This window comes from Malikia spinosa (assembly GCF_002980625.1).
GTDB lineage: Bacteria > Pseudomonadota > Gammaproteobacteria > Burkholderiales > Burkholderiaceae_C > Malikia > Malikia spinosa.
In genome coordinates, this window is sequence record NZ_PVLR01000007.1 from 1 (window position 1) to 110675 (window position 110675).

At 67.7% G+C, this 110675-nt stretch carries 106 protein-coding genes and 1 pseudogene (1 of these 107 running past the window's edge); 57 read left to right on the forward strand and 50 right to left on the reverse strand.

Going from position 1 to position 110675, the window contains the following annotated elements; genetic code table 11:
* Window positions 1-190: 190 nt before the first annotated feature.
* From C6P61_RS02230 to hemA, 7 genes are all read right to left on the reverse strand, one after another.
* Entirely contained in the window at window positions 191-532 is a 342-nt protein-coding gene (locus tag C6P61_RS02230) for a 4a-hydroxytetrahydrobiopterin dehydratase (protein ID WP_105728301.1), read from the reverse strand.
* A 1-nt stretch (window position 533) separates the two neighbouring features.
* Window positions 534-860 carry a Grx4 family monothiol glutaredoxin gene (gene grxD / locus C6P61_RS02235; protein WP_105728302.1) on the reverse strand — a complete coding sequence of 109 codons (327 nt, stop codon included), beginning with the start codon at window positions 858-860 and terminating at the stop codon, window positions 534-536.
* Window positions 857-1129, reverse strand: a complete 273-nt coding sequence (locus C6P61_RS17570; RefSeq protein ID WP_146114951.1) for a hypothetical protein — start codon at window positions 1127-1129, stop codon at window positions 857-859. Before C6P61_RS17570 ends, grxD begins: the two co-directional genes overlap by 4 nt.
* Window positions 1130-1140: 11 nt before the next feature.
* The gene (locus tag C6P61_RS02240; protein ID WP_105728303.1) at window positions 1141-4257 is read right to left on the reverse strand and encodes a response regulator; all 3117 of its coding nucleotides are present in this window, start codon (window positions 4255-4257) and stop codon (window positions 1141-1143) included.
* Between the two features lie 63 nt (window positions 4258-4320).
* Complete coding sequence (gene prmC, locus C6P61_RS02245; protein ID WP_244908745.1) at window positions 4321-5202, reverse strand: peptide chain release factor N(5)-glutamine methyltransferase; 882 nt, start codon at window positions 5200-5202, stop codon at window positions 4321-4323.
* Between the two features lie 59 nt (window positions 5203-5261).
* Complete coding sequence (gene prfA / locus C6P61_RS02250; RefSeq protein ID WP_105728305.1) at window positions 5262-6377, reverse strand: peptide chain release factor 1; 1116 nt, start codon at window positions 6375-6377, stop codon at window positions 5262-5264.
* Window positions 6378-6400: 23 nt separating this feature from the next.
* Window positions 6401-7687 carry a glutamyl-tRNA reductase gene (hemA, locus tag C6P61_RS02255; protein WP_105728306.1) on the reverse strand — a complete coding sequence of 429 codons (1287 nt, stop codon included), beginning with the start codon at window positions 7685-7687 and terminating at the stop codon, window positions 6401-6403.
* A gap of 42 nt (window positions 7688-7729) precedes the next feature.
* Between hemA and C6P61_RS02260 the strand changes: the two genes are divergently transcribed.
* The 14 genes from C6P61_RS02260 (at window position 7730) to C6P61_RS02325 (ending at window position 20595) form a co-directional block, all read left to right on the forward strand.
* Window positions 7730-8065, forward strand: a complete 336-nt coding sequence (locus C6P61_RS02260) for a hypothetical protein (RefSeq protein ID WP_244908737.1) — start codon at window positions 7730-7732, stop codon at window positions 8063-8065.
* Window positions 8066-8155: 90 nt separating this feature from the next.
* A complete protein-coding gene (locus C6P61_RS02265; RefSeq protein ID WP_105728307.1) occupies window positions 8156-12067 on the forward strand; it encodes a DUF3683 domain-containing protein in 3912 nt (1303 codons plus the stop codon).
* A gap of 3 nt (window positions 12068-12070) precedes the next feature.
* Entirely contained in the window at window positions 12071-12523 is a 453-nt protein-coding gene (locus C6P61_RS02270; RefSeq protein WP_105728308.1) for an HIT family protein, read from the forward strand.
* Between the two features lie 88 nt (window positions 12524-12611).
* Window positions 12612-13028, forward strand: a complete 417-nt coding sequence (locus C6P61_RS02275) for a gamma-butyrobetaine hydroxylase family protein (protein ID WP_105728309.1) — start codon at window positions 12612-12614, stop codon at window positions 13026-13028.
* 41 nt (window positions 13029-13069) lie between these two features.
* On the forward strand, window positions 13070-13801 hold the full coding sequence (ubiE, locus tag C6P61_RS02280; RefSeq protein ID WP_105728310.1) for a bifunctional demethylmenaquinone methyltransferase/2-methoxy-6-polyprenyl-1,4-benzoquinol methylase UbiE: 732 nt from the start codon (window positions 13070-13072) through the stop codon (window positions 13799-13801).
* A 40-nt stretch (window positions 13802-13841) separates the two neighbouring features.
* Window positions 13842-14501, forward strand: coding sequence for a Tim44 domain-containing protein (locus C6P61_RS02285; RefSeq protein ID WP_105728311.1), 660 nt, complete (start codon window positions 13842-13844; stop codon window positions 14499-14501).
* A gap of 35 nt (window positions 14502-14536) precedes the next feature.
* Complete coding sequence (locus C6P61_RS02290; RefSeq protein WP_244908738.1) at window positions 14537-15085, forward strand: ubiquinone biosynthesis accessory factor UbiJ; 549 nt, start codon at window positions 14537-14539, stop codon at window positions 15083-15085.
* Complete coding sequence (gene ubiB / locus C6P61_RS02295; protein ID WP_105728313.1) at window positions 15082-16635, forward strand: ubiquinone biosynthesis regulatory protein kinase UbiB; 1554 nt, start codon at window positions 15082-15084, stop codon at window positions 16633-16635. The genes C6P61_RS02290 and ubiB overlap by 4 nt, the downstream gene beginning before the upstream one ends.
* A gap of 64 nt (window positions 16636-16699) precedes the next feature.
* The gene (locus tag C6P61_RS02300) at window positions 16700-17002 is read left to right on the forward strand and encodes an FmdB family zinc ribbon protein (protein ID WP_105728314.1); all 303 of its coding nucleotides are present in this window, start codon (window positions 16700-16702) and stop codon (window positions 17000-17002) included.
* A 16-nt stretch (window positions 17003-17018) separates the two neighbouring features.
* Window positions 17019-17663: a DUF502 domain-containing protein gene (locus C6P61_RS02305; protein ID WP_105728315.1), complete on the forward strand. Its 645-nt coding sequence runs from the start codon at window positions 17019-17021 to the stop codon at window positions 17661-17663.
* 33 nt (window positions 17664-17696) lie between these two features.
* Window positions 17697-19490, forward strand: a complete 1794-nt coding sequence (aspS, locus tag C6P61_RS02310) for an aspartate--tRNA ligase (protein ID WP_105728316.1) — start codon at window positions 17697-17699, stop codon at window positions 19488-19490.
* A gap of 41 nt (window positions 19491-19531) precedes the next feature.
* A complete protein-coding gene (locus C6P61_RS02315; protein WP_105728317.1) occupies window positions 19532-19849 on the forward strand; it encodes an ElaB/YgaM/YqjD family protein in 318 nt (105 codons plus the stop codon).
* A gap of 22 nt (window positions 19850-19871) precedes the next feature.
* Window positions 19872-20270, forward strand: a complete 399-nt coding sequence (locus C6P61_RS02320; RefSeq protein WP_105728318.1) for a phage holin family protein — start codon at window positions 19872-19874, stop codon at window positions 20268-20270.
* Window positions 20271-20274: 4 nt separating this feature from the next.
* The gene (locus C6P61_RS02325; RefSeq protein ID WP_105728319.1) at window positions 20275-20595 is read left to right on the forward strand and encodes a YqjK family protein; all 321 of its coding nucleotides are present in this window, start codon (window positions 20275-20277) and stop codon (window positions 20593-20595) included.
* Window positions 20596-20651: 56 nt separating this feature from the next.
* Here the strand turns inward: C6P61_RS02325 and C6P61_RS02330 are convergent, their stop codons facing one another.
* Window positions 20652-21725 carry an ABC transporter substrate-binding protein gene (locus tag C6P61_RS02330; protein WP_211296913.1) on the reverse strand — a complete coding sequence of 358 codons (1074 nt, stop codon included), beginning with the start codon at window positions 21723-21725 and terminating at the stop codon, window positions 20652-20654.
* Window positions 21726-21776: 51 nt separating this feature from the next.
* On the opposite strand from C6P61_RS02330, the gene C6P61_RS02335 reads away from it, so the two are divergent.
* Both C6P61_RS02335 and queC read left to right on the forward strand, forming a co-directional pair.
* Complete coding sequence (locus C6P61_RS02335; protein ID WP_105728321.1) at window positions 21777-25118, forward strand: ATP-binding protein; 3342 nt, start codon at window positions 21777-21779, stop codon at window positions 25116-25118.
* A 72-nt stretch (window positions 25119-25190) separates the two neighbouring features.
* Complete coding sequence (gene queC, locus C6P61_RS02340; RefSeq protein ID WP_105728322.1) at window positions 25191-25940, forward strand: 7-cyano-7-deazaguanine synthase QueC; 750 nt, start codon at window positions 25191-25193, stop codon at window positions 25938-25940.
* A 92-nt stretch (window positions 25941-26032) separates the two neighbouring features.
* On the opposite strand, the gene C6P61_RS02345 is transcribed toward queC, so the two are convergent.
* A complete protein-coding gene (locus tag C6P61_RS02345; RefSeq protein WP_105728323.1) occupies window positions 26033-27922 on the reverse strand; it encodes a bifunctional metallophosphatase/5'-nucleotidase in 1890 nt (629 codons plus the stop codon).
* Between the two features lie 192 nt (window positions 27923-28114).
* On the opposite strand from C6P61_RS02345, the gene C6P61_RS02350 reads away from it, so the two are divergent.
* The 11 genes and pseudogenes from C6P61_RS02350 to C6P61_RS02395 all read left to right on the forward strand — a co-directional run bounded on the left by C6P61_RS02350 (window position 28115) and on the right by C6P61_RS02395 (window position 39955).
* Window positions 28115-29806: an alkaline phosphatase D family protein gene (locus C6P61_RS02350; protein ID WP_105728324.1), complete on the forward strand. Its 1692-nt coding sequence runs from the start codon at window positions 28115-28117 to the stop codon at window positions 29804-29806.
* A gap of 135 nt (window positions 29807-29941) precedes the next feature.
* A complete protein-coding gene (locus C6P61_RS02355; protein WP_105728325.1) occupies window positions 29942-30985 on the forward strand; it encodes an ArsJ-associated glyceraldehyde-3-phosphate dehydrogenase in 1044 nt (347 codons plus the stop codon).
* Window position 30986: 1 nt separating this feature from the next.
* The gene (gene arsJ, locus C6P61_RS02360; RefSeq protein ID WP_211296914.1) at window positions 30987-32225 is read left to right on the forward strand and encodes an organoarsenical effux MFS transporter ArsJ; all 1239 of its coding nucleotides are present in this window, start codon (window positions 30987-30989) and stop codon (window positions 32223-32225) included.
* On the forward strand, window positions 32222-32551 hold the full coding sequence (locus C6P61_RS02365; protein WP_105728327.1) for an ArsR/SmtB family transcription factor: 330 nt from the start codon (window positions 32222-32224) through the stop codon (window positions 32549-32551). Before arsJ ends, C6P61_RS02365 begins: the two co-directional genes overlap by 4 nt.
* Before the next feature lie 10 nt (window positions 32552-32561).
* Entirely contained in the window at window positions 32562-33056 is a 495-nt protein-coding gene (locus tag C6P61_RS02370; RefSeq protein ID WP_105728328.1) for an arsenate reductase ArsC, read from the forward strand.
* A gap of 75 nt (window positions 33057-33131) precedes the next feature.
* Window positions 33132-34160, forward strand: coding sequence for an ACR3 family arsenite efflux transporter (arsB, locus tag C6P61_RS02375; protein WP_105728329.1), 1029 nt, complete (start codon window positions 33132-33134; stop codon window positions 34158-34160).
* Window positions 34157-34492 (forward strand): annotated as a pseudogene (gene arsC, locus C6P61_RS18115) (arsenate reductase (glutaredoxin)); the annotation flags it as partial. The gene arsB and the pseudogene arsC, both read left to right, overlap by 4 nt.
* 114 nt (window positions 34493-34606) lie before the next feature.
* Window positions 34607-35317, forward strand: coding sequence for an arsenical resistance protein ArsH (gene arsH / locus C6P61_RS18120; protein ID WP_280524105.1), 711 nt, complete (start codon window positions 34607-34609; stop codon window positions 35315-35317).
* A gap of 33 nt (window positions 35318-35350) precedes the next feature.
* Complete coding sequence (locus C6P61_RS02385) at window positions 35351-38182, forward strand: cation-translocating P-type ATPase (RefSeq protein ID WP_244908739.1); 2832 nt, start codon at window positions 35351-35353, stop codon at window positions 38180-38182.
* A gap of 59 nt (window positions 38183-38241) precedes the next feature.
* Complete coding sequence (locus C6P61_RS02390) at window positions 38242-39687, forward strand: permease (protein WP_105728332.1); 1446 nt, start codon at window positions 38242-38244, stop codon at window positions 39685-39687.
* A 28-nt stretch (window positions 39688-39715) separates the two neighbouring features.
* Complete coding sequence (locus tag C6P61_RS02395) at window positions 39716-39955, forward strand: thioredoxin family protein (protein WP_105728333.1); 240 nt, start codon at window positions 39716-39718, stop codon at window positions 39953-39955.
* Window positions 39956-40010: 55 nt separating this feature from the next.
* Here C6P61_RS02395 and C6P61_RS02400 read toward each other — a convergent pair whose 3' ends face one another.
* Both C6P61_RS02400 and C6P61_RS02405 read right to left on the reverse strand, forming a co-directional pair.
* The gene (locus C6P61_RS02400; RefSeq protein WP_105728334.1) at window positions 40011-41111 is read right to left on the reverse strand and encodes a cation diffusion facilitator family transporter; all 1101 of its coding nucleotides are present in this window, start codon (window positions 41109-41111) and stop codon (window positions 40011-40013) included.
* Window positions 41112-41155: 44 nt separating this feature from the next.
* Entirely contained in the window at window positions 41156-41620 is a 465-nt protein-coding gene (locus tag C6P61_RS02405) for a DUF2703 domain-containing protein (protein ID WP_105728335.1), read from the reverse strand.
* A 247-nt stretch (window positions 41621-41867) separates the two neighbouring features.
* On the opposite strand from C6P61_RS02405, the gene C6P61_RS02410 reads away from it, so the two are divergent.
* From C6P61_RS02410 to C6P61_RS02445, 8 genes are all read left to right on the forward strand, one after another.
* A complete protein-coding gene (locus C6P61_RS02410; RefSeq protein WP_202428269.1) occupies window positions 41868-43124 on the forward strand; it encodes a diguanylate cyclase in 1257 nt (418 codons plus the stop codon).
* A 255-nt stretch (window positions 43125-43379) separates the two neighbouring features.
* Window positions 43380-43886, forward strand: a complete 507-nt coding sequence (locus C6P61_RS02415) for a hypothetical protein (protein ID WP_105728336.1) — start codon at window positions 43380-43382, stop codon at window positions 43884-43886.
* 35 nt (window positions 43887-43921) lie between these two features.
* Entirely contained in the window at window positions 43922-46042 is a 2121-nt protein-coding gene (locus C6P61_RS02420; RefSeq protein WP_105728337.1) for a hypothetical protein, read from the forward strand.
* Between the two features lie 113 nt (window positions 46043-46155).
* On the forward strand, window positions 46156-48795 hold the full coding sequence (locus C6P61_RS02425; protein ID WP_105728338.1) for a fused MFS/spermidine synthase: 2640 nt from the start codon (window positions 46156-46158) through the stop codon (window positions 48793-48795).
* A gap of 77 nt (window positions 48796-48872) precedes the next feature.
* Window positions 48873-49691, forward strand: coding sequence for a peptidyl-prolyl cis-trans isomerase (locus C6P61_RS02430; RefSeq protein ID WP_161126286.1), 819 nt, complete (start codon window positions 48873-48875; stop codon window positions 49689-49691).
* Complete coding sequence (locus tag C6P61_RS02435; RefSeq protein WP_105728340.1) at window positions 49688-50671, forward strand: HupE/UreJ family protein; 984 nt, start codon at window positions 49688-49690, stop codon at window positions 50669-50671. Before C6P61_RS02430 ends, C6P61_RS02435 begins: the two co-directional genes overlap by 4 nt.
* A gap of 13 nt (window positions 50672-50684) precedes the next feature.
* A complete protein-coding gene (locus C6P61_RS02440; protein ID WP_105728341.1) occupies window positions 50685-51308 on the forward strand; it encodes a putative 2OG-Fe(II) oxygenase in 624 nt (207 codons plus the stop codon).
* A gap of 45 nt (window positions 51309-51353) precedes the next feature.
* Window positions 51354-51776, forward strand: coding sequence for a copper chaperone PCu(A)C domain-containing protein (locus C6P61_RS02445; protein ID WP_105728342.1), 423 nt, complete (start codon window positions 51354-51356; stop codon window positions 51774-51776).
* Between the two features lie 33 nt (window positions 51777-51809).
* On the opposite strand, the gene C6P61_RS02450 is transcribed toward C6P61_RS02445, so the two are convergent.
* From C6P61_RS02450 to C6P61_RS02465, 4 genes are read right to left on the reverse strand one after another with little or no spacing between them, the layout of a single operon-like run.
* Complete coding sequence (locus C6P61_RS02450; protein WP_105728343.1) at window positions 51810-52439, reverse strand: DUF3299 domain-containing protein; 630 nt, start codon at window positions 52437-52439, stop codon at window positions 51810-51812.
* Window positions 52440-52451: 12 nt separating this feature from the next.
* Window positions 52452-53714, reverse strand: a complete 1263-nt coding sequence (locus C6P61_RS02455; protein WP_105728344.1) for an ABC transporter permease — start codon at window positions 53712-53714, stop codon at window positions 52452-52454.
* Window positions 53711-54439: an ATP-binding cassette domain-containing protein gene (locus C6P61_RS02460; RefSeq protein ID WP_105728345.1), complete on the reverse strand. Its 729-nt coding sequence runs from the start codon at window positions 54437-54439 to the stop codon at window positions 53711-53713. The genes C6P61_RS02455 and C6P61_RS02460 overlap by 4 nt, the downstream gene beginning before the upstream one ends.
* Complete coding sequence (locus C6P61_RS02465) at window positions 54436-55026, reverse strand: DUF2796 domain-containing protein (protein WP_170067308.1); 591 nt, start codon at window positions 55024-55026, stop codon at window positions 54436-54438. Before C6P61_RS02465 ends, C6P61_RS02460 begins: the two co-directional genes overlap by 4 nt.
* Before the next feature lie 188 nt (window positions 55027-55214).
* Between C6P61_RS02465 and C6P61_RS02470 the strand changes: the two genes are divergently transcribed.
* Together C6P61_RS02470 and C6P61_RS02475 are read left to right on the forward strand one after the other, a co-directional pair.
* Window positions 55215-55811 (forward strand): HupE/UreJ family protein, encoded by a 597-nt coding sequence (locus tag C6P61_RS02470; RefSeq protein ID WP_237491428.1) that lies wholly within the window; start codon window positions 55215-55217, stop codon window positions 55809-55811.
* Window positions 55808-56446, forward strand: a complete 639-nt coding sequence (locus C6P61_RS02475) for a hypothetical protein (protein WP_146114952.1) — start codon at window positions 55808-55810, stop codon at window positions 56444-56446. Before C6P61_RS02470 ends, C6P61_RS02475 begins: the two co-directional genes overlap by 4 nt.
* A gap of 80 nt (window positions 56447-56526) precedes the next feature.
* Here the strand turns inward: C6P61_RS02475 and C6P61_RS02480 are convergent, their stop codons facing one another.
* Genes C6P61_RS02480 through C6P61_RS02495 form a run of 4 tightly spaced genes read right to left on the reverse strand, consistent with a single transcriptional unit; the run spans window position 56527 to window position 61489 of the window.
* Window positions 56527-58269, reverse strand: coding sequence for an ABC transporter ATP-binding protein/permease (locus tag C6P61_RS02480; protein WP_105728349.1), 1743 nt, complete (start codon window positions 58267-58269; stop codon window positions 56527-56529).
* Window positions 58270-58276: 7 nt separating this feature from the next.
* Complete coding sequence (locus tag C6P61_RS02485; RefSeq protein WP_105728350.1) at window positions 58277-59173, reverse strand: 5'-nucleotidase; 897 nt, start codon at window positions 59171-59173, stop codon at window positions 58277-58279.
* Between the two features lie 45 nt (window positions 59174-59218).
* Window positions 59219-60445, reverse strand: a complete 1227-nt coding sequence (gene gspF, locus C6P61_RS02490; protein ID WP_105728351.1) for a type II secretion system inner membrane protein GspF — start codon at window positions 60443-60445, stop codon at window positions 59219-59221.
* 12 nt (window positions 60446-60457) lie between these two features.
* Complete coding sequence (locus C6P61_RS02495; RefSeq protein WP_105728352.1) at window positions 60458-61489, reverse strand: LLM class flavin-dependent oxidoreductase; 1032 nt, start codon at window positions 61487-61489, stop codon at window positions 60458-60460.
* Between the two features lie 115 nt (window positions 61490-61604).
* Between C6P61_RS02495 and C6P61_RS02500 the strand changes: the two genes are divergently transcribed.
* From C6P61_RS02500 to C6P61_RS02515, 4 genes are all read left to right on the forward strand, one after another.
* The gene (locus C6P61_RS02500; RefSeq protein ID WP_146114953.1) at window positions 61605-63014 is read left to right on the forward strand and encodes an AfsR/SARP family transcriptional regulator; all 1410 of its coding nucleotides are present in this window, start codon (window positions 61605-61607) and stop codon (window positions 63012-63014) included.
* A gap of 171 nt (window positions 63015-63185) precedes the next feature.
* The gene (locus tag C6P61_RS02505; RefSeq protein WP_105728354.1) at window positions 63186-64283 is read left to right on the forward strand and encodes a C1 family peptidase; all 1098 of its coding nucleotides are present in this window, start codon (window positions 63186-63188) and stop codon (window positions 64281-64283) included.
* Between the two features lie 71 nt (window positions 64284-64354).
* Window positions 64355-64711 (forward strand): hypothetical protein, encoded by a 357-nt coding sequence (locus tag C6P61_RS02510; protein ID WP_105728355.1) that lies wholly within the window; start codon window positions 64355-64357, stop codon window positions 64709-64711.
* Window positions 64712-64808: 97 nt separating this feature from the next.
* Window positions 64809-65126 (forward strand): protease inhibitor I42 family protein, encoded by a 318-nt coding sequence (locus C6P61_RS02515; RefSeq protein ID WP_105728356.1) that lies wholly within the window; start codon window positions 64809-64811, stop codon window positions 65124-65126.
* A gap of 98 nt (window positions 65127-65224) precedes the next feature.
* Here the strand turns inward: C6P61_RS02515 and C6P61_RS02520 are convergent, their stop codons facing one another.
* The 11 genes from C6P61_RS02520 to gspG form a co-directional block, all read right to left on the reverse strand.
* The gene (locus C6P61_RS02520; RefSeq protein WP_105728357.1) at window positions 65225-66190 is read right to left on the reverse strand and encodes a tripartite tricarboxylate transporter substrate binding protein BugE; all 966 of its coding nucleotides are present in this window, start codon (window positions 66188-66190) and stop codon (window positions 65225-65227) included.
* A gap of 126 nt (window positions 66191-66316) precedes the next feature.
* The gene (locus C6P61_RS02525; protein ID WP_105728358.1) at window positions 66317-67732 is read right to left on the reverse strand and encodes a GspE/PulE family protein; all 1416 of its coding nucleotides are present in this window, start codon (window positions 67730-67732) and stop codon (window positions 66317-66319) included.
* Between the two features lie 13 nt (window positions 67733-67745).
* Entirely contained in the window at window positions 67746-69887 is a 2142-nt protein-coding gene (gene gspD / locus C6P61_RS02530; RefSeq protein WP_105728480.1) for a type II secretion system secretin GspD, read from the reverse strand.
* Window positions 69888-69891: 4 nt separating this feature from the next.
* Window positions 69892-70707, reverse strand: coding sequence for a type II secretion system protein N (gspN, locus tag C6P61_RS02535; RefSeq protein ID WP_105728359.1), 816 nt, complete (start codon window positions 70705-70707; stop codon window positions 69892-69894).
* Window positions 70704-71219: a type II secretion system protein GspM gene (gene gspM, locus C6P61_RS02540; RefSeq protein WP_170067309.1), complete on the reverse strand. Its 516-nt coding sequence runs from the start codon at window positions 71217-71219 to the stop codon at window positions 70704-70706. The genes gspN and gspM overlap by 4 nt, the downstream gene beginning before the upstream one ends.
* Entirely contained in the window at window positions 71216-72469 is a 1254-nt protein-coding gene (gene gspL, locus C6P61_RS02545) for a type II secretion system protein GspL (protein ID WP_105728361.1), read from the reverse strand. Before gspL ends, gspM begins: the two co-directional genes overlap by 4 nt.
* Window positions 72470-72526: 57 nt before the next feature.
* Window positions 72527-73489 carry a type II secretion system minor pseudopilin GspK gene (gspK, locus tag C6P61_RS02550; RefSeq protein ID WP_244908740.1) on the reverse strand — a complete coding sequence of 321 codons (963 nt, stop codon included), beginning with the start codon at window positions 73487-73489 and terminating at the stop codon, window positions 72527-72529.
* Window positions 73490-73497: 8 nt separating this feature from the next.
* Window positions 73498-74160 carry a prepilin-type N-terminal cleavage/methylation domain-containing protein gene (locus C6P61_RS02555; RefSeq protein WP_244908741.1) on the reverse strand — a complete coding sequence of 221 codons (663 nt, stop codon included), beginning with the start codon at window positions 74158-74160 and terminating at the stop codon, window positions 73498-73500.
* A gap of 26 nt (window positions 74161-74186) precedes the next feature.
* Window positions 74187-74570 (reverse strand): type II secretion system minor pseudopilin GspI, encoded by a 384-nt coding sequence (gene gspI / locus C6P61_RS02560; RefSeq protein ID WP_105728363.1) that lies wholly within the window; start codon window positions 74568-74570, stop codon window positions 74187-74189.
* A gap of 5 nt (window positions 74571-74575) precedes the next feature.
* Entirely contained in the window at window positions 74576-75031 is a 456-nt protein-coding gene (locus tag C6P61_RS02565) for a GspH/FimT family pseudopilin (protein ID WP_105728364.1), read from the reverse strand.
* A gap of 6 nt (window positions 75032-75037) precedes the next feature.
* On the reverse strand, window positions 75038-75496 hold the full coding sequence (gene gspG / locus C6P61_RS02570) for a type II secretion system major pseudopilin GspG (protein ID WP_105728365.1): 459 nt from the start codon (window positions 75494-75496) through the stop codon (window positions 75038-75040).
* Window positions 75497-75603: 107 nt separating this feature from the next.
* Between gspG and C6P61_RS02575 the strand changes: the two genes are divergently transcribed.
* The gene (locus C6P61_RS02575; RefSeq protein ID WP_146114954.1) at window positions 75604-76065 is read left to right on the forward strand and encodes a type II secretion system protein N; all 462 of its coding nucleotides are present in this window, start codon (window positions 75604-75606) and stop codon (window positions 76063-76065) included.
* 17 nt (window positions 76066-76082) lie between these two features.
* Here C6P61_RS02575 and ilvA read toward each other — a convergent pair whose 3' ends face one another.
* The 3 genes from ilvA to C6P61_RS02590 all read right to left on the reverse strand — a co-directional run bounded on the left by ilvA (window position 76083) and on the right by C6P61_RS02590 (window position 80200).
* Complete coding sequence (ilvA, locus tag C6P61_RS02580; protein ID WP_105728483.1) at window positions 76083-77648, reverse strand: threonine ammonia-lyase, biosynthetic; 1566 nt, start codon at window positions 77646-77648, stop codon at window positions 76083-76085.
* A gap of 99 nt (window positions 77649-77747) precedes the next feature.
* Entirely contained in the window at window positions 77748-79775 is a 2028-nt protein-coding gene (locus tag C6P61_RS02585) for a putative bifunctional diguanylate cyclase/phosphodiesterase (RefSeq protein WP_105728366.1), read from the reverse strand.
* Window positions 79772-80200 (reverse strand): putative pterin-binding protein, encoded by a 429-nt coding sequence (locus C6P61_RS02590; protein ID WP_170067310.1) that lies wholly within the window; start codon window positions 80198-80200, stop codon window positions 79772-79774. Before C6P61_RS02590 ends, C6P61_RS02585 begins: the two co-directional genes overlap by 4 nt.
* 394 nt (window positions 80201-80594) lie before the next feature.
* Here C6P61_RS02590 and C6P61_RS02595 point away from each other — a divergent pair, with 394 nt between their 5' ends.
* A complete protein-coding gene (locus tag C6P61_RS02595; protein WP_105728368.1) occupies window positions 80595-81047 on the forward strand; it encodes an OsmC family protein in 453 nt (150 codons plus the stop codon).
* Window positions 81048-81080: 33 nt separating this feature from the next.
* Here C6P61_RS02595 and coq7 read toward each other — a convergent pair whose 3' ends face one another.
* The 3 genes from coq7 to C6P61_RS02610 are packed head-to-tail and all read right to left on the reverse strand — an operon-like array spanning window position 81081 to window position 83347.
* A complete protein-coding gene (coq7, locus tag C6P61_RS02600; protein WP_105728369.1) occupies window positions 81081-81743 on the reverse strand; it encodes a 2-polyprenyl-3-methyl-6-methoxy-1,4-benzoquinone monooxygenase in 663 nt (220 codons plus the stop codon).
* 49 nt (window positions 81744-81792) lie between these two features.
* Window positions 81793-82551, reverse strand: coding sequence for a DUF2189 domain-containing protein (locus C6P61_RS02605; RefSeq protein WP_105728370.1), 759 nt, complete (start codon window positions 82549-82551; stop codon window positions 81793-81795).
* Window positions 82552-82573: 22 nt separating this feature from the next.
* Window positions 82574-83347 (reverse strand): SDR family NAD(P)-dependent oxidoreductase, encoded by a 774-nt coding sequence (locus C6P61_RS02610; RefSeq protein WP_105728371.1) that lies wholly within the window; start codon window positions 83345-83347, stop codon window positions 82574-82576.
* A gap of 128 nt (window positions 83348-83475) precedes the next feature.
* Between C6P61_RS02610 and C6P61_RS02615 the strand changes: the two genes are divergently transcribed.
* Genes C6P61_RS02615 through C6P61_RS02630 form a run of 4 tightly spaced genes read left to right on the forward strand, consistent with a single transcriptional unit; the run spans window position 83476 to window position 86619 of the window.
* Window positions 83476-84411 (forward strand): TatD family hydrolase, encoded by a 936-nt coding sequence (locus C6P61_RS02615; RefSeq protein WP_105728372.1) that lies wholly within the window; start codon window positions 83476-83478, stop codon window positions 84409-84411.
* Entirely contained in the window at window positions 84408-84938 is a 531-nt protein-coding gene (locus tag C6P61_RS02620) for a DNA-deoxyinosine glycosylase (RefSeq protein ID WP_105728373.1), read from the forward strand. The genes C6P61_RS02615 and C6P61_RS02620 overlap by 4 nt, the downstream gene beginning before the upstream one ends.
* Window positions 84935-85711, forward strand: a complete 777-nt coding sequence (locus C6P61_RS02625; protein ID WP_371417011.1) for a class I SAM-dependent methyltransferase — start codon at window positions 84935-84937, stop codon at window positions 85709-85711. Before C6P61_RS02620 ends, C6P61_RS02625 begins: the two co-directional genes overlap by 4 nt.
* A complete protein-coding gene (locus tag C6P61_RS02630) occupies window positions 85708-86619 on the forward strand; it encodes a DMT family transporter (protein WP_105728375.1) in 912 nt (303 codons plus the stop codon). Before C6P61_RS02625 ends, C6P61_RS02630 begins: the two co-directional genes overlap by 4 nt.
* Before the next feature lie 20 nt (window positions 86620-86639).
* Here C6P61_RS02630 and C6P61_RS02635 read toward each other — a convergent pair whose 3' ends face one another.
* Genes C6P61_RS02635 through C6P61_RS17575 form a run of 3 tightly spaced genes read right to left on the reverse strand, consistent with a single transcriptional unit; the run spans window position 86640 to window position 88830 of the window.
* Complete coding sequence (locus C6P61_RS02635; RefSeq protein WP_105728376.1) at window positions 86640-87554, reverse strand: DMT family transporter; 915 nt, start codon at window positions 87552-87554, stop codon at window positions 86640-86642.
* A 59-nt stretch (window positions 87555-87613) separates the two neighbouring features.
* Entirely contained in the window at window positions 87614-88378 is a 765-nt protein-coding gene (locus tag C6P61_RS02640) for an OmpA family protein (protein WP_105728377.1), read from the reverse strand.
* Window positions 88379-88401: 23 nt separating this feature from the next.
* Window positions 88402-88830, reverse strand: coding sequence for a hypothetical protein (locus C6P61_RS17575; RefSeq protein ID WP_146114955.1), 429 nt, complete (start codon window positions 88828-88830; stop codon window positions 88402-88404).
* Window positions 88831-88984: 154 nt separating this feature from the next.
* On the opposite strand from C6P61_RS17575, the gene C6P61_RS02650 reads away from it, so the two are divergent.
* From C6P61_RS02650 to C6P61_RS02660, 3 genes are read left to right on the forward strand one after another with little or no spacing between them, the layout of a single operon-like run.
* Window positions 88985-89983, forward strand: a complete 999-nt coding sequence (locus C6P61_RS02650; RefSeq protein ID WP_105728379.1) for a quinone oxidoreductase family protein — start codon at window positions 88985-88987, stop codon at window positions 89981-89983.
* A gap of 23 nt (window positions 89984-90006) precedes the next feature.
* Window positions 90007-90468 carry a MaoC family dehydratase gene (locus C6P61_RS02655; RefSeq protein ID WP_105728380.1) on the forward strand — a complete coding sequence of 154 codons (462 nt, stop codon included), beginning with the start codon at window positions 90007-90009 and terminating at the stop codon, window positions 90466-90468.
* Window positions 90465-91256 (forward strand): hypothetical protein, encoded by a 792-nt coding sequence (locus C6P61_RS02660; protein WP_146114956.1) that lies wholly within the window; start codon window positions 90465-90467, stop codon window positions 91254-91256. Before C6P61_RS02655 ends, C6P61_RS02660 begins: the two co-directional genes overlap by 4 nt.
* Before the next feature lie 60 nt (window positions 91257-91316).
* Here C6P61_RS02660 and C6P61_RS02665 read toward each other — a convergent pair whose 3' ends face one another.
* The gene (locus C6P61_RS02665) at window positions 91317-92351 is read right to left on the reverse strand and encodes a formylglycine-generating enzyme family protein (RefSeq protein WP_105728382.1); all 1035 of its coding nucleotides are present in this window, start codon (window positions 92349-92351) and stop codon (window positions 91317-91319) included.
* 105 nt (window positions 92352-92456) lie between these two features.
* Between C6P61_RS02665 and C6P61_RS02670 the strand changes: the two genes are divergently transcribed.
* The gene (locus tag C6P61_RS02670; RefSeq protein WP_105728383.1) at window positions 92457-93581 is read left to right on the forward strand and encodes a Fic family protein; all 1125 of its coding nucleotides are present in this window, start codon (window positions 92457-92459) and stop codon (window positions 93579-93581) included.
* A gap of 64 nt (window positions 93582-93645) precedes the next feature.
* Here C6P61_RS02670 and lspA read toward each other — a convergent pair whose 3' ends face one another.
* The 3 genes from lspA to C6P61_RS02685 all read right to left on the reverse strand — a co-directional run bounded on the left by lspA (window position 93646) and on the right by C6P61_RS02685 (window position 98267).
* Complete coding sequence (lspA, locus tag C6P61_RS02675; RefSeq protein WP_105728384.1) at window positions 93646-94215, reverse strand: signal peptidase II; 570 nt, start codon at window positions 94213-94215, stop codon at window positions 93646-93648.
* A 1-nt stretch (window position 94216) separates the two neighbouring features.
* Window positions 94217-97066, reverse strand: coding sequence for an isoleucine--tRNA ligase (gene ileS, locus C6P61_RS02680; protein WP_105728484.1), 2850 nt, complete (start codon window positions 97064-97066; stop codon window positions 94217-94219).
* Window positions 97067-97178: 112 nt separating this feature from the next.
* Complete coding sequence (locus C6P61_RS02685; RefSeq protein WP_105728385.1) at window positions 97179-98267, reverse strand: bifunctional riboflavin kinase/FAD synthetase; 1089 nt, start codon at window positions 98265-98267, stop codon at window positions 97179-97181.
* A 150-nt stretch (window positions 98268-98417) separates the two neighbouring features.
* On the opposite strand from C6P61_RS02685, the gene C6P61_RS02690 reads away from it, so the two are divergent.
* On the forward strand, window positions 98418-98720 hold the full coding sequence (locus C6P61_RS02690) for an antibiotic biosynthesis monooxygenase family protein (protein WP_105728386.1): 303 nt from the start codon (window positions 98418-98420) through the stop codon (window positions 98718-98720).
* 15 nt (window positions 98721-98735) lie between these two features.
* Here C6P61_RS02690 and C6P61_RS02695 read toward each other — a convergent pair whose 3' ends face one another.
* From C6P61_RS02695 to C6P61_RS02710, 4 genes are all read right to left on the reverse strand, one after another.
* Window positions 98736-99317: a GerMN domain-containing protein gene (locus C6P61_RS02695; protein WP_105728387.1), complete on the reverse strand. Its 582-nt coding sequence runs from the start codon at window positions 99315-99317 to the stop codon at window positions 98736-98738.
* 29 nt (window positions 99318-99346) lie between these two features.
* On the reverse strand, window positions 99347-100036 hold the full coding sequence (locus C6P61_RS02700; protein ID WP_105728388.1) for an N-acetylmuramoyl-L-alanine amidase family protein: 690 nt from the start codon (window positions 100034-100036) through the stop codon (window positions 99347-99349).
* Between the two features lie 12 nt (window positions 100037-100048).
* Entirely contained in the window at window positions 100049-102457 is a 2409-nt protein-coding gene (locus tag C6P61_RS02705; RefSeq protein WP_105728389.1) for a S8 family peptidase, read from the reverse strand.
* A gap of 163 nt (window positions 102458-102620) precedes the next feature.
* Window positions 102621-103283 (reverse strand): YceH family protein, encoded by a 663-nt coding sequence (locus tag C6P61_RS02710; protein ID WP_105728390.1) that lies wholly within the window; start codon window positions 103281-103283, stop codon window positions 102621-102623.
* Between the two features lie 41 nt (window positions 103284-103324).
* Here C6P61_RS02710 and purN point away from each other — a divergent pair, with 41 nt between their 5' ends.
* A complete protein-coding gene (gene purN, locus C6P61_RS02715; RefSeq protein WP_105728391.1) occupies window positions 103325-103924 on the forward strand; it encodes a phosphoribosylglycinamide formyltransferase in 600 nt (199 codons plus the stop codon).
* A gap of 17 nt (window positions 103925-103941) precedes the next feature.
* Here the strand turns inward: purN and C6P61_RS02720 are convergent, their stop codons facing one another.
* From C6P61_RS02720 to C6P61_RS02730, 3 genes are all read right to left on the reverse strand, one after another.
* On the reverse strand, window positions 103942-104853 hold the full coding sequence (locus C6P61_RS02720) for an MBL fold metallo-hydrolase (protein WP_105728392.1): 912 nt from the start codon (window positions 104851-104853) through the stop codon (window positions 103942-103944).
* Between the two features lie 105 nt (window positions 104854-104958).
* Window positions 104959-105552, reverse strand: a complete 594-nt coding sequence (locus C6P61_RS02725) for a DUF1294 domain-containing protein (RefSeq protein ID WP_244908743.1) — start codon at window positions 105550-105552, stop codon at window positions 104959-104961.
* Between the two features lie 125 nt (window positions 105553-105677).
* Window positions 105678-107297, reverse strand: a complete 1620-nt coding sequence (locus C6P61_RS02730; RefSeq protein WP_105728394.1) for a peptide chain release factor 3 — start codon at window positions 107295-107297, stop codon at window positions 105678-105680.
* Window positions 107298-107352: 55 nt separating this feature from the next.
* Here C6P61_RS02730 and C6P61_RS02735 point away from each other — a divergent pair, with 55 nt between their 5' ends.
* From C6P61_RS02735 to C6P61_RS02750, 4 genes are all read left to right on the forward strand, one after another.
* Window positions 107353-108696: an RsmB/NOP family class I SAM-dependent RNA methyltransferase gene (locus tag C6P61_RS02735; protein ID WP_105728395.1), complete on the forward strand. Its 1344-nt coding sequence runs from the start codon at window positions 107353-107355 to the stop codon at window positions 108694-108696.
* A gap of 83 nt (window positions 108697-108779) precedes the next feature.
* Complete coding sequence (locus C6P61_RS02740; RefSeq protein ID WP_105728396.1) at window positions 108780-109577, forward strand: amino acid ABC transporter substrate-binding protein; 798 nt, start codon at window positions 108780-108782, stop codon at window positions 109575-109577.
* 99 nt (window positions 109578-109676) lie between these two features.
* Complete coding sequence (locus tag C6P61_RS02745; protein ID WP_105728397.1) at window positions 109677-110327, forward strand: amino acid ABC transporter permease; 651 nt, start codon at window positions 109677-109679, stop codon at window positions 110325-110327.
* Window positions 110320-110675, forward strand: partial view of an amino acid ABC transporter ATP-binding protein gene (locus C6P61_RS02750; RefSeq protein WP_425319730.1) — the 5' portion only. Its footprint extends 412 nt past the window's final position; only the first 356 of its 768 coding nucleotides appear in the window; it begins with the start codon at window positions 110320-110322; its stop codon lies beyond the right edge, outside the window. Before C6P61_RS02745 ends, C6P61_RS02750 begins: the two co-directional genes overlap by 8 nt.

The following is a 110675-nucleotide window of genomic DNA, read 5'->3' on the forward strand; positions in this document are numbered from 1 at the left end:
TGCGCGGCCAGCAAATCGGCCATCAGAGCCCGCCCACCCCGGTCAGCTTCTTCGTCAGCTGCGCGGCCAGCAAATCTTTCTGTACGCAGTCGGGGTGGGTTACCCCTGCCGGCCTCATCTGTCCGCTGCGCGGCCAGCAAATCGGCCGTCAGGGGTAACCCACCCCGACGGCCGTCGTGACAGCCCAGCCTCAGGCACCTGAGCTGGCCGCCACGTCCTCGACCCATTGCGCGAACTCGAGGTCGCGTGCGGTCACGCCGCCGGCGTCGTGGGTCGTGAAGCTGATCTCGACCCGGTTGTAGAGGTTGAACCACTCGGGATGGTGCTGGCGCCGCTCGGCCTCGAGCGCGACCCGGGTCATGAAGCCGAAGGCCTGGCCGAAGTCGCGGAAGGCGAGCCAGCGCGTGATCGACTGCTCCTCCTCGTCGTACTCCCAGTTCGGCAGCTCCAGCTCGGTCAGTTGCTGGCGCACCTGCTCGGTACCCAGCACTTGCAGCTCCTCGTTGGCTGGCAGTTGCAGCTCGTCAGTCATCTCAGGCCGCCTTGCCGTCGATGACCTGCTGCAGTTCGCCCGACTCGTACATCTCCATCATGATGTCCGAGCCGCCGATGAACTCGCCCTTGACGTAGAGCTGCGGAATGGTCGGCCAGTTGCTGTATTCCTTGATGCCCTGGCGGATTTCCTGGTCTTCCAGCACGTTGACGGTCTGGACCGTCTTGGTGTCGACGCCGCAGGCCTTGAGGATCTGGATCGCGCGGCCCGAGAAGCCGCACATCGGGAAGCTGGCGCTGCCCTTCATGAAGAGCACGATCTCGTTGTTCTTGACCAGTTGGTCGATGCGCTGTTGGGTGTCGCTCATGGGTGGTTCCGCTTGTCGCTGTGGGTAAAACCCTGATTATCCCAGCGCCGCGGTGACCTTGCGAGTCGGGTGGTAGCCAAGCCGCAAAAGACAAAGCCTGCAAAAGACAAAGCCCGCACAAAGGCGGGCTCGTCTTCACAACCTTCGCAGCCATCAATGAGTTCTGTGCGCCGGTCGATGAGTTGAATGTAGTCCTGCGGCCGGCTGCTGTCGAGGCTGTCGTGGTTACGAAACCCGATGCGCGCCGCGATCCGATGCCGGACTGCCATGCCGGTCCTGGTCAGGGCCCCCGCTGCAGTTCGGCCCAGGCGGCCGCGAAGTCGAAATCCCGGATCGCCTGGGCCACGATTTCGTAGCGGACTTGTCCCAGCGCCGCGCGGATCTGGCCGGCCTGTTGCTCGAGCAATTGCAGACATTCTGTGTCGCTGTCCTCCAGCAGGCCCAGCAGCTTGGCACGCAGCGGCGGCCATTGCCCGGCATCCACTGTCTCGACCGGGCCGGCCGGTTCCGTTCGGGGCAGGCGGGCGGCAATCGCCTGGCTCAGCGGCAGTAGCTGGCGCGCGGCGCTGTCGCGCAGCGGTTCCAGTTCGCTGGCGGGCCGGCGTTCGCGCACCGCCTGTTCCAGCTGCCGCGCAGCCTCGCTCAGCGCCTGGGCGCCGATCTGGGCTGCGACCCCCTTGAGCGTATGCGCCGTCCGTTCTGCCTGGTCCCAGTTCGAACCGGCAATGGCCCGCGCCAGCTGGTCCGGCGCATCGGCCTGACCGGTGACGAACTTGGCCAGCAGGCTGAGGTAGAGCGGCTCGCGTCCGCCCGCCTGCCGCAGCCCGAGCCGGCTGTCGAGCCCGTCGACCTGTGCCAGTGCCTTCCAGCATGGATTGTCTTCGTCAGGCGTCGGCTGGTGCCGGGCAGCGGCATGACCCGGTGCCGCATCGGCGCCAGGTCTGGCGGCGGGCTTGATCCAGTGCCGCAGCTTGGCCAGCAGCTGCTCCGGGTCGATCGGCTTGGCGATATGGTCGTTCATGCCGGCCTCCAGGCAGCGCTCGCGGTCGATCGCCATCGCGTTGGCCGTCATCGCCAGGATCGGCAGCTGTTGCAAGCCGGGCAGCTTGCGCATCGCGCGCGTCGCGCTGAGTCCGTCCATCACCGGCATCTGCATGTCCATCAGCACGATGTCGTAATGCTGGCGCTGCACCTTGTGCAGTGCGATCGCGCCGTCACCGGCCAGTTCCACCTGCAGCCCGATCGCCTGCAGGAACTCGGTCGCCACTTCCTGGTTGAGCTCGTTGTCTTCCACCAGCAGCACGCGTGCGCCCTGCAGTTCGACTGCGGGCGACAAGGCCTGTCCTGCAGTCTGGCTGTGTGGGGCTGAAGGCGTCCTGGGGTCGCTCAGTTCGATCCTGCCCCCTGGCTGCCGCGGGCTGGCATGGCCCAGGCCGAGGCAGGCCGTGAACCAGAAGGTTGATCCGATGCCGGGGCGGCTGTCCAGGCCGATGCGGCCGCCCATCAGTTCGACCAGCCGTTTTGAGATCGACAGGCCCAGCCCGCTGCCGCCGTACTTGCGCGTGATCGAGTTGTCGGCCTGCTGGAAGGTCTGGAACAGCAGTTCGCGCTGCTGCTGCGACAGTCCGATGCCGGTGTCGCGCACCGCGAAATGCAGTGTCACCTGTCCCGGGCGGCGTTCCTGCAGCGAGACGTTGATCGCGATCTCGCCCTGGGTCGTGAACTTGACGGCGTTGCTGGCCAGGTTGATCAGCACCTGTTCGAGCCGCAGCGGATCGCCGATCAGCTGCATCGGCAGGCCGCTGGCGACCTCAACGACGAGCTTGAGCCCCTTGCCGTCGGCTTTTTCCGAAATGACCGACACCACGTCGTCGAGCATCTGCTCGAGGTCGAACTCGACCTGTTCCAGCGCCACCTTGCCGGCTTCGAGCTTGCTGATGTCGAGGATGTCGTTGATCACGCCCAGCAGATGCCGGCTCGACGACTGGATCTTCTGCAGGTAGTCGCGCACCTTGGGCGGCGGGTCGGCCCGTAGCGCGAGCAGCGTCATGCCCATGACGGCATTCATCGGCGTGCGGATCTCGTGCGACATATTGGCCAGGAAGGCACTCTTGGCTTCGCTGGCGGATTCTGCGGCCAGCCGGCGTGCCCGCTCGCGCAGGCGCTCGATGCCGAAGGCCATGTTGTGCGCCAGTTCCAGCAGCAGCTTGACCTCCTCGGGCGCGAAGGCATCGGCCTCGCGGGCGTAGACCATCATGGCGCCGAAAGTGCCGGTGTCTGCCAGCATCATCGGCAGGGCGATGCTGGACTGGTAGCCATGCCTGAGCGCGATGTCGCGCCAGGGCGCCATCTGGGGATTGCCCAGGTAGTTCTGGTTGACCTGTGGCTGGCCGCTGCGGATGGCTTCGCCGGTCGGTCCGCGCCCCAATTCCGAGTTCGCGTCCCAGCTGATCTTGATGTCGGCCAGGTAACCGTCGTTCGAACCCCAGGACACCAGTGGCCGGATCGTCTTGCCGGGGTCCTGTTCGGCGCTGCCGACCCAGGCCATGCGGTAGCCGCCGGATTCGACCACGACGCGGCAGATGTCGCTCAGCAGTTCGGTCTCGGAGTCGGAGCGGGCCAGCGCGAAGTTGCAGTCGCTCAGCAGGCGCAGCGCGCGCTGCACCTTGTGTTCGGATTGCTCGGCTTCGACGCTGCGCGTGATGTCGCGCGCCACGCCGAACAGGCCGACGATCCGGCCGTCCTGGTTGCGGATCGGGTATTTGCGGTTGTCGACCCAGCCAGCCCGGCCGTCCTTGCCCATGATGGGCTGGACCTCGTGCGCGACCGGCAGACCGGCAAAGACCTGCTTTTCCAGGTAGTAGTAGCGGTCGGCCAGCGCCTCCGGAAAGACGTCATAGTCGGTCTGGCCCAGCAGGTCGGTCCAGTGCTCGGCCGGACTGCAGATCGTCACCAGGGTCTGGCTGGCGCCGGTGAAGACATGGTTGCGGTCCTTGAAGTAGATGAAGTCGTCGGTGTTCTCCATCATGGCCCGGAAGTTGGCCGTCAGCGACGCATCGTCCAGCGTCCGCGGCAGGCTCTTGGCGTCCTGCAACTCCAGTTCCAGCATGACTTCGCCGTCCCGCGCCGGCGATCGGATGTAGCTCGCCCTGACGCAGCGGATCCGGCCGCTGGCCTGACGCAGCCGCAGGCTCAGGGCGCCGGATGACGGGCGGCTGTCGGACGCGAACAGGATTTCGCTCAGGTCGCTGTCGTCCGGGTGGATCAGCTCCGCGAACGACAGGCGCTCGTTGACGAAGTCATCGACCGCATAACCCAGCAGCGGCAAGATGTCCGCGCTGGCCGATAGCACCGACCAGTGCGAGCGCAGCAGCAAACTGATCTTGGCTCCGTTCATGGTGTTTCATTATGACCATTCTTGAGCTAGTTGTTTCAGGTTGTTACTCGGCTCGCGCTCGGGCTAACGGGCGGCGCGGCGCCCGCCGGTACAGCGCAGGTGCCCGGCCAGATCGGTCCGGTGCTGGACCTCTAGATAGCCCTGTTCGCCCAGCAGTTGCGCGACCGCGTCGGCCTGGTCCCAGCCATGCTCGAGCAGCAGCCAGCCGCCGGGTTGCAGGTGCTGCCCGGCCTGGGCCGCGATGACGCGGATGTCGTCCAGCCCGTCGGCACCGCTGGCCAATGCCGACAGCGGCTCGTGCGTCAGCGCGGCCAGATGCGGGTCGTCGGCGCGGATATAGGGCGGGTTGCTGACGATCAGCTCGAAGCGCGCGGGCAGGGCGGGGCCTTGCGTAGACTGGGCGGCAGCTTCGGCCTGGCGCTGGGCCCAGTCGGACAGCCAGCTGCCGAGCAGGAAGCGCACCGGCAGCTCCAGCCGGCTGGCGTTGGCACTGGCGACGGCCAGCGCGTCGCCGCTGGCGTCGAGCGCCCAGACCTGGGCATCGGGCCGGCGCTGCTGCAGCGCCAGCGCAATCGCGCCGCTGCCGGTGCCGAGGTCGAGCAGGCTGGGGGCCTGGAGTGGCGCCAGCACTTCGAGCGCCCAGTCGACCAGGGTCTCGGTGTCGGGGCGCGGGTCGAGCACGCGCGCGTCGACCTGCAGTTCGAGGCCGTGGAATTCGCGCCTGCCAATCAGATAGGCCACCGGTTCGCCCGCCAGTCGGCGGCGGCACAGCGCCAGGAATTCCTGCGCGGCCTCCGTGGCCAGCGGGTCGGTGTCGTGCCCGATCAGCCAGGCCCGGTCGTGCGGTGAGCGGCCGAGCCGGTGCAGCAGCAGCACCTGGGCGTCGAGCTTGTCGAGTCCGGCCTGGCGGGCGCGCAGCAAGGCCTGCTGCACCGTTGCCGGCAGGGCTTGATCCCGGTCGGCGTCGGGTCCGGTCGCAGCCAGTCCGCCCGGTTCGGCGGCGCTCATGCCAGCGCCCCGTGCGCGGCCTGGCCGGCGCTCTGTTCGAGGTCGGCCATCAGTTCGGCGCCGCGCGCCAGCTGCAGCGCGTGGATCACCTCGTCGATCTCGCCTTCCATCACGGCGCCGAGCTTGTACAGCGTCAGGTTGATGCGGTGGTCGGTCAGGCGGCCCTGCGGGAAGTTGTAGGTCCTGATCCGGTCGCTGCGGTCGCCGCTGCCGATCAGGCCCTTGCGCTCGGCGGCCTCCTTGGCGGCGCGCTCGCTGCGCTCCTTTTCCTGGATGCGCGCCTGCAGCACCTGCAGCGCTTTCGCCTTGTTGCTGTGCTGGCTGCGGCCGTCCTGGCATTCGGCCACGATGCCGGTCGGCAGGTGGACCACGCGCACGGCCGAGTCGGTCTTGTTGATGTGCTGGCCGCCAGCGCCGCTGGCGCGGAAGGTGTCGATGCGCAGGTCGGCCGGATTGAGCTTGATGGCTTCGGTCTCGTCGGGCTCAGGCATCACCGCGACGGTGCAGGCGCTGGTGTGGATGCGGCCCTGGGATTCGGTCGCCGGCACGCGCTGCACCCGGTGGCCGCCCGACTCGAAGCGCAGACGTCCGTAGGCCCGGCTGCCGACCACGCGCAGCACCACTTCCTTGTAGCCGCCGAGCTCGCTGGGCGACTCGCTGACCACCTCGACGCGCCAGCCCTGGCGCTCGGCGTAGCGGGTGTAGAGCCGGGTCAGGTCGCCGGCGAACAGCGCGGCCTCGTCGCCGCCGGTGCCGGCGCGCACCTCGAGGAAGGCATTGCGGTCATCGTCCTGGTCCTTGGGCAGCAGCAGCACCTGCAGCTCCTGCTCGAGCGCGGCGAGCTCGGCTTCGGCGGCGGTGATTTCGTCGCGCGCCATGGCGGCCAGCTCGGCATCGTCCTCCTGCGCCATCAGCCGGGCCTCGGCCAGTTCGGTTTCGCGCTGCTGGTAGCGCAGCCAGGGCTCGATCAGGGCACCGTTTTCGGCATGCTCGCGCGTCAGCTTGCGAAAGCGCTCCATGTCCTGGGTGGCGTCGGGCGCGCTGAGCAGGGCATCGAGTTCGTGCAGGCGCAGGCGCTGGCGCTCCAGGGTTTCGCGGATGAAGGGCTTCATCCACGGATTATAAAATTGCTGCCTCAGCCCGTCTGGCGCTTGCCCTGGCCGCGCAGGAACAGGCGCGCGACCGTCTGAGCGGTCGCCTGGCGCGTGGCGGCGTCGCCGGTGTGCAGTTCGGCCAGCGTGCCGTGCAGCATCTTCTGCGTCAGGCCGCGTGCCAGTGCCTCGAGCACGGCATCGACATCGTCGCCGCGCGCGAGCAACTTGCGCGCCCGTGCGAGTTCGGCCGCGCGCCATTCGTCGGTCTGCGTTTGCAGGTCGCGGATCAATTCGACCACGCCACCGCGCGGATCGCGCTGCCCGACCCAGTGCATGAAGCTCTGCACGCCGGCGTCGATGATGATCTCGGCCTCGGCCACGGCGGCCTGGCGGTTTTCCTTGCCGGTCTGCACCACGGCGGCCAGGTCATCGACGGTGTAGAGATAGACATCGGACAGCTGCTGGACCTCGACCTCGATGTCGCGCGGCACCGCCAGGTCGACCATGAAGATCGGCCGGTGGCGGCGTTTCTTCAGCGCGCGCTCGACCGCGCCCAGGCCGATCAGCGGCAGGCTGGAGGCGGTGCAGCTGATGACGGCATCGAATTCATGCAGGCGCTCGGGCAGGTCGGACAGGCGCAGCACCTCGGCGCCGAAGCGGCTGGCGAGCTTTTCGCCGCGTTCGAGCGTGCGGTTGGCGATCGCCATGCCCTTGGGCGCCTTGGCCGCGAAATGGGTCGCGGCCAGCTCGATCATCTCGCCGGCACCGACGAACAGCACCTTGATGTCCTTCAGGTCCTCGAACAGCTGGCCGGCCAGCCGCACCGCGGCCGCGGTCATGCTGATCGAGTGCGCGCCGATCTCGGTGTGGCTGCGCACCTGCTTGGCGACCGCGAAGCTGCGCTGGAACATCTGGTGCAGCGTGCTACCGAGGGCGCCGGCCTCGTCAGCGGCGCGCACCGCATGCTTGAGCTGGCCCAGGATCTGGGCCTCGCCGAGCACCATGCTGTCGAGGCCGCTGGCGACGCGAAAAGCGTGACGCGCCGCCTCGCCACCCTTGAGCACATAGGCATGGTCCAGCAGTTCCTGCGGGCTCACGCCGCCGGTGTTGGCCAGCCATTGCACGGTCGACTCAAGTTCAAGCTCGTCGGCGGCGCAGTAGATCTCGGTTCGGTTGCAAGTCGACAGCAGCGCGGCCTCGGGCTGGCGCGCCAGCGAGGCCCGGAAGCGCTGCAGCGTTTCCGGCAGCTGGTCGAGCGCGAACGCGAACCGCCCGCGCAAGTCGAGCGGAGCGGTGTGGTGATTGATTCCTAGCGCCCAGACAGCCATATGGGAAGACATTATAAAATTTTCGTCTTTGATTGTTTTTCGATGCCCTTGACCGACAGCTATTCCTTCGTTCTGGCGCTCTGGGGCTGGCTCCTGCATCTGGCCAATTTCGCCCTGCCGGCGCTCGGCCTCGCGACCCTGCTGGCGCCGGCCGTGGCCGGCTGGCGCGGTCTGACGCCGCTGCGGCTGTGGCGTGCCTGGTGGCCTCTCGCGGGTGCCGGTCTGCTGGTGCTGCTGGCGGGACTGGTCGGTTTCGGCCGCGACGGCCGCATGGCGACCTATGCCGGTCTGGTGCTGGTCGTCGCCAGCCTGGCTTGCTGGCTGCAGACCCGCCTGGCGCCCGGGATCGGGTCGCGCCGCACCCCGTATCCACGCTAGCGGTACTGCCTTGCCGCCACCCCTGTCCGCTGCCGCCAGGGCTGCGGTAACATCACTTCCCCCCGTACCACGGCGAAACTTGCTCCGGATATGAACGCACCCACCCCGATCCAGCACCTGCTCGACGCCGCCGGCGACACTCCTCGCCTGCGTGAGATTCCCTACAACTACACCTCGTTTTCGGATCGGGAAATTGTCGTTCGTCTGCTCGGCTCCCGCGCCTGGGAGGTGCTGAACCAGCTGCGCCAGGAGCGCCACACCGGCCGCTCGGCCCGCATGCTGTATGAAGTGCTGGGCGACATCTGGGTGGTGCAGCGCAACCCCTATCTGCAGGACGACCTGTTCGACAACCCCAAGCGCCGCCAGGCCCTGGTCGAGGCGATGAACCACCGTCTGGGCGAGGTCGAGAAGCGCCGCCGGCCGCAGGAAGACGGCGAGCGCGACGCGCTGGTGGTCGAGCTGCTGGCTGCGGCCAGCCTGGCCGTGCGCCAGTTCGCGGCCGCCTTCGAGCAGATGGGCGCGCTGCGCCAGCAGGCCGGCAAGGTGCTGCGCCGCCATACGCCCAAGGACAACATCAAGTTCGACGGCCTGAGCCGCGTCAGTCATGTGACCGACGCGACCGACTGGCGGGTCGAATACCCGTTTGTCGTGCTGACTCCCGACACCGAGGCCGAGATGGCCGGCCTGGTCAAGGCCTGCATCGAGCTCGGCCTGACTATCGTCCCGCGCGGCGGCGGCACCGGCTACACCGGCGGCGCGATCCCGCTGACCTGGAAGAGTGCGGTCATCAACACCGAGAAGCTGCTTGGCATGAACGAGGTCGAGCTGATCGACCTGCCCGGCGTCAACCACAAGGTGCCGACCCTCTGGACCGAGGCCGGCGTCGTGACCCAGCGCGTGGCCGATGCGGCCGAGCGCGCCGGCTTCGTGTTCGCGGTCGATCCGACCAGCGCCGAGGCCAGCTGCGTCGGCGGCAACATCGCGATGAACGCCGGCGGCAAGAAGGCCGTGCTGTGGGGCACCGCGCTCGACAACCTGGCGAGCTGGCGCATGGTCACGCCCGACGCGCAATGGCTCGAGGTGGTGCGGGTCGACCACAACCTGGGCAAGATCCACGACGCCGCGATCGCCAGCTTCGAGCTGCATTACTTCGAGGCCGACGGCAAGACGCCGATCCGCAGCGAGCGGCTCGACATCCCGGGCAAGACCTTCCGCAAGGAAGGCCTGGGCAAGGACGTGACCGACAAGTTCCTGGCCGGCCTGCCCGGCGTGCAGAAGGAGGGCTGTGACGGCCTGATCACCAGCGCGCGCTGGGTGCTGCACCGCATGCCCGAGCACACCCGCACCGTCTGCCTGGAATTCTTCGGCAACCCGAAGGACGGCGTGCCGAGCATCGTCGAGATCAAGGACTTCATGTTTGCCGAGCAGACGCGCTCGGGCACGCTGCTGGCCGGCCTCGAACACCTCGACGACCGCTACCTGCGCGCGGTCGGCTACTCGACCAAGAGCAAGCGCGGCGGCTTCCCCAAGATGGTGCTGATCGGCGACATCGTCGGTGACGATCCGGATGCGGTCGCGCGTGCCGCCAGCGAAGTGGTGCGTCTGGCCAACGGCCGCGCCGGCGAGGGCTTCACGGCCGTCAGCCCCGATGCGCGCAAGCAGTTCTGGGCCGATCGCAAGAAGACCGCCGCCATCAGCCGCCACACCAACGCCTTCAAGGTCAACGAGGACGTGGTGATCCCGCTGCCGCGCATGGGCGAGTACACGCTGGGCATCGAGCGCATCAACATCGAGCTGAGCCTGCGCAACAAGGTCAGGCTGGCGCAGGAGCTCGAGACCTTCTTCGCGCACGGCAACCTGCCGCTGGGCAAGGTCGAGGACCCCAACGACATGCCGAGCGCCGAGACGCTGCAGGAACACCGCGAGCGCGCGCTGGCCGTGATCCGCAGCGTGCGCGCCCAGTGGCAGCAGTGGATGGACGGCCTGGATACCGTGCAGGCCGATACCGGTCGCAGCTTCTTCGACCAGCTGCAGGATTATTCCCTGCGCGCGAGCTGGAAGACGCAGATCCGCGAGGCACTGCGCGCCATCTTCACCGGCTCGGTGTTTGCGCCGGTGCTGGAGGAATGCAAGGCAATCCACAAGCGCGTGCTCAAGGGCCGGGTCTGGGTCGCGCTGCACATGCATGCCGGCGACGGCAACGTGCACACCAACATCCCGGTCAACAGCGACGACTACGAAATGCTGCAGACCGCGCACGAGGCGGTCGACCGCATCATGGTGCTGGCGCGCAGCCTTGACGGCGTGATCTCGGGCGAACACGGCATCGGCATCACCAAGCTTGAATACCTGAGCGACGCCGAACTGGCGCCGTTTGCCGGCTACAAGCAGCGCATCGACCCCGAAGGCCGCTTCAACAAGGGCAAGCTGCTGCGCGGCGGCAGCTCGTTCGACGCGGCCGACATGCGCCGCGCCGACCTCAGCATGGCCTACACGCCGAGCTTCGGCCTGATGGGCTACGAGTCGCTGATCATGCAGCAGAGCGATATCGGTGCCATCGCCGATTCGGTCAAGAACTGCCTGCGCTGCGGCAAGTGCAAGCCGGTCTGCTCGACCCATGTGCCGCGCGCCAACCTGCTGTACTCGCCGCGCAACAAGATCCTGGCCACCAGCCTGCTGGTCGAGGCCTTCCTCTACGAGGAGCAGACCCGGCGCGGCATCAGCCTCAAGCATTGGGAAGAGTTCGAGGACGTGGCCGACCACTGCACGGTCTGCCACAAGTGCCTGTCGCCTTGCCCGGTCAAGATCGACTTCGGCGATGTCTCGATGAACATGCGCAACCTGCTGCGCAAGATGGACAAGAAGAGCTTCCGTCCCGGCAACGCCGCCGCGATGTTCATGCTCAACGCGACCAACCCCGAGACCATCAAGCTCGCGCGCAGCGCCATGGTCGGCGTCGGCTTCAAGGCCCAGCGCCTGGCCAACACCGTGCTCAACAGCTTCGCCAAGAAGCAGACCAGTGCCCCGCCGGCCTCGGTCGGTCCCGCTCCGATCAAGGAGCAGGTGATCCACTTCATCAACAAGAAGCTGCCGGGCGGCCTGCCCAACAAGACCGCGCGCGCGTTGCTCGACATCGAGAACAAGGACTACGTCCCGATCATCCGCGACCCGCAAGGCACCAGCAGCGACAGCGAGGCGGTGTTCTACTTCCCGGGCTGCGGCTCCGAGCGCCTGTTCAGCCAGGTCGGCCTCGCGACCCAGGCCATGCTCTGGCATGCCGGCGTGCAGACCGTGCTGCCGCCGGGCTACCTGTGCTGCGGCTATCCGCAGCGCGGCTCGGGCCAGTTCGAGAAGGCCGAGCAGATGATCACCGACAACCGGGTGCTGTTCCACCGCGTTGCCAACACGCTGAACTACCTCGACATCAAGACCGTGGTCGTGTCCTGCGGCACCTGCTATGACCAGCTGTCGGGCTACCAGTTCGACCAGATCTTCCCGGGCTGCCGCATCATCGACATCCACGAGTACCTGCTCGAGAAGGGCATCACGCTCGACGCCAAGGGCGCCTACCTGTTCCACGACCCCTGCCACAGCCCGATGAAGCTGCAGGCACCGATCAAGACCGTCAAGGCGCTGGTCGGCGACACCGTGGTGCAGAGCGACCGCTGCTGCGGCGAGTCCGGCACGCTCGGCGTGACGCGGCCCGACATCTCGACCCAGGTCCGCTTCCGCAAGGAAGAGGAGCTCAACAAGAACGCGCAGGAGCTGTCGGCGCTGGCGGCCAAGAACGGCGTGGTCCAGCAGGTTGGCAAGACCAAGATCCTGACCAGCTGCCCGAGCTGCTTCCAGGGCCTGAGCCGCTATGGCGAGGACCTGCAGAACGGCCTGCTCGAAGCCGACTATGTCGTGGTCGAGATGGCGCGCCATATCCTGGGCGAGAACTGGCTGCCCGACTATGTCGCCAAGGCCAATGCCGGCGGCATCGAGCGCGTGCTGGTTTGAGCCATGGCTGCCAGCCCTGAGCCCGGCTGCCCGCTCTGTCACGAGGACGGCGGGCTGCTGATCGCCCGGTACGGGAAGTTCCGCATCATCCGCGCCACCGGGCCGGACGCGGCGGACTTTCCCGGCTTCTACCGCGTGGTCTGGAACGAGCATGTGGCCGAGTTCTCGGACCTGGCCGAGGCCGACCAGTTGCTGTGTCTGCGTGCCGTCAGCGCGGTCGAGCGCGTGCTGCGCGATCAGCTGGCGCCGACCAAGGTCAACTTGGCGGCCCTGGGCAACATGGTGCCGCACCTGCACTGGCATGTGATCGCGCGCCATGACTGGGACAGCCGCTGGCCGGCGCCGGTCTGGGCCGCGCCGCAGCGTGCGGCCGACCCACAGCGGCTGGCGGAACTGCACGCGCGCCTGGCGGACTGTGACGCCGCCATCGCTGCGACCGTCGCGCAGATCTTCTGATCCGGCCCGGGCGGCTTGCCGCCCGTTTGCCACCCGCTTGCCGCGCGTTACGATAGCGTTTTGATCCCCGAGCCTTCTGCGAGAGACCATGGCTGGCCTGAACCCCAACACCCCCCATCCCGTCGAGTTGACGCTGCACGCCAAGTCGCGCGTGCTCGAGATTGCCTTCGCTGACGGCGCGCGCTTCCGGCTGCCGTTCGAGCTGCTGCGCGTGCTCTCGCCCTCGGCCGAGGTCCAGGGCCACGGCCCGGGCCAGGAGACGCTGCAGACCGGCAAGCGCGAGGTCGAGATCACGGCACTCGAGCCGGTCGGCCACTACGCCGTCAAGCCGACCTTCTCGGACGGCCACGACTCCGGCCTCTACAGCTGGGACTATCTGTACCGGCTCGGTGCCGAGCAGGAGCAGCGCTGGACCGACTACCTGGCCCGCCTGCAGGCCGCCGGCCTCGACCGCGACGCGCCGATGGCTGACAAGGCCGGCTCGGCCTGCGGCCACTCCCATTGAACAGCCGCAGCAACGGCAAGCACCCTGCAGGAACTGACGCCATGAGCCAGACCCATTTCGGATTCAAGACCGTCGACGAGCAAGACAAGGCGCGCCATGTGCGCAGCGTGTTCGACTCGGTCGCGTCCAACTACGACATCATGAACGACCTGATGTCGGCCGGCCTGCACCGCCTCTGGAAGGCCTACACGATCCAGGTCGCCAACCCGCGCCCGGGCGACCGCGTGCTCGACATCGCGGGCGGCACCGGCGACCTCGACCTGGCCTTCGCGCCCAAGGTCGCGCCCAACGGCCAGGTGGTGCATACCGACATCAACGAGGCCATGCTGCGCGAGGGCCGCAACCGCCTGCTCAACCACGGCCATGTGCTGCCGACCCTGGTCTGCGACGCCGAGAAGCTGCCGTTTCCGGACGGCCATTTCGACATCGTGACCGTCGCCTTCGGCCTGCGCAACATGACGCACAAGGACATCGCGCTGCGCGAGATGAATCGTGTGCTGCGTCCGGGCGGCAAATTGCTGGTACTGGAATTTTCCAAAGTCGCTGCCCCGCTAGAGAAGGCCTACGACTGGTATAGTTTTAATATCTTGCCCAAGCTCGGCAAGTGGATTGCCAAGGACGAGAGCAGCTACCGCTACCTGGCCGAGTCGATCCGCATGCACCCGGACCAGGAAACCTTGCGCGGCATGATGCGCGAGGCCGGTTTCGGCCATGTGGATGTGCACAACTTGACGGCTGGCGTTGCGGCGCTGCACCTGGGCATCAAGTGCTGAGCCGGCTGTAACCGTCGCCTGAAGACAGGGGAGTACTGAAATGGAATGGTGGATAGCGATCCTGGGCCTGGTCCTGCTGGCTTGGGTGCTGCGCAGCTGGTGGCGTGGCCGCAAGGACGGGCCGGCGCAGCCCTTTTCGGGGGCCGCGGCGCCCGAGGCCGCGCGACTGCCGGCCAGCTACAGTGCCAAGAACGTTGGCAACGATGCCTCGGCCCGGCCCTGGGAACAGCAGGTCGGCGCTTCCGATGCCGCCTTGAACCCGGCTGTGGGCGAGGCTGGCGCCGTGCCGCAATGGGGCGCTGCTGATTCGAGCCAGCCGGCTGGCTTCGATGCCGCAGCCTTCCTCGAGGCCTCCAAGGCCCATTTCATCCAGCTGCAGGCAGCCTGGGACCGCGCCGACATGCCGGCGCTGCGCGCGATGATGACCGACGACATGCTGGGCCAGATCCAGTCCCAGCTGCTCGAGCGCGAGCACCAGGCCGACGCTGTCGGCCCGAGCTCCGAGGTCGTGATGCTCGACGCCAAGCTGCTTGGCATCGAGGAACAGGCGGGCGAGTACCTGGCCAGCGTCGAGTTCTCGGGCCTGATCCGGGATGCGGCCGCTGCCGGCCCCAATCCCTTCCGCGAGGTCTGGAGCATCATCCGGCCCAAGAGCGGTGCCGAGGGCTGGCTGGTCGCGGGTGTTCAGGCCATGCAATAAAAGGTCGGCCTTTATCCGTCAAAATCGGGGGACCTATGAACAAGCCCCCATTTTCCTTGCCGCCGGTTGAGTTGCTGCAGCAACTCGCCTCCAGGCTGCCGGCACCGCCGGCCTGGCTGCGCGCCGAACTGCACAACCGCCTCGTGCTGCTGCTCAACCATGTGCTGCAGCAGGAGCCCCAGGCCATGGACCGGCTCCGGCGCCAGCAGGGCAAGCGGCTGCAGCTGAGCTGGGGCAGCATCGAGCTGGTGCTGCAGCCGACCCCGGCCGGCCTGCTGGCGCTGTCCCAGCCGGACCAGTCGTCCGACCTGCAACTGCGCGTGGCCGAGGCCTCGCCGCTGGCGCTGGCGCAGACCCTGCTGGCAGGCGGCAAGCCGCCGGTCGAGATCCAGGGCGATGTGCAGCTGGCGGCCGAGGTCGCCTGGCTGGTCGACAACCTGCGCTGGGACCTCGAGGAAGACCTGGCGCGCCTGTTAGGCGACCCGGTCGCGCACCAGCTGGCTGCTGCCGGCCGGACGCTGGTACAGGGCCTGCGGGGCTTCCTGCTGCAGGCCGCCGAACGCCGCAACAAGGCCGCGCCATGAGCCGCTACCTGCGCGGCTTCTTCATTGTCTGGGTTGTGCTGCGCTACGGCCTGGATGAACTGCTGCTGTCGGGCTTTCCGAACCCGCTGTTGCGTGCCCTGCGCCGTCTCATCACGATCGGGCGCGATCTGACGGCACCGCGCGGCCAGCGCCTGCGCGAGGCGCTCGAAGCGCTCGGGCCGATCTTCGTCAAGCTCGGCCAGGTGCTCTCGACAAGGCGCGACCTGATGCCGCCCGACATCGCCGACGAGCTCGCGCGGCTGCAGGACCGGGTGCCGCCATTCCCGAGCCAGGTCGCGGTCGCCACCATCGAGCGCGCCTTCGGCCAGAAGCTCGACCAGATCTTCGCCAGCTTCGACCAGCAGCCGGTCGCCAGCGCCTCGATCGCCCAGGTGCATTTCGCCGTGCTGCACGACGGGCGCGAAGTCGCGGTCAAGGTGCTGCGCCCCGGCATGCTGCCAGTGATCGACAAGGACCTGGGCCTGATGCGCCTGATGGCGGGCTGGGTCGAGAAGTTGTCGGCCGACGGCAAGCGCCTGAAGCCGCGCGAGGTGGTGGCCGAATTCGACAAGTACCTGCATGACGAGCTCGACCTGGTGCGCGAGGCGTCCAACGCCGCCCAGCTGCGGCGCAACATGGCCGACCTCGATCTGGTGCTGATCCCCGAGATGTACTGGGACTGGTGCCGCACCGAGGTGCTGGTGATGGAGCGCATGAAGGGCGTGCCGATCAGCCAGGTCGCTCGCCTGCGCGAGGCCGGCGTCGACATCCCCAAGCTGGCGCGCGACGGCGTCACGATCTTCTTCACCCAGGTCTTTCGCGACGGCTTCTTCCACGCCGACATGCACCCGGGCAATATCCAGGTCAGCCTGGACCCGGCGACCTTCGGCCGCTATATCTCGCTCGACTTCGGCATCGTCGGCACGCTGACCCAGTTCGACAAGGAATACCTGGCGCAGAACTTCACCGCCTTCTTCCGCCGCGACTACAAGCGGGTGGCCGAGCTGCACATCGAGTCGGGCTGGGTGCCCGAGGACACCAGGGTCGACGAGCTGGAAGCCGGCATCCGCTCGGTCTGCGAGCCCTATTTCGACCGTCCGCTGAAGGAAATCTCGCTCGGCATGGTGCTGATGCGGCTGTTCCAGATCTCGCGCCGCTTCAACGTCGAGATCCAGCCCCAGTTGGTGCTGCTGCAAAAGACCCTGCTCAACATCGAGGGCCTGGGCCGCGATCTCGACCCCGAGCTCGACCTCTGGAACACGGCCAAGCCCTTCCTCGAGAAGTGGATGATCGACCAGCTCGGCCCCAAGATGTTCTGGCAGCAGCTCAAGGCCGAGGCGCCGCAATACGCCAAGCTGATCCCCGAGCTGCCGCGCCTGCTACATGACTTCCTGCGCCAGCGCAAGGGCGACGAGTCGCGCGAGCTGCGGGCCCTGCTGAGCGAGCAGCGGCGCACCAACCGTCTGCTGCAAGGCCTGATCTACGGCGGGCTGGGCTTTGCGCTCGGGCTGCTGGCGATGCAGTTGCTGGTGCGCGTGCGGCTCTGGTGATACAGGAATCCCACCCCAATTTATAATCAAGGGTTTTCCATTTCCCGACCCGAACGGTAACGCCATGCCCATCTACGCCTACAAGTGCGAGTCCTGCGGCCATGCCAAGGACGTCCTGCAAAAGATTTCCGCCGCACCCCTGACCGATTGCCCCGCCTGCGGTGCGGCGACCTTCAGCAAGCAGCTGACCGCCGCCGGATTCCAGCTCAAGGGCTCGGGCTGGTATGCGACCGATTTCCGCGGCAGCACCAGCGGTGCCGGCGGCACCACGGCACCGGCCAGCGCGCCGGCCGAAGCGGCGGCTCCTGCCGCCAGCGACAGCCCGGCGCCCGCCGCCGGCTGTGGCGGCTCCTGTGCCTGCCACTGAAAAGAAGGCACAAGACATGTCCGCATTGCGCAAATGGCTGTTCTCCGGCCTGCTGACCCTGGTGCCGCTGGTCATCACGCTCTGGGTGCTCGATTGGGTGGTCTCGACGCTGGATCAGACGCTCAGGATCCTGCCCGAGGCCTGGCAGCCGCAGCAGCTGCTCGGAATGAACATCCCGGGCCTGGGCGTGCTGTTCGCGCTCTTGATCGTGCTCTCGATCGGTGCGCTGGCGTCCAACTTCATCGGCAACAAGCTGGTCAACTGGTGGCATGCGCTGCTGCACCGGATTCCGGTCGTGCGCTCGATCTATTCGGGCGTCAAGCAGGTCTCCGACACCCTGTTCTCCGAGAAGGGCAATGCCTTTCGCAAGGCCTTGCTGGTGCAGTGGCCGCGCGAGGGCATGTGGACCATCGCCTTCCTGACCGGCGCGCCCGGCGGCGACGTCGCGCGTCACCTCAACGGCCAGGACTATGTCAGCGTCTTCGTGCCGACCACGCCCAACCCGACCGGCGGCTACTTCGTGATGGTGCACAAGCGCGATTGCGTCGAGCTCACGATGAGCGTCGACGAGGCGCTGACCTATGTGATTTCGATGGGCGTGATCGTGCCCGGTGGCCCCAAGGCGCTGCAGCCGGCCGATGCGCCGGCCAGCCAGGCCTGAGGCCCCATCTCCGATATTTCTAGAAAGCTCAATATGGCAATGCGTTCCGAATACTGCGGTCTGGTGACCGAGGCCCTGCTGGGTCAAACCGTGACCCTGTGCGGCTGGGTCAACCGCCGTCGCGACCATGGCGGCGTGATCTTCGTCGACCTGCGCGACCGCGAAGGCTATGTCCAGGTCGTCTGCGACCCGGACCGCCCCGAGATGTTCGCGATCGCCGAAGGCCTGCGCAACGAGTTCTGCATCCAGGTCAAGGGCCTGGTGCGCGCCCGCCCCGAGGGCACGACCAACGACAACATGAAGAGCGGCAAGATCGAGGTGCTGTGCCACGAGATCGTCGTGCTCAACGCCTCGGTGACCCCGCCGTTCCAGATCGACGACGACAACCTGTCCGAGACCACCCGCCTGACGCACCGCGTGCTGGATCTGCGTCGCCCCTACATGCAGAAGAACCTGATGCTGCGCTACAAGGTGTCGATGGAGGTGCGCAAGTTCCTCGATGCCAATGGCTTCATCGACATCGAGACGCCGATGCTGACCAAGTCCACGCCCGAAGGCGCGCGCGACTACCTGGTGCCCAGCCGCGTCCATGACGGCCATTTCTTCGCGCTGCCGCAATCGCCCCAGCTGTTCAAGCAGCTGCTGATGGTGGCCGGCTACGACCGCTACTACCAGATCACCAAGTGCTTCCGCGACGAGGACCTGCGCGCCGACCGCCAGCCGGAATTCACCCAGATCGATATCGAGACCAGCTTCCTGACCGAAGAGGACATCCGCTCGATGTTCCAGGGCATGATCAAGAGCGTGTTCCAGCACACCATGGGTGTGGACCTGGGCGAGTTCCCCTGCATGCCCTATGCCGAAGCCATGCACCGCTACGGCTCGGACAAGCCCGACCTGCGCGTCACGCTCGAGTTCACCGAGCTGACCGATGTCATGGCCGATGTCGACTTCAAGGTCTTCAGCGCGCCGGCCCAGGACAAGAACGGCCGCGTGGTCGCGCTGCGCGTGCCCGGCGGCGCCGAGATCAGCCGCAGCGAGATCGACGCCTACACCGACTTCGTCAAGATCTACGGCGCCAAGGGCCTGGCCTGGATCAAGGTCAACGATGTCGCCGCCGGCCGTGACGGCCTGCAGAGCCCGATCGTCAAGAACCTGCACGACAAGGCCATCGCTGAGATTTTGAGCCGCTCGGGCGCGCAGAACGGCGACATCCTGTTCTTCGGTGCCGACAAGGCCAAGATCGTCAACGACGCCATCGGCGCGCTGCGCATCAAGATCGGTCACAGCCCGCTGGCCAAGAAGCTGGGCTTCTTCGAGGACCGTTGGGCTCCGCTGTGGGTGGTCGACTTCCCGATGTTCGAGTACGACGACGAAGGCAAGCGCTGGAACGCGGTCCACCACCCCTTCACCGCACCGAAGGACGGCCATGAGGACTACATGGACACCGATCCGGGCAAGTGCATCGCCAAGGCCTACGACATGGTGCTGAACGGCTGGGAGCTCGGCGGCGGTTCGATCCGTATCCACCGCGCCGATGTCCAGAGCAAGGTCTTCACCGCGCTCAACATCTCGCCCGAGGACGCCCAGCTCAAGTTCGGCTTCCTGCTCGATGCGCTGCAATACGGTGCGCCGCCGCACGGTGGCCTGGCCTTCGGCCTGGATCGCCTGATCACGCTGATGACCAAGGCCGAGTCGATCCGCGACGTGATTGCTTTCCCCAAGACCCAGCGCGCCCAGTGCCTGCTGACCCAGGCCCCGAGCGCGGTCGACGAGAAGCAGTTGCGCGAGCTCCACATCCGTTTGCGCAACACGCAAGCCGCCTGATATAGTGAGTCACGTGTAGTCATTTTGACGGGAGAAGCACCATGAACCAACTCGATACCGCACTCGCTCCGAAGGAAAAGCTGGTCGCTGACCTCAAGGTCGTCGTGACTGACGCCGAGGAGCTGCTGGCTGCCACCGCCTCCCAGACCGGCGAGAAGATCGCCGAGCTGCGCGAGCGCATGCAGACCAATCTGCGCCTGGCCCGCCTGAAGCTGGCCGACGCCGAAGCCGCCCTGCGCGAGAGCACCCGCCAGGTGGCCAAGGCGACCGACCATTACGTGCACGAGAACCCCTGGAAGGCGATTGGCATCGCCGCTGGTGCCGGCCTGCTGGTCGGCATGCTGATCGGCCGCCGTTGATGTTCGCCCCGGCGTGCGCGTGATGGCTGCAGAAGACCGCCCGCACGCCGACCCGGCCCCCGAGCGCGTGACCCAGGCGCTGCGCGGCTGGCTGCACGATGGCGTGGCCCTGCTGCGCGTGCGGCTGGAGCTGTTCGGGGTCGAGGCGCGCGAGCATGCCCTGGCCAGCGTCGAGCTGCTGCTCGCCGGTCTGGCCGCGCTGCTGTTCCTCGGCCTGGGGCTGGGTTTTTTCGCAGTGCTGCTGACGGTGCTGCTGTGGGACAGTCATCGCCTGCTGGCCCTGGCGGTCTTCTCCACCCTGTTCCTGACCCTGGGCCTGGTCGCGCTGGTGCTGCTGCGCCAACGCTGGCAGACGACCCAGCGCTGGTTCGACGCCAGCCTCGAAGAACTCAGGCAGGACGACCAGCGTCTTGCCCCCTGACCGCATGACTCCGCGTCAGCAGCGCCTCTGGATGCGCCGTCAGGAATTGCTGCACCAGTCATCCGAGCTGCGCCAGCGCTTGCAGCGCCATGGCGAAGGCATTGCGCCGCTGCTGCGCGGTGCCGACCGTGCCTGGAGCGCTGCGGTCTGGTTGCGCGAGCATCCGCTGGTGCCGGCCGCCGCGCTGGCGCTGCTGGCCTGGCGCCGACCGCGCACCTTGCTGCGCTGGGGCCGGCGTGGCTGGGCCGGCTGGCAGCTGTTCAGGCGCGTGCGCGCCGCCTGGGACGCGCGTGCCAGCGCCATGGCGGCCCAGTTCCTGCGCTGAATGCATCAACCGGGGCGCTGCGCGGGCTCAAAATCCCTGGCGCGCGCCTTTCGGTCTCAATCCTGCAGCTTGACGTAGCGTCCGTTCTGGATCGTCGTGAAGAAGGCCTGGCGTCGGGTGTCGCCGTTGGCATCAAAGGTGATGCTCTGCTGCAGCCCCTGGTAGGGGCCGCTGCGCAAGGCCGCCTGCTTGAGCGTTTCACCGCGCTTGCGGTTCTTGAGCGCGGTCAGCACCACGGTGGTCGCGTCATAGGCTGCCACGGTGCTGTAGCCCGGCTGGCGCTGGAAGCGCTTGTAGAAGGCATCGGCGAAATCCCGGTAACGCTCGGACTGATCGTCGCGGTCGTAGTTCTGCACGATCAGCAGGCCTTCGACCACCTCGCCGCCGAGCTCGACCAATTGCTCGGTCGCGGCCCATTCGGCGGCCGCGATCGGCAGCTTGGGCGCCTGCTTGCGCGCCTGCTGGGCCAGCCTGGCCACGTCGAGCGCGCCGGAAATGAAGACCAGGCTGTCGGGCTTGCTGGCCAGCATCTGGCTGATGACCTGACCAAAGTCGGTGCTGTCGCCGGATTCATAGGCAATCTCTGCCGCCAGGCTCTGGCCCGCCGCTTGTTCCGCCGCGCGGAATTCCTTGAGCCAGGAGGCCGTGAAGTTCAGGTTGCGGGTGTCGTAGGCCACTGCCGTGCGACGCAGGCCCTGGCTCATCAGGACGCTGGCGTAGTCCTCGGCATAGTCGCGCGTGGTCCGGTTGATGCGGAACAGGTTGTCATCCTTGCCGTAGAAGTCCATCGAGGTGATGGTCGGACTGACCTGGAAGATGCCGTTCTGTGCCGTGATCGGGACGATGACCTTGGCCATGCCGCTGGTGAAGGGGCCGATCACCGCCTCGACCTTGGCCGCCACGAGCTCACGGGTCGACTGCTGCGCCGTCGCGGGGTTTTGCGCGTCATCCTTGGTCACCAGTTCGACCATCTGTCCTTCCCGGCCGCCCTGGCGATTGAACTGTTCCACCGCAAGGATCACGCCGTTCAGGCCGGACTGGCCGTTGTCGGAGTTGCGGTCCGTCAGGCCGCCGATGAAGCCGATCTTGATCGGCTCCTTCTGACCACATCCCCCTAGTGCCAGGTTCAAGCCTATAGCTAATAAAATCATCGTCTTATTCATTAGGAAATTCTACCTAAAATGGCATCAAGCAGATCGTCGGGCCAGCCGGCAGCGCAGCGCGTGACACGCTGGCGCGGCAAGATCGCGCAGGCATGGCATTGGTACAAGTGCGAGTCGCCGGCCTGGAGTCGTTCCTTGCGCGTGCGCATGCTGATGCTGGGCTTGATGCCGCTGCTGGTGGCGTTTCCGGTCGTGATCGGAGTCCTGACCGCGGTCGCGGACAAGCAGACCCTGCTGAAATCCAATTTGCACGGCAACCTGGCGGGGGCGCGCAATTACCTCGAGCTGCTCAAGACCCAGAACAGCAATCGCGTCGAGCAGCTGGTCAGGTCGGCTTCGCTGCAACAGGAGGTCAGGCAGGCCATCGGTCAGGCCCCGGACGAGCTGGCACTCAACAAGGCCTTGCAGACGGCAGCCGAGAACAGCGGGCTCGATTATCTGCTGGTGGTCGGCGACGAACGCCGAATCCTCGGCAGCAGCACGGGCGCGCTGTCGGGCCAGTACCTGCCCGACTCTTACGTGATACGCCAGGCCCGCATCGGGGTCACCAGCGCCGCCTACGAGAAGTTCACGCCTGAGCAGTTGAGCGCCTTCTCGCCGCATTTTCTTGGCCAATTGCAATTGCCCGCCAACGAGACCGGTGGCAAGACCGTGACCTCGGCGCATGGCTTGCTGGTCAATGCCGCGGCGCATTTCCCACTGTCGCTCAGCATGCCCGATCTGATCCTGGTCGGCGGTACCTTGCTGAACCGGAATCATTCACTGACTGATCACATGCGGGAAATCATTTTCCCGATCGGCACCTTGCTCGACAACGCCGAAGGCGTGACGGCCATTTACCTCGATGACCTCAGCATCGCGGTCAGCGTGCAGCGCAATGAAGGCACGCGCCTGCTGGGCCGATCCGCCGTGCCCGAGGTCATTGAGACCGTGATGGGGCAGGGTCAGCCCTGGCTGGGCGTGCTGGACTACGATGGGGCGAGTTACATGGCTGGCTTCGAAGCCCTGCAAGACGGCAACGGACAGCGCGTGGGCATGATCAACACGAGCTTTCCGCGCGAGCCCTATCAGCGCATCCTGCGTTGGGTGTTGGGGTCGATCTCGCTGCTGCTGGCCTTGGTGATGTTGGCGATTTCGCTGTTGTTCCTGCGTTTCGGGCATGTGCTGACGCTGCGGCTCGAGCGCATGGGCGAGACGATGAAGGCCGTGCGCCAGGGGGACCGCCAGGCCCGGGTGGCCTTGCAGCAAACCGGCGACGAGCTGGCGCAACTGGGGCTGGACTTCAACGAGTTGCTCGACACCATCGCCGAGCAGGAGGCGCGCCAGCAGCGCAGTCAGCAGGTGATTGCCAATGAAGCTGCGCGCCGCCATGCGCTGTTCACCCATGCGAGTGACGGCATCCTGATCTGCGACGCCCAGGGTCGGGTGGTCGAATGCAATCCCAAGGCTGCTTCCCTGCTCGGCTACACCCGCCAGCAGCTGACCGGGCGCTATCTCCATGAGTGGGAGCTGGCGTACAGCGCGGCGCAGATACGGCAGCTGATCGAGCAGGTCGATGGCGCGGGCAGTTCCTACGAAACGCAGCATCAGCGCCAGGACGGCAGCTGCTATTTCGCCGAGGTCTCGCTGAGCCGGGCGCAATGGGCGGGCCAGACTTTCGTGCTGGCCTTGCTGCGCGACATCTCCGAGCGCAAGGCGGTGGAGGCCGAGCTCGAGAACTATCGCCGCAGCCTGGAGCTGCGCACCTCGGAGCTGGCGGCGGCCAACGAGGCCAAGAACGAGTTCCTGGCCAACATGAGCCACGAGATCCGCACCCCGATGGGGGTGGTGATCGGCCTGTCCAACCTGCTGCTCGATACCGACCTCGCGCCCGAGCAGCGCGACTATCTGGAAAAGATCGAGACTGCCAGCACGGCCTTGCTCGGGGTGCTCAACGACATTCTCGACCACTCCAAGATCGAGTCGCGCCTGCTGCAGGTCGAATCGATTCCGATGTGCGTGGCCGACGTGCTGCACAAGAGCGAGGCCCTGTTTGCGATCCGGGCCCAGCAAAAGCAGCTGGCGTTCTCGGTCGAATGCGATCCCGATCTGCCCGACGTCCTGCTCGGCGACCCGCTGCGCCTGCTGCAGGTAGTCAACAACCTGATCGGCAATGCGCTGAAGTTCACCGAGCGCGGCTCGATCCGCGTCAAGGCCGAATGCCTGGAGCGCGGGCCGGATACGGTGCTGCTCAAGGTCTCGGTGATCGACACCGGGGTCGGCATGTTGCCGGCCCACATGGAGCGGCTGTTCACCGCCTTCCAGCAGGCCGATGCCTCGACTTCGCGCTACTACGGCGGCACCGGACTGGGCTTGAGCATCAGCAAGGGACTGGTCGAGCTGATGCAGGGCGAGATCGGTGTCAGCAGCCAGATGGGCGAGGGCAGCCATTTCTGGTTCACGATCAGGCTGGGCTGTCCCAGCCAGTCGGAGTGCGGGGTGGTGCTGCCTGCGGGGCAGCGTTCGTCGTTCGCGGCGGCCGATGCGCGCAGCCGGCTGTCTCCGCTGGCCGAACGGGCGGTTCCGATCCGGGGCGCCAGGGTGCTGGTCGTCGACGACAACGAGGTCAACCTGCTGGTGGCCAGCGCCTATCTGCGCAAGATGGGTTTGCTGGCCGAAACCGTCGATTCCGGTCGAGCCGCGCTGGAGCAGGTGCAGCTGCAGCATTTCGATGCCATCTTGCTTGATCTGCAGATGCCCGTGCTCGACGGCTTTGCGACCGCGCGTGCCATCCGCGCGACCGAAGCGGGTCGCTCGATCCCGATCATCGCGCTGACGGCTGCGGCGCGGCTGTCGGATCGCCAGGCCGCCGAGGCGGCCGGCATGAATGACCACATCGCCAAGCCGATCGATCCGCTGCAAATGGTCGATACCCTGATCAAATGGATCGCGCCCGCTGCCTACCAGGCTGATCTGCCTGCCACGGTCCGGCCCGAGCCGACGGCGCCGGTCGTGCTTGACCTCGGACTGGCCTTGCAGGAGCTGGGCGGGGACACGGAGTTGCTGCAGGCGGTGCTGGCCAGTTTCGCCGAGCAGTTCGCGCCGGCGGCCGCACAGTTGACCGAGTCGCTGCAACAGCAGCAATTCAAGGATGCCGCTCGTCTGGTCCATACCGTCAAGGGGCTGGCGCCGACCCTGGGCGCGCAGACCTTGCAGCAGGTGGCACAAAGCTTCGAGGCCGGCCTCGAGCGGCAAGACCTGAGCCTGTTGCCGGCCTTCAACCAGGCGCTGGAAGCGGTGCTGGCCGCGATCACCGCTGCCAGCCAGACGGCCGCCACGCAGTCGCCCGCGCCCGGAGCAGCCGCAGCTGGCGAGCGCTGAAGTCGTAGCGGTTCAGCAGCAGCAGGCCAGCGCCAGCCCGATGCCGGGTGCGGCGGGCTTACCATAGCGCCCATGCATACCACCGCTCTCGTCCTGTTCTCGGGCGGGCAGGATTCCACCACCTGCCTGGCCCATGCCCTGCAGCGCTATCAGCGCGTCGAAACCCTCGGCTTCCATTACGGCCAGCGCCACGCGGTCGAGATGGAGGCGCGCCTGTGCGTGCTGTCCGAGCTGCGGCGCCAGTTCCCGGCCTGGACCGAGCGGCTCGGCCAGGACCATGTGCTCGATGTCGGCGTGCTGGGCCAGGTCAGCGAGACTTCGCTGACGCGCGAGATGGCGTTCCAGATCGAGGCCAGCGGCCTGCCGAACACCTTCGTGCCGGGGCGCAACCTGGTGTTCCTGACACTGGCGGCGGCGCTGGCCTACCGCCGCGGCCTGCAGGTGATCGTGACCGGGGTCTGCGAGACCGATTTCTCGGGCTACCCCGACTGCCGCGACGACACGATCAAGGCGCTGCAGGTCGCGCTCTCGCTCGGCCTGGACCGGCGCTTGCTGCTCGAGACGCCGCTGATGTGGATCGACAAGGCTCAGACCTGGGCCCTGGCCGAGCAGCTCGGCGCGGATTCGGGCGTGGCCGGGGGCGGTCAGGCGCTGGTCGACCTGATCGTCGAGCACAGCCACACCTGCTACCTCGGCGATCGCGAGCATCGCCACGACTGGGGCTGGGGCTGCGGCAGCTGTCCGGCCTGCGAGTTGCGCGCGCGCGGCTGGCAGCGCTGGCGCGCCGGTCTGTCGGACGGGATAGCCGGCCTGGCGAACTAGTCCGGCTTACGGGCTGGCCCAGTTTCCCGGCAGCCGGTCAGAGCCAAAAAAGAAAGCCGGCATTGCCGGCTTTCCTGCTGCTGAGTGCAGCCTCAGTTGGCCGACAGGGCGACGCCAGCCTTGCTGATCACCTGCTGGTGCGAGTAGTCGGCGCGGGCCGGGCGAGCGATGCTGCCCTTGGCCTTGACATAGTCAACGAAGCTCTGGGTGTAGAGCAGGTAGGTGTTGACATAGGCGCCGCTCTTGTAGAGCGTACCCAGCGTGGCATAACCGTCGCCGCCGGCCGCGACGAAGTCGTTGGTCACCAGCACATAGGTCTTGGTCTTGTCGATCGCGCTCCAGGCGCCGCTGGTCTTGTTGCGCACCTGCACATTGCTGAAGCGCTGGCCCTTGGCCTTGCTCAGGTCCAGGTCCCAGCGCAGGCCAGCCGCGTAGGGATGCGAGCCGGTCGAGCTGCTGGCGTCGTAGTTGGCCACGCCATCTTCCAGCGCGGCGATGATCTGCTCGCCCGTCAGGTTCATCTCGACCAGCACGTTGGTGAAGGGCAGCACGGTGAAGGCGGTGTTCATGCTGAGGTCGCCCGCAGGGATCGCGATGCGCACGCCGCCGGCGTTCTGCAGCGCGAAGTCGGCGCGCTTGCTGGCGTTCAGGAACGCCTCGGCCACGACCTGGGCCGCATCGCTGCCGCGCGCCAGGGTGTTGGCGCTTTCGCAGCCGGCCGTGGTGCCGCTGCGGTTGGTGCTTTCGCCCGGCATGCGGACCAGGCAGAGCGCCTCGCTGGCGCTGCCGATCTTGATTGCCTTCTGTGCCGCGACCTGGTCGGAGTAGGTCTTGAGCGTGGCGGTCGCGCTGGCATCCAGCGCTGCTACCTGCACGTTGGGGCTGCTGGCCAGCTTGGCTACCAGGGCCTGGTTGTCCGCCGGGGCCATGGCTTGCCAGGCGCCTGCAGCGTCCTTGCGCTTGAAGCTGTCGCCGATCACGAGCTTGGCCTGGCCGCCGCAGCTCTGCACGCGCGCCTGGTCGTCGAACTTGACATTCATGAGGCCATAGGCCTTGGCATATTCCCAGGCCTGGCCGATGCAGACCGTCTCGCCGGACTTGTTCTGGACCTTGGTCGGGTAGCTGCCCGATGAAGCGGTCAGGCCGACGGCGCTGAAATCGCCCAGCAGGCTGTGCGAGTCGCCGCCGATGATCACGTCGACATCGGTCAGCTGCGGCGCAATCTTCTTGTCAGCCTCGTAGCCCAGGTGGGACAGCAGCACGACATGGCGCACGCCCTGGGCGCGCAACTCGTCGATCGCCTTCTGGGCGGCAGTGGCCTCATCCTTGAACTCGGTGCTGGCCAGCGGGCGCGAGGAGTTGACGGTCTTGGCCGCGACCGTCAGGCCGACGATGCCGACGTCGACGCCGTCGATCTTCTTGATCAGGTAGGGCTTCAGATAGGCCTTGCCGCCAGCCGGTGCCAGCGCGGTGCCGGCCTTGGGCAGGATATTGGCCGAAACCGTGCTCATGCCGCAGTTGCCGCCGTTGAGCGGATCGGCCAGCTTGTCGAGCAGGGTCTTGAGCGCCTCGTCACCGTCGTCGAACTCGTGGTTGCCGGGCGTGAAGGCATCGAAGCAGATGCTGTTCATGAGCTTGGCGTCGGCCTCGCCCTTGAAGAAGGTGTAGTAGAGGGTGCCGGTGATGGCATCGCCGGCATGCAGCTTGAGCAGGTTGGGGGTGCCGGCGAGCGACTTGAAGACCGTGGTCTGGCGCGCGAAGCCGCCCAGATCGACCTGGGTGTCGACGCCGTCGAGCTTGAGGGTCTGGGCCGCGATCGGGTCGAGCTGCGAATGGTGGTCGTTGATGTGGGCGATGTTGATGTCGATCGCCTTGTAGCTGATGTCATCGCTGCCGCAGGCGGCCAGGCCGAAGGTGAGGGCAGCCAGCGCCGCCATGGCTGCCGGACGCAGCGGGGTGAAATTGAAGTCGTTGCGTGACATGGTCAGATATCCAATTGAAAACAGATGGCACAAAGCCTAACGCTGGCATGTGACGGAACGATTAATTCTTCGTGGCAGGCCATGGCGGCTGGTCCGGGCTGTCCTTGTCCATCCTGATGAAGATTGCGCCTTCAACATGTTTTCACAAACAGCGTCTAAGGTGAAGCAAGCTTTCACTTCCTTACCGAGCCCATGAACCCGATCCATCGCCGCGATTTCGTCATCCGTCTGTCCACCGTTGCGGCCGCCCTGTCGGCCGGCGCCGTCCTGAGCGCCTGCGGTGGTGATGATGCTGTGCCTCAGTTCCTCTATGGCGTCGCCAGCGGCGATCCGTTGGCTGACCGCGTGATCCTCTGGACCCATGCGCGCTATCCCGACAGCGATGTCGCGGTCGATTTGAACTGGGAGGTTGCGAGCGACAACGGCTTTGCCAGCATCGTCAAGAGCGGGACCGTGACGGCGACTGCCGCGACCGGCTTCACCGCCAAGGTCGATGCGAGCGGACTGGCCGCCAACACCGAGTATTTCTACCGCTTCCGCCAGGGCCAGCATGCCTCCGCGGTCGGTCGGGCCCGCACCCTGCCGACCGGTTCGGTCAGCGAGGTCAGGCTGGCGGTGCTGTCCTGCGCCAATTACCCGGCGGGCTTCTTCAACGTCTATGCCGAGGTGGCCAAGTCCGACGCGCAGTTCGCGCTGCACCTGGGTGACTACATCTACGAATACGCGGCCGGCGGCTACGCCTCCGCGAACGCGGACAAGCTTGGCCGCGTGGTGCAACCTGTCACCGAGCTGCTGACGCTGGCCGACTACCGCCTGCGCCATGCCCAGTACCGCAGCGACCCGGACGCCAAGGATCTGCACGCGCGCCTGCCGATGATCGCGGTCTGGGACGATCACGAGATCGCCAACGACACCTACCAGGACGGCGCCGAGAACCACGATCCGGCCAAGGAAGGCAGCTTTGCCGCCCGCCGTGCGGCGGCGCTGCAGGCCTGGCATGAATGGATGCCGGTGCGCAGCGGTGCCGACCAGGGACAGATCTACCGCAGCTTCGACTTCGGCAACCTGCTGTCGCTGCACATGCTCGACACCCGTCTGGTCGGGCGCGACCAGCAGGTCACGATCGAGCAGCTGCTCAACCCGGCGACCCAGGCCAGCGCGCTGGCTGCGCTGTCATCGCCCACGCGCCAGCTGCTGGGCCAGACCCAGCTGCAATGGCTGCAGGGCCAGATGAGCGCTTCGAAGGCCAGCTGGCAGGTGCTGGGCCAGCAGGTGCTGATGGCGCGCATGACGGTGCCGCTGTCGATCCTGAATGCCTTGAACCCGGCCAATACCTCGCCGACTGCCGTGGCGGACGGTGCCAAGGCGGTGACCGACTATCTGACGGCCAAGGCGACGCCGGTCGCCGCGCGCACCCCGGCGCAGCAGGCGCTGCTGAATCCGGCCATCAACCCCGAGCTCGGCTACAACCTCGACGCCTGGGACGGTTATCCGGCCGCGCGCGAATATGTGCTCGGCACCGCGGCCCAGCTCGGCAAGAAGCTGGTCGTGCTGGCCGGCGACACCCACAACGCCTGGCACAGCAGCCTGACGCTGATGGACGGCCGCAAGGTCGGCGAGGAGTTCGCGACCTCGAGCGTGAGCTCGCCGGGGCTGGAGAACTATCTGGCCGCCTTGCCGCCGGAGCAGGTCAAGTTCATCTTCGAGAACGTGATCGACGACCTCGACTGGATGGACCCCAAGCGGCGCGGCTTCCTCAAGATGACCTTCACGGCCAGCGCGGCCAAGGGCGAATGGGTGTTTGTCGACCGGATTGACAGCCGCAGCTATGCCGTCGATGCGGCGGCTGGCAAGACCCTGGTCTACCAGCCTGGTCTGGGCTGATGAGTCGGGCAGGGCTTGACTGGCGAGCCGCGGTGTCGCCACACAGGCCCTGCTGCCGGCAGACATCGGCTTGTCACAGTTCTTTGCAATAATTCAATAAATATTGAAGCATCTGCATTACACAAGGGGCAAGCGATGAAAGTGGGTATCAATGGCATGGGCCGCATCGGCCGTCTGGCGCTGCGCGCCGCCTTCGGCGCCGCCGAGCGTCAGTCGGACGATCCGCGCGCCGGCAACCGGCTCGAGGTCGTGCACCTCAATGAACTGAAAGGCGGTGCCGCCGCCACCGCCCACCTGCTGGCTTTCGACACGGTGCAGGGCAAGTGGCGTGCCGACATCGAGGCCGAGGGCGATGACATCATCCGCATCGGCGAGCGCAAACTGTCGTTCAGCAGCCATGCCAATCCGGCCGACATTCCCTGGGGCGAGCTCGGGGTCGAGGTGGTGCTGGAATGCACCGGCAAGTTCCTGACGCCCGAAACCATCCAGGGCCACCTGGACCGTGGCGCCAAGCGCGTGATCGTCGCGGCCCCGGTCAAGACCGGCGGCGTGCTCAACATCGTGGTCGGCATCAACGAAGGCCAGTACGACCCGGCGCGCGACCGGATCGTGACGGCGGCCTCCTGCACCACCAACTGCCTGGCGCCGGTGGTGAAAGTCATCCACGAGAACATCGGCATCCGGCACGGCCAGATCACCACCATCCACGACCCGACCAACACCAACCTGGTGGTCGATGCGCCGCACAAGGACCTGCGCCGTGCCCGCAGCGCGATGGCCAGCCTGGCGCCGACGACGACCGGCAGCGCGAGCGCGATCGCGCTGATCTACCCCGAGCTCAAGGGCAAGCTCAACGGCCACGCGGTGCGCGCGCCGGTGCTCAATGCCTCGCTGACCGACTGCGTGTTCGAGCTCAAGCGCGAAACGACAGCCGAGGAGGTCAACGCGCTGTTCAAGGCCGCCGCCGAGGGCGAGCTGGCCGGCATCCTGGGCTACGAGGAAAAGCCCTTGGTCAGCGCCGACTATGCGCGCGACACCCGCAGCTCCATCATCGATGCGCTGTCGACCCTGGTGACCGACGGCACCCTGCTCAAGGTCTATGCCTGGTACGACAACGAGATGGGTTACGCCTGCCGCATGGTGGATCTGGCCTGCCACATGGAACAGGTCGGCATCTGAGATGAGTGCCGCGCGCAATTACGCCATCGTCACCGCGGCCTACTGGGGCTTCACGCTGACCGATGGCGCCCTGCGGATGCTGGTGCTGCTGCATTTCTACCGCCTAGGCTATTCGTCGGTCACGCTGGCCTTCCTGTTCCTGCTCTACGAAGCGGCCGGCATCCTGGCGAACCTGATCGGCGGCTGGCTCGCGACCCGCTACGGCATCACCCGCATGCTGACGGTGGGCCTGGTGACGCAGATCACGGGCTTTACCTTGCTGTCGCTGCTCGACCCAGGCTGGACCGCTGCCATGTCGGTGGCCTGGGTGGTGGCGTCGCAGGGCATCTGCGGCGTGGCCAAGGACCTGACCAAGACCTCTGCCAAGTCGGCGATCAAGGTCACGCAGGCCCAGGCCAAGGAGCAGGGCGCCGGCCAGCTGTTCAAGTGGGTGGCCTGGTTCACCGGCAGCAAGAACGCGATGAAGGGCATCGGCTTCTTCCTGGGCGGCCTGCTGCTGCAGACGCTGGGCTTCCAGGCTTCGCTGTGGGCGATGGCAGGGCTGCTGGCGCTGGTGTTGCTGGGCGTGGCGACCTCGCTGCCGACCATGATGGGCAAGAGCAAGGCGTCGAAGTCGGCCAAGGAGCTGTTCGCCAAGAATGCCGGCATCAATGCGCTGGCTGCCGCGCGCGTGGTGCTGTTCGGTGCGCGCGATGTCTGGTTCGTGGTCGGCCTGCCAGTGTTCCTGTATTCGGTCGGCTGGAACTTCACGATGGTCGGCACCTTCCTGGCGGCCTGGACCATCGGCTACGGCCTGGTGCAGGCGGCGGCGCCCGGCATCGTCAAGCGCAGTGCCGACGGCCTGAGCCGCGAGGTGCCGGCCGCGCGCCTCTGGTCGGCCTTGCTGGCGCTGGTCACGATCGGGCTGGCGGCTGCGGTCGCGCTCGACCTGCCGAACCTGGAATGGGTCGTGGTCGGTGGCCTGGGCCTGTTCGGCTTTGCCTTCGCCATCAATTCCTCGGTCCATTCCTACCTGATCCTGGCCTATGCCGGCAGCGAGAAGGCGGCCGAGGATGTCGGCTTCTACTACGCCGCCAATGCGCTGGGTCGCTTCATCGGCACGCTGCTGTCGGGCCTGCTGTATCAGTGGGGCGGGCTGCTGTACGCGCTGGTCGGTTCGGCGCTGATGCTGGTCCTGTGCTGGCTGGTGACGCTGGGCCTGCCGACTGTCCGCGCCCAGGCGCCAGGAGTGGCCGCATGAACGACACCGAAGTGGTCAAGGCGCTGGCCGCGCTGGCGCAGGAGTCGCGCCTGCGCCTGTTCCGGCTGCTGGTGGTGGCCGGGCCCGGGGGCGCGACGCCGTCCCGCATGGGCGAAGCGCTGGGCATTGCGCCGACATCGATCTCCTTTCACATGAAGGAGCTGCTCAACGCCGGCCTGGTGAGCCAGGTGCGCGACGGCCGCCACATCATCTACCGCGCGCAGGTCGAGTCCATGAACGAATTGCTGGGTTTCCTGACTGCCAATTGCTGTGGCGGCGAACCCTGCCTGAATATCCCCATCCCTGTGCAATGCACCACCTGTTGAAAGCCTGACCATGACTCCCCGTACCTTCAATGTCCTGTTCCTCTGCACCGGCAACTCGGCGCGCAGCATCATGGCCGAATCCATCCTGCGCCTGCAGGGCATGGGCCGCTTCCAGGCTTACAGTGCCGGCAGCCAGCCGGCCGGCCAGGTCCATCCCTATGCGATCGAGCTGCTGCAGCGCAATCACTACCCCCTGGAGAACCTGCGCAGCAAGAACTGGGACGAGTTCGCCGCTGCGGATGCGCCCAGGATGGACTTCGTGCTGACCGTCTGCGACAGCGCCAAGGCCGAGCTCTGCCCGGTCTGGCCGGGCCAGCCGATGTCGGCGCATTGGGGCGTGCCCGATCCGGTAGCCGTTGAAGGCGACGAAATCACCCGGCGCAAGGCTTTCTCCGATGCCTTCCTGGTGCTGAACCGTCGCATCTCGCTGCTGGCCAATCTGTCCTTCGACAAGCTCAGCCGCTTGTCGCTGCAGACTGAACTGGAGCGTATCGGTCAGGCCTGAAACGACCAGGTCTGAGACCACGAGGCCTGGGCTCGCATGAGTCCAGGCTTTCGACTTTTGCAAGAGGTAAGCCCCATGGGTCTGTTTGAACGATTCTTGACGGTCTGGGTCGCGCTCGGCATTGCCGCTGGCGTCGGCCTGGGACTGGTTTTTCCCGGCCTGTTCCAGGCCGTTGCGGCGCTGGAATTGGCCCAGGTCAACCTGGTGGTGGCGGTCCTGATCTGGGTCATGATCTATCCGATGATGATCCAGATCGACTGGCATGCGGTGCGCGATGTCGGCAAGAAGCCGCAGGGCCTGCTGCTGACGCTGGTGGTCAACTGGCTGATCAAGCCCTTCACCATGGCCGCGCTCGGCGTGCTGTTCTTCCAGTACCTGTTCGCGCCCTGGGTCGATCCGGCAACGGCGAGCGAATACATCGCCGGCATGATCCTGCTCGGCGTAGCACCCTGCACGGCGATGGTCTTTGTCTGGAGCCAGCTGGTCAAGGGAGACGCCAACTACACCCTGGTCCAGGTCTCGATCAATGACCTGGTCATGGTCGTGGCCTTCGCGCCGATCGCGGCCTTCCTGCTCGGCGTCACCGATGTCACCGTGCCCTGGCAGACGCTGGTGCTGTCCACCGTGCTCTACGTGGTGCTGCCGTTGCTTGCCGGCATGGCAACCCGCCATGGACTGGAAAAGCGCTCCCCGCACGCCTTGGCCGACTTCGTCGCACGACTCAAGCCCTGGTCGATCGTCGGCCTGATCGCCACCGTGGTGTTGCTGTTCGGCTTCCAGGCCACCACCATCGTCGAGCAGCCGGGCGTGATCGGACTGATCGCGATTCCGCTGGTGCTGCAGACCTATGGCATCTTCTTCATCAGCTGGTGGGGCGCCCGGTGGCTCAAGCTGCCGCATGAGGTGGCAGGGCCGGCCTGCCTGATCGGCACCTCCAACTTCTTCGAGCTGGCGGTCGCGGTCGCGATCTCGCTGTTCGGCCTGAATTCGGGCGCGGCGCTGGCGACCGTGGTCGGCGTGCTGGTCGAAGTGCCGGTGATGCTGTCGCTGGTGGCGATCGTCAATGCCTGGAAGCCCAGGACTGTCACAGGAGATGCAAGATGAGCCAGATCACGATTTATCACAACCCCGGCTGCGGCACCTCGCGCAACACGCTGGCGCTGATCCGCAACAGCGGCGTCGAGCCCCACGTGGTCGAATACCTCAAGACGCCACCGAGCCGCGACGAGCTCAAGGTGCTGCTGCTGCGCTTGGGGCTGACCGTGCGCGACCTGCTGCGCAAGAAGGGCACGCCCTATGACGCACTGGATCTGGGCAACCCGAAGTGGAGCGACGAGCAGCTGCTCGACTTCATCGGCCAGCACCCGGTGCTGATCCAGCGCCCGATCGTCGTCACGCCGCTGGGCGTGCGGCTGTGTCGGCCGTCCGAGGCCGTGCTCGACATCCTGCCCGATCCGCAGCGCGGTGCCTTCAGCAAGGAGGATGGCGAAGCCGTGATCGACGCCGACGGGCGCCGCATCCTGCCTTCTGCCCTGCCGGCAGTCCAGCCGCTGGCGGATCTGCCGCAGCTGGCGCCCGAGCATTTCCAGGTCCCCGACCCGCAGCTGCTGCGGCCCTCGCAGCCTTCCACCCATGCGCCGCGCCTGCTGCTGCTCTACGGTTCGCTGCGTCAGCGCTCCTTCAGCCGGCTGCTGGTTGAGGAGGCCGCGCGACTGCTGCAGGCCATGGGCGCCGAGACCCGGATCTTCAACCCGAGCGGGCTGCCGCTGCCCGACGACGCGCCCGACAGCCATCCCAAGGTCCAGGAGCTGCGCGAGCTGACCCAGTGGTGCGAGGGCATGGTCTGGTGCTCGCCCGAGCGCCATGGCGCCATGACCGGCATCATGAAGGCGCAGATCGACTGGATTCCCCTGAGCCAGGGCGCGATCCGTCCGACCCAGGGCAAGACGCTGGCAGTCATGCAGGTCTGCGGTGGCAGCCAGTCCTTCAATGCCGTGAATCAGATGCGGGTGCTCGGTCGCTGGATGCGCATGCTCACGATCCCGAACCAGTCCTCGGTCGCCAAGGCCTTCCTCGAGTTCGACGAGAACAACCGCATGAAGCCGTCGAGCTACCATGACCGGGTCGTCGACGTGCTGGAGGAACTGGTCAAGTTCACCCTGCTGACGCGCGATGTGGCACCCTATCTGGTCGACCGCTACAGCGAGCGCAAGGAAAGCGCCGCGGCGCTGATGCAGCGCGTCAACCAGCCGGCGCTCTGAGGCCGGATCGTTCACGAACCAGGGGGAAACTCGATGTCACAGCCACCGATGGCGATAGCGGCGCCGGATGCCGAGCTGGTGCCGGCCGCCTGGAGCCAGCAGCCCAAGCCGCTGGCGGACCGGCTGGGCGTCGAACTTGAGTGCGGGCTGGGCGCGGCGCAGGTCCGCCAGCGCCTCGAGCGCTTCGGCCGCAACGAGTTGCGGGTGGACGCGGCCGTGCCGGCCTGGCGCCATCTGCTGTCGCAGTTCCATGATCCGCTGGTCTATCTGCTGCTGGCGGCAGTCGGCATCACGCTGCTGCTGTGGGGCGTGGAGGGCGCAAGCGGCTGGCCGATCGACGCGCTGGTGATCGGGGTCATCGTGCTGCTCAATGCGCTGCTCGGCTTCCTGCAGGAGGTCAAGTCGCAGCGCGCCGCCGCCGCCCTGGCCCGGCTGACCGCCGTCACCTCGGCCGTGCTGCGCGACGGCGTGCCGCTGCGGGTGCCGAGCGCCGAACTGGTGCCGGGCGATCTGCTGCAGCTGTCCGAAGGCGACCGCATCGGCGCCGATGCGCGGCTGCTGCAGGCCAATGCGCTGCGCGTGCAGGAGGCCTCGCTGACCGGCGAGAGCGAAGCCGTGCTGAAGGACGCGGCCCAGCTGGCGCCGGACACCCCCCTGGCCGAACGCGCCAACATGGTGTTCAAGGGCACGGCGGTGGTCCAGGGCACCGGACTGGCGCTGGTCACCGCCACTGGCATGAACACCGAGATGGGCCGCATTGCCCATCTGCTCGCCACCACACCCGAGGAGGCGACGCCGCTGCAGAAGGAAGTGCGCCAGATCGGCGTCATGCTCGGGCGCGCCGTGCTGCTGATCGCCGTGGTGGTGGTGGTCACGGTGCTGCTGATGACCGAGATCCGCAGCCTGGCCGATGTCGAGGCGGTGCTGTTGCTGGGGGTGTCGCTGGCGGTGGCGGCGGTGCCTGAGGGCCTGCCCGCCATCCTGTCGCTGGTGCTGGCGATCGGGGTCCAGCGCATGGCAAGCCGGTCGGCCATCGTCAAGAAGCTGTCATCGGTCGAGACCCTGGGCTCGGCTTCGGTGATCTGCACCGACAAGACCGGCACCCTGACCCGTTCCGAGATGGCGATCGAGCGCGTCATGACGGCTTCCGGCTGCAGCTGCCCCGAGGGCGTGGGCTACGAGCCGGTCGGCGACATCCGGCACCAGGGCCGGTTGGTCGAGCCGGGCCCCCTGCACAGCGAACTGGTGCTGATGCTCAGCGGCGGCAGCCTGGCCGGCAATGCCGACCTGCGCCAGCAGGAAGACGGTTCCTGGGTGATCCAGGGCGACCCGACCGAAGCTGCCTTCCTGGTCGCCGAGCGCAAGCTGGGCGTGCACGAGCGCCGGCGCGAGCGCTTCGAGCGCATTGCCGAGATCCCGTTCACTTCCGAGCGCAAGCGGATGGCGGTGCTGGCGATCGACCACGAGCACGAGGACCAGCGCGTCATCATCGTCAAGGGCGCGCCCGATGTGCTGCTGCAGCTGTGCAGCGCGGCCCGGGTCGGCATGGATGTGGTGCCGATGAGCGAGGCCATCCGCGCCCGCGCGCTGGCCGATGTCGACGAGCTGTCCGATGCCGCATTGCGCACCCTGTCGGTGGCCTATCGGCCGCTGGCAGCGGACGAAGACGAACAGGCCGGCGCGGCGCTCGAGCGCGAGCTGATCTTCGTCGGCACGGTCGGCATCATCGACCCGCCGCGCGCCGAGGCGGCGGTCGCGATCCAGGAGGCGCAGCGCGCCGGCATCCGGATCATCATGATCACCGGCGACCACCCGCGCACGGCTGCGCGCATCGCGTCCGACCTCGGCATCATCGAGGCCGGTGCCAGCGCGCTGACCGGGGTCGAGCTCGACGCACTCGACGAGGCCGGGCTGGCCGAGGCGGTGCGATCGACCTCGGTCTATGCCCGGGTCGATCCGTCGCACAAGCTGCGCATCGTCGATGCGCTGCAGGCGCAGGGCCATGTGGTCGCGATGACCGGCGACGGCGTCAACGACGCGCCGGCGCTCAAGTCGGCCGACATCGGCGTGGCGATGGGCATCACCGGCACCGAGGTCACCAAGGAGGCCGGCAAGATGATCCTGGCCGACGATAACTTCGCCACCATCGTCGCGGCGGTGCGCGAGGGGCGCGGCATCCTCGACAACATCCGCAAGTTCCTGCGCTACCTGCTGTCGTCCAACATGGGCGAGGTGCTGACAGTGTTCCTGGGCGTGCTCGGTGCCCGCGCGCTCGGGCTGATCGACGCCAGCGGCGCCGTGGTGCTGCCGTTGCTGGCGACGCAGATCCTGTGGATCAACCTGGTCACCGATTCCGGTCCGGCGCTGGCGATGGGGGTCGACCCGCACGGCGCCGACGTGATGCAGCGCCGGCCGCGCCGCCCGGACGAGCGCATCATCGACGCGCGCATGTGGTCGGGCGTGCTGCAGACCGGACTGGTGATGGCGCTGGCTACCCTGCTCACGCTCGACCTGCTGCTGCCCGGCGGCATGATCGAAGGCAGCCAATCGCTCGAAACGGCGCGCACGGCGGCCTTCACGGTGCTGGTGTTCGCCCAGCTGTTCAACACCTTCAATGCCCGCTCCGAGTCGGTCAGCGCCTGGCGTGGCCTGTTCGACAACCGCCTGCTCTGGGCTGCCGTGGCGCTGGGCGTGGCCTTGCAGCTGGCGGTGGTGCAATGGCAGTGGCTGAACCTGGCGTTCGGCACCCGGCCGCTGACGCTGGGGCAATGGGGCCTGTGCGTCGCGATGGGCAGCTCCGTGCTGTGGTTCAGCGAGCTGCGCAAGCTCTGGCTGCGGCGCCAGGATGCCGGACGCAGCCGCTGAAACCGCCCGGATTGAATCGATCCTGTCTAGAATGAAAAACTGAGCCGGGGAGGGCCAAGATGGATCTCGTGCTGAAATTGCTCCATGGCGGCGCCGGCAGCTTGGCGGCCTATCTGGCCGCGCATGTGCTGCTGTGCCTGCTGCCGGCCTTCTTCATTGCCGGCGCGATGGCGGCGCTGATCCCCAAGGCCAGCATCACGCGCTGGCTCGGGCGCAGCACGCCGGCCCATGTCTCCTATCCGGCTGCCGCTGCGGCGGGCTCGCTGCTGGCGGTCTGCTCCTGCACCATCGTGCCGCTGTTTGCCGGTATCTACCGCAAGGGCGCCGGCATCGGGCCGGCCATCACCTTCCTGTTCTTCGCGCCGGCCGGCAACATCATGGCGCTGGCCTATACCGGCAGCATCCTGGGGCCGGAGTTCGCCGCAGCCCGGGTCCTGTTCTGCCTGCTGTTCGGCATCGGCATCGGGCTGCTGATGGCGCTGCTGTTCTGGAAAGATGACGCCAGTCACGACGCCCAGACCGACAACTTGTTCGCCGAGCAGGCCAGCGTCGGCCCGGCGGCGACCCGACTGCTGCTGTCGCTGGTGGCGGTGCTGATTGCCGGCACGCTCAAGCTCTGGCCGCTGACCGAGACCTTTGCCAGCTTGCGCCTGCCGCTGCCTTGGGCCGCTGACTGGCAGGCGACCTTGTTCGGCTGGGTGCCGTTCGATGCGGCAAAAGGCGAGGAGGGCGTGAGCTTGCAGGGCTCGGTACTGATCGCGCTGTTGCTGCTGATCGCCGCCACCGCCTGGAAGGGGCTCGAGAACATCATCGAGGGCCCGAACCGCTGGACCTGGATCACGCTGGGCCTGGCCGCGACCACGCTGCTGGTCGCCGCGCTGCGTCTGACGCCAGTGGCTGGCGGGCTCGAAGTCGGGCTGACCGGCCGTGTGATCGCGGTGGCGGCTGCGCTCTGGGCCTGCTGGCATTTCGCGCGCCAGCTCGATGCTGACGACCGCCAGGCCTGGCTCTGGGAGTCCTGGCGCTTCGTCAAGCAGATCTTCCTGTTGCTGGTGGTCGGGGTCTTCATCGTCGGCATGGTGCGCCAGCTCATCAAGCCGGAATGGATCGAGTCGCTGGCTGGCAGCAACACGCTGCAGGCCAATGCGGTGGCGGTGTTCTTTGGCGTCTTCATGTATTTCCCGACCCTGGTCGAGGTGCCGGTGGCGCGCATGTTCCTCGACCTCGGCATGCATCCGGGCCCGCTGCTGGCCTACCTGATGGCCGACCCCGAGCTCAGCCTGCAGAGCATGCTGATGGTCGCGGCCGTGATCGGGCGCCAGAAGACTGCTGCCTATGTCGGCCTGGTGGCGCTGTTCAGCATCTGTGCCGGCCTGTTGTACGGCGCCTGGGTCGATGGCCTGGGCTGGCTGCCGCTGAGCCTGGCACTCGGCCTGTTCATTGCCGTCCTGGCTGCCGGTCTGGCCTGGCTCAGGCAGCGCCAGCGCCGGGCAGCCGCCGCTTGAATCACTTAACCCATCGAAGGAAACCACCATGCTGACTGTCAAGATCCTCGGCTCCGGTTGCGCCAACTGCAAGAAGCTCGAAGCCGTCGCGCGCGAGGCCGCCAGCCAGGCCGGCCTCGAAGCCGACTTCATCAAGGTCACCGACATGCAGGCCATCATGGCCTACGACCTGCTGTCGACGCCGGGCCTGGTGCTCAACGAGAGGCTGGTCAGCAGCGGCCGCATCCCGACCGTGGCCGAGGTGCAGGGCTGGCTGGCCGGCGCCTGAGCCAATAGCGCTGGCCCCAGTTGCTGTGCAGTCGCCAGGGCTGGTGCGTAGCCGTTCAGTGGTGATGCCCATGATCGTGCCCGTAGCCATCCCGTGAACGATGCAGAGGAGGGTGGCGTCTGTCAGGTCCGGCCTGCCAGTCACCACAGGGCTGGGTAAACGGCGCATTCACCACTTGCAAGGTGGCGTGAGTGATCTCGAAGCGCTCATGCAGTTGCCCGGTGGCCTCTTGCAGGAATGCATCGTCGGCCTGTCCGCTGGGCATCACCAGCTGCGCTGTCAGGGCCACCCGCGAGGTGTCGATGGCCCAGATGTGCAGGTCATGGACCCGGCTGATGCCCGGCAGGCTCGCCAGGTAGTCGTGCACCGCCTGCGGGTCCACGCGGTCCGGCACGCCGTCAAACAGCAGATGCAGGGATTGCCGGAACAGGCTCCAGGTGCCCCAGAGGATCACGACGGCAATCAGCAGGCTGACCACCGGGTCGAGCCAGTTCCAGCCCATCCACAAGGTGAGCGCGCCCGCTATGACCACTCCCAGCGACACCAGGGCATCGGCTGCCATGTGCAGGAAAGCGCCCCGGATGTTCAGATCCTTCTCGCGCCCGCGCATGAACAGCAGGGCGGTCGCGCTGTTGATCACGATGCCGACACCGGCCACCGCCATGATCGTCACGCCCTCATTGCCGAGCAGCAGGTCAGGCGACATCAGTCGCCCCACGGCCTCCCAGACCAGCGCCCCCATCGCCATCAGCAGCAGCAAGGCGTTGGCAAACGCTGCCAGGATGCTGCCCTTCTTCCAGCCATAGGTGTGGCGCGGGTCGGGTCTGAGCCTGCCGGCCAGTGCACCGCCCCAGGCCAGCACCAGGCCCGCGACATCGCTCAGGTTGTGGCCGGCATCGGCCAGCAAGGCCAGCGAATTGATTTTCCAGCCGTAGAACGCTTCGATGGCCACGAAGACGATGTTCAGGCCGATGCCGATGGCAAACGCCTGGTCGAAGCTGGCCGGAGCATGGGCGTGCTGATGCCCCTGTCCGTGGCCATGGCCATGACCATGACCATGACCATGACCATGACCATGACCATGACCATGACCATGACCATGACCATGACCATGACCAGCGTGAGGCGAGTGAGGTTCGGAATGGGGATGGCTCATGGCTGGGTTGCCGCCGTTGCTGGCGCGGTGGTCGCAGTTTTTCTTCAGTAGCAGCAGCCGCCAGAACCGCAGCCGCTCGCGGGCTTGCCGCTGCCGGCAGCGGCCTGGCTGCCGGGCTCCGGCTCCAGCAGGCGGATGCCGGCCTTGAGTCCGGCCCGCACCAGCAGTTCCTCGGGGATCACTTCGTAGGACCGGCCTTCGAGTTCGAGCGTGCGGCAGTCCTGGTCGCCGCATTCGTCGCAGCAGCGGCTGGCGCCGGCCTGACCATCGAGCCAGGCTTCGAGCGGCTGGCCGTCGACCCAGATCCGGTTCGACTCCGACGGCTGGTCCCGGAACGCCGTGGGGGCGAGCTCGCGGCACTCGAGCACCGGCTGCACGCCCAGCGGCTTGAGCACGCTGTCGAGCCGTTCGACCGCATGCCGGACGGCGTCACCCGTGCCTTTGCAGCGGGGACAGGTCTTGCCCTGGTCGTTGACCAGGCGTTGCCAGACGATGGACAGGGTTTTCATCGGATTCTCCTTTGCACAAAGCGACAGGTTCAAATTTTCGATTTCAACAATAGGCTACATTAGGATATTTTTCAGCTGCGGATCAAGATTCCGTCATAAAAGATTCTCCCTGACCGCTGTGATCAGAACAGTTCTCGTCTGTCTCTTCGTCTGGTTTCCCATTCTGGCTGTCTCGGCTGAAGCCGCGCCAGGGATCGGCCTCACGGCACAGCAAAAAGCCTATCTGGCTCAGGCAGGAACCATCCGCATGTGCGTGGATCCCGACTGGATGCCGTTCGAGCGCATCAACGGGGCGGGCCGGCATGAGGGCATCGCCGCCGACCTGATCCAGTTGGTCGCACAGCGCGTCGGGCTCAAGATCGAATTGCATCCGGTCAGCACCTGGCAGGAAAGCCTGGAGGCATCGAAGGCCGGTGTCTGCCAGATCATGAGCTTTCTCAACCAGACGCCGGAGCGCGAGCAATGGCTGATCTTCACCTCCGCCATCTTCTTCGATCCGAATGTCATCATCACCCGCGAAGAGCACCGCTACATCGGCGATCTCAAGGGGCTGTCGGGCGAGTCGGTGGCCTTGCCGCGCGGCACCATGGTCGAGGAGCGCATCCGGCGCGAATATCCGAACCTGAGGCCGATCCTGACCGGCAGCGAGTCTGAATCCGTCAAGCTGGTCTCCGAGCGCCAGGCAGACCTGACCATCCGCTCGCTGATCGTGGCGGCCTATGCGATCAAGAAGGAAGGCCTGTTCAACCTGAAGATCGCGGGCCATGTGCCTGAATTCACCAACCAGCTGCGCATCGGCGTGGTCAAGCACGACAGGGTCCTGCGTGACATCCTGGACCAGGGCGTCAAGACCCTGACGCCGGAGGACCGCGAGGCGATATCGAACCGGCATGTCGTGATCCAGGTTCAGCAGGGCTTCGATTACCGGCTGGTCTGGAGAATCCTGGCCGGTAGCGCCCTGATCCTGCTGGTCAGCCTGTTCTGGATCAGGAAGCTGCGCGCGCTGAACCGCGAACTCGAGCGCCTGTCCATCACGGACCGCCTGACTGGCTTGCACAACCGCCTGAAGCTGGACATGGTGCTGGAGGCCGAGATCCTGCGCGCGATCCGATCCGGTCATTGCTTCAGCGTGATCCTGATCGACATCGATCATTTCAAGCGGATCAACGACCAGCATGGTCATCCGACCGGCGACCTGGTGCTGGTAGACCTGGCGCAATTGCTGCGCGCCGGCACGCGCGCCACCGATTTTGTCGGCCGCTGGGGTGGCGAGGAGTTCCTGATCATCTGTTCGGACACCGATGGCGCCGGTGCAGCCAAGCTGGCCGAAACCCTGCGCCAGATCATCCAGGATCATCCCTTCCCGGTCGTGGAGCGGCAAAGCGCCAGCTTCGGCGTGACCTGCTTTGGCCCGGGCGACAGCGCCAGTGAGATCGTCTCCAGGGCGGACGCGGCGCTGTACCTGGCGAAAACTGCGGGCCGCAACTGCGTCAGGTCCGTCTAGCTTGAGCGGCGTGCCAGCCGGCGGCAGGGCCGGCACCGGATGCTCCTGGCGGGAGCCGCGGCCAGTCATGAGAGCGCAATCCGCACCGAGGGAGCTTTGAGCATCGCCAACGGCGAAAGTTCACAAAGTTCACGAAAGTTACACGCCTGACCCATACATTCGCGCAAGTCAAAAAGCTTTTTGTCCCTTTTCGAGCCGGCTGCAGGGCTCGGATCGAAATTGCCGATGTCCCTCTATTCCACGGAGTCAAGGTTTATGAACGCACCCAAGTTCCTCAAGCTCGCCATTGCCGGCAGCCTGATTTCCCTGCTCGCTGCCTGCGGTAGCGGCGACGACGATGTCGCCAGCGATGCCGACGCGCAATCGAGCTTCATCAGTGCCTACACCTCCGGCCTCGACACGCTCGGCAGCTATGCCGGTCTGGTCAGCAGCAAGTTCCGCGATCTGTTCGATGCCGGCTACACCGACAGCGGCATGACCAAGGCTGACGTCGTGGCTGCCCTCGACAGCGAGATCACCGTTTCGCAGACTTCGCCTGACTTTGTCTTTCCCGCCTTCCCGATGGCCAAGCTCAGCAAGGCCAGCATCGGCAACTGCGACGCCGTCACCAAGATCTGCACCCTGACCGGCACGCTGAGCAACAGCGACGCCGATCCGACCGGTGCCGACGCCAGCGCCGTGACCGAAGTGAACTTCACGACCCAGGTCCGCCAGGACGCCGACGGCAAGGTCCGCCTGCTGGGCGACCAGAGCAAGAGCTGAGACCCGTCCACCCCTTCATCCTGAAAAACCTAGCCATGTCTAATCAGAATACCCTGCGCGACGTTGCCCTGGCTGCTGCCGCCCTGTGCGCGGCCATGAGCGTCATTGTTCCCGCCGTTGCCGCCGAGAAGGCCGCCACCAAGCCGGCTGGCACCTATGTCTCGGGCGACTTCCACAACCACACCACCTGCTCCGACGGCGCCCTGTCGCTGCAGCGGCTGGTCGACCGTTCGGTCAATGCCTACAGCCTGGACTGGTTCGTCCAGGCCGACCACGGCGGCAGCAGCGCGCGCAACTGCACCCTGCGCGAAGACCCGTTCGAGCCGGTGGCCCCGGCCCTGGGCCTGAGCAGCAACTCGACCGGCCCCTACGGCGGCACGGTGACCTATCCCGCAGGTGGCCAGCCGGCCAGCACCGGCAAGGGACCCAACATGAGCTGGCAGAGCACCTTGCCCAACGGCGTCGCCGACATCAAGGGCGATGGCACCGCGAACCCGAAGCGCATGTGGCGCTGGCAGGAAATCAAGGAATTCCAGTACCCGGTGCTGGAAGCCGAGAGCCGCAAGCACAACAAGCCGGTCTGGATCGGCCTCGAGACCAACAACCCGGGCCACGAGCACACCTCGACCACCATCCTGACCGGCCAGCTGCCCTGGCCCAAGACCGGTGCCGGCAACGCCAACCTGATGGCCCAGTTCGAGTACTGCTTCGACCGCAGCGACACCGACACCAGCCGCGGTGCCGAGAACCAGTGGGATTGCTCGGTCAGCGGCAGCCCGAACAACAGCCTGATCGATCCGGTCTCCAGGAAGATCGCCAAGGCAGGCAACCTGGGTGGCGGCAACAGCGCGGCCAACCCCGACCTCGGCCACATCAAGTCGGTCGAGGCCGTCAAGTGGATGAACGAGAAGGCGCCCAACACCAGCTTCTACGTGCCGGCCCACCTTGAGCGCGCTGGCGTCTACAACCCGACGGCCAACCGCGGCTTCAACATCGAGCATCTGCGCAACTTCAACAACGCAGCGCCGCGCATCGCCTTTGGTTTCGAGTCCATGCCTGGCCACCAGGCGCAGGAAGACCGTGGCGGTTATGGCACCGGCGCAGCCGGTGGCGGCACCTTCGGTGGCTCCGGCGCCTATGCCGGCCTGATCGGCGGCGTCTGGGATGCCCTGCTCGGTGAAGGTCGCAACTGGTTCTTCTTCGCCAGCTCCGACTATCACAACCGTGGCAGCTTCGGTGCCGATCAGCGCGAAACCAACTCGGACTTCTTCCCGGGCGAGTACACCAAGGACCATGTCATGGTGCGCAAGGGCAAGGGCGACCTGACGGCCGAAGGCATCATCGACGGCCTGCGCAGCGGCAACAGCTATGTGGCCAACGGCGACGTGATCGACCGCCTGTCCTTCGTGGTCTGCACCGCCAACCCGGGTCTGCCGATCAAGGCCAACCAGGCACTGATCGAGAAGGCTGCCGCCAACGCCGTCGCCAACAAGGGCGAAGTGCGCATCGATGGTTGCGCCACCATGGGTGAAAAGCTGTTGGCCCGTCCGGGTGCCGACCTGATCGTGGCCGTGGCGGTGCGCGACCCGCAGGGCAAGAACAACTCGCCCTACAGCTTCCCGAACCCCTCGCTCAAGCAGATCGGCGTCACCCAGCCGCTGGACAAGCCGGAACTCGACCACGTCGACCTGATCGGCGGCCTGGTGACCGGTTATGTCTCGCCCGCCGACACGGCACGCTACGCCGGCCCGATCGGTTCTGAAGCCGCCAGCAACAAGTCGGCCAAGATCCTGAAGGTCTTCAACAAGACCAACTGGACCGCAGGCAACGACGGCGTGCGCACCATGAGCTACCGTGTCCCGGCAGTCAAGGCGTCGCAGTACATGCGCCTGCGCGGCACCAACCTGCCGGCCGCCACCCCGTTCGAGACCGATGCACAGGGCAACCCGCTGTCCGACTGGGAGGCCAGCCCGGTCGACCAGACCGTCAAGGGCAACATCGCCTGTGCTGACGCCGCCTGCCCGCCGCACATGCGCACGGTCGCTGGCGTCAAGTATTCGAGCTTCGACGTCGCTGCCTGGTCCGACCTGTGGTTCTACAGCAACCCGGTCTTCGTCGAGGTGATCAACGGCGTCAAGGTCGCGGGCGTCAAGTAAGTCCATTTGAGCGCCGGGCCAGCCCTGGCGACCGGATCCGGCCTGATGGCCGGGTCCGGCCGATTTGACCCGACCGGCGCTTGGCGCCGGTCTTCCCTTTTCTTGTTGCATTCATGACTAGTCTTGCGGGCGTTTCCCGTGTTGCGTTGCCGGCGGACCGTATCGGTGGCAGGCAGCTGGCCGGCCTGCTGCTGGCCCTGGCGTCGGGCGCCTGCGGCCTGGCCTGGCAGTTCATCTGGACCCAGCAGTTGTCCAACAGCCTGGGCCACGAGATCGTGGCGGTGCTGGCGGTGCTGGGGGCTTTCTTTGGCGGTCTGGCCATCGGGGCCTGGGCCCTGCGCCGGGTCATCGAGCGTTCGGCCCGGCCGGCGCTCTGGTATGGCGGCCTGGAGCTGCTGATCGCGGGCTGGGGTCTGGGCTTGAGCCTGCTGCTGCCGGTGCTGACGCCTGGTCTGGGCCAGCTGATCGGCGCCGAGCCCTCGGCCTGGCGCCATTGGGGCCTGGCCTTCTTCCTGCCCTTGCTGTTGCTGCTGCCGGTCACGGCGGCCATGGGCGCGACCTTGCCGGCGCTCGAGCGCTGCTGGCGCGGTGCTGGATCCTCGCTGCTGAGCGCCCTCTATTCAGCCAATACCCTGGGTGCCGTGCTCGGCACGCTGGGCGTCGTCTTCGTCGCCATTCCGCAGCTGGGCCTGCAGGCCACGGCGCTGGCCTGTGCGGCGCTCAACCTGCTCTGTGGCCTGTCTGCGCTGGCGCTGAACCGGGGCCAGCGCATGGCCGTCGCCCCGGCCGCGGCTGCGGCACCGGCCTCGGCCGGCGGGGTTGCCGCAGCGGAAATCAGCCGCCGGCATTTGCTGCTGCTGTTGGCCGGATCGGGCTTGCTCGGCATTGGCTACGAGGTGCTCGCGGTCCGGGTGCTGAGCCAGGTGACCGAGAACACGGTCTACAGCTATGCGCTGCTGCTGGCGGTCTACCTGCTCGGCACCGCCGCCGGGGCCGCCTGGCACCAGCAGGCCCGGGGCCGACTGGACGCCGGCCAGGCTGGCCTGGCGCGCCTGCTCGGCTGGCTGGTGCTGGCCACGCTGGCCGGTGGCCTCAGCCTGTGGGCGGCCGACCGGATCGTGCTCCTGCCCGCGCGCTGGTTCGGTCCCGGCGCGGCTGCGGCGCTGGCCGGCGAGGCGCTGGCGGCAGCCTTCTCCATGGGGCCGCCGACCTGGGTCATGGGGATCGTCTTTGCCCAGCTCTGCCATCTGGCGCGTGCCAATCAGATGACGCTGGGCGGCGCACTGGCGGTCAACACTGCAGCGGCCGCCCTGGCGCCCTGGCTGATCGGCGTCGGGCTGATTCCGCTGCTGGGCGCGCGCGGCGCCTTGCTGCTGATCGCTGCCGGCTACCTGGCGCTGATGCCCGGTCTTTGGCGCCGTGGCAGCGGCTTCTGGTTGCCGCTGGTCCTGCTGGTGCTGCTGGCAGCGCTGACCCCGCCGTTGCGCTTTGTCGATCTGCCGCCCGGTGGCCGCGTGCTGAGTTACCGCGATGGCGTGATGGCAGCGGTCAGCGTGGTCGAGGACGGACGGGGCGTGGCGCGCCTGCACATCAATAACCGGGTCCAGGAGGGCAGCAGTGCCAGCGGCGCGATCGAGAGGCGCCTGGCCCTGCTGCCGCTGCAGCTGCATCCGAAGCCGCAGCGGGCGCTCTTCCTGGGCTTGGGCACGGGCTTTACGGTGCAGGTCGCGGCGCGCGATCCGGGCTTGCAGGTCGATGGCGTCGAGCTGCTGCCCGAGGTGATCGAGGCCGCGCCGCTGTTTGCCCGCGCGCAAAACGGCCAGTCGTCCGGTTCGTCTGCACTGGAGCGGGTGCATGCGGTGGCGGCCGATGCGCGCCGTTATGTGCTGGCGGCGCCGCAGCGCTATGACGTGGTGATCGCCGACCTGTTCCATCCGGCGCGCAGCGGTGCCGGTGCGCTCTACACGCGCGAGCATTTCGCTGCCGTGCGCGACCGGCTGGCGCCCGGCGGCCTGTTCTGCCAGTGGCTGGCCTTGCACCAGATGGATGTCGAGACCCTGCGCAGCATCGTGGCGGCCTACCTGGCGGTCTTCCCCGACGGCAAGGCGGTGCTTGCCAGCAACAGCCTCGACACCCCGGTGCTCGGCCTGGTGGCAAGTCCGGGCAGGCCGCGTTTCGAGCTTGATGCCTTGCGCGCCCGCCTGGCGCCGCCCCAGCCCGAACTGCGCCAGCTGCTGAGCAGCGCCGGCCTCGAGGACGAATTCGGCTTGCTTGGCTCGGCCCTGGCCGGCAGTCAGAGCTTGCAGCGTTTCGCCCAAGGCGCCGCGGTCAACAGCGATGACCGTCCCTTCGTGACGCACCGCGCGCCCTGGGCCACCTATGCCCCGGCCAGCACGCCGCGCCAGCGCCTGCACGAACTGATTTCGAGCTGGAGCGTCGAGCCTGGCGAATGGCTGCAGCCCGCCGACCCGGTCTTCGAGCAGCGCTTGCAGCGCTACTGGGACGTGAGGCGGCGCTACCTCGAGCTCGGTCTGGCGACCGCACCCGATCCCGATCCGGTCGTGATGCTGGACCGGCTGCAGCAACCGCTGCTCGGCCTGCTGCGCGACAGCCCCGAATTCCGGCCGGCTACCGATCCCTTGCGCGCTCTTGCTGCCGCCATTCGCCCGCGCGATCCCGGCCGCGCGGACGAACTGCTGCGCCAGCTCGAGCGCCTGCAGCCCCAGCGACCAGATGCGGCCATCCGGCGCTGAGCGCTGCCCGGTTCTTGCTTCTTCTTGACTGTTTTCCAATCTCATCACCCATCGGTCCCTGAATGAAATCGACATCAGTGAATTCCATCCGACTGCAGACTGCGTTGCGCGAGCCGTTGCTGCATTTCCTGATCCTGGGCGCGGCCATTTTCGGCGTCGACCAATGGCGCAATGCCGGCAGTGAAACTGCCAGCGACATCGTCGTGACGGCCAAGGTCCAGCAGGAAGCCAAGGCCATCTTCGAGGCCGGCATGAAGCGCGAACCCAAGCCGGAAGAGCTCAAGGTGCTGCTCGACCGCTGGGTCGACAACGAGATCCTCTACCGCGAGGGCTTGCAACTGGGGCTGGACCGGGGTGACTCGGGCATCCGCGACCGCGTGATCTTCAAGGCCATGAGCGTGACCCAGGCTGGCATCGTGCTGCCCGAAGTCGATGAAGCCGGTCTCAAGGCCTGGTTCGAGTCGAACCGCGAGCGCTACGACACCCCGGCCCGCTTCGATTTCCTGGAAGCCGCTGTGCCGCCGGATACCAAGCTCGACGCCCTGCAGCGCTTTGCCGTGGCACTCAACAGCAACCAGGACGAGCCCGGCATCGAGAGCAGCCTGCGCGTGTTCCGTGACCGTCCGCGCTCCAACCTGCTGCAGAGCTATGGCAAGGACTTTACCGAGGCGATCGAGCAGCTCAAGCCCGGTCAATGGCAGGTTCTGGTCAGCAACGACGGGCCGCGCGTGATCCGGCTCGAAAGCCTCAAGCCGGCCGTCGCCGCCGACTTCGAGGCGGTCAAGGTCAAGCTCTATCAGGACTGGAAGGATGAGATGACTTCGCAGCGCTCCAAGGAGCTGATCCGCGAAATGGGCAAGAAGTACCAGATCCGCCAGGAAAGCCTGCCGTCATGAGTGCCCGCTTCTTGCGTTCGCATCTTGCGGCCCGCTTGCTGGGCTGCCTGCTGTTGCTGTGTGCCGCTCTGGGACTGTCGCCGGCCCAGGCCCACGAGATGACCATTGCCGAGCTGACGGTGCGCGAGTCGGCGACCGGCAGCTATTTCTATGCCTGGGGCGTGCCGGCCAAGGTCACCCCGGTGGCCGAGGATCTGTCGCTGCGCTGGCCCGAAGGCTGCGAGGCCTCGGACCAGTCCGTCAGCTGCGGTCCGCAGGGACTCTACGGCCAGCTCGAGGTCGAGGGCTTGGGCAAGGTCTACTCGGCCGTGCTGCTGCGCGTGCACTGGCGCAGCGGCGAGAGCCAGGTCATCACGCTGACCTCGAACCAGCCACAGACCCGACTGTTCGGCGGTGCCAAGGACGAGCGCGGTGCCGGCGAGATTGCCTCGGCCTACACGGTGCTCGGGGTGCAGCATATCCTGTCGGGTTACGACCACCTGCTGTTCGTGATCAGCCTGCTGATGCTGGTCGGTTTCCAGCGTCGCCTGGTCATGACCATCACCGCCTTCACCGTGGCGCACAGCCTGACCCTGGGCGCCAGCGCGCTGGGCTGGCTGACGCTGCGCTCGGCGCCGGTCGAGGCCTCGATCGCCTTGTCGATCCTGCTGGTCTGCGGCGAGGCGCTGCGCCAGCGCGAGACCCTGGCCCGGCGCTGGCCCTCGCTGGTGGCCTTCCTGTTCGGGCTGGTGCACGGCCTGGGCTTTGCCGGTGCCCTGCGTGCGATCGGCCTGCCCGAGCAGCATTTCAGCGTCGCGCTGCTGACCTTCAACCTGGGCGTCGAGATCGGCCAGCTGCTGGTCGTGCTGGCCTGCTGGCTGCTGATGCTGCTGGCTGGCCGTTGGCTGAGGGCCAGCCGGCTCAGGCAGCCGCTGCTCTATGCGACCGGCAGCATCGCGGCCTACTGGTCGATCGCGCGGCTGGCCGCCATCATCTCCTGATCCGGAGGGCCTGATGAGCGACCTGTTCGAGCTTTTTCCGACCCCGGTCCTGCGCGTGCCGCGGCTGCTTGACGACAGCGGTGTGCGCGCGTTCAGGCAGCGCTTCGCGCCCGCTGCGGGGCAGCTCAATCACCACTCCGGCGAGCTGTCGCATTCGCAGATCCTGGCGGCGGACGCTGATCCGCTGCTGGCCGAGCTGAGCGCCCGTCTGACGCCGCACCTGGCCGAATTCGGCACCCATCTGTTCGGCCAGTCGCTGCACTGGACCATCAAGGAGATGTGGCTCAACGTGATGCAGACCGGTGGCCGCCAGGCCATCCATACCCACGCGAACTCCTTCGTCTCGGGTGTGCTGTACCTGAGCGATTGCCATCCGTCCTCCAACACCCTGTTCATCCGCAGCCTGGGCGGGCAGGGCTATGTGTTTGCCAACACCCACGCCAATGCGGCGGTCGGGCCCTTCAACGCCGACAAGTGGCGCGGTCCCGATCCGGCACCGGGCGACCTGATCCTGTTCCCCAGCTCGCTGCTGCACGAAGTGCCGGTCAACCGCGGCGGACTGCGCGTGACGCTGGCCTTCAACGCGATCCCGGACCGGCTCGATGCCTGGGGTTACGCCATCACTTTCGGCCGCTGACCGCCGCCAGCGGCCAAGCCAGCAGAACGCTCACCAGGACTATCCATGAAAATCAAACAATCGATCGTTGCCGGCCTGCTGGGCTGGATCGCCCTGGCGGGAACGGTTTCTGCGCATGAATACTTTGCACCCAATTTCGTGCTGTTCCACCCCTGGGCCGTGGCGAGCCAGGACGGGCAGACCGATGTACCGGTCTACTTCACCACGCGCGAAGTCGAGGAGGGCGACCGCCTGCTGCGCGCCTACTCGCCGATCGCCGAGTCGGTGGCCTTCGTCTCGGCCGATACCCAGCCGCTGGAGGGCCTGGAGCTGAAGGCTGGCGATGGCGAGCAGTTCTTTGCCACCGAACCGCACCTGCTGCTCAAGGGCCGCAAGCAGGACATTCACTGGGGGCGCAACTACCCGCTGGTGCTGGTGTTCGAAAAGGCCGGCATGATGAACGTCTCGATCTCGGTCGGCACCCCCTGATCTCCCTGAGTCTGGCGGGCGGGTCCGACCGCCTCAGGAGCGCCGTTTCCTGGCCTGGAACGGCGCGACCGAGTCGCCGCTCAGCGTGTAGCCCGATGCGCCTTGTTCGGTCTTCGAGTGCTGGACCCGGATCAGTCCGGTCACCGCCACGCTGTCCATCAGCTTGATTTCCTTCGAGGGCGTGGCCAGCTTGACATGCACGATCTGGTTGGCCGGCGGCGGCGGCGTGTGGATGCAGGCGCCGTAATAAGGCACCAGCAGGAATTCCCGTACCATGCCTTGCGAGCCGTCCAGCGGCACGACGAAGCCCGTCATGCGCACGCGCTGGCGGTCGAGCGAGCTCTCGACCGGCGCCTGCTCCCAGGCCTGTTGCAGGCGCTTGAGCGCCTCGGCCGCGCGCGGGTCGGCATCGCTCAGCGCGGAAAAGTCCAGCCCCTCGAAGGCCTGGGCCGGGTTCCAGTTCTTGGGCATCAGGGCATTCCAGCCCAGGCTGCGGTAGCTGTCGGCCTCGGTGCTGGCGGCGACTTCCGGCAGCCGTTCGCCGAGCTGGTAGCGCGGCTGGGCCTGGATTTGCGCCTGGGCCTGGGCGGTACCGATCAGGCCGGCCAGGCTCAGCGCGCAGCCCAGCAGGAGCGGGCGCGCATGGGTCAGCAGATTTTTCATGACGATCAGGATTCAGAGTCTGGGCATCAGCCCGTCCGACAGGGTCAGCCGGGCGGCGCGCCAGGCCGGCAGCAGGGAAGCGCACAGCCCGGCCAGCAGCACGCCGGCCAGCAGCTTGAGCTCGCTCGCTGGGGAGCCCCAGGCTGGCAGCGTCAGCCCGAGCTCGGCCTGGGTCCAGCTGGCGGCTGCCTGTGCGGCCAGGCCCAGCATCAAATAGCCCAGCAGCGCGCCGGCCAGCGAGAGCAGCAGGCCTTCGAGCGCCAGCAGGGCAACGATGTGACGCCGGCCCGCTCCGACCGAGCGCAGGATGGCGAGTTCGCGCCGCCGTTCGCCCAGGCCGGCCCAGACGATGGCGACCATGGTGCTGAGTCCCATCGCGAGCACCAGCAGCGAGACGCCCGCGAGCGTCTGCTCGACCACGCCCAGCATGTTCCAGAGCTGATCCAGCGCCACGCCGGGCAGCACGGCCTGCAGCGCCTCGTAGGGATACTGGTGCAGCGCGCGCTGCAGCCGGAACACCCCGGCGCGGTTCTCGAGCCCGACCAGTGCGGCGGTGACCCGCTTGGGCTGGAGGTCGAACTTCTGCACGAACCGGGCCGGAATGTTGAGGCCGGGCAGCGGCGCGCCGCCCTGCCAGCCCAGATGGATAGCCTCCAGCGCCTGCAGGCTCACATGCAGGGTCCGGTCGACCGGGGTGCCGGTGCGTGCCAGCAGGCCGACCACCTCGAACGGCAGGTCCTCGTGGCTTGCCAATGCCTCTGGCCCCTGGCCGTGGCTCAAGGCCAGCTTGTCACCCAGCTTGTAGCCGAGCTGGCGCGCTACCTCGGCGCCGATCACGACCTCGAACAGCTGCTCGAAGCGCCGGCCCGATGCCAGCACCAGCGGCAGCTGGTCGCCGTAGTGCAGGTGCTCGAAGTAGTCCTGGTTGGTGCCGAGCACTGGAAAGCCCTGGTGCGAGTCGCCCAGGGTCAGCGGAATCACCCAGGCCACGGCCGGATCATCGCGCAGCCGCTGGTAGCTGTTCCAGCTCATGTCGTGGCTGGCCTCGCCGAGGCGGAACACCGAATACAACAGCAGCTGCAAGGGGCTGCCGCGCGCGCCGACGATCAGGTCGGTGCCAGCGATCGATTGCTCGAAGCCCTGCTTGGCGGCATCGCGCGCGCGCTCCACCCCCAGCAGCATCGCTACGCTGAGCGACAGCGCGACCAGGGTCAGGCCCAGGGTGTGACGCCGGTTCCAGGCGCTTTGCAGCGCCAGCCAGAGCATCGCCTTCATGAGCGGCTTCCTGGGGCTGAACGGACCGGCGGCTGCAGCTCAAGGCAGCGGTCGAAGCGGCTGGCCAGCGAGCGGTCATGGCTCACGAACAGCAGCGCGCTGCGCGCACGCCTCGACTCCTCGGACAGCAGCTCGAGGAAGGCATGCTGGCTGTCGCCATCCAGCGCCGAGGTCGGCTCGTCGGCGATCAGCAGCTCCGGGCAGCCGATCAGCGCCCGTGCCGCCGCCACCCGCTGTTGCTGGCCGACCGACAGTTCCATCGCCTGGCGCCGGGCCAGCGCCGGGTCCAGTCCGAGTCGGTCGAGCAGGCGCTGCGCCGAACGCCGCGGATCGGCGTCGAGCTGGCGCGCGCGTTCGGCACGCCGGGCGGAAAAGCGGCAGGGCAGCAGCACATTGTCCTCGACGCTCAGATAGGGAATCAGGTTGAACTGCTGGAAGATGAAGCCGATATGGTCGCCGCGCAGCCGGTCGCGCTGCTGCCGGCCCAGGTTCACCAGGTCGCGCCCGAGCAGCCTGATGCTGCCCTGCTGGGGCAGATGCACGCCGCCGAGCAAGCCCAGCAGGCTGCTCTTGCCGCAGCCGCTCGGGCCGCAGACGAACAGCGATTCGCCCGCCGCCAGGCTCAGCGCCTCGATGTCGAGCAGCGGCGCGCTGCGGCTGTCCCAGCCGAAGCGCAGCGAGGCGACCTGCAGCAGCGGCCCTTGCGGTGTCGCGCTGTCGCTCACCAGCTGATCCCGGGCTGGCTCGGCGTGAGCCGGTGCAGGCCCTGGCCGCGCCCCGTGGCCCGCTCGACCTCGATCCGGCGCAATTTGCCAAAGCTCTTGAAGGCTCCGGTTTGCAGGCGGCGCAGTTGCTCGGGCTGGGCGCAGGCGTAGCGGTATTCGGCCAGCAGGTCGCCGTGTGCGTCGTTCTGCGCGGGTCGGGCAGCGCCGCGGCTGGAGTCAAGCGGGCTTCTGGTTCCAGCCGCTGTCTGTGGCTCTTGCAGCAGTTCGGCTGGCAGCGCGCCCGAGCTGATGTCCATCCCTTCGAGCCGGCATTGCGCCGCCGGGCTCAGCGTGAACAGGCTGTCGGCCTGGCGCAGGCCTTGGCCGAGCCGGCGCACGGCTTCGCGTTCGGCGGCATTGCGCGGGCCATGCTCGAAGCCCAGCAACGCTTCGAGCGGGCTGTCGAGCGTGAGCGTCAGCCGCGGACCATCGAGCGCGAGTTGCAGGCTGGCATGTCCATGCACATGGGCGCCCGGTGCTGCGCGGGCGCCGTCCAGTGGCAGCAGCAGGGCGATCAGGAGGGCCAGGGGCCAGCGGCTTGGTGTCATCGGCAATATCCAGGAATCTCGGGGTGCTTGGCCGGGGTGGCGTTTCTGGCTCTCGGCCAGGGCTGCATCGCAGACCAGTTTATGGCGGCATGATTTCAGCTCGATGAAATCGGTAGCGGGCGGATTCATGCAATATTCACGCGAGCGACTTACCCTTCATGCGCTTGAAACTTTCCCCCTTGTCCGTCATGCCTAACGCCCACCTCAGAACCCTCGCGATCCTCTTGCTGTCCACCTTGTTGGCCGGCGCGGCCCATGCCCATGCCGACGCAAGCAGTCTGGCGGGCGGGTTCACCAGTGGATTCCTGCATCCGGTGCTCGGCTGGGACCATGTCGTCGCGATGGTGGCCGTCGGCCTGTGGGGCGCCTTCATGGGCGAGAAGGCGGTCTGGACCCTGCCGGTGGTATTTCCTGCGGTGATGGCCGTCGGAGGTGTATTGGGCCTGCTGGCTGTTCCGGTGCCTTTCATCGAGGAGGGTATCGCTGCCTCGGCCATCGTCATCGGCGCCATGGTTGCCGCTGCGCTCAGGCCGCCGCTCTGGCTGGCCGCCGTGGTCGTTGGTGCCTTCGCGATTTTCCATGGCCATGCCCATGGCGCTGAATTGCCCGAGGCCGCCAATCCCGTGTTGTTCACGGCGGGCTTCATGGTCGCGACCGGCCTGCTGCACCTGGGCGGCATCCTGATCGGCATGGCGGTGCGCTGGCCGCTGGGGCTCAAGGCAGTGCGCCTGTGCGGTGGCTTGATCTCCTTGCTCGGCGTCGGCTTCCTGAGCGCGGCCTTTTGAGCGCCCGGACCATCCCGATCCCGATGAAGCGCCTGTCCTGCCTTCGCTCCCTGCTGCTTCCCGGCCTGCTGGCGCTGCTCATGCCTGAAGCGGCCCTGGCCCATGGTTCCGTGGCCGGTATCGGCGAGTTCTACAACGGCTTGCTGCATCCGATGCTGGCGCCCCCGCATCTGCTGGGCCTGCTCGGGCTGGCATTGTGGCTGGGGCAGGGCGCCTTGCAGTCGCAGCGCCATGCACTGATCGGCTTGCTGCTCGGACTGATCGCCGGCGCCCTGTCAGCCCGGCTCGCCGGCGATCCCGACACGGATGCCTGGCTCTATCTGCTCGCGGCGGCCGCAGCGGCGGGCGCCGCGGCCAGTTTCAAGGGGCCGGCGCTGCTGCGCAGCCTGCTGGCCCTGCTGCTGGGGCTGGCGATCGGGCTCGGATCGGGCGCCCCTTCCCTGTCTGGCGTGCCGCGATTCGCTGCCTTTGCCGGCTCGGTCTCTGGTGCCTGCCTGCTGCTGTCCGTCCTGGCCGTAGGCGTCGAGGAATTGGTGGTCCGGCGGCGCCAAGTCTGGGCACTCCATGCCTGCCGCATCCTGTCGGCCTGGGTGATCGCGATCGCCCTGCTGTTGCTCGCCTACGCCTGGCGCTGAGGACTGCTGGCCGCAGGCGGTGAATCCGGCATTTGGCCGGGTGCTGCTGCGCAGTCGGCACGCCGCCTGGCTGCGCCAGCCTAGCCCGTCAGCCGGCCCGAGGCCTCGACCGTCCACTGCCGCTCATGGAAGGCGGCCACCGAGGGCCGGTGCGCGATCGACACCAGCGCGCCGCCGCTGTCGCGCATCAGTGCGCGCAGCTTGCCGTAGATCTCGAGCTCGGCCGCGGCATCGAGCGCGCTGGTCGCCTCGTCGGCGAACAGCCAGCGCGGCTTCTTGAGCAGCGCGCGCGCCACCGCGAGGCGCTGCTGCTCGCCGCCCGAGAGCTTCTGGCCCCAGGCATCCTCGTCGTCGAGCCGTGGCGCCAGTTGCGGCAGCAGCGCGTCGTGCAGCGCCTGCTGCAGCTCGGCGTCGCTGTAGCGCTCGGCTGCTGCCGGGTAGGCCAGTGCGTCGCGCAGCCGGCCGGTGGGGAAATAGGGCCGCTGCGGCAGGAACATCGCGTCCTGCTCGAAGCCCGCCGGCAGCGCGATGCGGCCCTGGGCATAGGGCCAGATGCCGGCCAGGGTCCGGAACAGCGAGGACTTGCCGCTGCCCGATGCGCCCTGCAGCAGCACGCTGTCGCCCGGGCGCAGCGCCAGGCCTTCGCCCTGCAGCAGCCGCTGGCCGTTGGGCAGCGACAGCGTCAGCTGGTCCAGTCGCAACTCGTCGCCGCCGCTGGCGCCGAGCAGGCCCTGGCCGTTGGCGCTGCGCAGGCTGTCCTCGAAGCCGGTCAGACGGTCGGTGGTGGCACGCCAACGCGCCAGCGCGTCGTAGTTGTCGACAAACCAGGACAGCGAGTCCTGCACCCGGCCGAAGGCCGAGGCGATCTGCATCAGCTCGCCGAGCTGGATTGCGCCGCTGAAGAAACGCGGCGCCGCCACCACGAACGGGAACACCACCGCCGCCTGGCCAAAGCCGACCGTGAACCAGGTCAGGCGCTTCTGTGCCTTGATCAGCGCCAGCGTGTTCTGCAGCACGGCGCTGAAATGGCCGCCGAGCTGGCGCTGCTCGACCGGTTCGCCGCGATCGAGCGCGATCGCCTCGCTGTACTCGCGCACCCGCACCAGGTGATGCCGGAAATCGGCCTCGCGCTTTTGCTGCTCGAAGTTCAGCTTGATCAGCGGGCGGCCAATGTAGTGCGTCAGCACGCTGCCGACCAGCGCATAGATCAGCGCCATCCAGACCATGAAGCCCGGGATGTTCCAGTCGCTGCCGTTGAAGGCAAAGCCGAAGCTGCCCGACAGGCCCCACAGGATGCCGACGAAGCTCGCCAGCGTGACCGCCGCGTTGAGCAGGCCCATGCTCAGACCCACGGCCGAGGCCGTGAACATGCCCAGGTCTTCCTGGATGCGCTGGTCCGGGTTGTCGGGCAGGCTGGCATTCTCGCGCGTGAAGCGCATCAGCTCAAGTCGGTAGAAGGCCTTGTGGCCGAGCCAGCGCGCCATCACATGGGTGGTCATCCAGGCGCGCCAGCGGATCTCGAGCAGCTGGGTCAGGTAGAAGCGGTAGACCGCGATCAGGATATAGCCGAAAGCCAGTCCGGTGAAGCGACCGAGCTGCTGCCAGAACACCTCGGCGTTCTTGTTCTGCAGCGCGTCATAGAAGACCCGGTTCCACTCGTTGATCAGCACCAGCATGTAGACCGCGCCGAGATTGAGCGCGATGATGGCCGCGAGCAGTCCGCGTGCCTTCCATTTTTCGTCGGAGCCGAAGTAGGGCGCGGACAGCGCCCAGGCGCGGGAAGCGAAATTACGGAACTGTTTCAGCTTGGTCAGCAGGCTCATGGGGTCTTCAGGGGTTGGCGATGCCGGACGCCACATGGCCGGACGGCACATGCCGCGCGGCCGATTCGATATGGCCGGTCTGGTCGTCGAAGAAGAAATCGGGCTCGAACTCGCGCAGGAATTCGCCCTTGGGCAGTCCGCCCAGGAACATCGCCTCGTCGATCGCGATGTCCCAGTCCATCAGGGTGCGGATCGCGCGCTCATGCGCCGGCGCACTGCGCGCCGTCACCAGCGCGGTACGCAGTTGCATGCCGGCGCTGGCTGCGCTCTGCAGCTTTTGCAAGGCTTCGAGCAGCGGCTTGAACGGGCCGCCCGGCAGCGGCTGCCCGGCCCGGTCGACCTCGTGCTGCTGGAAGGCGCCCAGGCCCTGGGCCTGGTAGATGCGCTCGGCCTCGTCCGAGAACAGCACCGCGTCGCCGTCGAAGGCAATCCTGACCTCGTGCGGATGCGCGTCGCTGGCGCGCACCGATTGCGGGTAGACCTGGGCTGCCGGCACGCCAGCGGCGAGCGCGGCGCGCACATCGCTCAGGTGGGTCGACAGGAACAGGTGGGCGCGCAGCGGGCGCAGATAGCGCCAGGGCGACTGGCCGCGCGTGAACACGCCGCGCTCGATGCCCAGGCCGTAATGCTGGGCCGAGCGGAACACGCGCAGCCCCGACACCGGGTCGTTGCGCGACAGGATCACGACCTCGACCCGTGGCTGTCCGGGCGAATTGAAGCTCAGCAGCTTGCGTACCAGCGAGAACGCGACGCCCGGGGGTGCCGGCTGCTCCAGGCGTGCCAGCTGCAGTTGCATGTAGGCGCTGTCGTCGCCCTGCTCGAACACCAGGTTCTCCTGCTCGAAGTCGAACAGGGCCCGCGACGAGATCGCAACGACGAGCTGGCCTTCGAGGGTGGCGGGCATCTGGGCTCCTTCAGGGGCGGTTGGCGTTGTCGGCTCGATGGCGCTTCACTTGACCAGCTGGTTGAGCTGGATGATGGGCAGCAGCACCGCGAGCACGATCAGCATCACCACCAGGCCCATCACGACGATCAGCAGCGGCTCGAGCAGGGTGGCCAGGCGCAGCGCGCGGCGCTGGACCTCGGCGCTGAGCTGGCCGGCGGCGCGCTCGAGCATGGCCGGCAGCTGGCCGGTCTGCTCGCCCAGGCGCGCAAACATCGAGATCAGGCCCGGAAAGCGCTTCTTCGAGGCCAGCGCGCCGGCCAGCGGCGCCCCTTCACGCACCAGTACCAGCGCATCGAGCGCGTCGGCGCGCAGCGCGCGGTTGTTCAGCGTCTCGGCAGCGGTCTGCAGCGCGCGCAGGATCGGCACGCCAGCGCCAGCCAGCATCGCGAGCGTGGCCGCGAAGCGCGCCGCGTTGTAGCCGCGCGCGATCCGGCCCACCAGCGGCAGCTTGAGCCAGGTCGCATCCATGCGCTCGCGCAGGGCGTCGTTGCGCCGCGCCTGCACCAGCGCGGCGCCGCCAGCAGCCAGCAGCAGCGCCAGCAGCCAGCCCCATTGCCGCACCAGATTGCTCAGGCCCAGCATGATCACGGTCAGCATCGGCAGCGCGCGCTTGCTGCCGGCGAACACGGTGGCGACCTGGGGCACGACATAGCTCATCAGGAACACCACGATCACGATCGCGAACAGCGTCACGATCGCGGGGTAGAGCGCAGCCGAGATCAGCTTGTTGCGCAGCGCCTCGCGCTCCTCGAGGTCGGTTGCCAGCCGGTCGAGCACGGCGCCGAGCTGGCCGCTCTGTTCGCCGGCCGCGACCACCGCGCGGTAGCTGGCGTCGAACTCGCGCGGATGTTGGGCCAGAGCGCGCGCGAAGCTCGAGCCGGCGTTGACCTCGGCGCGCAGGCTGGCGACCAGGCGCTGCTGTTCCGGCCGGTCGGCCTCGTCGGCCAATGCCGCCAGCGCGCGCTCGAGCTGCAGGCCCGAACTCACCAGGCCCGCGAGCTGGCTGGTCCAGACCGACAGCGTGTTGGCGTTGAAGGTGCGCGAGCGCCAGAGCTGGCGGTTCCAGCCGGTGGCAGGCTCCTCCTCGCTGGCCATGGCCGGCGCGATCTCGAGCGGAATCAGTCCGCGCTGGCGCAGCAGGCCGCGCGCGGCGCGCGCGGTATCGGCTTCGAGCAGGCCTTGCTGGTTGCGGCCGTCGGCGTCCAGCGCCTCGTAGCGGTAGGCGGGCATCGGGACTCGCTCTCAGCTGGCCAGGGCCGGTTGCGGGAAGGCGTCGGCCAGTGCCTGCGCCGCGATGTCGAGCGCGCGCAGCCGCAGCGCCGGATCATGGATGTCGCAGACCAGCATCAGCTCGTCGGCGCCGGTCAGCTCGACCAGCCGCAACAAGCCCTCGCGCACGACGGCGGGGCCGCCGATCACGCCGGCCGCCAGGAAGTCGAGGATGGCGGCACGGTGCTGCGCCGGCAGCTGCTCCATGAAGCCCGCGACCGGCGGCGGCAGCAGGCCGCGCTGGCCGCTCAGGATGCCGAGCACGCGCTGGTACTGGCTGCTGGCCAGGTATTCGGCTTCCTCGTCGGTCGGTGCCGCTGCCAGCGGTACGCCGATCATCACGTAGGGCCGGTCGAGCTGGGCCGAGGGCCGGAAGTTCTGCCGGTACAGCTCGACCGCCTGCAGCAGCAGGCGCGGTGCGAAATGCGAGGCGAAGGCATAGGGCAGGCCGCGCTCGGCCGCCAGCCGGGCCGAATACAAGCTCGAACCCAGCAGCCAGATCGGCACCTCGGTGCCTGCGCCGGGCAGGGCGACCAGGCGCTGGCCGGGCTGGGCCGGCGCGAGCAGGCGCTGCAGCTCGGCCACATCGGCCGGGAAATCGTCCTCCGACTCGACCCGGTCGCGCCGCAGCGCGCGCATCGTCAGGCCGTCGGTGCCGGGCGCGCGGCCCAGCCCGAGGTCGATCCGGCCCGGATAGAGCTCGGCCAGCGTGCCGAAGGCCTCGGCCACCACCAGCGGCGCGTGGTTGGGCAGCATGATGCCGCCCGATCCGACCCGGATGCGCTCGGTCGCGCCCGCGATATGGCCGACCAGCACCGCGGTGGCTGAGCTCGCGACGCCGGGGATGTTGTGGTGCTCGGCCAGCCAGTAGCGCACGAAGCCCAGGCTTTCGGCGTGCTGGGCGGTGCGGCGTGCGAGCGCCAGCGCATCGGCGACGCTGCTGCCCTGGCGCACGGCGACCAGGTCGAGCATGGACAGACGGGGAGAGGGCAAGGTGGTGGACATGCGGGCATTGTAGGGACAGGATTTGTCACTAGAATTTCTGGCAAAACTAATGAATGGAAGTCGGTCGGCGCTGGGTGGGTCGGTCCCGTCCGGTCTGGCGGACTCAGGGAGGACCATGTCAGTTCCAGACCAAGCGGTGGCGCCAGCAGAGCTGGCGACCGAAGCCTGTCAAGCCATCGATGCCATTCTGGGCGCGGCATGCGGCTTCGAGCGACTAGAGGCCTGGCGCCAGGTGCTGCTCGACGGCCTGGAGGCCAGGCTGGCGCCGCCGCGCAGGGCGGCACTGCTGCAGCGCCTCGGCATCATTGCCCTGCTGCGTGACGGCGACCTGATGGCAGCCGGCCAGCATTTCGCGCAGGCGATCGAGCGGCTCGATCCAGCCGACCCCAACGAGCTGTTGTTGCGCGCCCAGGTCGGCCTCGTCGACTGCCTGGCCGGTCGGCTGGTGCGCGCCGATGTGCAGCTCACCGATGCCGAACTCGCCAGCCGTGAGCCCGGCCTCTCTGCCTCGACCCGTGGCTGGCTCGCGATCGCACTGGCCTTGAACCGGCTGCTCCGGGGTGACGCCGCCGCGGCGCTCGAGCTCCTGGCGGGCGCCGAGGTCGCCATCCCGGACCAGGGGCCGGCCGACCTGCTGCGACTCGAGCTGGCCCTGTACGCCGCCGCGCTGCTGGGGCGGCGCGATCAGGTCACGGCGCTTTCGGGCCGCCTTGCGCTGGCGCTGATTCCCCGGCGACTGACCCTGCTCGAGGCCGGCCGGCATTTCGTGCTCGGGGTCGCGGCCCTCAGGCAGGGCGAGGCCCTGCGCGCGCTGGTGCACGCCGAGGAAGGCGCCAGCGCCGGCACCCGTGCCGGGGGGCGGCTGGCGCTGCTGCTGACGGGTCTGCTGCGGGCCCAGGCCCTGGCCGAGCTGCAGCGGCTCGACGAGGCCCGGCAGCTGCTGCTGCAGCTCGGTCCGGACTGGAGCGGCCTCGGCCTGAACCATCTGGCGGCCATGGGCCGGCTCGAGCTGGCCCGGCTGGAGGCGAACGCCGGCGAGCAAGACCGCGCGCGTCAGTCGCTGGTGGCCGCACGCGCCTTGCTGCCCGCTGGCGAACCCCTGCCATCGCTGCACCGCGGGCCGGACTGGTTGCATCAACTCGAGTGCCGGCTCGACGGCAGCCCGGCACCGACATCGAGCGCCCAGGCCCATGTGCGCATCCACACCCTGGGCGAGTTCGTCGTCGAGATCAGGGGCCGACGCCTCTATGACCGCGACTGGAAGGGCCAGCGCACCAAGTCGCTGCTGCTGGCGCTGATCGGCGAAGGCGGCTACAAGGTGCCGGCCGAGCGCCTGTCCGACCTGCTCTGGCCCGATTCCGACGGCGATCAGGCGGCGCAGAACCTCAAGGTAGCGCTGCACCGCCTGCGCCGCCTCGGCTGCGCGCCCGACGAGGCCCCGGTCAACTGGATTCATGTCAAGCACGGGCATGTCAGCCTCGCGCGCAGCCTGTGCTGGGTCGATGCCCATGCCGGCTGTAACTGATTTGAAACCCCGGCGCGGGGATGCTGTTGCCATCGTCCGGGTGCCGGTCGATGCCGTCTTTCTGAGCGGATCTTGCGGCATGCGGGCGAACAGGAGCCAGGCGCCCGCGCGTGGCAGATTGGCTGGCGCTGCAGCAGCAGCCCAAGCCTTGATTCACAGGGAGATCGACAAATGACGGAAAGCCTCAAGACCATACAGAACGCGATTGCCAAGGAGGGCCTGGACTGGCAGGCCGCTGCTACCAGCGTGTCGCAGCTGAGCGCCGAACAGCAAAAGGACATGCTGGGTCTGCGCGTCGACAAGGCCGAGCTCGATGCGACCGAAAAGGCGATCAAGGCCGCCTCCGCGCTCAGCGCGCTGCAGACCGAGGCCGGCTTCCCGCTCGCGATCGACTGGCGCAACAACGGTGGCAACTGGACCACGCCGATCAAGAACCAGGGCGGCTGCGGCTCCTGCGTTGCGCATGGCACGCTGGCGACGATCGAGGCGCGCGCCAGCATCGTCTGCAAGAACCCCAATCTCGACCTTGACCTGTCCGAGTCGCACCTGTTCTTCTGCGGCTGCGGCAATTGCTGCGGCAACGGCTGGAACTTCGCCCCCGCGCTCGAGTTCTGCAAGAACACCGGCGTTGCCAAGGAAGCCGATTTTCCCTATGTCGACAGCAACCAGCCCTGCAAGCCGGGCGTCGTGCCGATGTTCAAGATCGACGGCTGGAGCCAGGTGCTCGCGCTGGCCGACCGCAAGAACCTGCTGGCCGCGCGTGGCCCGATGGTCGCCGGCATGGCGGTCTACCAGGACTTCTTCAGCTACTCGGGCGGCGTCTACAAGCATGTCAGCGGCAGCCTGGCGGGCTACCACGCGATCTCGGTGGTCGGCTACAACGAGGCCGGCAAGTACTGGATCTGCAAGAACAGCTGGGGCACCAACTGGGGCGAGCTCGGCCCCGACGGCCAGCGCGGCTGGTTCCGCATCGCCTATGGCGACAGCGGCCTCGACACCCAGTTCGCCTTCTACGACGTGCAGCTCAACCAATGCCCGGTGCCAGTGGAGGACCCCTGCCTCAAGCACCGGCTTTATCTGAGCAGCGTGCTGCGCGCCGCCCAGACCAACCGCGCTCTGCGCGCCTGCCTGCTGTTCCATGTCTGCCGGGTCGGGCGCCTGCCCCTGTGCTCGCGCACCGTGATGGCCGTGGTCAGCCGGGTTCAGTCCGTGCTCAAGGTCTGTCCGCAGTTCCGGGCCGCGTTCTGCCGTGCCCTGCAGGCGACCTGAGGCTTCGTGTCTTCGAGGCATGGGCCAGGGGCGGCATGGTCCGCCCCACACCGTAACACCAGGAGGACAATATGAGTGGATGTGGATGTAAATGCGGGCCGCAACAGGCGGCCCAGCAGCAGTTCGGGTCGGATGCGGCCGGCGATGCGTTCGAGCCGGACTTCGGCCTGCCCGAGGCTGGTGGTCAGTCGGCCGTTGAGCTGTTCGTGGCGCTGACCGAGGCCGGCGCCGAGGCGTCCGCTGCCAGCGAGGCCGATCAGGAGCTGGCCGAGGTCGCGCTCGAGGACGAGCAAGCGGCGCAGCAGGAACTCGACGAGGTGCTGGCCGAGGCAGAGTCTGAGGGCGGCGAGGCAGTCGAGCCCGGCCTTGACGAGCTGCTCGCGTTGCTCAAGAACCGGCCGGGCCTCAAGCTCACGCTGTCGTACTGAGCCGGGTCGCGCGCGGGGCCGGCGCTATCATCGGCGCCGGTCCCGCCGCGCGGCGGTCTTTTTTCGATATCTTCATCGTTGCAGCAAGGTCGCAGGCATGGCCAAGACATATACCCGGGAGCACCCCAGCATCAGTGTCAAGGCGGGCGACCAGTTCGTGGTCGAGCTGGCGGCCAATCCGACCACGGGCTACCAGTGGCAGCCCGCTTTCGATCCGGCCGCGCTCAAGCTGCTCGGGCGCGATTTCAGCCTGGCCGGCGCAGCCATGAACGCGGCAGTGGGCGGCGGCGGTGCTGAACGCTTTCGTTTCGAGTCGCTCGCCGTCGGGGTGAGCCAGCTTTCGTTCGCCTATCAGCGCAGCTGGGAGCCCGGCGTGCGGGATCAGGCGCAGTTCGAGATCCAGGCGGCTGGATGAGCTGACCCTGCCCACCAGCCATCCTCAACCGCTCTCAACCGCCGTGGGTCGCCCGTCAGCTGTCGGATTGGCTGCCGGTCGGCCGGCCTCGGGCCCGCTCAGTCGAGCTTGAGCTTGCGGCTGTTGACCAGCTGCTTGTAGATCTCGAACTCGGCCTTGATCTGCTCGGCGAACTGTTCGGGTGTGTTGGCGACGATCAGCGAGCCGGTGCCCTCGATGCGCTTGCGCACTGCCGGGTCCTCGAGCGACTTGCGCACGCCGGCATTGACCTTGTCGACCACCTCCTTCGGCAGTCCCTTGGGGCCGATGATGCCGAAGAAGGCCATGCGGTTGACCGGTTCCAGACCGACTTCCTTGAAGGTTGGCACATTGGGCAGCTGCTCGAGGCGCTTGGGCGCCGCGACCGCGATCGGAATCAGCTTGCCGGCTTGGATGAAGGGCAGCGCCGAGGGCAGGTTGTCGAAGATCATCTCGACCTGGCCCGCCACCGCGTCGTTGAGCGCCGGGCCCGAGCCGCGGTAGGGAATATGGGTGATGAAGGTCTGGGTCTGGTCCTTGAACAGCTCCATCTGCAGGTGCAGGATGGTGCCGGTGCCCGACGAGGCATGCGAGTACTTGCCCGGCGCCTTCTTGACGGCGGCGATGAACTCCTTGTAGTTCCTGGCCGGGAAGCTTGGGTGCACCGCCAGCACATTGGGCGTGGCGGCGATGTTGACGATGGGCGTGAAGTCGTTGACCGGGTGATACGGGATCTTGGAGTTGATCGCCGGGTTGGCGGCCATGCTCGAGACCGTCGCCACGCCCAGGCTGTAGCCGTCCGGAGTCGCGCGGGCGGTCTCGGCCGCGCCGATGCTGCCGCCGCCGCCGGCCTTGTTCTCGACGATCACGTTCTGGCCCAGCGCCTTGCCGAGCGGCTCGGCGATGATGCGCGCGACCACGTCGGTGGTGCCGCCGGGCGCAAACGGCACCTGCAGCTTGATGACCTTGCTCGGGTAGCTCTGGGCCAGCGCCAGCGAGCAGGCGCCCAGGGCGCAGGCCAGGGTCAATACTTGACGACGTTTCATCTCAATACCTCAATTGACTGATGGGGGAAGGCCGGCAGGATTCTCTCAGACCGGGCTAACGCAAAAAGCATACCCGACCCGGAGCCACCCGGGCCGGACCCAGCATGCACCGGGTCTTGACCTGGGTCAATCCCTGGTCACCCGCAGCAGCTCCTCGCGGCTGGTGACGCCGGTCTGCACCAGGCGCTCGCCGTCGTCGCGCATCAGCACCATGCCGCCGGCCAGCGCGTGGGCGCGGATCTCGCTCTCGGCGGCCTGGCGGTGGATCAGGGCTCGGATCGCGTCGTCGGCGACCAGCAGTTCGTAGATGCCGGTGCGGCCCTGGTAGCCGGTCTGGCCGCAATGTACGCAGCCCTCGCCCTGGCAATGGATGCAGCGCTTGCGCACCAGGCGCTGGGCCAGCACCCCGAGCAGCGAGGAGGCGAGCAGGAAGGGCTCGACCCCCATGTCGGTCAGTCGCGTGACCGCGCTGGCCGCGTCGTTGGTGTGCAGCGTGGCCAGCACCAGGTGGCCGGTCAGCGAGGCCTGGATCGCGATCTGCGCGGTCTCGAAGTCGCGGATCTCGCCGATCATGATCACGTCCGGGTCCTGGCGCAGGATGGCGCGCAGCGCCTTGGCGAAGCTCAGGTCGATCTTGGCGTTGACCTGGGTCTGGCCGACGCCGGGCAGCTCGTACTCGATCGGGTCCTCGACCGTCATGATGTTGAGCTGGGACGCATCGAGCCGCTGCAGCGCCGCGTAGAGCGTGGTGGTCTTGCCCGAGCCGGTCGGGCCCGTGACCAGGATGATGCCGTGCGGCTGGCCGATCAGGTGTTCGAGGCGCTCCAGGGTCTGGCCCTGCATGCCGACCGCTTCCAGGTTGAGCTTGGACTCGGACTTGTCGAGCAGGCGCAGCACGGCGCGCTCGCCATGCGCGCTCGGCAGGGTCGAGACCCGGACATCGATCGCGCGCGTGCCCAGGCGCAGGCTGATGCGGCCGTCCTGCGGCAGCCGCTTCTCGGCGATGTCGAGCTCGGCCATGATCTTGAGGCGGCTGATCAGCGCCGCGTGCAGCGCGCGGTTCGGCTGCACCACCTCGCGCAGCGTGCCGTCGACGCGGAAGCGCACGCTCGAATGGCGCTCGTAGGGCTCGATGTGGATGTCGCTGGCGCCGTCGCGTGCGGCCTGGGTCAGCAGCGCGTTGAGCATGCGGATGATCGGCGCGTCGCCGGCGGTCTCGAGCAGGTCCTCGATCGCGGGCAGGTCCTGCATCATGCGGCTGAGGTCGGCGTCGCTCTCGACTTCGCTGACCACATCGGCAGCGCTGGCGTCGCCCCGGTTGGCGTAGGCGGCGCTGATGCGCTGCACCAGTGCGGCCTCGTCCTCGGTCTGCAGCCGGCTCGGGCCGTGGCGGCGCAGCACCTCGCCCAGGGCGCTGGCCAGCGCCAGCCGGTTGTCGGCGCTGGGCGGCGGCGCCCACAGCGTGCTGCCGTCGCTGTCTTGCTGCAGCAGCAGCCGGTGTTCGCGCGCCCAGGCGTAGGGCAGGGGGTAGGTCGTGCTCATGCGCGGGCCTTGTTCATTGCGCGGCCGGGGCGTTCGGCGCGGTGGTCCCGAGCGGCAGCCTTGGCTGGCTCAGGTCGAGCGGTGCCAGCTGCGCCGACTGGTTGATGCCGAGCACGCTGTTGGCCTGGGGCTGCTGCTGGATCTGGTTGCCGCGCATCAGCTCATAGCGGTCCATGGTCAGCGACTCGGTCTGGCGTCCGTCGCGCAGCACGACCGGACGCAGGAAGACCATCAGGTTGGTCTTCTTGCGCTGGCGCTGCTCGCTCTTGAACAGGTTGCCGAACATCGGCAGGTCGCCGAGTCCGGGCACCTTGTCCTGCTTGCCCGAGTAGTCGTCCTGCAGCAGGCCGCCGAGCACGACGATGCTGCCGTCCTCGACCAGCACGCTCGATTCGATCGAGCGCTTGTTCGTGATCAGGCCGGCGGTCGAGGTGTCGGAGATGCTGCTGACCTCCTGGAACACCGTCATCTTGACGGTGCCGTTCTCGCTGACCTGGGGTCGCACGCGCAGGGTCAGGCCGACGTCCTTGCGCTCGATGGTCTGGAACGGGTTGACCGAGCCGTTGGCGCTGTTGTTGTTGGTGTACTGGCCGGTCACGAACGGCACGTTTTGGCCGATCACGATCTTGGCTTCCTCGTTGTCCAGCGTCAGCAGGTTCGGCGTCGACAGCACGTTGCCGTCACCGGTGCTTTGCAGGAAGTTGGCCAGCGCGCCGAGGTAATGCTGGCCGTTGAAGCTCGGCGCCAGCGCCAGGTTGAGGCCGCCGCCGAGCGAGTTGACGGCGGTGCCGAGCGCGGTGCCGCCGGCCGCCAGGCCGGCGGTCAGGCCCAGGATGTTGGCGCCTGCGGTGCTCGAGTTGTTGCCGATCAGGCCGAGCGAGCCGTTCTTGCCCAGCACGCCCTGCCACTGGACGCCGAATTCGGCCGCCTTGTCAGCGTTGACCTCGGCGATCAGGCTTTCGACATAGACCTGGGCCCGGCGCGTGTCGAGCTGGTCGATCACGCTGCGCAGCTGGCGGTATTGCGGTTCGGGGGCGCTGATGATCAGGGCATTGGTGGCCGGGTCGGCCTGGATCTGGCCGCCGACCGAGGGCTGGGCCGGTCCGGACAGCGGGGCGCTGGCGCCTGTTGCGCCGGCGTTCGCGCTGGCCTGCCGCACCGCGCCGGCATTGCCGGTGGCGCCAGCCGTCGCGCCCGCGCTGCCAGGCGTGGCGCTGTCAGCGGCCAGCGCCGCGCGCAGCGTGATCGCGAGCTGGCTCGCGTCGGCGTTCTTCAGGTAGACCACATGGATGTTGCCCTGGCTGCCGGCCGCATTCGGGCGATCGAGCTTGTCGACCAGCGCCCGCACCAGCGCGACCCGGGCCGGATTGGCCGCGCGCAGCACCAGCGTATTGCTGCGCGGCTCGGGCAGGATCACGGTCTTGAAGCTGCTGTCGGCGCCCTGGCCGGCAGCACCCGGGCTGGCAGCGCCGCCCTCGAGCAGCTTTTGCATCAGCGGTGCCAGGTCGTTGGCCAGCGCGTGCTTGAGCGGGATCACCTCGACATCGCTGGCGGTCGCGGTATCGAGCGCGGCCACGATGCGACCGATCCGGCGCAGGTTGTCGGCGTAGTCGGTGATCACGAGTGCATTGCTGCCGGGCGTGACGTTGATGGTGTTGTTCGGGCTGATCAGCGGGCGCAGCACCGTGACCAGGTTGTTGGCGTTCTCGTGGTTGAGGCGGAAGATCTGGGTCACGATCTGGCCGCCAGCGGCCGTGCCGTTGGCCGTCACTACCGTGGGCGCCTGCAGCTTGGCTTCGGCCTCGGGCATGATCTTGTACAGGCCCTGGGACTCGACCAGCGCAAAGCCCTGCAGCCGCAAGGCGGCGGTGAACTGCTCGAAGGCCGCTGCCGGGCTGACCGGCCGGTCGGTCGACAGGTTCATCTGGCCCTTGACGCGCGGGTCGACCACCAGGTTGCGGCCGGTCAGCGTGGCCATGGTGCGCGCCACCGATTCGATCTCGGCGTTGGCGAAGTTGAGCGTGATCGGCTCGCCGGGGCGCAGCGTCGGGCTGCCGGTCTGGCTCCAGGCGACTGGCAGGGCGCTGACGGCCAGGCTCAGTGCGATGGCCTGGGCCAGGATGCCGCGGGTGGCGGTGTTAAACGGGTTCTTCATGACTTCATCCCAGGCTGATATGGGCGCGCGCGCCATCGCGCCGCCCCAGTATGTTCAAGAGGTTGGACAGCGCGCGCTCGCTGCCCGTGGCGGCTTCGGCCTGACCGCGAAAACGCAGTCGGCCGCCAGTCCAGCGTCCTTCGCCGCTGAGCTTGAGCTCGCCGCGCAGGGTGTCTAGCTGCAGCTGCGGGCTGCCGCCGGCATCGGGCTCGAAACGCATCCGGTAGCTGCCCAATGGCTTGAGGGTGGACAGGCTCGACCCCATGTCGAGCGCCTGCAGCTCGAACGGGCCGGTCAGGCGCGCTCTGCCCTGGGCCCATTCGATGCCGCTGCCCTCGGTCTGCAATTGCAGGCTGCCCTGCAACTGGATCGTGTTCCAGGGCGCGCCCAGGCCTGTGAGCCAGCTCGCCGGCCAGAGGCTTTGCTGGCGGCCCAGTTCCAGCCGGGCCGAACCCGCGCGCCAGGCCAGCAGCAGGTCCATGCCCTGCGGCGCGCAGCAGGGCGCCGACAGCTTGAGCTTGAGTGCCGGCCCGCCGGCCCAGGCCGGCGCCAGTTGCCAGCCCATGCCCTGGGGCAGGGCGGCGGACGAGCGGCTGCCCGCACCGCCCGTCAGCACCCATTCGGCCCGGCCTTGCCAGACCGTGCCGCGCGCGTTGAGCAGCCGGACCTGATCGTTGCTGACTTCGCGCACCAGCAGCGCCAGCGCGCGCGCCGGCGCGAAGGCGATCGCGCCCGCCGTCAGGCCGAGTGCTGCCGCGAACAGGAACAGGCCGCTGCCGCGTCGGGTCCTGGCCTTGGCGCCCGGATGGAATCGCTTCATGTGCCGGCCCCGTTCGGGTCGCCCAGCACCAGCGTGCCCTGCCAGCGCCATGCGCCGGCCGCGCCGCTGCGCTCGAGCTGGACCCGGGTCGGGCGCAGGTGGGCGTTGACGCGGGTTTCCTGCAGCCATTGCGCCAGCGCGGTCGGCGTGGCGTCACGCAGCGTGACCGTGACCTGCTCGCCCGCGGGGCTGAGCTGGGCCTGGTCCTTCAGCAGGCGCTGGGTCGTCGACTCGAGCGTGCGCAGCCGCTCGGACCAACCCGGTGGCCGGGCGCTCTCGGACTGCTGCAGGGTCTTGGCTTCGGTCGCCATTGCGCGCATCTGGTGCAGCTGTGGCAGCAGCGCGGCCTGCTTGGCGGGTGCTGCTTGCAGGACGCGCCAGGCCGGTGCGATCGCCAGGCTCCAGATCAGCGCCGCCAGCAGCAACCAGGCTGCCGCTTGCAGGACCAGCCGTTCGCGCGGTGCGCGCGTCGCCAGCCAGGCCTGCCAGCGGGTGTTCAAGCTCGTGCTCATTTTCTCTCCCATTCCAGGCGCCAGTCGTTGCCGTTGGGCTCGACGCGCCAGCCGCGCGCCTGCAGCGCGCCTTGCAGCGACTGCTCGGCAGCAGCGTCCAGCCTGACGCCGATCAGCTTGGCCTGGCCGGAGCCGAATTCGATCTTCTGCCAGCTGACCGGCTGGCCGCTGGCGCCCAGGGCGGCGAGCAAGCTCTCGAAGTCGCCGCCGCCGAGTTCGCCCTGCTGCTGGCGCAGGCGCTCGAGCTCGGCTTGCATCTGGCGTGGCGCGTCCAGCACCAGCTTGACCTGCGGAAAGGTCTGCGTCAGCAGGGTCTGCAATTCGGCTTTCTGCGCCCGCTCGGCGGCTTGCTCCTGCCAGGCCAGCAGGTTGAGCCCGAGCAGCTGCAGGCCCAGCAGCGCGCCCAGGCTCCAGCGCACCGGGCGCCAGGCCGGGTCGCGCGCCAGCGTGCGCCAGGCCCGCGGCAGCCACTGGCCCCGGCGCTGGCTGGCCGACAGCTTCAGGTCGAACTGGGCCAGGTTCCAGCCCTGGCGCAGCGATTGCAGCCAGCGTTCGGGCGCGGTCGCCACGCTCCACTGGAGTTCGGGCCAGGCCTGTTCGGCCAGCGCGAGGTGGGCGGCGTCGGCGCTGGCTGCCGGGCGGCTGGCTTCGTCAGCCGGCGCGCGCGGCGCCAGCCACAGCCTGAGGGTCGCCGGGATGGCGGGCTCGGCCCGGTTCGGCTCGGTCTGCGACTGGTCAGCCAGCGGCAGCACCAGCACGCCGTCCGGCCCGGTCGCGATGCCCCAGGAACGGTCGCCCTCGCCCTGGAGCCAGAGCTGCTCCTGGGGCTGCGGGCAGGCGGCGGGCAGGATGCGTCCGACCGGACGTCCGGCCTGTTCGAGCGCCTGCAGCTGCGCATGCAGCCTGGCCTTGTGGCAGACGGCGACCCAGCCGCTGGCGGCCGATCCGGGCTTGAGGCCGGGCTCGAGCGCGAAATGCAGCAGCGCGGGGTCGTCGAGCAGATGTTCCTCGAGCAGGCCTTCGAGCGCGGAGCGCAGGCGCGCCGGTGCGATCTTGGGCCAGGTGACGCGGTGCCAGGACAGCTGGTCCGGCGGGATCACGAGCACGCATTCCGCCTCCTGCGGCAGCTCGGCGAGCGGTGACAGGCCCTGGCGGGTCAGCTTCAGTCCATCGGGTGATTGGGCCCAGCGCCAGGCTGTCCCGGGCTCGGAGCCGGTCGAGGCGTTTTCAACAGGGGTCAGCAGCAGCACATCGGATTCCGGGGAGGGGATGGAGGGAGGGGGTCACAGCGCAAGGCCAGCAGCGGATCATTCTAGAACCGGTATTTGACGCTGCAGGCCGCCATGGGCGCGCCAGAGCACCCGGACCTGGATGCCGTTGCGCAACACCAGGGCGTCCTGCTCCAGCGTCGCGCCGTCGATCTGCAGCAGCCCGCGCACGCGGAAATAACGGCTCGAGACGGCATGGCGCTGGGGCTTGAGCTGGGCCGCGACTTCCGGCAGCCGTTCGCCGAGTTCGGCGATGGTGGCGAAATGCTGGCGTTCGCGCTGGGCGACCAGCGCCTGGGCCTGGCCCAGGTCGAGTCCGGCCAGGCTGGCATGCAGGGCCAGCGCGCTGGCCGTGTTGAGGTTGAGCGGGGTCGGCTCGGGCAGCCAGCTGGCGTAGGGCGCCAGCCGCTCGAGCGTCTGGCGCGACAGGCCGAACCAGACCAGTTGCTCGAGGCGCTGCGGTCGCAGCAGCCGCTGCGCGGCCGTCGCCGGATCGGTGTCGTAGGCGGCCAGCAGGCCTTGCATCAGCTGTTGCAGTTCGGTCGAGGGCAGGCCCAGCGCGGCGAACAGTCGCATGAAGGACTGGCGTTCGACCGCCGCGAGCCCGACCTGCTCGCCCGTGATCTCGATCAGGTTGCGGAAATTGAGCTTGCCCTGTGCGTCGCTGATGCCGCCCGAGAGCCGGGCATCGAGCGCGCCCTCGTCGATCTGGGCGCTTTCGGCCCCGGTCAGGAAGCTCGAGAGCCGGGTCTCCTGTAGCGGGATGGCCCAGGGTTCGGCCAGATGGTCCACGCTGCTGGCGCGCGCGTCCTCGCGCAGGATCAGCCGCGACCAGTCGAGGGCACCGGTCAGCAGCCAGAGCGATTGCGCGCGCTCGCGCGCCGTCTGCTCGAGCTGCAGGCTGCGCCACTGCTGCCAGTAGGCGGCTGCGCTGATCGAGGCCACCAGGGCCACGGTCAGCATGGCCAGCAGCAGCGCGGCGCCGCGTTGGCGGGTGCGCAAGTTCGATTTCACTGACCTTCCCCCCCGAGGCTGGGGCGGACCCAGTCGCGCACCAGCTGGCCGCCGGGATTGCCGCCCGCCGGCAGGGTCAGCAGCAGGCGCACGCCGTCGGGCAGCACCTGGGTGGCCGGAGTCTGCGCCAGATCGGCCGAACCCTCGGCCGATTGCGGGTTGCTCCAGGCGCCGCCGCGGTGATAGAACAGCTGCCAGGCCGTGACCGGCGTCAGCAGCACCTGCTGCAAGCGGTCCTGCGCGCTCGGGTTGCGGCCCCATTGCGCGGCTTGCTGCCAAGCCTGTTCGAGTTCGCTGGTGCGGCGCAGCGGCGCCGAGGTCCAGCGCGCCCAGCGCAGCGCGCCCGATTCCGGATCGGTCTGCAAGCTCCAGCCGACCACGCGCAGCCCGCTGTCCGGGCCCCGGTCCGGGTCGCTGCGCGTGAGGCGCAACACGCGGCCGTCGAAGTCCAGCGCCGGCACCTGCTCGGTCGCGAGCGCGGCATCGAGGTCGGCATCCCATTGCGCCAGCGCGGTCTGCCAGTTGCTCCAGCGGTTGAGCTGCTCTTGCGTGATCGACTGCGCGCGCGTCATGCCGTCGAGCGTGCGCCAGCTCAGCAGCGCCAGCAACGACAGCAGCGCCAGTGCGACCAGCAGTTCGATCAGGGTCAGGCCGCGCATCGGCCCAGGTCGGGTCCCGGTCCGCATCAGTAGCGCCCCATGATCGTGCTCAGCTGCAGCAGGCGTGCGCCGCCAGCAGCCGGATCGGGGTTGTCGATCGCGGCCTCGACGCGCCGAAAGCTGGGATTCGGCGTCGGGTTGACGCGCAGCCTGATGGTCAGGGTCTGGCCGGCCTGCTCGCAGCTCGAGCTCGACTCGCCGACCGGCGGCAGCTGGCGCAGCAGGCGCAGCCGGGTCAGCTCGTTCTCGACGCAGAGCTGGGCCAGCCATTGCTGGGGCTGGCGCTCGGCGGCTCGGGTCAGCGCGCCGGTGGCCTGCAGGCCGGCGCTGAGCGCGACCGCCACGATCGCCAGCGCCACCAGGATTTCAACCAGCGTGAAGCCGCGCTGGTGCTTGAGGGTGTTGCGCATCGCGGTCAGGGCGATCCGGGGTCGGCGGCCTGCACGCTGAAGGGCAGGAAGCCGTCGCTGACCAGGCGCAGGCTGCGTCCGTCCAGGCTCAGCAGCAGGGTTTGGGCCGGAATCAGCGGCTCGGGCCCGAGCCGCAGCGTCGCGGCCCCTACGGGCCGTTCGATCCGGGCCTGCACCCCTGGGGCCAGCCAGTCACGCGCGGCCAGTGCCTCTTCGCCGCTGGCGGGCCGGTTGGCACCGGTGAACTCGAAGCCGCGCGCGGTCGGGCGCCACTCCAGCGCTGCGGCGCTGGCGCGCGCATGAGAGCGCGCCGATTCGAGCAGCGCGGCCAGGCGCTGGGCGTCGCGCTCGAGCGGCTTGGCCTCGGGCAGCGACAGGGTCACGCCTGCCGTGGCCAGGCCGATGATGGCCAGCACCACCAGCAACTCGAGCAGCGTGAAGCCACGCTGGCGCCTGGGCATCGCGCTTTACTGCCAGCTGCCGATGTCGGCATCGCGGCCTTCGCCGCCAGCCTGGCCATCGGCACCCAGCGACAGCACGTCGACCTGACCATGCAGGCCTGGGCTTAGGTACTGGTAGGCATTGCCCCAGGGGTCGGCCGGCAGCTTGTCGAGGTAGGGCCGCCAGTTGCCCGGCACCGGTGCCGCGCCGGGCTTGGCCACCAGCGCCTGCAGGCCCTGCTCGCTGCTCGGGAAGCGCTGGTTGTCGAGCTTGTAGAGCTTGAGCGCCTGCATCAGGTTGTTGACGTCGGTCTTGGCCGCCGTCACGCGCGAGTCGTCGGCGCGGTCGAGCACGTTGGGCACGATCAGCGCGGCCAGCACGCCGATGATGACCAGCACCACCATCAGCTCGATCAGGGTGAAGCCGCGCGAGCGCGCGCCAGGAGCCGGGTGACGGCGTAATGAGGAATTGATAGGACTGGGCAAGGGATATCTCCGTGGGGGGCGCGCATGGCGCGGACCGACCCGTCAAATGAAAGCAATGACCGGGCCCTATGATAAGGGCCCATCATGACACCAGAGTTCAGCACAACATGACATCGCTCCGTTCCCTGCATCCCGCCATACCCGCCTCGGCGGCACCGCGCTGGCTGGCTGCCGGCCTCTGGCTGCTGGCGGGCCTGTCGGCCAGTTACTGGGGCTTGCGCATCTGGGGCGATGCCGAGCTGGTCAGCGTGCCGGCGCCGGCGGCCGAGTCGGTCGCCGCCGACCCGCAGGCGGTCGCGCACGGCCTCGGTGCCGTCAGCGTCGTCGCGTCCCAGGCCGAGGGCGAGCCGATCGAGGCCAGCCGCCATGTGCTGCTCGGGGTGGTGCGCGACGGCGCTGGCCGCGGCGCGGCGCTGATCGCCAGCGACGGCAAGCCGGCCAAGCCCTACCGGATCGGTGCCGAGTTGCCCGGCGGCCTGGTGCTGCGCGAGCTCACGCCACGCGAGGCGCTGCTGGGCCCGGCCGAGGGCGAAGCCACGCAGCGCCTGAGCCTGCCGGCCAAGCGCTGATATCCGCCAGTTCGGGCTCAGTCCTGCAGGAACAGGCGGTAGATCGGGTTCTGTGTTTCCTCGACATGCGGGTAGCCGAGCTGGGCGATGAAATCCTCGAAGGCCTGGCCGTCGGCCTGCGGCACCTGCAGCCCGACCAGGATGCGGCCGTAGTCGGCGCCCTGGTTGCGGTAGTGGAACAGGCTGATGTTCCAGTTCGGCCGCATCAGGCTCAGGAACTTGAGCAGCGCACCCGGGCGCTCGGGGAAGGTGAAGCGCAGCAGCCGCTCGTCCTGCGCCAGCGGCGAATGGCCGCCGACCATGTGGCGGATATGCTCCTGCGCCAGGTCGTCATGGGTCAGGTCCAGGGTCGAGAAGCCCTGCTGGCCGAAGCTGGCCGCGATCTCGGCGCTCTCGCCCTTGGCCGAAGTGGTCAGCCCCAGGAACACATGCGCGACCTTGGCGTCGCTGATGCGGTAGTTGAATTCGGTTACGCTGCGCGGGCCGCCTGGCAGATGCTCGATCGTCTCGAGGAAGCGGCGGAAGCTGCCGCGCTCCTCGGGGATGGTGACGGCAAACAGCGCCTCGCGCTCCTCGCCGACCTCGGCCCGCTCGGCGACGAAGCGCAGACGGTCGAAGTTCATGTTGGCGCCGCACAGGATGGCGGCGTAGGTCTCGCCCTCGGTCTGGTGCTCGGCGACATATTTCTTGATCGCGGCCACGGCCAGCGCGCCGGCCGGCTCGACGATCGAGCGGGTGTCGACGAAGACATCCTTGATCGCGGCACAGACCTCGTCGGTGTCGACCGTGACATAGCCGTCGACCAGCTGCTGCGCGATCCGGAAGGTTTCCTCGCCGACCAGCTTGACCGCGGTGCCGTCCGAGAACAGCCCGACCTCGGGCAAGGTGACGCGATGCCCGGCCGCGACCGACTGCATCATCGCGCAGGAGTCGTTCATCTGCACGCCGATCACCTTGATCTCGGGCCGCAGCGCCTTGATGTAGTTGGCAACGCCCGCGATCAGACCGCCGCCGCCGATCGCGACGAAGACCGCGTCGAGCCGGTCCGAGCCCAGGCCCTGCAGCTGGCGCAGGATCTCCATCGCGATCGTGCCCTGGCCGGCGATCACGTACGGGTCGTCGAAGGGGTGGACGAAGGTCAGGCCCTGCTCCTGCTGCAGCTTGACCGAATGGTCGTAGGCGTCGGAATAGCTCTCGCCGGCCAGCACCACTTCGCCGCCGAGCGCCTTGACCGCATCGATCTTGAGCTGGGGCGTGGTGGTCGGCATCACGATCACGGCCCGGGTGCCGAGCTTGCGCCCGCTCAGGGCGACGCCCTGGGCATGGTTGCCGGCCGAGGCGCAGATCACGCCCTTGGCCAGCTGCTCGCGCGTCAGGTGCGCCATCTTGTTGTAGGCGCCGCGCAGCTTGAAGCTGAACACCGGCTGCTGGTCCTCGCGCTTGAGCAGGATCTGGTTGCGCAGGCGTCGGCTCAGGTTGCGGGCCGGCTCGAGCGCGGTCTCGACCGCGACGTCATAGACGCGCGCGGTCAGGATCTTCTTGAGGTAGTCGGCGGGGGTCAGGGCAGGGGTTGTCTGGGGCATGGTGCGGGGCATTAAGCGGGCTGGGCAGGCGGATCTGGCAAGGGCGACGCAAGGTCGGGCGGCAGGCAGCGCCAGCCCTCCATCATAAATCCGACCTCGTCAGGGACGGATTCGTCCAGATCCCGGCTCCTGGTGCCCGAGTCGAGGGCGGGCCGGCTCGGCGGCGACGTCTGCCTGCAGCAGGGCAGCCAGCGGTTCGGGCTGGTGCCAGTGGTAGCCCTGGCCGAAATCGACCGCATAGTCGCGCAGCAGCGCCTCGACCGTGGCGTCCTCGATGCCCTCGGCGATCGTGAGCTTGCCCGTGACCTTGGCCACATTGCAGATCGCCTGCACGGCGACCTGGTCGTAGGCGTCATGCGCGAGCTCGCGTATGAACTGGCTGTCGATCTTGAGGTAGTCCACCGGCAGGTTCTTGAGGTAGCCGAACGACGACATGCCGCTGCCAAAGTCGTCCAGCGCCACCTTGACGCCCAGTCCCTGCAGGGTCTTGATCAGGGTCCGCGAGGCATCGATGTCAGCGATCGCGGCGGTCTCGGTGATCTCGAACACCAGCTTGCCCGCAGGCAGGTGGCGCCGTTCGAGCTCGTTGATCAGGAAGCGGTGGAAGGCCTTGTCGCCGACCGACTGCCCGGACAGGTTGATCGCCAGTTCCGCCACATGATCGAGGGCGCTGCGGTGCTGCTCCAGCCAGTCCAGCGTGGCGCCGATCACCCAGCAGTCGACGCGGCTGCTCATGCCGAAGCGCTCGGCCGCCTGCAGCAGTTTCTGCGGCCCGATCAGTTGCTCGCCCTCCTGCAGCCGCAACAGCACCTCGCCCTTGATGCCGCGTGCCAGCTGGTCTTCGCGCAGCGGCACGATGCGCTGCCAGTAGAGGCGCAGCTGGTCCTGATCGAGCGCGCTGTCCAGCCTCTGCATCCAGTGCATCTGGTCGCGGTAGGCCTCGATGTCGCAGTCGCTCTCTCGGTACAGATGAACCCGGTTGCTGCCCATGGCCTTGGCCACATAGCGTGCCGAGTCCGCCGCTTGCAGCACGGCGCCCGCACTGGTCCAGCGCCCGTTGAGCATGACTAGGCCGACGCTGGCACCGATGCGAAAGCGTTGCCCGGAAAACACGAAGCGATAGCCGTCGAGCCGCGCGCAGAGCTGTTCGGCAACGCGCAGCGCCTGCTGCTGCGAGTGCTCGTGCAGGATCACGCCGAACTCGTCGCCACCCAGGCGGGCCAGGGTATCGTCCGGGTTCAGGCTCTGGCTGAGCAGCTGGCCCACCTCGCGCAGCAGTTGGTCACCGGCATGGTGGCCGCAGGCGTCGTTGACCATCTTGAAGCGGTCGAGGTCGATGAACAGCACGCCGTCCTCGGCCTGTTGCGGCCGCAGCGAGACCAGTCTCAGACCCAGCCGGCGTTTGAATTCATCGCGGTTGCTCAGGCCGGTCATGGCATCGTGCGTGGCGCGGTGGCTCATCTCGGCGTGCAGGGTGCCGAGCTCGTCGTTGCGTTGATGCGCGAGCCGGAGCTGGCGCAGGGTCATGAAGGCGAAGCCCAGCACCAGCAGGGCCAGCATGGACGAGGAGGCCGTGGTGGTCCTGAGCTGCTCGCGGATGACATGCAGGTGCTCGGTGGTTCGGTGGTTCTGTGCGACCGAGCTGCCCAGCACCAGCTGCCTGACCTTGCCGAGCTGCCCCGCCAGCAGCGGTTCCATCCGTGCCAGTTTGTTGGCATCGAAGGGCAGGGGGTCATCGCCCAGGTAGGGGTCCAGCGCTGCCAGGATGCGCCCCAGACTGGCGACGACCGGCGCCAATTCGGTCTGCTTCCTGAGCTGTTCGCCCGCGTCGCCCTGCTGCAGCAGTTCGAAGCGGCTGGCGAGGATCTGGTAGCGCAGCGCGAGCTCGGCCATGTCGTCGTTGCGCCGACCCTCGCGCAGGGTGTTCTTGAGCTGGTTGAGCAGCTTCAGGTATTCCAGCTCGAACTGGTGATAGTTCCAGGATATGTCGGATCGGTTGATGGCCAGCGAGCGCTCGACAGCCTGCCATTGCTGCAACTGGAGCCAGCCCACTCCGCCGACCAGCAGCGTCATTGCCAGCACGATCGTCAGCAGCGCGCGCGAGCGACCAGCGGCTGGCGATCTCATTCGATCGTGATCCTCTTGATCTGCCAGATCGAGCGTCCGTAATAAAGCTGGTTGTGCAGTTCGGGATGGGCGTCGAAGGGGTAGATCAGAAACAGCGGCCCCTTGTCACGCACGCTGAGCGCCTTGCCGTTGAGCTGCCAGGCCAGCACGGGCTGGTAGCGCTGCAGGTCGGACAGGGGGATGTCGACCGAGTAGTCGTTGAGTGCCGTGATGTGCAGCGACTTGCCTGTCGGCTTGAGCGGTTCGAGCAAGTCCCACAGTCTGGGCCCGCTGAAGGTCATGGTGCCATCGTGCCAGGGCGTGTGGGTCGTCACGGTCTGCTGGGGCCGCGCCCTGATCGCGGCGCTATCGAGCTGGATGAGCCGAGCGCCATCGGGTGTGCGGATGGCGCCATCGATTTGCAGCGTGAAATGCGCCGCAGCCACGCTGGCGGTTCTGGTAGTTCCGCCTGTTGTCCTGGACTGGGCGCTGGCATGATGGCCGCAGAGCGCGTTCACGAGCAACAGCCCTGCGGCTGTCAGGCAATGTGAAAGCGCTGAACGGGTCAATCTACGGCCGACAAGGTTCATTCTGCATTAAGCTTTTATTCCGCTTGATGATAACCTTTTGCCGGGGCAAAAAAAAGCCCGGATCAGAGATCCGGGCTAGAACCACCCATAGAGGGCAGAGGAGACAATCATCAGCGGAGCCTGAGCTCCGGGCGATGCAGCAGAATCAAAAGCGATATCTGTTGCATACAATGGTGTCAGTATAAACCCTAGGTTTTTTCCCTGCAAGCGTTTTTTGCAGAAAAGCCGAATTTTCTGGAGATATCCCCCGATGGAATGCACCGTGACCTGGACCGGCGGCGCCGGCACCCGCTCGAACATGGGCTTTGTGGCCGAGACCGGCAGCGGCCATGTGCTGATGATGGACGGTGCGCCCGATGCGGCCAAGCCCGAGAACGGGGGTGCCAACCTGGCGCCGCGTCCGATGGAGACGCTGCTGGCCGGCACCGGCGGCTGCACCGCCTACGACGTGGTGCTGATCCTCAAGCGCGGGCGCCACGATGTGCGCGGCTGCAGCGTCAAGCTCAGCAGCGAGCGCGCCGAAACCGAGCCCAAGGTCTTCACCAAGATCCACATGCAGTTCACCGTCACCGGCAAGGGCATTCCGGCCGCGGCGGTCGAGCGCGCGATCGAGATGAGCCACCACAAGTACTGTTCGGCCAGCATCATGCTGGCCAAGACGGCCGAGATCACGACCGGCTTCGAGCTGATCGAGGTCGACTGATCCTGCTGCCGGCCTGGTCCGGCCGGCCGGGCTTCAGACCCGGTGCGCGATCGTCGTCATGACCTTGGCCGAGCCCAGCATCAGCCGCTTGACCGGGGTCGGCAGGTCCATGCCGCCAGCGGCCTGGGCCTCGTCGGCGTGGCGTATCTCGTCGGCCTTCATCTGCCGCACCACCGCGCGCGAGGCATGGTCCTGCGCCGGCAGCAAGTCGAGGTGGCTGTCGAGATGGGCCTCGACCTGGCGTTCGGTCTCGATCACGAAGCCTAGGCTGACCTTTTTGCCGAGTCGCCCGGCCAGCAGGCCGATGCCGAAGGCGCCCGCGTACCAGAGCGGGTTCAGCAGCGAAGGGCGTGATCCGAGCTCGTCGAGCCGCTGCTTGCACCAGGCCAGATGGTCGGTTTCCTCCTGGCCGGCGGCTTCCAGGTGGCGCGCCAGCTGTTCACGTTCCTGCGCGCTGCCAGGGCCGAGGCGTGCCGCCAGCGCCTGCGAGGTGTAGAGCGCCTGGGCGCAGATCTCGCCCACATGGTTGACGCGCATCAGCGCGCCCGACAGCGCCTGGTCGCTGGCGGACAGTTCGCCCGGAACGGCCTCCAGCGTGGTCGCAACGGGGGTGGGGCGGCTGGCGCGGTGCGGTGCGAACAGGGTGCGCAACGCGCTGTCGGCGGCGATCAGGCTGGCTTCGACCAAGGTGCTCATGACTACTCCGATGCTGGATACAGGCCCGATTATCGCAGCCGTCCGGCGCTCAGCCGGCGTGCTGCGGCGGCACCAGGTGGCGGTAGGCATGCCAGCTCGCATGGCCCAGTACCGGCGCGATGACCAGCAGTCCCAGGAACCAGGGCAGCATGGCCAACAGCACCAGCAGCGTGATCAGCGCCCCCCACAGCAGCATCACGCCCGGGTTCTGCGCGCAGGCGCGCATGCTGGTCAGGCCGGCCGATACCGCGTCGACCTGCCGGTCCAGGATCATGGGGACCGAGATCACGCTCGTGACGAAGATCAGCCCGGCGAAGATCGCACCGACCGCGCTGTAGCTCAGCAGGAAGCCGATGTTCTCCAGCCGCAGCAGATCGCCCAGCAGCTTCTGGTCCGAGGGCATGGTGTTGAAGGTCACGGCGAACACCACCAGCGAGGCCCGGCCCCAGAGCAGCTCGATGATCAGCAGCATGCCGGCGAAGATGGCCATCGGCCCCTTGCTGACCTTCCAGGCCGTCAGCGTGCTGCGCAACGAGGGGCCGTTCGCGTCCCCGCCGAGCTCGAGTGTGCGGCTGGCGTCATACAGGCCCAGGCAGAGGAAGGGTCCGAGCAGCAGGAAGCCGGCGCTGAGCGCGAGCATGTATTCGGGGGCAGTCTGGAACACCCACCACAGTGCCTGGCCCATCAGGAAAAAGCACAGGCCGTAGAACAAGCCGATCTTCGGGCAACGTGCAAAGTCGCGCCAGCCCAGCGCCAACCAGCGCAGCGGAGCGGCTGCGGCTGGCTGGGTCAGTTCGAGCTTGTCCATGGCTTGCCTCCTGATGCTGGGTTCAGTCGCGTACGTCGGCGATCACGCTCTGGCCGAAATCGGGCCGTTTCAGCCAGGCCAGCACCTGGGCCGCGGCCTGTTCCGGGCTGGCGAGCTGGCCCTGCTGGTGCAGGTCGACGAAGCGGGCCCGGTCCGGGAAGCGCTGCGGATCGGCCGTGCGCATCTGGACCTGCATGCCGGTGGCGATCACGCCCGGCGCCAGCGAAACCACCTTGGCGCCATGCGGCTGCTGCGCCTGCTCAAGCGCGACGCAGCGGCTGAAATGGTCGAGCCCGGCCTTGGCCGCGCAGTAGGGCGACTGCGCCGCCATGGCGCGCCGGCCCAGTCCCGACGAGATGTTGAGCAGCTTGCGCTCGCCCTGCCAGCCGGCATCGACCCAGGCCTGGGTCGCGCGCAGGAAGGCGCCCGACAGCAGCATCGGTGCCTCCAGCCCGACGCGCAGCGCCTGGGCCAGTTCGTCGGCCGGGCAATCCTGCAGCGGGACGATGGTCGGCAGCAGGCCGGCGTTGTTGATCAGGGTCGCGCTGCTGATCGACGGCGCATGCAGGCTGTGCAGCCAGCGCTCGAGCCGTTCGACCGCCTCGCCGGCATCGCCCAGGTCCTGTGCCCATTGCTCGAGGTGGACGCCGGCGGCGCGGGCCTCGTGCTCAAGCTCCGGGTTGACATGGCGCGACAGGCACAGCAGCACTCGGCCCGGCCCGAGCAGCTGGCGCGCCATGGCCAGCCCCATGCCGCGCGAGGCGCCGGTCAGGATCGTGAGGTCTTGAGTAGGCATCTGAGTCATGCCCGCAGGATAGCGGGTCCGGCCAGGGATCGCCAGCGCCTGCCGGTTTCGCCGCATGGGTCTCAGGAGTCGCAGGAGTCGCTGTGCGCCGGCCGGCCCGAGCGGGAATAATCGGCCTGATGTGGATCGACACCCATTGCCATCTCGACGCGGCCGAATTCGGCGCTGACGACCTCGTCGAGCGCGAACGCGCGCGCGCCTTGGGCGTGGGCCTGTGCGTCTATCCGGCGGTCGAGCGCGCCAACTTCGCTGCCGTGCGCGAGCTCGCGCACCGGACCGGCGACGCCTACGCGCTCGGCATCCACCCGCTGTTCGTGCCGCGCGCCGGCCCCGAGGACCTGCAGGCGCTGGCCGCCGAGCTCGAGCGTCGCGTCGACGACCCGCGCCTGGTCGCGGTCGGCGAGATCGGGCTCGATTTCTTTGTGCCCGAACTCTGCACGCCCGCGATGCGCGAGCGCCAGTGGCAGTGCTACCGCGAGCAGCTGCGGCTGGCGCAGCGTCATGGCTTGCCGGTGATATTGCACGTGCGGCGCTCGGCCGACTGGCTGCTCAAGGGGCTGCGCGAGGCTGCCGCGCGCGGCCGTCCGGTGGCGGGCGGCATCGCCCATGCCTTCAATGGCAGCGCGCAGCAGGCGCAGGCCTTGCTGGCGCTGGGCTTCAAGCTCGGCTTCGGCGGTGCCGCCACCTTCGACAGCGCGCGCCAGCTGCGCCAGACCTGGGTCAGCCTGCCGCCCGAGGCGCTGGTGCTCGAGACCGATGCGCCCGATATGCCGCCCTACTGGTGCTACGTCAATGCCGCCTTGCGCGCCGCTGGCCAGCCGCAGGGCCGCAACAGCCCGGCCGAGCTGCCGCGCATCGGCGCCGAGCTGGCCGGCCTGCGCGGGCTGTCCGCTACCGCATTGGCCGAGCTGACGACTGCCAATGCCCTCGCGGCCTTGCCCAGGCTGGCGGCGCTGCGGCCGGCAGCGGCCCGGGCCGTGGCGCTCGCGCCAGCCGATCAACCGGCGGCAGGCTGGTGTCCTTCCAGCGCTGCCAGCAACACTGAAGCCTCATGACCCTGACCCCGCTGCCTTCCCTTCGCCTGCACGGCCTGGCGCCGATTCTCGATGCCGACACCCGCCTGATCGTGCTCGGCAGCTTCCCGAGCCGGGCCTCGCTGCAGGCTCAGCGTTACTATGCGCACCCGCAGAATCAATTCTGGAAAATCCTCGGCGCCCTCTGGGGTCTGCCGCTGCAAGACATGAACTACCAAGAAAGAACCGACGCCTTGCGCGCCCATGGCCTGGGCGTCTGGGACGTCTACGCCAGCTGTGAGCGCGAGGGCAGCCTCGACAGCGCGATCGTCCAGCCGCAGCTCAACGACCTCGCGGGCCTCAGCAGCCGCTGTCCCAGGTTGCAGGCGATTGCCCACAATGGCGGCGAGAGCTTCAAGCACGCGCGTCACACCCGTGCGCTGGGCCTGCCGGTCTACCGCCTGCCCTCGACCAGCCCGGCCCATGCCAGCTGGACCTTCGAGCGCAAGCTCGCTGCCTGGCGCGAAGTGTTCGCCTGCCATGGCCTGACCCAGCCGCAGGAGGCATGATGGCGACCAAGACCCGTACCAAGACCGACCCCAACGCCTTGCCCGAAGTCACGATCTCGGAGAACGGCGAAGTCCGCTTCCTGCACCTGGGCACCGAGTGGGTCCAGGGCAGCATGATCATCGACAGCCCGTTCGAGATCGAGCTTGAGTATGTCCAGCGCATGATGGCCTGGCTGCTGTTCGTCGACCCCGACAGCGTGTCGGCACGCCATTCGATGCAGCTCGGCCTGGGTTCGGGCGCGCTGACCAAGTTCCACTTCAAGAAGCTGAAGATGGATACCACCACGATCGAGATCAACCCGCAGGTGGTCATTGCCTGCCGCACCTGGTTCAAGCTGCCGCCCGACAGCGCCAAGCTGCGCGTGCTGCTCGGCGATGCGGCCGAAGTGGTGCGCCATGCGCCGTTCCACGGCACGATCGATGCGCTGCAGGTCGACCTCTACGACCACGAGGCCGCCGCGCCGGTGCTCGACAGTCCCGACTTCTATGCCGATTGCCGCAACCTGCTGACCGACGAGGGCTGCATGACGGTCAACCTGTTCGGCCGCGACGCCAGCTACGAGCGCTCGGTCGAAAGCATCCGGGCCGCCTTCGGCGCCGACGCGATCTGGGCCTTCAAGCCGACCCGCGACGGTAATGCCATCGTGCTGGCGCAGCGCACGCCCAGCCATCCGACCCGCATGGAGCTGCTCGCGCGTGCCGAGGTGGTGCAGGAACGCTGGGGCCTGCCGGCGACCAAGTGGCTCAAGGTCTTCAAGCCGGCGCAGCCATGAGCACGGCGGCCGGCAGCTCCACGGCCAGGGCCGGCCTGCTGCTGGCGCTGGCCGGGTCGATCGCCTTCAGCGGCAAGGCCATCATCGTCAAGCTGGCCTATCGCCATGGCGTCGATGCGGTCACGCTCATCATGTATCGCATGTTGTTCGCGCTGCCGCTGTTCCTGGGCTTGAGCTGGTGGGCGACCTATCGCTCGGCAAAACCGGTCATCCCGCTGACGCGGCGGGACTGGCTCGGCATCCTGGGGCTGGGATGCAGTGGCTATTACGCGGCCAGCATGCTGGACTTCTGGGGCCTGCAGTACATCAGTGCCAGCCTCGAACGCCTGATCCTGTACCTGAACCCGACCCTGGTGCTGGTCCTGGGCTGGCTGCTGTACCGGCGCCCGATCCGCGCCCGGCAATATGGCGCGATGGCCTTGAGCTATGGCGGCATGCTGCTGGTGTTCGGCCACGAGCTCAGCTTCGAGGGCCGCGCGACCTTGATCGGCGGCGGCCTGGTGTTCGCCAGCGCGATCAGCTACGCGCTCTACCTGGTCTACAGCGGCGAGTTGGTCAAGCGCCTGGGCTCGCTGCGCCTGGTCGGACTGGCCACCAGCGTGGCCTGTCTGCTGTGCGTCCTGCAGTTCCTGCTGCTCAAGCCGCTGTCGGCCGCCATCGTCGCGCCCGAGGTGATCTGGCTGTCCCTGCTCAACGCGCTGGCCTGCACGGCGGCGCCGGTGCTGATGGTGATGATGGCGATCGAGCGCATCGGCTCGGGCCTGACCGCGCAGGTCGGCATGGTCGGGCCGCTGTCGACGATCGCGATGGGGGTCTGGCTGCTGGGCGAGCCGCTCGATGGCTGGGTGCTGGCCGGTACCGCGCTGGTGCTGGCCGGCGTGCTGTGGGTCACGCGCGCCAAGCCCTGAGTCCGCCGCCGGACGGCGCTTCAGCGCCGCGCCGACACCAGGATGCCGCCGACGATCAGCGCGAAGGCTAGGCCGTGGTAGAGCTGGGGCGGCTCACCGAGCAGCGCGGCCGACATCAGCGCGGCAAACAGCGGCGTCAGGTTGCTGAAGAAGCTTGCCAGCGTCGGGCCGGCGCGCCCGACCCCCGCGCCCCAGCAGCGGTAGGCGATCAGCGCTGGCCCGAGCGCGACGAACAGCAGCACGGCGGCCAGCTTCCAGCTCCAGAGGATCTGCGGTGCCTGCGCCGGCAGCAGCCATTCGCCGGCTGTCAGCGCCGCCGACGAAACCAGGCCGAAGGCGATCTGCGCCAGCAGGAAGGCGGCCCAGTCCTGCCGGATCTCGGCCGCGCCCTGGCGCCTGGTCAGCAGCCAGCTGTAGCAGGCCCAGGCGAAGGCTGCCAGCAGGATCCAGCCGTCGCCCGGCACGAAGCTCAGCTGCAGCAGGCGCGCAAATTCGCCCTGGGTCAGCACCACGCCGACGCCGCCGAGCGAGAGTGCCGCGCCCAGCAGCGCACGTCCGGTGACTGCTGCACCAAAGCCAATACGTCCGACCAACAGCATCCAGACCGGCATGCTGGATGCCACCAGCGTCACGTTCAGTGGCGAAGAAGTGTGCAGCGCCAGATATTGCAGCGTGTTGTAGCCTGCGATCGCGAGCAGTCCCAGCAGGGCGTAGTATTTCCATTCGCGCCAGAGCGGGCTCGAGCGCCGCAACACCCAGCCGCCCAGCGGCAGCAGCACCAGCAGCGCGATCGACCAGCGCAGCAGGTTGAAGGTCATGGGCGGGATCCAGCCGGCGGCAATCCGGCCGACGATGGCGTTGCCAGCCCACAGCAGGGGCGCGAGCGTGAGCAGCAGGAGGGTGGTCAGGTCCAGGCGATGCGGTGAAGCGTTCATGCCCTGACTGTAGCAAGCCCCGCCCGGCCTCGCGCCCGGCGCTGCCGATGCAAGGCCGTTCAGCAGGGGCGCAGCTTGAAGTCCACCCGCCGGTCCAGCGCATCGCGCCAGTCGTCGCTGGCGCTGCCGACCAGCGGCTCGTCTGGTGTGGCGGCCTCGGAGCTCAACCGTCCGGCCAGCGCGGGCGCCAGCGTCTCGAGCTGGCGCTGCACCGCCTGGGCCCGCCGCAGCGGCAGGTCGGTCGCCTTCTGCTCGAGCGCGCTCGCTCCGGCGTGACCGATCAGGCTCAGGCAGGTTTTGCTGCCGAGCAGGGGCCCGGCGAGCTGGCGCAGCCACATGCCATAGGGGCCGCTGACCCTGGGGTCGGCCAGGTAGCGGCTTTCCCCGGGCTGGAACAGCAGCTTGAGTGGCAGCCGGCCCTGGGCCAGTTCATGTGCGATGAAGCGACCGAATGTGGCTTGCGCGGCCTTGGGCTGCTGCAGTTGCCACTGGCACCGATAGACCGCCGCCAGCGCCTGGCCCTGCGTCGGGCCGGGTTGCCGCGCTGCGGGTTCGTAATGCTGCAAGGCGTCCCGGCAGTGGCCCTCGGTTTCGAGCCGTTCGCCCTCGGCCAGCAGCAGCCGGGCCAGCAGCGATGGTTCTGCGTCAGCCGGCGCTGTTGTTGCCCCGCTGTCGTCATCGAGCAGCGGCTGATCCAGGCTCGCCCCTGCACTGGCGAGCTGGGCATCCGGGGCCGCTTCGGTGCTGGCCTGGAAGGTCGAGCAGGCGCCCAGCAGCAGCAACAGGCCGAGCAAGGCAGCGAGGGTCCGGGGCTGGCGGGTCATGGCGGGCTCCTGACGGCGTTTCATCACGGACATTGCTCGAGCAGGGCTTGGCGCCGCTCGGCATCCCAGTGCTCGGACAGGGCGGCGGCATTGAGCTGCCGGATGCAGGCCGGCCAGCCCGCTTTGTCCGGCCGGTTGCTGGACCGCGCCTGTGGCTGCTCTGTGGCTGGCGGCGCATTCTTGCTGCGGGCCGGGTTGGACCCTTGTGTCGCGGGTGCTGGCGCAGCGGGCGCGGGTGGTCGGGATGCTGCCGGGGCGGCCGATTTCGCGGGTGCCACCATGGTCGCCGAGGCACTGGTGGGGCGGCTGTTTGGCCTGGCTTGCTCGTCTGGTGGATCTGTCTTGACGACCATGCCGGCCTGGCAGGTCGCGGCCAGGCCCATGGCCAGGGCCAGCGCCAGTCCGGTGCTCAGCCAGTGCCTGCTGGCAGATCTTGCTGGCAAGGTTGTCATGCCTGTCCTCCCTGCGCAGTCGCTGTCTCGTGGCGACTGCTCGGCAGACTGTAGCCAATTGCCCGTGCCGTGAAAAGCCTATCCACCGGAAAGCCCTGGTTTTCATGGCAGGATGGCAGGCTTGCACCGAACCCAATCAGCAGGAGCTTTTTTCATGGCCACCTTCAACAGCCGCGTTGTCCGCATCACCCAGCACGGCGGCCCCGAGCAGATGCAGCTTGTCGAGACCGAGGTCGGCGAGCCCGGCCCGGGCGAAGTTCGCCTCCGCCATCACGCGATCGGCCTCAACTTCATCGATACCTACCAGCGCTCGGGCCTGTATCCGATGACGATGCCGCTGGTCCTGGGCGGCGAGGGTGCCGGCGTGATCGAAGCGGTCGGCGATGGCGTGACCCATCTGCAGGTCGGCGACCGTGCCGCCTATGCCGGCAGCGGCCAGCCTGGCAGCTACTGCGATAGGCGCGTCATGCCCGCCATGAGCGTCTGCCGCCTGCCCGACGCCATCAGTTTCGAGACCGGTGCTGCCATGATGCTCAAGGGCCTGACCGCGCAATACCTGCTCAAGCGCACCCGCCCGGTCGAAGGCCTGGAGCCGGGCGACTACCTGCTGTGGCATGCGGCGGCCGGCGGTGTCGGCCTGATTGCCTGCCAATGGGCGAAGGCGCTCGGTTACCGCCTGATCGGCACCGCCGGCAGCGACGAGAAATGCGCGCTCGCGCTGGCCAATGGCGCCGCGCACATGATCAACTACCGGACCGAGGACTTCGTTGCCCGCGTGCGCGAGATCACAGGCGGCCAGGGCGTCAAGGTGGTCTACGACTCGGTCGGCAAGGACACCTGGGGCCAGTCGCTCGACTGTCTGCAGCCGCTGGGCCTGATGGTCAGCTTTGGCAACTCGTCGGGCGCGGTGCCGCCGTTCGCCCCCGGCGTGCTGGCGCAGAAGGGTTCGCTCTATGTCACGCGGCCGACGTTGGCCAGCCACGCCCGCACCCGCGAGCGCACCCAGGCCATGGCCGACGAGCTGTTCGAGGTCGTGCTGAGCGGCCAGGTCAAGATCCACATCGACCAGCGCTATCCGCTGGAGCAGGCCGCCCAGGCGCACCGCGACCTCGAAGCGCGCCTGACCACCGGGTCGAGTATCCTGCTGCCGTGATTCATGAATGACGGAACCTGTTGATGACGCCCGCCCTTTATCTGGAAGACCTGGCCGTGGGCCAGCGCTTCGCCTCGGCCAGCCTCGAACTCGACGCCGACGCGATCCACGAATTCGCTGCCCGCTTCGATCCGCAGCCGTTTCACCTCGATGATGAGGCCGCCCGCTCGACGCTGTTCAGCGGCCTGGCCGCCAGCGGCTGGCACACCGCGTCGCTGACGATGCGGCTGCTGGTGGGCAGCGACTTCAAGCTGGTCGGTGGCCTGGTCGGTGCTGGCGTCGACGAGCTGCGCTGGCCGCGCCCGACCCGGCCCGGCGATCGGCTCAGCGCCGAGATCGAGGTGCTCGAGATCACCCCGTCGCGCTCCAAGCCCGACCGCGGCATGGTCCGGGTCCTGATCACGACCTCGAACCAGCAAGGCGAGACCGTCCAGACCTGTATCGGGCGCATCCTGGCCTGGCGCCGGCCGGTGCCGGCGGCATGAGGCCGACCGCGGCCGCCACACTGCCCTTGAATCAAATGTCCGGAGCGAAGATAGATACCCTGCTGTTCTGTACCTGCTATGCAAGAGACGAGACTGCCTGGCAGTCGAGGTATCAGCGTTGGATTGATTACTACGAGGACGGTCCGATCGATTGGGATCGGATGTTCTTGATTGATGACGGCTCGCCTCATGTGCCGACTGCGCAGCTGATAGGAAATTTTTCGGCGAATGCTGGATCTTCCGTGCCTGCAGAGGCCAAGCTGGTGGCCCGCTTTCCGGACAACCTGGGGCGTCAAGGTCCTGCGGCCTACCCTGGCTGGTGGCGCAGCTTCTTCCATTCCCTGCAGCTGGCCAGGCTGACGGGGGCGAGCAAGATCGTTCACATCGAATCGGACGCCTATATCCTGAGTCAACCGTTGGCGGATTTCATCAACGAAGTTTCGTCCGGGTGGCATGTGCTGTGGTCGCCAAGATACCGCATGCCGGAGACTGCCATCCAGGTGATCTGCGCCGATCAGTTCGCTGCCTTCGAGCGTTTCCAACAGGACCCCGGCAATCGGATGAACGAGGAGTTCGCCGAGAACATCCTGCCGTTCACTGCGATCCACCAGGAGTTTGTCGGTGACCGTTACAGCGAACTGAAGCGCAATCGCGGGATATTCAGGTCGAAGAAGTTCGATCGATTCCCTGTCTTCCAGCGGGATTTCTTCCGGGTGCAGATTCCGGATGACGCCGATTTCGCCACCCAGGTTGTTTCCCGGCAGCCTGTCCGCTTCCGGGCGGCGTAGCGTCTGGCTGCCAGCAGGCTGGCATGCCACGCCTGTCACCCAGAGCGGACAGCGCGCTAGCTAGTGCCGCCCGCTGTCGTCCTCGGCCTCAAGCAGCAGGCGCATGCCGACCAGGGTGTAGCGGGTCTGCGGCGTGTTCCAGTTGCGAAACGAACAGCGCGCATACAAGGCCCAGCTGTGCCAGGAGCCGCCGCGCCTGACCTTGACTTCACCGTCCTCGGGCCCCGTTGGGTCCGAGCTCGGGGAGCTGGCGTAGTACGCCTCGTCATGCCAGTCGGCCACCCATTCCCAGGCGTTGCCCAGCATGTCGTGCAATCCGAAGGCGTTGGGCGCCAGACTGCCGACCGGAGCGCTGAAGGCATGGCCATCCGATCCGGCCAGGGCATAGGCCTGCCAGCGCGGCCAATAGGGCAGGGCAGCGGCATCGAACAGATTGGCCACCTGCGCCAGTGACTGCGGGTCGTCGCCCTGGTGGTAGCGGGTCCGGCTGCCGGCGCGGCAGGCGTATTCCCATTCGGCCTCGGTCGGCAGGCGGTAGACCCGGTTCTCTTTCAGGCTCAGCCAGCGTGCCAGCGCCACGGCATCGTTCCAGCTTACATTGAGCACCGGTGACTGGTCGGTCTGGGCAAAGCCCGGCTGGTCCCAGGAATAGCGCGGGTCCCGGCCCTCGAAGGCGTCGCCGCGCAGCGTGCTGGCCGGATCGTAGTCGGGGTTGTAGCCGTAGCCGCCGCTGCCGTCGGCGACCGATTCGGGCCGATGTCCAGAAGCCTGCAGGAAGGCCCGGAACTGGCCCACGGTGACCTCGTGCTGGCCGAGCCAGAACGGCTGGCTGATCCGCACCCGGTGCACCGGCTGTTCGTCGCTCAGCTGCAGCAAGCGCTGGGGCTCGTAGGCCGGAAAATCCCGCGCCAGCCGGTCGGGCGATTCGTCGCTGCCCATCAGGAATTCGCCCGCCGGTATCCGCACGAAGCGCATGCCCAGCGAGTTGACATGGCTGGGCGGATCGGGCGGCTGGACCAGTCCGGAACAGGCCGACAGGCCCAGCGACAGGCTGAGCCACGCGATCGTTATCGCGCTTCCAACGGGATTGCTCATGGCTGGCCTCCTCCCCGTGCGCGTCGCATCCGGTAATGCGCTTGCGCCCAGGCGGCCAGTGTAGAGGCGATCAGGCTTGCGGTGAATAAGGTCCATAATCTCCGCATGAATAGCGGGGATTGCATCCATGTCTGGCAGGCCAGTGACTGGCCAAACTGGCGCTACGACCTGGCTGCGCTGGTTCAACCCATGGCCGAGGTCAGTCTAGCCCAGGGCTTGCTGATGGGGCGGCTGGCCGATATCGGCATGGCCTTGCGCGATCAGGCCAGCCTGGCCGCGTTGACCGAAGACGTGGTCAAGACCAGCGCGATCGAGGGCGAACCACTCGATGTCGGATCGGTGCGGTCGTCGATTGCCCGCCGCCTGGGCGTGGACATTGGCGCGCTGGCGCCGGTTGATCGCCATGTCGAGGGCGTGGTCGAGATGGTCCTCGATGCCAGCTCCAACAGCCAGGCGCCTGTGACTCGCGAGCGACTGTTCGGCTGGCACGCCGCCCTGTTTCCGACCGGTTATTCGGGTCTGTCCAAGCTCCAGGTCGGAGACTGGCGCGACGATGCCGGCGGCCCGATGCAGGTGGTGTCCGGCCGCATCGGACGCGAGCGGGTGCATTTCGAGGCGCCGCCGGCGCAGCGACTGGAAGCCGAGATGGACCGTTTTCTCAACTGGGTCAACGGCCCGCCCCGGGAGCCTGCGCTGATCCGGGCCGGCCTGGGCCATCTGTGGTTCGTCACCTTGCATCCGTTCGACGATGGCAACGGTCGCATCGGACGCGCCATCGGCGACCTGCTGCTGGCGCGCGCGGACGGCAGCTCGCAGCGTTTCTACAGCCTGTCGGCACAGATCCAGCGCGAACGCCAGGCCTACTACGACATGCTGGAGCGGACGCAAAAAGGTAGCCTGGATGTCACCGCCTGGCTGCTCTGGTTCCTGGCTGCGCTGCAGCGTGCCGTCGATCAGGCACTGATCACGCTCGATGCGGTGCTGATCAAGGCGCGCAGCTGGCAGCGCTGGGCCACCTTGCCTTTGAACGAGCGGCAGATCAAGCTGCTGAACCGCTTGCTCGATGGTTTCGACGGCAAGCTGACCAGCAGCAAATGGGCGGCGATTGCCAAATGCTCGCCCGACACGGCGTTGCGCGACATCAACGACCTGCTGGCGCGCGGGGTGCTGCGCAAGACCGAGGGCGGGGGGCGTAGTACGGCGTATGAGCTCGGAGAATCGTCAGGGTAGTCAGCGGGGCGCAAAAAAGGGCGCCGTAGCGCCCTCGATCCTGATTTAGTCAGACTGACCCGCCTCAACTCGTCTTGCGCACCCGCAGCAACTCGTCCAGGATCAGCCCGGCCGCGCCGATGCTGATCGCCACGTCGGCCAGGTTGAAGGCCGGGAAATGGCCGGCCGGGAACACCGGCTCCAGCCAGCGCCAGTGGAAGTCGAGCATGTCGACCACATAGCCATGGACCATGCGGTCGATCACGTTGCCCAGGGCGCCGCCCAGCACGCAGGACAGCGCAAACGAGAACAGGCGCTGGCCGGCATGGGCGCGCAGCAGCCAGACGATGAAGCCGGCCGCACCGAGGCCGAGCGCGGTGAAGAACCAGCGCTGCCAGCCGCCGGCATCGGCCAGGAAGGAGAAGGCCGCGCCCGGGTTGTGCACCCGCACCAGGTTGAAGAAGCTGGTGACGACCGTGGACTCGTGCTGCACATAGCTGCCCAGGATCAGCCATTTGCTGAGCTGGTCGGCGACCAGGATCAGCAGCGCCAGTGCCAGCCAGAACAGCAGGCTCGGGCCCTGCGCACCCTGGACCGGCTGCAGCGGCAAGGCCTTGGTCGTGCGGCCAGCGACCGCGTTCGGGCGGCGCGCCATCTCAGGCTACGCTGCGGGTTTCGCCCGCGCCGTGCAGGTTGCTGGTGCAGCGGCCGCAGATGCCCGGGTGAGCTTCGTCATGGCCGACATCGTCGCGGTAATGCCAGCAGCGCTCGCATTTCTGCGCGCCCGAGGCCTTGACCTCGACCGCGACATCGGCGCCTGCCACCAGTTCGACCTGGGACACGATGAAGACGAACTTCAGGTCATCGCCGAGTGATTGCAGCAGGGCCAGATCCTCGGCTCCCAGCGTGAGGGTCACATTGGCTTGCAGCGACGATCCCACCTGACCGGCGACGCGGCGTGCCTCGATCGCCTTGTTGACGATGCCGCGCAATTCCAGCACGCGGCTCCACTTGGCGATCAGCGCCTCGTTCGGCGTCTCGAGCGGCAGGTAGGTCTCGGTGAAGATGCTCGGGCTCTTGCCGACCAGGGCCCAGGCTTCCTCGGCCGTGAAGGACAGGAAGGGCGCCATCCAGCGCAGCATCGCGTGCGTGATCTGGTGCAGCGCGGTCTGGGCCGAGCGGCGCGCCAGGCTGTCGGGGGCGGTGGTGTAGAGGCGGTCCTTCAGCACGTCGAGGTAGAACGCGCCCAGGTCCTCCGAGCAGTAGACCTGCAGCTTGGACACCACCGGGTGGAACTCGTAGACCTGGTAATGCGCCAGCAGGTCGGCCTGGAAGGCCGAGGCGCGGCTCAGCGCGTAGCGGTCCACTTCCAGCATCTGCTCGAACGGCACCGCATCGGTCGCGGCGTCGAAGTCGCTGATGTTGGCCAGCAGGAAGCGCAGCGTGTTGCGGATGCGGCGGTAGGCGTCCACGACGCGCGCCAGGATCTTGTCATCGATGCCGAGGTCGCCCGAGTAGTCGGTCATCGCGACCCAGAGCCGGATGATCTCGGCGCCCATCTTGCTGCTGATGGTCTGCGGCGCCACCACGTTGCCGACCGACTTGCTCATCTTGCGGCCCTGGCCGTCAACCGTGAAGCCGTGCGTCAGCAGGCCCTTGTACGGCGCGCGGTCATACAGCGCGCAGCCCAGCAGCAGCGAGCTGTGGAACCAGCCGCGGTGCTGGTCATGGCCTTCCAGATACAGATCGGCTTCCGGGCCATGATCGTGCGCGCTGCCGGCGTGGCTGCCCTTGAGCACCGTGGTGTGGGTTGAGCCCGAGTCGAACCAGACTTCCAGGATGTCGGTGCTCTTGCTGTAGCTCGCCGCGTCGGCGCCGTCGCCGATGCGGGCCAGGATGTCGGCGACCGACAGCTTGCTCCAGGCCTCGATGCCGCCGGCCTCGACCACTGCGGCCGCCAGGTCGATGATCTCGGGCGTGCGCGGGTGCGGCTCGCCGCTGTCGACATGCAGCAGGAAGGGCAGCGGCACGCCCCAGGAACGCTGGCGGCTGATGCACCAGTCGGGCCGGTTGGCGATCATGTCGCGCAGGCGGGCGCGGCCGTTCTCGGGGTAGAAATGGGTGTGCTCGATCGCTTCGAGCGCCAGCGCGCGCAGGCTCTTGGGCGCCTTGTCGGTGGTGAAGATGCCGTCGCCTTCGTCCATGCGCACGAACCACTGCGCGGCGGCGCGGTAGATCACCGGCGTCTTGTGGCGCCAGCAATGCGGGTAGCTGTGCGTGATGGTCTTGGTCGCGAGCAGGCGATCGTTGGCCTTGAGGGTCTCGATCACGACCGGGCAGGCCTTCCAGATGTTGAGACCGCCGAACAGCGCCAGCTCGGCCTCGTACTGGCCGTTGCCCTGCACCGGGTTCAGGATTTCGTCGTAGGCCAGGCCATGGGCGACGCAGGTGTTGAAGTCATCGACGCCATAGGCCGGCGCCGAGTGCACGATGCCGGTGCCGTCGTCGGCGCTGACATAGTCGGCCAGCATCACCGGCGACAGGCGGCGGTAGCCGGCATCGACCTCGAACAGCGGGTGGCGGAAGGCCAGGCCGGCCAGCTGGTCGCCGGTGGCGGTCGCGATCACGCGGCCTTCGAGCGCATAGCGCTCCAGGCATTTCTCGACCAGCGACTCGGCCAGCACCAGCTGGCCCTTCGGCGTCTCGACCAGCGCGTAGACCAGCTCGGGGTGGGCGTTGAGTGCCTGGTTGGCCGGGATGGTCCAGGCCGTGGTGGTCCAGATCACCGCGAAGGCCTGGCTCAGCTGCGCCGCGTCGATGCCGAAGGCGGCAGCCAGCTTGGCGTTGTCGTCGGCCAGGAAGGCCACGTCGAGCGTGTCGCTCTTCTTGTCCTGATACTCGATCTCGAACTCGGCCAGCGAGGAACCGCAGTCGAAGCACCAGTAGACGGGTTTGAGGCCACGGTAGACGAAGCCGCGCTCCATCACGCGCTTGAAGGTGCGCAGTTCCTCGGCCTCGTTCTTGAAGTCCATCGTGCGGTAGGGCTTGTCCCACTGCGCGATCACGCCCAGGCGCTTGAAGTCGGCCATCTGCTGCCCGATCTGCTCGGTTGCGAAGGCGCGCGCCTTGGCCTGCATCTCGTCGCGCGACAGGCCGCGGCCATGCAGCTTCTCGATCGCGTTCTCGATCGGCAGGCCGTGGCAGTCCCAGCCCGGGATGTACTGGGCGTCGAAGCCGGCCAGCTGGCGCGCCTTGACGATCATGTCCTTCAGCACCTTGTTGACCGCGTGGCCGATGTGGATCTGGCCGTTGGCGTAGGGCGGGCCGTCGTGCAGCACGAATTTCGGTGCCCCCTGGCGCGCGGCGCGCAGCTGCTGGTACAGGCCATCGTCCTGCCAGCCCTGGACCCAGCCCGGCTCGCGCTGGGGCAGGTTGCCGCGCATCGGGAACGGGGTATCGGGCAGGTTCAGCGTCTTGCTGTAGTCGGTGGTGTTGGCGTCGGACATGGTCGGGGTATTGGTGTCGGCGACAGGCTCGGCCCGCGGGTGCAGGAAATTCAAAGACAGTAACCGCGCACCCCGAGCCTGTCCAGGGGCGGCGGCTTGCAGCGGGCGGGTATTAAATTCGGTCGCGCGTAGTCTGGCGGCTTGTCGCGGCGTGGGCGGCTTCGTCGCGTGCCGCGAACCAGGCGCGTGCGTCGTCGCAGTCCTTGGCGATGCCCCGCGTCAGGGCGTCCAGACCGTCATATCTCAGTTCGTCGTGCAGTTTGTGCAGCAGCTCCACCCGGATGATTTTACCGTAGGCCTCCGCCTTGCCCAGGGCCCGTTGCACCCGCTCGGGCCATTCGAGGCAGTGGGTTTCGAGCAGCACGCGTCCGCCGTTGACGTCGGCCGGGTCGAGCGAGGGCCGCACGCCGAGGTTGGCGACACCGATCAGCGGCGCCGCGTCCGGCGCCGGGTCTAGCCCATGGACCTGAACCGCGAAGATGCCGCTGGCGGCCGGCTTCCAGTGCGTGAAGCGCAAGTTCAGGGTGCGGAAACCATCGCCCGCACCGGCCTGGCTGGCACCGAGTTCGCGCCCGAGCTTGGCGCCATGCACCACATGGCCGCTGATCGCGTAGGGCCGGCCCAGCAGCGCAGCGGCGTCCTCCATCCGGCCCTGGGCCAGCGCCTCGCGCACCGCCGAGCTCGACACGCGCAGGCCGTGCACCTCGTAGCTCAGCATGCGCGCGACATCGAAGCCCTGCGCGGCGCCGGCCGCGTCGAGCATCGCGTAGTCGCCCTGGCGTTGGGCGCCGAAGCGGAAATCGTCGCCGACCAGCATGTAGCGCACGCCTAAAGCGTCGACCAGGATCTGGTCGATGAATTCCTGTGCCGGTTGCGAAGCGAGCCGGTCGTCGAAGGGCAGGATCACGCATTGCTCGATGCCGCAGCGGCGCAGCTCGTGCAGCTTGTCGCGCAGCGTCGCGATGCGCGCCGGTGCCAGCTCGGGCTTGTTGAACTTGGCTGCGAAGTAGTCGCGCGGATGCGGCTCGAAAATCATCGCGCAGCTGGGCACGCCGCGGTGGCGTGCCTCGTTGATCAGCAGCGCGAGCATGGCCTGGTGGCCGCGGTGCACGCCGTCGAAATTGCCTATGCTCAAGGCACAGCCGGGGCCGGCCGATTGCGGGTGGCGCAGCAGATTGTGCAGGCCTCGGATGATCTTCATGCTGTCTCTGATAGGGGAATGCGGTCGCTGAAACCCGACCAAACACGCTATGTTGACATATCCGAGGCTGGTTTCCGAGGCTGGCGCGCGCCTTCTGCTGGCTATGATGCCAGTCCGACCCCCTTGCATGAACCCTCACCCCGCACTCACATGATCCTCGAACACGCCGATATCCGCATCGATCCCGCCAACGCTGCCGACTTCGAAGTCGCGATCGTGCACGGCCTCAGCAGCGTCATCGCCCAGGCGCAGGGCTATTGCGGCCACAAGGTCAACCGCAGCCTCGAGTCGCCTGGCCGCTACATCCTGACCATCTTCTGGGCCACGCTCGAGGACCACACCGTGGGCTTTCGTCAGTCGCCGGCCTTCGCCGAGTGGCGCGCCATCGTCGGGCCGTTCTTCCTGCAGCCGCCGGTGGTCGAGCACATGGAGCTGGTGAACCAGGCCGACTGAACGCCGCCTCGGTCGCTAGCGCTGGCTCCCAGCAAGCCAGCCGCAATACCCGTTGCTCTTGCTGCAGGGCTCATCCATCCAGTCGTAGAAGCGGCGCGGATCGCCTTCGATGGCGTAACGCACCCGCTTGATGCGCTTGAACTGCTGCAAGGTCCGCTCGATCTGCGAGCGGAACTCGGCCGCACCGCAACTCGACGAGCTGCCGGGCAGCCGGGAGCGGAAGTCGGCCAGGTCGACATAGGCGGTGCCGCCGCGAATCCTCACCTGCCTGAGCAGGTCGGCGCTGGCGGCCGAGAAGATCGAGTGGTAGCCGGCCGCGCGTTCACTGGCCGACGGACCGGCCAGCAACTGTTGCAAGGCTCTTTGTGCCCGGGTGGCCTGCTGCCCCTGAGCCAGCGGCCGCTCGACCGGGAACACGGCCGAGCAGTCGCTTTGATCCGGGTTCAGTCGCTGGTTGGGAAAGAACAGCCGCAGCGTCGTGCCGGTGCGGCCCGGCTCTGCCGCGCCAGCGCCTGGCAGCATCGCCAGCCACAGCAGCATTGCCAGCCGCCACATGGCCGGCAGACGCCAGCGCTGCTGATCCCGACCCCGCATCATCCGGTCTGGTCCCGCCTCTTTCCTGCGGCTCAATCCGGAATGAACAGCAGGTTGCGGTCGGGCGACCAGGACAGCACGGCATCCTCGTCGACCACGGTCTCGAACAGCAGCTGGTCGCCTCGCATCAGGCGCAGCTTGCGCGGGCCGGGCTTGTCATCCTCGTCGGTCAGCAGCTGCGCGGCTTTCTTGAGCACGAGCTCGGCATAGTCGGCCTCGCTGCCGCCTCCGGCCAGGTCGGCGCCCCGGTCGTTCGGCTGGCTGGTCTTGTACTTGTGGCCGACGCTGAAGGCGATCAGTCCGCCCTGCGGGAAGAAGCGCCGGATGCTCTCGACCAGGATGCGCGCGAGTATCGCCTGTCCGCTGGCACTGCGGATGAGGTCGGCCTGCTGCGGATGGCTCGCGAACAGGGGTTCGAGCAGCACGGCCGGCATCTGGGTGTGCTTGAGGTTGCCGTCGCCGCGGCCGTTCCAGCCGCCGACCAGGATGCCCTGGTCGCCGCCCACATCGGTGCCGAACTGCTCGGCGATCGCCTTGGCATACCAACGCCCCCAGTTGCGGCTGACCTGGGACGCATTCGCGCCGACCACCACCACCGCATAGTTGGCCTGGGTCGAGGAACTGCTGTTGAAATGGTGCTCGACATAGGCCACGGCCCCGGCCTGGTTGGCTGCCAGCTGGCGTGCGTAGTAGTCGCCCTCGAAGAACTTGACCTGGTACATGCGGGTTCTCCTTCAGGTGTTCAGCAACATCTTGATCAGGTTGGGCATGCCCTTGCCCTGGATGTAGGGGTCGCGGCCCAGGTCGGTGCAATGCGTCATCAGCAGCTGCTTGACCCGGTCGGGGTAGCCGATGAATTCGCTGCGCACCGACAGGAAGGCCGCCAGCAGCCCCGAGACATGGGGCGCGGCCATGCTGGTGCCGCTCATCTCGACGTAGTAGTCGCTGGCGTTGCTGCCCTGCTTGGGCCAAACGTGGCGCGCCGACAGGATGTTCTCGCCGGGTGCGACCAGATCGGGCTTCATGCGGCCGTCGGCCGTCGGCCCGCGCGACGAGAAGTAGGACACCCCGTAGCTGTGCGGGTTGGACTTGTGGATCGAGCCGACCGCGATCGCTTCGTCCAGATTGGCCGGGTCGCCGATCGACAGGTCCATGTTGGCCGGCAGGACGCCGTTTTGCGATTCGAGCAGCGCATAGCCTTCGTTGCCGGCCGCCAGGCAGATCAGCACGCCCTGGCGCCACAGGCGCCGCAGTTCCTGGCACAGCGGCGTGTGACCGCAGCCGAACACGCTCGGGTCGAAGTTGCCGCCCAGGCTCAGGTTGATGCCGTGGATGACCAGTTGGCCGGCGCGTTCGTTGAGGTCGGCGATCAGGTCGAGCGCCTTGATGATGAAGGCGTCTTCGCCGCTGCCGCTGTCCTTCAGCACCTTGAAGCCATACAGCTTGGCCTCGGGTGCCATGCCCTGCAGGTCGATCTCGCGCGGGTCGTCCGGGGACTGCGCCAGCTTCATGGCGCCGGCGATGATGGCGGCGACATGGGTGCCGTGGCCGTTGCCGTCGAGCGTGGCGAAGCGCTTGTCCTTGCGCGTGAGCGCTTGCGCCGGGCCGTCGCTGGTGCAATCCCATTGCGCAACGACGTTCTGGTGCGCAGCGAAATGCGGATGTCCGGCCGCGATGCCGGTGTCGAGCACGGCCCAGGCGATGTTCTGGCCGCGCGCGCCGTAGCCCAGGTTGGCCGGGCGCGCCTGCACGGTCTGGCAGGACTGGTGGATCAGCTGGCGCTTGACGCCGTTGCGCCAGACCCGGTCGATCTTGAGCTCGCGGCAATGCGAGCGCAGCTGCTCGATCTCGCTGCGCGTCAGGTCGGCCGAGACGAAGCGCTTCATGCTCTGGATGCGTCCCGCTTCCAGCGGCACCCGGCTCTGCGCCAGCACCTCGGTCAGCAAGGCCTGCAGGCGCTCGCGCGCCGCGTCGAGCGACTGCTCCTGGCTGTCGTCCGACACCAGCTGGATCAGGGTCGGATGGCGCTGCTCGGGCGCGCCATCTTCGAGGTCGCTGACCAGGTCCTTCATCAGGATCGCGCGTCCGACCAGATTGCTGAAGTTGGCCCCGGCCGTGTCGCGCACGGCCTGACGCACGACATCGATCGAGAGATAGCCGGTGCCGGAATGCGGGTTCGATTCCCATTCCGGGTTGATCCTGAGTCCTTCGATGTTCTCGATCCCGACGCCGCGCGGGTTCTGGCCGTAGTCGTTCGACAGGTCGGCGTCGAGCGCGACCGGGTCGAGCCGTTCCGCCACGTTGAGCCAGCGATCGACGCAGTCCGGCACCGCGAGCGGCTGGCCGGGTTCGAGCTTGACCAGCATGTCCTGCACCTCTTGCAGGCCCAGCGGCGAACCGATGGTCAGGAACAGCCGCACGTCGCATTGCTGCTTCTGCAGCTTGCGCAGCACCTGGTAGGCAATCATCGAGCCCTGGCTGTGCCCGATCACGATGAAGGGGCCGCCGCCGACCAGCAGCCGCTCCAGCAGGATCTTCTCCATCCGCTCGCGCTCTGTGGCATCGAAGAAGAAGTCGCGCACATCCTTCAGGAACAGCCGGCTGATCTGGCGCACGATCCAGCGCCGCATGCCGGCCGGCAAGGGCAGCACCTTGGCCGCCGGGCCGCCATCTTCTGCCACCGGTTCGAGCAGGCGCTGCTCCAGGCTCGCCATCAGCTGACGCTGTGGCGCCGAGAGTTCGGGGCCGCTGTCGAGGTCTTCGGTTGCCAGACCACGGATGCCCAGCCCGCCATCCAAGTCGGACAGCCCGTCCTTGGCGGCGCAGCTGTCGCTGGACGGGACCGGGTAGCGGACCCGGTTGACCCAGTAGGCCATGCGGGTGCGGTCGCCCATGGCGGCACCGAACAAGGCGCTGTCCCATTGGCATTTGAGGACCGAGGCGACCGGCTTGTTGTTGATGCCGTGGATGTAGACCACCGTGCCGATCTCGGGCGCCAGCCCCTGCTTGGCGAGCAGGGCCGGGAAGTCGGGCTGCTCCGGTAGCGTGGCCGCCAGCCGCATGAAGGAACTGAACGATGCCGGTTCGGCATCTGCCGGCGCGGTCTTGCGCGCCTTGCCAGGCTTGCGTTTTTCGGTGGCCATGTTTCCCTCTCCCCTTGCTTGTTGTTGGGCAATCCGACCTTGCAGTCGGACCCAATGTAAGGCGCGGAAAACCGGGACGCAACGGGAGATATGTCCCTTGGCGCTGGCCTTTTGTCCTGGCCTTGTCCCGGGGGACAGGACTGGGTGGCGCAGCCGTGGGGTTTCAGGCGCCGGCGGCCTCCAGCCGCTGCTGCAGCTCCGCCACCAGCGCCTCGAGCGCGGTGACGCGCTCGGCCAGCGCCTGCAGCTCGCCGCTCGTGCCGGCGCCGGTCTTGATTGGCGAAGCCGAGGCGACGGCAGCCTGCGCATCGACCGGCCCGCACAGCAGCTGGGCCCAGCGCTGCTCGCGTGCGCCGGGGGCGCGCTCGAGCTTGACGACCAGCGGCCCGCCTTTTTCCGGGCTGCGCTGCTGCAGCTCTTCCAGGAAGACCTCGACCGAGCCGATGTCGGCGAAGCGGTGCCAGCGCTCGGCGTTCAGGCGCAGCTCGCCCGCGGTCTGCGGCCCGCGCAGCAGCAACAGGCCCAGCAGTGCGGCGGCCTGGGAGGGCAGGCCGACGGCGCGCTCGAAGTTGTGTTCGTAGCGCGCGGTGCGCCCGCCGCTGCTCTCGAACACCAGGCTGCGCTCGCGCAGGCCGTCTATCGCCTGCGCGATCTCGTCCTCGCTCAGGTTCATGACCGGCTCGCGGCTGGATTTCTGGTTGCAGCCGCTTTGCAGGCTGTTGAGCGTCAGCGGATAGCTGTCGGGCACGGTGCGCGCCTTCTCCATCAGCGTCGCGAGCACGCGCGCCTCGGTGGCGGTCAAGGGGGTTTGTTCGAAGTTCAGCATCTGGCAGTCCGGTTGGGAAGCGGCTTTATTACACTCGCCGCATGTCCCAAATTGCACCACAGAACATCGTCATCCTGATCTCGGGTGGCGGCTCCAACATGGCCGCCATCGTCAAGGCCGCCGAGCAGGGCGGCTGGCAGCAGCGCTACGGCGCCCGCATCGCCGCCGTCATCAGCAACAAGGCCGACGCCAAGGGCCTGCTGTTCGCGCAGCAGCATGGCATTGCGACTGCTGTTGTTGATCACAAGGCCTACGCCAGCCGCGAAGAATTCGACGCCGAGCTCGCGCGCGTGATCGACGGTTTTGATCCGAAGCTGGTCGTGCTGGCCGGCTTCATGCGCATCCTGACGCCCGGTTTCGTCGACCATTATGTCGGCCGCATGGTCAACATCCATCCCTCGCTGCTGCCGGCCTTCCCGGGCCTGCACACGCACCAGCGCGCGATCGACTACGGCTGCAAGTTCGCTGGCGTGACGGTGCACCGCGTGACCGCCGAGCTCGACCATGGCGAGTTCCTGGACCAGGCGGTGGTGCCGCTGCTGCCCGACGACACGGCTGATACGCTGGCTGCCCGCGTGCTGACGCAAGAGCACATCATCTACCCGCGCGCGGTCGAGCAGCTGCTGGCGGCCGGGCGCTGAGCCGCAGCCAGTCCTGATCAGTGGGAGAGGTCGGTGACCTCGCCCGAGCTTTCGCTGAGCCCGAAGCGGCCCTTGCCGTCGCGGCTGACGCGGCCCAGCGCCACTTCCGGGTCGTGCGTGAACACGATCCGGCCATTGCGCGCCAGCAGGTCCTCCAGCAGCGCGGTCTTCTCCTCGATCAGGCCTTCCGGGAAGCGGTCGTAGCCCATCGTGATCGGCAGATGGACCCAGGGCGCGCCAGGAATCAGGTCGCCGGCAAAGACGACCGGCCCGGACGGCATGTCGACCTCGGGCAGCAGCTGCCCCGGCGTGTGGCCGTCGCTGACATGGAAGCGCCAGTCCGGCCCCAGCGTGTCTGATGCCGCGCCGTCGGCCAGCAGCTCGAGCCGGCCGCTGGCTTCGAGCAGGTCGAGCAGCTCGGGCAGATAGGAAGCACGGTCGCGCGCATGCGGGGACTTGGCGCGCTGCCACTGGCGCTGTCCGGTGATGAAGCGCGCCTTCGGAAACAGCAGCCGCGGCGGCTGCCCCTCGGACCAGGGCGCCAGCAGGCCGCCGGCGTGGTCGAAATGCAGGTGGGTCAGCAGCACGACGTCGATGTCGGCATCCGACAGGCCAAGCTCTGCCAGGCGATCGAGCAGCGCATGGCCGTTTTCCTCGACGCCGTAGCGCTCCTTCATCGCGGGGTCGAAGAAGGCACCGATGCCGGTCTCGACCAGGATGTTGCGGCCGGCTTCGCGCACCAGCAGCGCGCGGCAGCCGAGCAGGATGCGGTTCTGCTCATCGGCGGCCATCCAGCGCTGCCAGAGCGCCTTCGGCGCGTTGCCAAACATGGCGCCGCCGTCGAGGCGCTGGCGGTTGCCAGCCAGGGTGGTCAGCGTGCGGCCGCTGCTGGCGGCCCCGGATTGCGGTGAGGGTGCGGCGGATGTCATGGAGCAACTGTAAGCGAATTCTCGGCGCTGACCTCCGCTGACCATGGCCGGTCGATGCCAGCCCTTGGCGCTGCAAGACCGGCCTGTCGCCCGGGACCCGGCGCTTCAGCGCCAGAGCGGCTGGCCGAGTGGCGAGCAGAGCAGGACCAACGCGGTCACGTTGATGGCTACCGTGATCCAGAACCACTTACGGAACTGGGTCTTGGTCGATTTGTGGCGCACGAAGTGATGCGCCAGCAAGGTGCCTGGCCAGCCACCGAGCAGGGCGAACACATGCAATGTGCTTTCCGGCGTTCGTTGCAAGCCCCGCTTGGAGGCGTACTTGTCCATCGCATGAGCGCCGAGCGTGATGGCGCTGGCTGCCAGGTAGATGACTGCCAGCAGCGATGGAGCTTCCCAGACCAGGGCAAGCAGCAGGTACAAGCCCAGGAAAGCCGGGAGGGCGTAGCGCAGGGCCATCGCCCAATGGGCTGCTGCCTCGTCTCGGCTGACCGAGAGCCTTGCGGCCGGCAGGGCGGGTTCGACCTGACTGGCCTGTGCCTGGCCTTCGGGTCCGATTTCCAGCTTGAACCTGACGCGCTGCTTGACTTGCGGTCGTTCGCTACCGGGAGCGAAGGCGGTGGCCCGGACGAAGACATCCTTGCCGCCTTGTGCGGGTTCGATGAAACCGAAGCCGCGCTCTTCATCCCAGGCTTTCAAAACGCCATATGTACTCATTGATTTATATGATCATTAAAATATTGTCTCTGTTATATTTTAATGAAAATAGCAGCGCCCAGCTCGCAATCTTGTTTCAGATTGCAACAACCGGGCGCCCTGTGGCGTCACATCGCCTTGTGGAACACCAGTCCGGCGTGCTCGCGCATGGCGTGGAACTGGATCTTGGGCCAGTTGGCCTCGACCGCGCGCAGCGTGGCGCCATGGTCGACCAGGATGGTCGGTGCGTCGACCGCATCCCAGGCCATGCGGTGGATATTGGCGTCGATGAAGCGCTTGAGCTCGACCTCGCCGCCGTTCTCGGGCGGGCAGGTGACCCAGCGCGCGACCTGATACGGGCTGTGCGTGATGCGCGCCTTGACGCCGTATTCGGCCTCCAGCCGGTGCTGCACCACCTCGAACTGCAGCTGGCCGACCGCGCCCAGCATCAGGATCGAGCCGGCCATCGGACGGAACACCTGGATCGCGCCTTCCTCGCCAAGCTGGGTCAGGCCCGCTTTCAGCTGCTTGCCGCGCAGCGGGTCGGCCACCTCGACGCTGCGGATGATTTCCGGCGCGAAGAAGGGCAGGCCGGTGAACTGCAGTGCCTCGCCCTCGGTCAGCGTGTCGCCGAGTTGCAGCACGCCATGGTTCGGGATACCGATGATGTCGCCGGCATAGGCCTCGTCGAGCAGCTCGCGCCGCTGGCTCAGGAAGCTCACCACGGTGTTGGGGCGCAGTTCCTTGCCTGAGCGCACGACCTTCAGCTTCATGCCGCGCGTGAAATGGCCGCTGGCCACGCGCACGAAGGCGATGCGGTCGCGGTGCGCCGGGTCCATGTTGGCCTGGATCTTGAACACCACGCCGCTGAACTTGGGTTCGGTCGGTTCGACCACGCGCTGCAGTGCCGGCTTGGAGCCGGGCGGCGGTGCCAGGTCGACCAGCGCGTCGAGCACCTCGCGCACGCCGAAGTTGTTGATCGCCGAGCCGAACAGCATCGGGGTCTGCTTGCCGGCCAGGAAGGCCTGCTCGTCGAAGGCCTGCGAAGCGCCCTCGACCAGCTCGAGCTCGTCCTTGGCCTGGCTCCATTCAAGCCCGAAGCGCTCGGCCGAGACCGGGTTGTCGAGTCCGACCAGCACTTCCTCGTCGCCGCCGGCGCGGTCTTCGCCGGCCGCGTAGACGCGCATCTGGTCGGTGCGGCGGTCGAACACGCCGTGGAACAGCTTGCCCATGCCGACCGGCCAGGTGAAGGGCACCACCGTCATGCCGAGCTCGCGCTCGATCTCGTCCATCACGTCGAGCGGCGACTGCACTTCGCGGTCCATCTTGTTGACGAAGGTGATGATCGGCGTGTTGCGCGCACGGCAGACCTGCAGCAGACGGCGGGTCTGCGGCTCGACGCCGTTGGCCGCGTCGATCACCATCAGCGCGGCGTCGACCGCGGTCAGCACGCGGTAGGTATCTTCCGAGAAGTCCTGGTGGCCCGGGGTATCGAGCAGGTTGATCACGCAGTCGCGGTATTCCATCTGCATCACCGACGAGGCGACCGAGATGCCGCGCTGCTTCTCGATCTCCATCCAGTCGGAGGTGGCGTGGCGCGCGGCCTTGCGCGCCTTGACCGAGCCGGCGATGTTGATCGCGCCCGAGAACAGCAGCAGCTTCTCGGTCAGCGTGGTCTTGCCCGCGTCGGGGTGGGAGATGATGGCAAATGTGCGGCGGCGGCGCACTTCAGAGACGATGTCAGACATGGAGCCGGATTATCCCCGACCCCCGTTGTTGCGGTCCATCAACGACAATCCCGCCATGCACCCGAAAGCCTTGATTGACCATTGCGCGGAACTGATCGCGCAGACCCTGACCTTTGCCCATCCCGCCGACGCGACCGTGAGCCAGTATTGCCGCGAGCAGCGCAGCCTGGGTTCGCGCGAGCGCCCGTTGCTGGCTGACGCCGTCTACGCGCTGCTGCGCGAGAAGCCCTTGCTCGAATGGCTGCTCAAGAAGCTGCCGGCCCCGAAGGCCCTGCCGTCGGCCGGCCACAAGGCGCCCCGACCGGCCAAGGGCGCCAAGCCCGCACCGGCGCCGTCGGCCAAGGCGCGTGCGCTGGCGCTGCTGGCCTTGCGCCAGCAGACCGAATTCCTGGCCCAGGCCGCGACCGCCGAGGAACTGGTCTGGCTCGATGCCTGCCGCGCACTCGAAGCCAGTCCGCCGGCCGACCAGCCCGCGGCCTGCCGCCATGGCCTGCCCGACTGGCTGGCCGCTGCGCTGCAGGCCGAGCTCGGCGACGGCTTCGACGCGCTGGTGGCCGCGCTCAAGGAGAGCGCGCCGCTGGATCTGCGCGTCAACCCGCTGAAGGCCAAGCGCGCCGCCGTCGAGCAGCAGCTGCAAGACGCCGGCATCGCGTCGGTGCCCACGCCTTATTCGCCCTGGGGCCTGCGCCTGGCCACCAAGCCGGCGCTGCAGAAGCTGCCCTGCTACCTGGATGGCAGCATCGAGGTGCAGGACGAGGGCTCGCAGCTGCTCGCGCTGCTGCTCGATGCCAAGCGCCACGAACTGGTGATCGATTTCTGCGCCGGTGCCGGCGGCAAGACGCTGGCGCTGGGTGCTGCGATGCGCAACACAGGCCGGCTCTATGCCTTCGACAACTCGGCGCACCGGCTCGAGGCGCTGCAGCCGCGCCTGCAGCGCAGCGGCCTGAGCAATGTGCACCCGATGGCGATCGCCCACGAGCGCGACGCGCGGCTGGACCGCCTGGTCGGCAAGGCCGACCGGGTGCTGGTCGATGCGCCCTGTTCGGGGCTGGGCACGCTGCGGCGCAGTCCCGACCTCAAGTGGCGGCAGAGCGAGGCCGGCATCGCCGAGCTCGCCGCGCTGCAGGCGCGCATCCTCGAGAGCGCCGCGCGCCTGGTCAAGCCGGGCGGTCGCCTGGTCTATGCGACCTGCAGCCTGCTGCCGCAGGAAAACGAGGCAGTCGCCGCGGCCTTCTCGGCCGCGCAGCGCGATTTCGTCGCCCTGCCGGCCGGGGAATTGCTGCAGCGCGCCGGTGTTGAGTCGGCCGACCGTCTGGTGCGTGGCGACTATCTGCGCCTGTGGCCGCACCTGCACGCCAGCGACGGCTTCTTCGCTGCGGTCTGGCAGCGCAAGGCTTGAAGCCTGTGTCTGCGTGAATCGTTAAAATTGAAGATTGCCGTCGGCCAGTCGCCGCACTCATATCAATCCTGACAGGACGCCCCATGAAGAAAACCGTTTCGATGCTGCTCGCCACGCTGGCCGCAGCCACTCTGCTCACCGCCTGTGGCAAGAAGCCCGAGGCTCCCGCGGCGGCAGCACCTGCCGCGGCGCAGGCGATCGTGATCGGCCTGGATGACAACTTCCCGCCCATGGGTTTCCGTGATGACAAGGGCGAGCTGGTCGGCTTCGACATCGACCTGGCCCGTGAAGCCGGCAAGCGCAGCGGCCTCGAAGTCAGCTTCAAGCCGATCGACTGGAGCGCCAAGGAAGCCGAGCTCAATGGCAAGCGCGTCGACGTGCTCTGGAACGGCCTGACCATCACCGAAGAGCGCAAGGCCAACATCCTGTTCACCACGCCTTACCTGGAGAACCGCCAGATCATCGTCGTGACCGACAAGTCGGCCATCACGACCAAGGCCCAGCTGGCCGGCAAGGTGGTCGGCGTGCAGGACGGCAGCAGCGCGGTCGACGCGATCCAGAAGGATGGCGATACCGCCAAGTCGATCAAGGAAATCAAGAAGTTCGGCGACAACGTCACCGCGCTGATGGACCTGTCGACCGGTCGTCTCGACGCGCTGGTCGTCGACGAGGTCGTGGGTCGCTACTACACTGCCAAGAAGCCGGGCGAGTACCGCGTGCTGGACGAGAACTTCGGCACCGAGGACTATGGCGTCGGCACCCGCAAGGACGACACCGAGCTGATGGCCAAGCTGCAAGGCGCCATGGATGCGATGAAGGCCGACGGCACTGCCGCGACCATCTCGACCCAGTGGTTCGGCAAGGACATCGTCAAGAAGTAATGCGGCTGGCCCCCGGGGCCCAAGCCGACCTGTCCGGCCTCAGGCCAGCCCGCACCGGGTTTGGCGAGGCCGGATTTTCATTTCGAGGGCCTTGTTTCGATGTCCTATTTGCTCGACATTCTTTCGCCCCTGCTGCAGGGCACTCTGGTCACCTTGCAGGTGTTCCTGCTGACCATGCTGCTGGCGGTGCCGCTCGGCCTGGGGCTGGCGCTGTTGCGCCTGTCGCGCCGCGCCTGGCTCGGTCGGCTGGTCAGCGGCTATGTCTGGTTGATGCGCGGCACGCCGCTGATGCTGCAGATGCTGTTCATCTATTTCGCGCTGCCGTTCGTGCCGGTGATCGGCATCCGGCTGCCGGACTTCCCGGCCGCTATCCTGGCCTTCACGCTCAACTACGCGGCCTATTTCGCCGAGATCTTCCGCGCCGGCATCCAGTCGGTCGACCGTGGCCAGTACGAGGCCTCCAAGGTGCTGGGGCTGTCCTATGTCCAGACCATGCGTCGCATCGTCCTGCCGCAGATGGTCAAGCGCATCCTGCCGCCGATGAGCAACGAGACCATCACCCTGATCAAGGACACCTCGCTGATCTATGTGCTGGCCATGAACGACCTGTTGCGCGCGGCGCGCGGCATCGTGCAGCGTGATTTCACCACTTCGCCGTTCGTGGTCGCCGCTGCCTTCTACCTGTTGATGACGCTGGTGCTGACCTGGGCCTTCCAGCGCATGGAAAAGAAAGTCGCCGTCTATGACTGAGCATCCCATGATCCGTGCCATCGACCTGCACAAGCGCTTTGGCGAATTGATCGTGCTGCGCGGGGTCTCGTTCGAGGTCGCCCGTGGCGAGGTGGTGGCCGTGATCGGTCCTTCGGGCTCGGGCAAGAGCACCTTGCTGCGCTGCCTGATCCATCTCGAAACCATCGAGTGCGGCGCGATCGAGATCCAGGGCCGCCCGCTGGTCTCGACCGATGCGCATGGCCATTGCCATTACCAGCCCGACGCCGAGATCCGCCAGCTCTGCGGCCGCATGGGCATGGTGTTCCAGCATTTCAACCTGTTCCCGCACCTGACCGTGCTGCAGAACCTGATCGAGGCGCCCGTCAC

Coding starts and splice junctions, on each gene's coding strand:
- C6P61_RS02405 (WP_105728335.1), bottom strand. CDS start 41,620: ATGAAAACCCTGTCCATCGTCTGGCAACGCCTGGTCAACGACCAGGGC.
- C6P61_RS02730 (WP_105728394.1), bottom strand. CDS start 107,297: ATGTCTGACATCGTCTCTGAAGTGCGCCGCCGCCGCACATTTGCCATC.
- C6P61_RS02695 (WP_105728387.1), bottom strand. CDS start 99,317: ATGATGCGGGGTCGGGATCAGCAGCGCTGGCGTCTGCCGGCCATGTGG.
- C6P61_RS02665 (WP_105728382.1), bottom strand. CDS start 92,351: ATGAGCAATCCCGTTGGAAGCGCGATAACGATCGCGTGGCTCAGCCTG.
- C6P61_RS02605 (WP_105728370.1), bottom strand. CDS start 82,551: ATGGACAAGCTCGAACTGACCCAGCCAGCCGCAGCCGCTCCGCTGCGC.
- C6P61_RS02745 (WP_105728397.1), top strand. CDS start 109,677: ATGTCCTATTTGCTCGACATTCTTTCGCCCCTGCTGCAGGGCACTCTG.
- C6P61_RS02260 (WP_244908737.1), top strand. CDS start 7,730: ATGCCCTTGACCGACAGCTATTCCTTCGTTCTGGCGCTCTGGGGCTGG.
- lspA (WP_105728384.1), bottom strand. CDS start 94,215: ATGGCGCGCCGCCCGAACGCGGTCGCTGGCCGCACGACCAAGGCCTTG.
- gspM (WP_170067309.1), bottom strand. CDS start 71,219: ATGAGCACGAGCTTGAACACCCGCTGGCAGGCCTGGCTGGCGACGCGC.
- C6P61_RS02495 (WP_105728352.1), bottom strand. CDS start 61,489: ATGTCCACCACCTTGCCCTCTCCCCGTCTGTCCATGCTCGACCTGGTC.
- C6P61_RS02515 (WP_105728356.1), top strand. CDS start 64,809: ATGGCCAAGACATATACCCGGGAGCACCCCAGCATCAGTGTCAAGGCG.
- C6P61_RS02635 (WP_105728376.1), bottom strand. CDS start 87,554: ATGAACGCTTCACCGCATCGCCTGGACCTGACCACCCTCCTGCTGCTC.
- C6P61_RS02275 (WP_105728309.1), top strand. CDS start 12,612: ATGGCTGGCCTGAACCCCAACACCCCCCATCCCGTCGAGTTGACGCTG.
- C6P61_RS02505 (WP_105728354.1), top strand. CDS start 63,186: ATGACGGAAAGCCTCAAGACCATACAGAACGCGATTGCCAAGGAGGGC.
- grxD (WP_105728302.1), bottom strand. CDS start 860: ATGAGCGACACCCAACAGCGCATCGACCAACTGGTCAAGAACAACGAG.
- C6P61_RS02630 (WP_105728375.1), top strand. CDS start 85,708: ATGAGCACGGCGGCCGGCAGCTCCACGGCCAGGGCCGGCCTGCTGCTG.
- ilvA (WP_105728483.1), bottom strand. CDS start 77,648: ATGCCCCAGACAACCCCTGCCCTGACCCCCGCCGACTACCTCAAGAAG.
- C6P61_RS02325 (WP_105728319.1), top strand. CDS start 20,275: ATGACTCCGCGTCAGCAGCGCCTCTGGATGCGCCGTCAGGAATTGCTG.
- C6P61_RS02230 (WP_105728301.1), bottom strand. CDS start 532: ATGACTGACGAGCTGCAACTGCCAGCCAACGAGGAGCTGCAAGTGCTG.
- C6P61_RS02455 (WP_105728344.1), bottom strand. CDS start 53,714: ATGAAGGCGATGCTCTGGCTGGCGCTGCAAAGCGCCTGGAACCGGCGT.
- ubiE (WP_105728310.1), top strand. CDS start 13,070: ATGAGCCAGACCCATTTCGGATTCAAGACCGTCGACGAGCAAGACAAG.
- C6P61_RS02365 (WP_105728327.1), top strand. CDS start 32,222: ATGAACGACACCGAAGTGGTCAAGGCGCTGGCCGCGCTGGCGCAGGAG.
- C6P61_RS17570 (WP_146114951.1), bottom strand. CDS start 1,129: ATGGCAGTCCGGCATCGGATCGCGGCGCGCATCGGGTTTCGTAACCAC.
- C6P61_RS02710 (WP_105728390.1), bottom strand. CDS start 103,283: ATGCTGAACTTCGAACAAACCCCCTTGACCGCCACCGAGGCGCGCGTG.
- queC (WP_105728322.1), top strand. CDS start 25,191: ATGCATACCACCGCTCTCGTCCTGTTCTCGGGCGGGCAGGATTCCACC.
- purN (WP_105728391.1), top strand. CDS start 103,325: ATGTCCCAAATTGCACCACAGAACATCGTCATCCTGATCTCGGGTGGC.
- C6P61_RS02585 (WP_105728366.1), bottom strand. CDS start 79,775: ATGAGATCGCCAGCCGCTGGTCGCTCGCGCGCGCTGCTGACGATCGTG.
- C6P61_RS02565 (WP_105728364.1), bottom strand. CDS start 75,031: ATGCCCAGGCGCCAGCGTGGCTTCACGCTGCTCGAGTTGCTGGTGGTG.
- C6P61_RS02595 (WP_105728368.1), top strand. CDS start 80,595: ATGGAATGCACCGTGACCTGGACCGGCGGCGCCGGCACCCGCTCGAAC.
- C6P61_RS02400 (WP_105728334.1), bottom strand. CDS start 41,111: ATGAGCCATCCCCATTCCGAACCTCACTCGCCTCACGCTGGTCATGGT.
- prfA (WP_105728305.1), bottom strand. CDS start 6,377: ATGAAGCCCTTCATCCGCGAAACCCTGGAGCGCCAGCGCCTGCGCCTG.
- C6P61_RS02335 (WP_105728321.1), top strand. CDS start 21,777: ATGGCATCAAGCAGATCGTCGGGCCAGCCGGCAGCGCAGCGCGTGACA.
- C6P61_RS02525 (WP_105728358.1), bottom strand. CDS start 67,732: ATGAGCACGACCTACCCCCTGCCCTACGCCTGGGCGCGCGAACACCGG.
- C6P61_RS02615 (WP_105728372.1), top strand. CDS start 83,476: ATGTGGATCGACACCCATTGCCATCTCGACGCGGCCGAATTCGGCGCT.
- C6P61_RS02670 (WP_105728383.1), top strand. CDS start 92,457: ATGAATAGCGGGGATTGCATCCATGTCTGGCAGGCCAGTGACTGGCCA.
- C6P61_RS02685 (WP_105728385.1), bottom strand. CDS start 98,267: ATGAAGATCATCCGAGGCCTGCACAATCTGCTGCGCCACCCGCAATCG.
- gspF (WP_105728351.1), bottom strand. CDS start 60,445: ATGCCCGCCTACCGCTACGAGGCGCTGGACGCCGACGGCCGCAACCAG.
- C6P61_RS02445 (WP_105728342.1), top strand. CDS start 51,354: ATGAAAATCAAACAATCGATCGTTGCCGGCCTGCTGGGCTGGATCGCC.
- C6P61_RS02425 (WP_105728338.1), top strand. CDS start 46,156: ATGACTAGTCTTGCGGGCGTTTCCCGTGTTGCGTTGCCGGCGGACCGT.
- C6P61_RS02435 (WP_105728340.1), top strand. CDS start 49,688: ATGAGTGCCCGCTTCTTGCGTTCGCATCTTGCGGCCCGCTTGCTGGGC.
- C6P61_RS02315 (WP_105728317.1), top strand. CDS start 19,532: ATGAACCAACTCGATACCGCACTCGCTCCGAAGGAAAAGCTGGTCGCT.
- C6P61_RS02420 (WP_105728337.1), top strand. CDS start 43,922: ATGTCTAATCAGAATACCCTGCGCGACGTTGCCCTGGCTGCTGCCGCC.
- gspI (WP_105728363.1), bottom strand. CDS start 74,570: ATGCGCAACACCCTCAAGCACCAGCGCGGCTTCACGCTGGTTGAAATC.
- ubiB (WP_105728313.1), top strand. CDS start 15,082: ATGAGCCGCTACCTGCGCGGCTTCTTCATTGTCTGGGTTGTGCTGCGC.
- C6P61_RS02575 (WP_146114954.1), top strand. CDS start 75,604: ATGACATCGCTCCGTTCCCTGCATCCCGCCATACCCGCCTCGGCGGCA.
- gspN (WP_105728359.1), bottom strand. CDS start 70,707: ATGAAGCGATTCCATCCGGGCGCCAAGGCCAGGACCCGACGCGGCAGC.
- C6P61_RS02700 (WP_105728388.1), bottom strand. CDS start 100,036: ATGTACCAGGTCAAGTTCTTCGAGGGCGACTACTACGCACGCCAGCTG.
- C6P61_RS02465 (WP_170067308.1), bottom strand. CDS start 55,026: ATGACACCAAGCCGCTGGCCCCTGGCCCTCCTGATCGCCCTGCTGCTG.
- C6P61_RS02350 (WP_105728324.1), top strand. CDS start 28,115: ATGAACCCGATCCATCGCCGCGATTTCGTCATCCGTCTGTCCACCGTT.
- C6P61_RS02740 (WP_105728396.1), top strand. CDS start 108,780: ATGAAGAAAACCGTTTCGATGCTGCTCGCCACGCTGGCCGCAGCCACT.
- C6P61_RS02510 (WP_105728355.1), top strand. CDS start 64,355: ATGAGTGGATGTGGATGTAAATGCGGGCCGCAACAGGCGGCCCAGCAG.
- C6P61_RS02345 (WP_105728323.1), bottom strand. CDS start 27,922: ATGTCACGCAACGACTTCAATTTCACCCCGCTGCGTCCGGCAGCCATG.
- C6P61_RS02450 (WP_105728343.1), bottom strand. CDS start 52,439: ATGAAAAATCTGCTGACCCATGCGCGCCCGCTCCTGCTGGGCTGCGCG.
- arsB (WP_105728329.1), top strand. CDS start 33,132: ATGGGTCTGTTTGAACGATTCTTGACGGTCTGGGTCGCGCTCGGCATT.
- C6P61_RS17575 (WP_146114955.1), bottom strand. CDS start 88,830: ATGACAACCTTGCCAGCAAGATCTGCCAGCAGGCACTGGCTGAGCACC.
- C6P61_RS02485 (WP_105728350.1), bottom strand. CDS start 59,173: ATGCCCGCCACCCTCGAAGGCCAGCTCGTCGTTGCGATCTCGTCGCGG.
- C6P61_RS02650 (WP_105728379.1), top strand. CDS start 88,985: ATGGCCACCTTCAACAGCCGCGTTGTCCGCATCACCCAGCACGGCGGC.
- C6P61_RS02720 (WP_105728392.1), bottom strand. CDS start 104,853: ATGACATCCGCCGCACCCTCACCGCAATCCGGGGCCGCCAGCAGCGGC.
- C6P61_RS02480 (WP_105728349.1), bottom strand. CDS start 58,269: ATGAGCCTGCTGACCAAGCTGAAACAGTTCCGTAATTTCGCTTCCCGC.
- C6P61_RS02500 (WP_146114953.1), top strand. CDS start 61,605: ATGTCAGTTCCAGACCAAGCGGTGGCGCCAGCAGAGCTGGCGACCGAA.
- C6P61_RS02240 (WP_105728303.1), bottom strand. CDS start 4,257: ATGAACGGAGCCAAGATCAGTTTGCTGCTGCGCTCGCACTGGTCGGTG.
- C6P61_RS02410 (WP_202428269.1), top strand. CDS start 41,868: ATGTGCGTGGATCCCGACTGGATGCCGTTCGAGCGCATCAACGGGGCG.
- C6P61_RS02470 (WP_237491428.1), top strand. CDS start 55,215: ATGCCTAACGCCCACCTCAGAACCCTCGCGATCCTCTTGCTGTCCACC.
- coq7 (WP_105728369.1), bottom strand. CDS start 81,743: ATGAGCACCTTGGTCGAAGCCAGCCTGATCGCCGCCGACAGCGCGTTG.
- C6P61_RS02620 (WP_105728373.1), top strand. CDS start 84,408: ATGACCCTGACCCCGCTGCCTTCCCTTCGCCTGCACGGCCTGGCGCCG.
- hemA (WP_105728306.1), bottom strand. CDS start 7,687: ATGGCTGTCTGGGCGCTAGGAATCAATCACCACACCGCTCCGCTCGAC.
- C6P61_RS02390 (WP_105728332.1), top strand. CDS start 38,242: ATGGATCTCGTGCTGAAATTGCTCCATGGCGGCGCCGGCAGCTTGGCG.
- C6P61_RS02655 (WP_105728380.1), top strand. CDS start 90,007: ATGACGCCCGCCCTTTATCTGGAAGACCTGGCCGTGGGCCAGCGCTTC.
- C6P61_RS02385 (WP_244908739.1), top strand. CDS start 35,351: ATGTCACAGCCACCGATGGCGATAGCGGCGCCGGATGCCGAGCTGGTG.
- ileS (WP_105728484.1), bottom strand. CDS start 97,066: ATGTCCGACGCCAACACCACCGACTACAGCAAGACGCTGAACCTGCCC.
- C6P61_RS02370 (WP_105728328.1), top strand. CDS start 32,562: ATGACTCCCCGTACCTTCAATGTCCTGTTCCTCTGCACCGGCAACTCG.
- C6P61_RS02705 (WP_105728389.1), bottom strand. CDS start 102,457: ATGGCCACCGAAAAACGCAAGCCTGGCAAGGCGCGCAAGACCGCGCCG.
- C6P61_RS02395 (WP_105728333.1), top strand. CDS start 39,716: ATGCTGACTGTCAAGATCCTCGGCTCCGGTTGCGCCAACTGCAAGAAG.
- C6P61_RS02735 (WP_105728395.1), top strand. CDS start 107,353: ATGCACCCGAAAGCCTTGATTGACCATTGCGCGGAACTGATCGCGCAG.
- gspD (WP_105728480.1), bottom strand. CDS start 69,887: ATGAAGAACCCGTTTAACACCGCCACCCGCGGCATCCTGGCCCAGGCC.
- aspS (WP_105728316.1), top strand. CDS start 17,697: ATGGCAATGCGTTCCGAATACTGCGGTCTGGTGACCGAGGCCCTGCTG.
- C6P61_RS02305 (WP_105728315.1), top strand. CDS start 17,019: ATGTCCGCATTGCGCAAATGGCTGTTCTCCGGCCTGCTGACCCTGGTG.
- C6P61_RS02555 (WP_244908741.1), bottom strand. CDS start 74,160: ATGCGCGGCCTGACCCTGATCGAACTGCTGGTCGCACTGGCGCTGCTG.
- arsJ (WP_211296914.1), top strand. CDS start 30,987: ATGAGTGCCGCGCGCAATTACGCCATCGTCACCGCGGCCTACTGGGGC.
- C6P61_RS02285 (WP_105728311.1), top strand. CDS start 13,842: ATGGAATGGTGGATAGCGATCCTGGGCCTGGTCCTGCTGGCTTGGGTG.
- C6P61_RS02320 (WP_105728318.1), top strand. CDS start 19,872: ATGGCTGCAGAAGACCGCCCGCACGCCGACCCGGCCCCCGAGCGCGTG.
- C6P61_RS02355 (WP_105728325.1), top strand. CDS start 29,942: ATGAAAGTGGGTATCAATGGCATGGGCCGCATCGGCCGTCTGGCGCTG.
- C6P61_RS02290 (WP_244908738.1), top strand. CDS start 14,537: ATGAACAAGCCCCCATTTTCCTTGCCGCCGGTTGAGTTGCTGCAGCAA.
- C6P61_RS02440 (WP_105728341.1), top strand. CDS start 50,685: ATGAGCGACCTGTTCGAGCTTTTTCCGACCCCGGTCCTGCGCGTGCCG.
- C6P61_RS02610 (WP_105728371.1), bottom strand. CDS start 83,347: ATGCCTACTCAAGACCTCACGATCCTGACCGGCGCCTCGCGCGGCATG.
- C6P61_RS02270 (WP_105728308.1), top strand. CDS start 12,071: ATGGCTGCCAGCCCTGAGCCCGGCTGCCCGCTCTGTCACGAGGACGGC.
- C6P61_RS02415 (WP_105728336.1), top strand. CDS start 43,380: ATGAACGCACCCAAGTTCCTCAAGCTCGCCATTGCCGGCAGCCTGATT.
- C6P61_RS02625 (WP_371417011.1), top strand. CDS start 84,935: ATGATGGCGACCAAGACCCGTACCAAGACCGACCCCAACGCCTTGCCC.
- C6P61_RS02520 (WP_105728357.1), bottom strand. CDS start 66,190: ATGAAACGTCGTCAAGTATTGACCCTGGCCTGCGCCCTGGGCGCCTGC.
- C6P61_RS02640 (WP_105728377.1), bottom strand. CDS start 88,378: ATGACCCGCCAGCCCCGGACCCTCGCTGCCTTGCTCGGCCTGTTGCTG.
- C6P61_RS02265 (WP_105728307.1), top strand. CDS start 8,156: ATGAACGCACCCACCCCGATCCAGCACCTGCTCGACGCCGCCGGCGAC.
- C6P61_RS02660 (WP_146114956.1), top strand. CDS start 90,465: ATGAGGCCGACCGCGGCCGCCACACTGCCCTTGAATCAAATGTCCGGA.
- C6P61_RS02690 (WP_105728386.1), top strand. CDS start 98,418: ATGATCCTCGAACACGCCGATATCCGCATCGATCCCGCCAACGCTGCC.
- C6P61_RS02300 (WP_105728314.1), top strand. CDS start 16,700: ATGCCCATCTACGCCTACAAGTGCGAGTCCTGCGGCCATGCCAAGGAC.